General features: G+C 67.9%; 109 protein-coding genes and 1 tRNA gene (2 of these 110 cut by a window edge). 58 read left to right on the forward strand and 52 right to left on the reverse strand.

Going from position 1 to position 111,712, the window contains the following annotated elements:
• On the reverse strand, positions 1-400 hold the start of the coding sequence (gene hemE, locus AC1GI4_RS10695) for a uroporphyrinogen decarboxylase (RefSeq protein WP_479630391.1). It extends 623 nt beyond the left edge of the window; the window shows 400 of its 1,023 coding nt (coding positions 1-400); its start codon is at positions 398-400; its stop codon lies off the left edge, out of view.
• A 318-nt stretch (positions 401-718) separates the two neighbouring features.
• On the opposite strand from hemE, the gene AC1GI4_RS10700 reads away from it, so the two are divergent.
• From AC1GI4_RS10700 to AC1GI4_RS10750, 11 genes are all read left to right on the forward strand, one after another.
• Positions 719-1,537 (forward strand): pyruvate, water dikinase regulatory protein, encoded by an 819-nt coding sequence (locus AC1GI4_RS10700; RefSeq protein ID WP_294272064.1) that lies wholly within the window; start codon positions 719-721, stop codon positions 1,535-1,537.
• The gene (locus tag AC1GI4_RS10705; protein WP_479629482.1) at positions 1,534-2,121 is read left to right on the forward strand and encodes a Maf family protein; all 588 of its coding nucleotides are present in this window, start codon (positions 1,534-1,536) and stop codon (positions 2,119-2,121) included. The genes AC1GI4_RS10700 and AC1GI4_RS10705 overlap by 4 nt, the downstream gene beginning before the upstream one ends.
• Positions 2,121-2,933, forward strand: coding sequence for a shikimate dehydrogenase family protein (locus AC1GI4_RS10710; RefSeq protein ID WP_479629483.1), 813 nt, complete (start codon positions 2,121-2,123; stop codon positions 2,931-2,933). Before AC1GI4_RS10705 ends, AC1GI4_RS10710 begins: the two co-directional genes overlap by 1 nt.
• Positions 2,930-3,523, forward strand: a complete 594-nt coding sequence (gene coaE, locus AC1GI4_RS10715) for a dephospho-CoA kinase (protein ID WP_479629484.1) — start codon at positions 2,930-2,932, stop codon at positions 3,521-3,523. The genes AC1GI4_RS10710 and coaE overlap by 4 nt, the downstream gene beginning before the upstream one ends.
• 7 nt (positions 3,524-3,530) lie before the next feature.
• The gene (gene dnaQ, locus AC1GI4_RS10720) at positions 3,531-4,226 is read left to right on the forward strand and encodes a DNA polymerase III subunit epsilon (RefSeq protein WP_433909352.1); all 696 of its coding nucleotides are present in this window, start codon (positions 3,531-3,533) and stop codon (positions 4,224-4,226) included.
• Positions 4,227-4,281: 55 nt separating this feature from the next.
• Positions 4,282-4,872, forward strand: coding sequence for a ribosome hibernation-promoting factor, HPF/YfiA family (gene hpf, locus AC1GI4_RS10725; RefSeq protein WP_042486939.1), 591 nt, complete (start codon positions 4,282-4,284; stop codon positions 4,870-4,872).
• A gap of 65 nt (positions 4,873-4,937) precedes the next feature.
• On the forward strand, positions 4,938-5,408 hold the full coding sequence (gene ptsN, locus AC1GI4_RS10730) for a PTS IIA-like nitrogen regulatory protein PtsN (protein ID WP_479629485.1): 471 nt from the start codon (positions 4,938-4,940) through the stop codon (positions 5,406-5,408).
• Positions 5,392-5,850 carry a PaaI family thioesterase gene (locus AC1GI4_RS10735; RefSeq protein ID WP_479629486.1) on the forward strand — a complete coding sequence of 153 codons (459 nt, stop codon included), beginning with the start codon at positions 5,392-5,394 and terminating at the stop codon, positions 5,848-5,850. The genes ptsN and AC1GI4_RS10735 overlap by 17 nt, the downstream gene beginning before the upstream one ends.
• Positions 5,851-5,854: 4 nt before the next feature.
• Positions 5,855-6,181 carry a DUF1491 family protein gene (locus AC1GI4_RS10740; RefSeq protein ID WP_294272041.1) on the forward strand — a complete coding sequence of 109 codons (327 nt, stop codon included), beginning with the start codon at positions 5,855-5,857 and terminating at the stop codon, positions 6,179-6,181.
• Between the two features lie 191 nt (positions 6,182-6,372).
• Entirely contained in the window at positions 6,373-6,990 is a 618-nt protein-coding gene (locus tag AC1GI4_RS10745; RefSeq protein WP_479629487.1) for a cell wall hydrolase, read from the forward strand.
• Positions 6,991-7,076: 86 nt separating this feature from the next.
• Entirely contained in the window at positions 7,077-7,565 is a 489-nt protein-coding gene (locus tag AC1GI4_RS10750; protein WP_479629488.1) for an MmcB family DNA repair protein, read from the forward strand.
• 103 nt (positions 7,566-7,668) lie between these two features.
• On the opposite strand, the gene AC1GI4_RS10755 is transcribed toward AC1GI4_RS10750, so the two are convergent.
• Positions 7,669-9,063 (reverse strand): glycoside hydrolase, encoded by a 1,395-nt coding sequence (locus AC1GI4_RS10755; protein ID WP_479629489.1) that lies wholly within the window; start codon positions 9,061-9,063, stop codon positions 7,669-7,671.
• 353 nt (positions 9,064-9,416) lie between these two features.
• Between AC1GI4_RS10755 and AC1GI4_RS10760 the strand changes: the two genes are divergently transcribed.
• From AC1GI4_RS10760 to AC1GI4_RS10775, 4 genes are all read left to right on the forward strand, one after another.
• Positions 9,417-12,614 (forward strand): glycoside hydrolase family 2 TIM barrel-domain containing protein, encoded by a 3,198-nt coding sequence (locus AC1GI4_RS10760; protein WP_479629490.1) that lies wholly within the window; start codon positions 9,417-9,419, stop codon positions 12,612-12,614.
• A gap of 56 nt (positions 12,615-12,670) precedes the next feature.
• Complete coding sequence (locus AC1GI4_RS10765) at positions 12,671-14,236, forward strand: alpha-N-arabinofuranosidase (RefSeq protein ID WP_479629491.1); 1,566 nt, start codon at positions 12,671-12,673, stop codon at positions 14,234-14,236.
• A complete protein-coding gene (locus tag AC1GI4_RS10770; protein ID WP_479629492.1) occupies positions 14,236-15,585 on the forward strand; it encodes a family 43 glycosylhydrolase in 1,350 nt (449 codons plus the stop codon). The genes AC1GI4_RS10765 and AC1GI4_RS10770 overlap by 1 nt, the downstream gene beginning before the upstream one ends.
• 373 nt (positions 15,586-15,958) lie before the next feature.
• On the forward strand, positions 15,959-16,936 hold the full coding sequence (locus AC1GI4_RS10775) for an alpha/beta fold hydrolase (RefSeq protein WP_479629493.1): 978 nt from the start codon (positions 15,959-15,961) through the stop codon (positions 16,934-16,936).
• Here the strand turns inward: AC1GI4_RS10775 and AC1GI4_RS10780 are convergent.
• The 6 genes from AC1GI4_RS10780 to AC1GI4_RS10805 form a co-directional block, all read right to left on the reverse strand.
• Positions 16,899-17,576 (reverse strand): GIN domain-containing protein, encoded by a 678-nt coding sequence (locus AC1GI4_RS10780; RefSeq protein ID WP_479629494.1) that lies wholly within the window; start codon positions 17,574-17,576, stop codon positions 16,899-16,901. The genes AC1GI4_RS10775 and AC1GI4_RS10780 overlap by 38 nt on opposite strands.
• Before the next feature lie 46 nt (positions 17,577-17,622).
• Positions 17,623-18,372: a head GIN domain-containing protein gene (locus AC1GI4_RS10785; RefSeq protein ID WP_479629495.1), complete on the reverse strand. Its 750-nt coding sequence runs from the start codon at positions 18,370-18,372 to the stop codon at positions 17,623-17,625.
• 118 nt (positions 18,373-18,490) lie between these two features.
• The gene (locus AC1GI4_RS10790; RefSeq protein ID WP_042486954.1) at positions 18,491-19,024 is read right to left on the reverse strand and encodes a CarD family transcriptional regulator; all 534 of its coding nucleotides are present in this window, start codon (positions 19,022-19,024) and stop codon (positions 18,491-18,493) included.
• A 416-nt stretch (positions 19,025-19,440) separates the two neighbouring features.
• A complete protein-coding gene (gene fdxA / locus AC1GI4_RS10795) occupies positions 19,441-19,782 on the reverse strand; it encodes a ferredoxin FdxA (protein WP_125959090.1) in 342 nt (113 codons plus the stop codon).
• 29 nt (positions 19,783-19,811) lie between these two features.
• Entirely contained in the window at positions 19,812-20,132 is a 321-nt protein-coding gene (locus tag AC1GI4_RS10800) for a S4 domain-containing protein (RefSeq protein WP_479629496.1), read from the reverse strand.
• Between the two features lie 220 nt (positions 20,133-20,352).
• A complete protein-coding gene (locus tag AC1GI4_RS10805; RefSeq protein ID WP_479629497.1) occupies positions 20,353-22,845 on the reverse strand; it encodes a helicase-related protein in 2,493 nt (830 codons plus the stop codon).
• A 221-nt stretch (positions 22,846-23,066) separates the two neighbouring features.
• On the opposite strand from AC1GI4_RS10805, the gene AC1GI4_RS10810 reads away from it, so the two are divergent.
• Entirely contained in the window at positions 23,067-24,536 is a 1,470-nt protein-coding gene (locus AC1GI4_RS10810) for a M23 family metallopeptidase (RefSeq protein ID WP_479629498.1), read from the forward strand.
• Between the two features lie 140 nt (positions 24,537-24,676).
• Here the strand turns inward: AC1GI4_RS10810 and AC1GI4_RS10815 are convergent, their stop codons facing one another.
• The 5 genes from AC1GI4_RS10815 to AC1GI4_RS10835 all read right to left on the reverse strand — a co-directional run bounded on the left by AC1GI4_RS10815 (position 24,677) and on the right by AC1GI4_RS10835 (position 30,446).
• The gene (locus AC1GI4_RS10815) at positions 24,677-26,305 is read right to left on the reverse strand and encodes an ATP-binding protein (protein WP_479629499.1); all 1,629 of its coding nucleotides are present in this window, start codon (positions 26,303-26,305) and stop codon (positions 24,677-24,679) included.
• Between the two features lie 69 nt (positions 26,306-26,374).
• Positions 26,375-27,094, reverse strand: a complete 720-nt coding sequence (locus AC1GI4_RS10820; RefSeq protein ID WP_294274609.1) for a TIGR02186 family protein — start codon at positions 27,092-27,094, stop codon at positions 26,375-26,377.
• 53 nt (positions 27,095-27,147) lie between these two features.
• Positions 27,148-28,062 carry a sulfite exporter TauE/SafE family protein gene (locus AC1GI4_RS10825; RefSeq protein WP_219018432.1) on the reverse strand — a complete coding sequence of 305 codons (915 nt, stop codon included), beginning with the start codon at positions 28,060-28,062 and terminating at the stop codon, positions 27,148-27,150.
• A 45-nt stretch (positions 28,063-28,107) separates the two neighbouring features.
• Positions 28,108-29,073, reverse strand: coding sequence for a hypothetical protein (locus tag AC1GI4_RS10830; protein WP_479629500.1), 966 nt, complete (start codon positions 29,071-29,073; stop codon positions 28,108-28,110).
• Positions 29,070-30,446: a glycosyl transferase family protein gene (locus tag AC1GI4_RS10835; RefSeq protein WP_479629501.1), complete on the reverse strand. Its 1,377-nt coding sequence runs from the start codon at positions 30,444-30,446 to the stop codon at positions 29,070-29,072. The genes AC1GI4_RS10830 and AC1GI4_RS10835 overlap by 4 nt, the downstream gene beginning before the upstream one ends.
• A gap of 199 nt (positions 30,447-30,645) precedes the next feature.
• Here AC1GI4_RS10835 and AC1GI4_RS10840 point away from each other — a divergent pair, with 199 nt between their 5' ends.
• Positions 30,646-31,845 carry an MFS transporter gene (locus tag AC1GI4_RS10840; RefSeq protein ID WP_479629502.1) on the forward strand — a complete coding sequence of 400 codons (1,200 nt, stop codon included), beginning with the start codon at positions 30,646-30,648 and terminating at the stop codon, positions 31,843-31,845.
• On the opposite strand, the gene AC1GI4_RS10845 is transcribed toward AC1GI4_RS10840, so the two are convergent.
• From AC1GI4_RS10845 to sucC, 5 genes are all read right to left on the reverse strand, one after another.
• Positions 31,799-33,022 carry a dipeptidase gene (locus tag AC1GI4_RS10845; protein ID WP_479629503.1) on the reverse strand — a complete coding sequence of 408 codons (1,224 nt, stop codon included), beginning with the start codon at positions 33,020-33,022 and terminating at the stop codon, positions 31,799-31,801. The genes AC1GI4_RS10840 and AC1GI4_RS10845 overlap by 47 nt on opposite strands.
• Complete coding sequence (locus AC1GI4_RS10850) at positions 33,016-33,315, reverse strand: acylphosphatase (protein ID WP_479629504.1); 300 nt, start codon at positions 33,313-33,315, stop codon at positions 33,016-33,018. Before AC1GI4_RS10850 ends, AC1GI4_RS10845 begins: the two co-directional genes overlap by 7 nt.
• 158 nt (positions 33,316-33,473) lie before the next feature.
• Positions 33,474-34,403, reverse strand: coding sequence for an electron transfer flavoprotein subunit alpha/FixB family protein (locus tag AC1GI4_RS10855; RefSeq protein ID WP_479629505.1), 930 nt, complete (start codon positions 34,401-34,403; stop codon positions 33,474-33,476).
• Positions 34,400-35,149 (reverse strand): electron transfer flavoprotein subunit beta/FixA family protein, encoded by a 750-nt coding sequence (locus AC1GI4_RS10860; RefSeq protein WP_479629506.1) that lies wholly within the window; start codon positions 35,147-35,149, stop codon positions 34,400-34,402. The genes AC1GI4_RS10855 and AC1GI4_RS10860 overlap by 4 nt, the downstream gene beginning before the upstream one ends.
• Before the next feature lie 152 nt (positions 35,150-35,301).
• Complete coding sequence (gene sucC, locus AC1GI4_RS10865) at positions 35,302-36,501, reverse strand: ADP-forming succinate--CoA ligase subunit beta (RefSeq protein ID WP_294275154.1); 1,200 nt, start codon at positions 36,499-36,501, stop codon at positions 35,302-35,304.
• A 195-nt stretch (positions 36,502-36,696) separates the two neighbouring features.
• On the opposite strand from sucC, the gene AC1GI4_RS10870 reads away from it, so the two are divergent.
• Positions 36,697-37,236 carry a sterol desaturase family protein gene (locus AC1GI4_RS10870; RefSeq protein ID WP_294275153.1) on the forward strand — a complete coding sequence of 180 codons (540 nt, stop codon included), beginning with the start codon at positions 36,697-36,699 and terminating at the stop codon, positions 37,234-37,236.
• 26 nt (positions 37,237-37,262) lie between these two features.
• Positions 37,263-37,595, forward strand: a complete 333-nt coding sequence (locus tag AC1GI4_RS10875) for a PilZ domain-containing protein (protein WP_294275152.1) — start codon at positions 37,263-37,265, stop codon at positions 37,593-37,595.
• Between the two features lie 191 nt (positions 37,596-37,786).
• On the opposite strand, the gene AC1GI4_RS10880 is transcribed toward AC1GI4_RS10875, so the two are convergent.
• On the reverse strand, positions 37,787-38,722 hold the full coding sequence (locus AC1GI4_RS10880) for a ribose-phosphate pyrophosphokinase (RefSeq protein WP_058744857.1): 936 nt from the start codon (positions 38,720-38,722) through the stop codon (positions 37,787-37,789).
• 98 nt (positions 38,723-38,820) lie between these two features.
• Between AC1GI4_RS10880 and gltX the strand changes: the two genes are divergently transcribed.
• From gltX to AC1GI4_RS10900, 4 genes are all read left to right on the forward strand, one after another.
• Positions 38,821-40,146, forward strand: a complete 1,326-nt coding sequence (gene gltX / locus AC1GI4_RS10885; protein WP_479629507.1) for a glutamate--tRNA ligase — start codon at positions 38,821-38,823, stop codon at positions 40,144-40,146.
• Between the two features lie 87 nt (positions 40,147-40,233).
• Complete coding sequence (locus tag AC1GI4_RS10890) at positions 40,234-41,130, forward strand: tetratricopeptide repeat protein (RefSeq protein WP_479630392.1); 897 nt, start codon at positions 40,234-40,236, stop codon at positions 41,128-41,130.
• A 4-nt stretch (positions 41,131-41,134) separates the two neighbouring features.
• Entirely contained in the window at positions 41,135-41,740 is a 606-nt protein-coding gene (locus AC1GI4_RS10895; RefSeq protein ID WP_294275150.1) for an LON peptidase substrate-binding domain-containing protein, read from the forward strand.
• A complete protein-coding gene (locus tag AC1GI4_RS10900) occupies positions 41,737-41,904 on the forward strand; it encodes a Trm112 family protein (RefSeq protein ID WP_479629508.1) in 168 nt (55 codons plus the stop codon). The genes AC1GI4_RS10895 and AC1GI4_RS10900 overlap by 4 nt, the downstream gene beginning before the upstream one ends.
• Positions 41,905-42,031: 127 nt before the next feature.
• On the opposite strand, the gene AC1GI4_RS10905 is transcribed toward AC1GI4_RS10900, so the two are convergent.
• Positions 42,032-42,514: an MAPEG family protein gene (locus tag AC1GI4_RS10905; RefSeq protein WP_479629509.1), complete on the reverse strand. Its 483-nt coding sequence runs from the start codon at positions 42,512-42,514 to the stop codon at positions 42,032-42,034.
• Positions 42,515-42,800: 286 nt separating this feature from the next.
• Entirely contained in the window at positions 42,801-44,015 is a 1,215-nt protein-coding gene (locus AC1GI4_RS10910; protein ID WP_479629510.1) for a UbiH/UbiF/VisC/COQ6 family ubiquinone biosynthesis hydroxylase, read from the reverse strand.
• A 127-nt stretch (positions 44,016-44,142) separates the two neighbouring features.
• On the opposite strand from AC1GI4_RS10910, the gene AC1GI4_RS10915 reads away from it, so the two are divergent.
• Positions 44,143-46,455: a DNA translocase FtsK gene (locus tag AC1GI4_RS10915; RefSeq protein WP_479629511.1), complete on the forward strand. Its 2,313-nt coding sequence runs from the start codon at positions 44,143-44,145 to the stop codon at positions 46,453-46,455.
• A 242-nt stretch (positions 46,456-46,697) separates the two neighbouring features.
• On the opposite strand, the gene AC1GI4_RS10920 is transcribed toward AC1GI4_RS10915, so the two are convergent.
• The 6 genes from AC1GI4_RS10920 to hemC form a co-directional block, all read right to left on the reverse strand.
• Complete coding sequence (locus AC1GI4_RS10920) at positions 46,698-47,459, reverse strand: hypothetical protein (RefSeq protein ID WP_479629512.1); 762 nt, start codon at positions 47,457-47,459, stop codon at positions 46,698-46,700.
• 146 nt (positions 47,460-47,605) lie between these two features.
• On the reverse strand, positions 47,606-48,187 hold the full coding sequence (locus AC1GI4_RS10925) for a response regulator transcription factor (RefSeq protein ID WP_294269561.1): 582 nt from the start codon (positions 48,185-48,187) through the stop codon (positions 47,606-47,608).
• 32 nt (positions 48,188-48,219) lie between these two features.
• Entirely contained in the window at positions 48,220-49,860 is a 1,641-nt protein-coding gene (locus tag AC1GI4_RS10930) for a sensor histidine kinase (RefSeq protein WP_479629513.1), read from the reverse strand.
• A gap of 65 nt (positions 49,861-49,925) precedes the next feature.
• Positions 49,926-50,861 carry a hypothetical protein gene (locus tag AC1GI4_RS10935; RefSeq protein WP_479629514.1) on the reverse strand — a complete coding sequence of 312 codons (936 nt, stop codon included), beginning with the start codon at positions 50,859-50,861 and terminating at the stop codon, positions 49,926-49,928.
• Entirely contained in the window at positions 50,858-51,541 is a 684-nt protein-coding gene (locus AC1GI4_RS10940) for a uroporphyrinogen-III synthase (RefSeq protein ID WP_294269570.1), read from the reverse strand. Before AC1GI4_RS10940 ends, AC1GI4_RS10935 begins: the two co-directional genes overlap by 4 nt.
• A gap of 4 nt (positions 51,542-51,545) precedes the next feature.
• Positions 51,546-52,457 carry a hydroxymethylbilane synthase gene (gene hemC, locus AC1GI4_RS10945; RefSeq protein WP_479629515.1) on the reverse strand — a complete coding sequence of 304 codons (912 nt, stop codon included), beginning with the start codon at positions 52,455-52,457 and terminating at the stop codon, positions 51,546-51,548.
• Between the two features lie 65 nt (positions 52,458-52,522).
• Between hemC and tsaD the strand changes: the two genes are divergently transcribed.
• Both tsaD and AC1GI4_RS10955 read left to right on the forward strand, forming a co-directional pair.
• Complete coding sequence (tsaD, locus tag AC1GI4_RS10950; protein ID WP_479629516.1) at positions 52,523-53,548, forward strand: tRNA (adenosine(37)-N6)-threonylcarbamoyltransferase complex transferase subunit TsaD; 1,026 nt, start codon at positions 52,523-52,525, stop codon at positions 53,546-53,548.
• Positions 53,545-54,522, forward strand: coding sequence for an NAD(P)H-dependent glycerol-3-phosphate dehydrogenase (locus tag AC1GI4_RS10955; protein WP_479629517.1), 978 nt, complete (start codon positions 53,545-53,547; stop codon positions 54,520-54,522). The genes tsaD and AC1GI4_RS10955 overlap by 4 nt, the downstream gene beginning before the upstream one ends.
• A 132-nt stretch (positions 54,523-54,654) precedes the next feature.
• Here AC1GI4_RS10955 and AC1GI4_RS10960 read toward each other — a convergent pair whose 3' ends face one another.
• Positions 54,655-56,499, reverse strand: coding sequence for an AsmA family protein (locus AC1GI4_RS10960; protein WP_479629518.1), 1,845 nt, complete (start codon positions 56,497-56,499; stop codon positions 54,655-54,657).
• A gap of 119 nt (positions 56,500-56,618) precedes the next feature.
• On the opposite strand from AC1GI4_RS10960, the gene AC1GI4_RS10965 reads away from it, so the two are divergent.
• The 4 genes from AC1GI4_RS10965 to AC1GI4_RS10980 are packed head-to-tail and all read left to right on the forward strand — an operon-like array spanning position 56,619 to position 58,735.
• The gene (locus AC1GI4_RS10965) at positions 56,619-56,930 is read left to right on the forward strand and encodes a YggT family protein (RefSeq protein WP_056438920.1); all 312 of its coding nucleotides are present in this window, start codon (positions 56,619-56,621) and stop codon (positions 56,928-56,930) included.
• Positions 56,930-57,232, forward strand: a complete 303-nt coding sequence (locus AC1GI4_RS10970; RefSeq protein ID WP_479629519.1) for a DUF167 domain-containing protein — start codon at positions 56,930-56,932, stop codon at positions 57,230-57,232. Before AC1GI4_RS10965 ends, AC1GI4_RS10970 begins: the two co-directional genes overlap by 1 nt.
• A complete protein-coding gene (gene folD, locus AC1GI4_RS10975; RefSeq protein WP_479629520.1) occupies positions 57,229-58,107 on the forward strand; it encodes a bifunctional methylenetetrahydrofolate dehydrogenase/methenyltetrahydrofolate cyclohydrolase FolD in 879 nt (292 codons plus the stop codon). Before AC1GI4_RS10970 ends, folD begins: the two co-directional genes overlap by 4 nt.
• Before the next feature lie 4 nt (positions 58,108-58,111).
• On the forward strand, positions 58,112-58,735 hold the full coding sequence (locus tag AC1GI4_RS10980; protein WP_294275665.1) for a MarC family protein: 624 nt from the start codon (positions 58,112-58,114) through the stop codon (positions 58,733-58,735).
• Positions 58,736-58,862: 127 nt separating this feature from the next.
• Here AC1GI4_RS10980 and AC1GI4_RS10985 read toward each other — a convergent pair whose 3' ends face one another.
• Complete coding sequence (locus tag AC1GI4_RS10985) at positions 58,863-60,632, reverse strand: AcrB/AcrD/AcrF family protein (RefSeq protein WP_479629521.1); 1,770 nt, start codon at positions 60,630-60,632, stop codon at positions 58,863-58,865.
• A 75-nt stretch (positions 60,633-60,707) separates the two neighbouring features.
• Between AC1GI4_RS10985 and AC1GI4_RS10990 the strand changes: the two genes are divergently transcribed.
• The 7 genes from AC1GI4_RS10990 (at position 60,708) to AC1GI4_RS11020 (ending at position 69,505) form a co-directional block, all read left to right on the forward strand.
• Positions 60,708-61,136 (forward strand): GtrA family protein, encoded by a 429-nt coding sequence (locus AC1GI4_RS10990; RefSeq protein ID WP_433909313.1) that lies wholly within the window; start codon positions 60,708-60,710, stop codon positions 61,134-61,136.
• 4 nt (positions 61,137-61,140) lie between these two features.
• Positions 61,141-61,869 (forward strand): class I SAM-dependent methyltransferase, encoded by a 729-nt coding sequence (locus AC1GI4_RS10995; RefSeq protein WP_294275659.1) that lies wholly within the window; start codon positions 61,141-61,143, stop codon positions 61,867-61,869.
• 215 nt (positions 61,870-62,084) lie between these two features.
• Entirely contained in the window at positions 62,085-63,194 is a 1,110-nt protein-coding gene (locus tag AC1GI4_RS11000; RefSeq protein WP_479629522.1) for an 8-amino-7-oxononanoate synthase, read from the forward strand.
• A complete protein-coding gene (gene bioD / locus AC1GI4_RS11005; RefSeq protein WP_479629523.1) occupies positions 63,191-63,811 on the forward strand; it encodes a dethiobiotin synthase in 621 nt (206 codons plus the stop codon). The genes AC1GI4_RS11000 and bioD overlap by 4 nt, the downstream gene beginning before the upstream one ends.
• Positions 63,808-65,055 carry an adenosylmethionine--8-amino-7-oxononanoate transaminase gene (locus AC1GI4_RS11010; protein WP_479629524.1) on the forward strand — a complete coding sequence of 416 codons (1,248 nt, stop codon included), beginning with the start codon at positions 63,808-63,810 and terminating at the stop codon, positions 65,053-65,055. The genes bioD and AC1GI4_RS11010 overlap by 4 nt, the downstream gene beginning before the upstream one ends.
• A 257-nt stretch (positions 65,056-65,312) precedes the next feature.
• The gene (locus AC1GI4_RS11015) at positions 65,313-68,750 is read left to right on the forward strand and encodes a glycosyl hydrolase 2 galactose-binding domain-containing protein (RefSeq protein WP_479629525.1); all 3,438 of its coding nucleotides are present in this window, start codon (positions 65,313-65,315) and stop codon (positions 68,748-68,750) included.
• On the forward strand, positions 68,747-69,505 hold the full coding sequence (locus AC1GI4_RS11020; RefSeq protein WP_479629526.1) for an SGNH/GDSL hydrolase family protein: 759 nt from the start codon (positions 68,747-68,749) through the stop codon (positions 69,503-69,505). The genes AC1GI4_RS11015 and AC1GI4_RS11020 overlap by 4 nt, the downstream gene beginning before the upstream one ends.
• On the opposite strand, the gene AC1GI4_RS11025 is transcribed toward AC1GI4_RS11020, so the two are convergent.
• Positions 69,484-69,900 carry a PaaI family thioesterase gene (locus AC1GI4_RS11025; protein WP_479629527.1) on the reverse strand — a complete coding sequence of 139 codons (417 nt, stop codon included), beginning with the start codon at positions 69,898-69,900 and terminating at the stop codon, positions 69,484-69,486. The two genes, AC1GI4_RS11020 and AC1GI4_RS11025, sit on opposite strands and share 22 nt — an antisense overlap.
• On the reverse strand, positions 69,897-70,307 hold the full coding sequence (locus AC1GI4_RS11030) for a PaaI family thioesterase (RefSeq protein WP_479629528.1): 411 nt from the start codon (positions 70,305-70,307) through the stop codon (positions 69,897-69,899). The genes AC1GI4_RS11025 and AC1GI4_RS11030 overlap by 4 nt, the downstream gene beginning before the upstream one ends.
• Before the next feature lie 63 nt (positions 70,308-70,370).
• Here AC1GI4_RS11030 and AC1GI4_RS11035 point away from each other — a divergent pair, with 63 nt between their 5' ends.
• Positions 70,371-71,153, forward strand: coding sequence for a crotonase/enoyl-CoA hydratase family protein (locus AC1GI4_RS11035; protein ID WP_479629529.1), 783 nt, complete (start codon positions 70,371-70,373; stop codon positions 71,151-71,153).
• Between the two features lie 272 nt (positions 71,154-71,425).
• Here AC1GI4_RS11035 and AC1GI4_RS11040 read toward each other — a convergent pair whose 3' ends face one another.
• Positions 71,426-71,881 (reverse strand): peptidylprolyl isomerase, encoded by a 456-nt coding sequence (locus AC1GI4_RS11040; RefSeq protein WP_056436311.1) that lies wholly within the window; start codon positions 71,879-71,881, stop codon positions 71,426-71,428.
• Positions 71,882-71,998: 117 nt separating this feature from the next.
• On the opposite strand from AC1GI4_RS11040, the gene mgtE reads away from it, so the two are divergent.
• Positions 71,999-73,426 (forward strand): magnesium transporter, encoded by a 1,428-nt coding sequence (gene mgtE / locus AC1GI4_RS11045; RefSeq protein WP_479630393.1) that lies wholly within the window; start codon positions 71,999-72,001, stop codon positions 73,424-73,426.
• A 203-nt stretch (positions 73,427-73,629) separates the two neighbouring features.
• Here mgtE and AC1GI4_RS11050 read toward each other — a convergent pair whose 3' ends face one another.
• The gene (locus tag AC1GI4_RS11050; protein ID WP_433909304.1) at positions 73,630-74,454 is read right to left on the reverse strand and encodes an inositol monophosphatase family protein; all 825 of its coding nucleotides are present in this window, start codon (positions 74,452-74,454) and stop codon (positions 73,630-73,632) included.
• A 94-nt stretch (positions 74,455-74,548) separates the two neighbouring features.
• Between AC1GI4_RS11050 and AC1GI4_RS11055 the strand changes: the two genes are divergently transcribed.
• Together AC1GI4_RS11055 and AC1GI4_RS11060 are read left to right on the forward strand one after the other, a co-directional pair.
• Positions 74,549-75,082, forward strand: coding sequence for a peroxiredoxin (locus AC1GI4_RS11055; protein WP_433909303.1), 534 nt, complete (start codon positions 74,549-74,551; stop codon positions 75,080-75,082).
• A 66-nt stretch (positions 75,083-75,148) separates the two neighbouring features.
• Complete coding sequence (locus tag AC1GI4_RS11060) at positions 75,149-76,198, forward strand: GGDEF domain-containing protein (RefSeq protein ID WP_479629530.1); 1,050 nt, start codon at positions 75,149-75,151, stop codon at positions 76,196-76,198.
• Positions 76,199-76,558: 360 nt separating this feature from the next.
• On the opposite strand, the gene AC1GI4_RS11065 is transcribed toward AC1GI4_RS11060, so the two are convergent.
• Together AC1GI4_RS11065 and AC1GI4_RS11070 are read right to left on the reverse strand one after the other, a co-directional pair.
• Entirely contained in the window at positions 76,559-77,179 is a 621-nt protein-coding gene (locus AC1GI4_RS11065; protein WP_479629531.1) for a YbhB/YbcL family Raf kinase inhibitor-like protein, read from the reverse strand.
• Between the two features lie 12 nt (positions 77,180-77,191).
• The gene (locus AC1GI4_RS11070) at positions 77,192-78,211 is read right to left on the reverse strand and encodes a DUF1176 domain-containing protein (RefSeq protein ID WP_479629532.1); all 1,020 of its coding nucleotides are present in this window, start codon (positions 78,209-78,211) and stop codon (positions 77,192-77,194) included.
• Positions 78,212-78,322: 111 nt separating this feature from the next.
• Here AC1GI4_RS11070 and AC1GI4_RS11075 point away from each other — a divergent pair, with 111 nt between their 5' ends.
• A complete protein-coding gene (locus tag AC1GI4_RS11075) occupies positions 78,323-79,192 on the forward strand; it encodes a 3-hydroxybutyryl-CoA dehydrogenase (protein ID WP_294275634.1) in 870 nt (289 codons plus the stop codon).
• Positions 79,193-79,383: 191 nt separating this feature from the next.
• Here the strand turns inward: AC1GI4_RS11075 and AC1GI4_RS11080 are convergent, their stop codons facing one another.
• From AC1GI4_RS11080 to AC1GI4_RS11095, 4 genes are all read right to left on the reverse strand, one after another.
• Positions 79,384-80,697 carry a carbohydrate porin gene (locus tag AC1GI4_RS11080; RefSeq protein WP_479629533.1) on the reverse strand — a complete coding sequence of 438 codons (1,314 nt, stop codon included), beginning with the start codon at positions 80,695-80,697 and terminating at the stop codon, positions 79,384-79,386.
• A gap of 15 nt (positions 80,698-80,712) precedes the next feature.
• Complete coding sequence (locus AC1GI4_RS11085; protein ID WP_479629534.1) at positions 80,713-80,859, reverse strand: hypothetical protein; 147 nt, start codon at positions 80,857-80,859, stop codon at positions 80,713-80,715.
• Between the two features lie 387 nt (positions 80,860-81,246).
• Entirely contained in the window at positions 81,247-82,506 is a 1,260-nt protein-coding gene (locus tag AC1GI4_RS11090) for a NupC/NupG family nucleoside CNT transporter (protein ID WP_479629535.1), read from the reverse strand.
• Positions 82,507-82,733: 227 nt separating this feature from the next.
• Positions 82,734-84,851, reverse strand: coding sequence for an AsmA family protein (locus AC1GI4_RS11095; protein ID WP_479629536.1), 2,118 nt, complete (start codon positions 84,849-84,851; stop codon positions 82,734-82,736).
• 166 nt (positions 84,852-85,017) lie between these two features.
• Between AC1GI4_RS11095 and rpmI the strand changes: the two genes are divergently transcribed.
• Positions 85,018-85,221: a 50S ribosomal protein L35 gene (gene rpmI / locus AC1GI4_RS11100; protein WP_007406658.1), complete on the forward strand. Its 204-nt coding sequence runs from the start codon at positions 85,018-85,020 to the stop codon at positions 85,219-85,221.
• 21 nt (positions 85,222-85,242) lie between these two features.
• Entirely contained in the window at positions 85,243-85,608 is a 366-nt protein-coding gene (gene rplT, locus AC1GI4_RS11105; protein WP_042488147.1) for a 50S ribosomal protein L20, read from the forward strand.
• A 112-nt stretch (positions 85,609-85,720) separates the two neighbouring features.
• Here the strand turns inward: rplT and AC1GI4_RS11110 are convergent, their stop codons facing one another.
• On the reverse strand, positions 85,721-87,877 hold the full coding sequence (locus AC1GI4_RS11110; RefSeq protein ID WP_479629537.1) for a TonB-dependent siderophore receptor: 2,157 nt from the start codon (positions 87,875-87,877) through the stop codon (positions 85,721-85,723).
• A gap of 226 nt (positions 87,878-88,103) precedes the next feature.
• On the opposite strand from AC1GI4_RS11110, the gene AC1GI4_RS11115 reads away from it, so the two are divergent.
• The gene (locus tag AC1GI4_RS11115; protein WP_294275622.1) at positions 88,104-88,508 is read left to right on the forward strand and encodes a DUF1489 family protein; all 405 of its coding nucleotides are present in this window, start codon (positions 88,104-88,106) and stop codon (positions 88,506-88,508) included.
• A 129-nt stretch (positions 88,509-88,637) separates the two neighbouring features.
• Here the strand turns inward: AC1GI4_RS11115 and AC1GI4_RS11120 are convergent, their stop codons facing one another.
• Positions 88,638-89,237 (reverse strand): ankyrin repeat domain-containing protein, encoded by a 600-nt coding sequence (locus AC1GI4_RS11120; protein ID WP_433909295.1) that lies wholly within the window; start codon positions 89,235-89,237, stop codon positions 88,638-88,640.
• Positions 89,238-89,306: 69 nt separating this feature from the next.
• Between AC1GI4_RS11120 and AC1GI4_RS11125 the strand changes: the two genes are divergently transcribed.
• The 3 genes from AC1GI4_RS11125 to AC1GI4_RS11135 are packed head-to-tail and all read left to right on the forward strand — an operon-like array spanning position 89,307 to position 90,990.
• Positions 89,307-89,897 (forward strand): SCO family protein, encoded by a 591-nt coding sequence (locus tag AC1GI4_RS11125; RefSeq protein WP_294275618.1) that lies wholly within the window; start codon positions 89,307-89,309, stop codon positions 89,895-89,897.
• Positions 89,897-90,325 (forward strand): YcgN family cysteine cluster protein, encoded by a 429-nt coding sequence (locus AC1GI4_RS11130; RefSeq protein ID WP_056436278.1) that lies wholly within the window; start codon positions 89,897-89,899, stop codon positions 90,323-90,325. The genes AC1GI4_RS11125 and AC1GI4_RS11130 overlap by 1 nt, the downstream gene beginning before the upstream one ends.
• On the forward strand, positions 90,322-90,990 hold the full coding sequence (locus AC1GI4_RS11135; protein ID WP_294275616.1) for a M48 family metallopeptidase: 669 nt from the start codon (positions 90,322-90,324) through the stop codon (positions 90,988-90,990). The genes AC1GI4_RS11130 and AC1GI4_RS11135 overlap by 4 nt, the downstream gene beginning before the upstream one ends.
• Here the strand turns inward: AC1GI4_RS11135 and AC1GI4_RS11140 are convergent.
• The gene (locus AC1GI4_RS11140; protein WP_479629538.1) at positions 90,966-93,170 is read right to left on the reverse strand and encodes a transglycosylase domain-containing protein; all 2,205 of its coding nucleotides are present in this window, start codon (positions 93,168-93,170) and stop codon (positions 90,966-90,968) included. The genes AC1GI4_RS11135 and AC1GI4_RS11140 overlap by 25 nt on opposite strands.
• A 215-nt stretch (positions 93,171-93,385) precedes the next feature.
• On the opposite strand from AC1GI4_RS11140, the gene AC1GI4_RS11145 reads away from it, so the two are divergent.
• The gene (locus AC1GI4_RS11145; protein ID WP_294275613.1) at positions 93,386-93,976 is read left to right on the forward strand and encodes a PilZ domain-containing protein; all 591 of its coding nucleotides are present in this window, start codon (positions 93,386-93,388) and stop codon (positions 93,974-93,976) included.
• Positions 93,977-94,231: 255 nt separating this feature from the next.
• On the opposite strand, the gene AC1GI4_RS11150 is transcribed toward AC1GI4_RS11145, so the two are convergent.
• Positions 94,232-94,318 (reverse strand) — tRNA-Leu (locus tag AC1GI4_RS11150).
• Between the two features lie 343 nt (positions 94,319-94,661).
• Between AC1GI4_RS11150 and AC1GI4_RS11155 the strand changes: the two genes are divergently transcribed.
• Positions 94,662-96,017 (forward strand): MATE family efflux transporter, encoded by a 1,356-nt coding sequence (locus AC1GI4_RS11155; protein ID WP_479629539.1) that lies wholly within the window; start codon positions 94,662-94,664, stop codon positions 96,015-96,017.
• Between the two features lie 155 nt (positions 96,018-96,172).
• On the opposite strand, the gene AC1GI4_RS11160 is transcribed toward AC1GI4_RS11155, so the two are convergent.
• Entirely contained in the window at positions 96,173-96,925 is a 753-nt protein-coding gene (locus AC1GI4_RS11160; protein WP_294274982.1) for a zinc-ribbon domain-containing protein, read from the reverse strand.
• Between the two features lie 162 nt (positions 96,926-97,087).
• Between AC1GI4_RS11160 and ftsE the strand changes: the two genes are divergently transcribed.
• From ftsE to AC1GI4_RS11180, 4 genes are read left to right on the forward strand one after another with little or no spacing between them, the layout of a single operon-like run.
• Positions 97,088-97,846 carry a cell division ATP-binding protein FtsE gene (gene ftsE / locus AC1GI4_RS11165; protein ID WP_433909290.1) on the forward strand — a complete coding sequence of 253 codons (759 nt, stop codon included), beginning with the start codon at positions 97,088-97,090 and terminating at the stop codon, positions 97,844-97,846.
• Positions 97,843-98,742 (forward strand): cell division protein FtsX, encoded by a 900-nt coding sequence (locus tag AC1GI4_RS11170; protein ID WP_479629540.1) that lies wholly within the window; start codon positions 97,843-97,845, stop codon positions 98,740-98,742. Before ftsE ends, AC1GI4_RS11170 begins: the two co-directional genes overlap by 4 nt.
• Position 98,743: 1 nt before the next feature.
• Positions 98,744-99,277: a YdcF family protein gene (locus AC1GI4_RS11175; protein WP_479629541.1), complete on the forward strand. Its 534-nt coding sequence runs from the start codon at positions 98,744-98,746 to the stop codon at positions 99,275-99,277.
• Positions 99,274-99,990, forward strand: coding sequence for a lysophospholipid acyltransferase family protein (locus AC1GI4_RS11180; protein ID WP_479629542.1), 717 nt, complete (start codon positions 99,274-99,276; stop codon positions 99,988-99,990). The genes AC1GI4_RS11175 and AC1GI4_RS11180 overlap by 4 nt, the downstream gene beginning before the upstream one ends.
• Positions 99,991-100,080: 90 nt before the next feature.
• Here AC1GI4_RS11180 and AC1GI4_RS11185 read toward each other — a convergent pair whose 3' ends face one another.
• Together AC1GI4_RS11185 and hisC are read right to left on the reverse strand one after the other, a co-directional pair.
• Positions 100,081-100,992, reverse strand: coding sequence for a prephenate/arogenate dehydrogenase family protein (locus AC1GI4_RS11185; protein WP_479629543.1), 912 nt, complete (start codon positions 100,990-100,992; stop codon positions 100,081-100,083).
• Positions 100,992-102,110, reverse strand: a complete 1,119-nt coding sequence (hisC, locus tag AC1GI4_RS11190) for a histidinol-phosphate transaminase (protein ID WP_479629544.1) — start codon at positions 102,108-102,110, stop codon at positions 100,992-100,994. Before hisC ends, AC1GI4_RS11185 begins: the two co-directional genes overlap by 1 nt.
• Before the next feature lie 64 nt (positions 102,111-102,174).
• Here hisC and metX point away from each other — a divergent pair, with 64 nt between their 5' ends.
• The 3 genes from metX to AC1GI4_RS11205 all read left to right on the forward strand — a co-directional run bounded on the left by metX (position 102,175) and on the right by AC1GI4_RS11205 (position 104,397).
• A complete protein-coding gene (gene metX, locus AC1GI4_RS11195; RefSeq protein WP_479629545.1) occupies positions 102,175-103,347 on the forward strand; it encodes a homoserine O-acetyltransferase MetX in 1,173 nt (390 codons plus the stop codon).
• A complete protein-coding gene (metW, locus tag AC1GI4_RS11200; protein WP_479629546.1) occupies positions 103,344-103,937 on the forward strand; it encodes a methionine biosynthesis protein MetW in 594 nt (197 codons plus the stop codon). Before metX ends, metW begins: the two co-directional genes overlap by 4 nt.
• A 67-nt stretch (positions 103,938-104,004) precedes the next feature.
• Positions 104,005-104,397 (forward strand): response regulator, encoded by a 393-nt coding sequence (locus AC1GI4_RS11205; protein WP_479629547.1) that lies wholly within the window; start codon positions 104,005-104,007, stop codon positions 104,395-104,397.
• 114 nt (positions 104,398-104,511) lie between these two features.
• Here AC1GI4_RS11205 and AC1GI4_RS11210 read toward each other — a convergent pair whose 3' ends face one another.
• From AC1GI4_RS11210 to AC1GI4_RS11235, 6 genes are all read right to left on the reverse strand, one after another.
• Positions 104,512-106,086: a sensor histidine kinase gene (locus tag AC1GI4_RS11210; protein WP_479629548.1), complete on the reverse strand. Its 1,575-nt coding sequence runs from the start codon at positions 106,084-106,086 to the stop codon at positions 104,512-104,514.
• 54 nt (positions 106,087-106,140) lie between these two features.
• Entirely contained in the window at positions 106,141-106,746 is a 606-nt protein-coding gene (gene ssb, locus AC1GI4_RS11215; protein WP_479629549.1) for a single-stranded DNA-binding protein, read from the reverse strand.
• Between the two features lie 20 nt (positions 106,747-106,766).
• Positions 106,767-108,626: a ferrous iron transporter B gene (gene feoB, locus AC1GI4_RS11220; protein ID WP_479629550.1), complete on the reverse strand. Its 1,860-nt coding sequence runs from the start codon at positions 108,624-108,626 to the stop codon at positions 106,767-106,769.
• Positions 108,627-108,642: 16 nt separating this feature from the next.
• The gene (locus tag AC1GI4_RS11225; protein ID WP_479629551.1) at positions 108,643-108,894 is read right to left on the reverse strand and encodes a FeoA family protein; all 252 of its coding nucleotides are present in this window, start codon (positions 108,892-108,894) and stop codon (positions 108,643-108,645) included.
• 248 nt (positions 108,895-109,142) lie between these two features.
• Positions 109,143-109,817, reverse strand: a complete 675-nt coding sequence (locus tag AC1GI4_RS11230; protein WP_294273908.1) for a COQ9 family protein — start codon at positions 109,815-109,817, stop codon at positions 109,143-109,145.
• Positions 109,818-109,832: 15 nt separating this feature from the next.
• Complete coding sequence (locus AC1GI4_RS11235; protein WP_479629552.1) at positions 109,833-110,804, reverse strand: DMT family transporter; 972 nt, start codon at positions 110,802-110,804, stop codon at positions 109,833-109,835.
• A 64-nt stretch (positions 110,805-110,868) separates the two neighbouring features.
• Between AC1GI4_RS11235 and AC1GI4_RS11240 the strand changes: the two genes are divergently transcribed.
• Positions 110,869-111,712: the 5' portion of an alkene reductase gene (locus AC1GI4_RS11240; protein ID WP_479629553.1), read on the forward strand. The gene runs 251 nt beyond the window's last position; 844 of the gene's 1,095 nt are visible here — the first part of the coding sequence; its start codon is at positions 110,869-110,871; the stop codon falls past the right edge of the window.

Below are 111,712 nucleotides of genomic sequence, written 5' to 3' on the forward strand. Positions count from 1 at the left end.
AGCTGGTCTGGGGCGGCAACTGCGCCTTCACCCCCGCCACGGTGGCATAGACCGGCTCGAGCCGCTCGGGGACGCTCTGTAGGGCATTCAGCGCATGATCGACCAGCGCGGGCGCCAGGCGCGGTCCCTCCCCCGCCCCGAAGCTGAGGTCCTGGCCCAGGGCCCAGGGGACCATCAGAATGTCCGAAAACAGGATCGCGCCGTCGAACCCGAACCGGCGGATCGGCTGCACCGTCACCTCGGCCGCCGCTTGCGGATCGGTGGCGAGCGCCAGGAAGCCGCCCTTCTCCGCCCGCAACGCACGGTACTCGGGCAGATAGCGACCGGCCTGTCGCATGAGCCACATGGGTGGTGTCGCCAGCCGCTCACCCGACAGCGCGGCGAGCAGGGGCTTTAGGATCGCAACGTCGGTCAGGAGACCCCCCTTCTTCTATTAAAGAAGATTCTAAGAATGGATTGTTGAAGTGGTTGGCACGTTGGTTGTCGGGATTATGCGGCTCTCCCCGATATGCCAACACGTTGACTCATGGGGAATCGCCGATTCAACGGGATTCGGATTCATCGCCCCCATAACTCACAGGCTGTGGAAAAGAATCGGGCCTGTGGGATTCGATGTGGACGAATCATCGCTTATCCACCGCCCGACCCCGGCTTGGCCGGTCGGCGAAGTTACGCTACCGATTCTCGTCATGTTATCCACAGAGTCATGCCCGTGCCGATGACCACACGGCTCCACCTGCACCTGTTGTCCGATTCCACCGGCGAAACGCTGGAGAACATCGCTAAGGCGGCGCTGGCGCAATATGACGATGTGGAAACCGTCCGCCACTTCTGGCCGATGGTCCGCACCGAAAGCCATCTGGAGCGCATCCTGCAGGAGATCGCGCAGAATCCGGGGCTGGTCATCTATACGCTGGTCAACCCGACGACGCGGCGTGTGCTGGAAAGCCGCTGCCATGCGCTGGGCCTGCCGACGGTGGCGCCGCTCGATCCGGTCAATGCCGCGCTGTCGGGGTTGCTGGGCGTGCAGGCCAAGATGCGGCCCGGTCGCCAGCACGTCCTGGATGCCGCCTATTTCGCGCGGGTCGATGCGATCCAGTTCACCATCGCGCATGACGACGGCATCGCGTGGGAGGAATGGGAGGAGGCCGATATCGTGCTGGCGGGCGTCAGCCGTTCGTCCAAGACGCCGACCTCCATCTATCTCGCCAATCGCGGCTACAAGACCGCCAACATCCCGATCGTGGTCGAAAGCCCCCCGCCCCCCTTCCTGTTCACGCTGAAAAAGCCGCTGGTTGTGGGGCTTACAACCAGCGCCGACCGGCTGATCGCGATCCGGCGCAACCGGCTGCTCTCGCTCAACCAGGCGCCCGACACCGATTATGTCGAGCAGGAGGCGGTGAACCGTGAACTGACCTTCGCGCGGCGGATGTTCGCCGACAATGACTGGCCGGTGATCGACGTCACCCGCCGCTCGATCGAGGAAACGGCGGCGGCGATCATCTCGCTGGTGAATCAACGAAAGGCCGAAGCATGATAATCCTGGCCTCGCAAAGCGCCTCGCGCCGGGCGATGCTCGACGCGGCGGGCGTAGCCTATGAGGCGCTGCCCGCGCGGGTGGACGAAGCCAGCGTCAAGGCGGCGATGGCGGGCGCGTCCCCGCGCGACCTGTCCGACGCGCTGGCCGAGATGAAGGCCGTGAAGGTATCCGCCAATGCCGGGCCCGTCCCGGTGCTGGGATCGGACTCGATCGTGGCGCTCGCCGACGGCACGCTGCTCGACAAACCCGAAAGCCGCGAGGAAGCGGCCGAGCATCTGGCGCGGATGAGCGGCGGCAGCCACGAATTGTGGAGCGCCGCCGTCATCGCCGAGCATGGCCGCCCCGTCTGGCGGCATGTCGAGCGCGCGAAGCTCCATGTCCGCCCGCTCTCGGGCGCCTTTATCGACCGCTATCTGGATCAGGAATGGCCCGCCATTTCGGGCTGTGTCGGCTGTTTTCGTATCGAGGGGCCGGGCGTGCAGCTCTTCTCGCGGATCGAGGGGAGTCACTTCACCATTCTTGGCATGCCGCTGCTGCCCGTGCTCGGTTACTTGCGCGAACGCGGCTGGATGGCCGCCTGATGGCGCGTCCTTATGCCGAGGTGATCGGCGACCCGATTGCCCATAGCAAGTCGCCGAAGATCCATGGTTTCTGGCTGGAGGCGCTGGGTATCGAGGCGGACTATCGCGCCACCCATGTCGCTCCGCACGCGCTGCCCGCCTATTTCGCCGCGCGCAAGGCCGATCCCGACTGGCGCGGTTGCAACATCACGGTGCCGCACAAGATCGCCGCGCTCGAGCATGTCGAGGATCGCGAGGACATGCGGAGCGCGATCGGGGCGATCAACACCGCCTTTCGCGATGCGGACGGCGCATTGGTCGGCACCAATACCGATGCGGCTGGCTTCGCCGCGCCGCTGAAAGCCTGCGATCTGGCGGGCAAGCCGGTGACGGTCATTGGGGCAGGAGGGGCCGGGCGCGCGGTGCTCTATGCGCTGGCGGGGATCGGCGTCGGGCCGGTGACGCTGTTCAACCGCAATGTGGATAAGGGCGCGGCGCTGTTGTCGTCCTTCGGGATGAAAGGGCAGGCGCTGCCGATCGGTGAGGCGGTGCCGCCCGGCGCGCTGGTGGTCAACGCGACCAGCCTAGGCATGACCGGCCAGCCGCCGCTCCACCTCGACCTGTCGGCGCTGCCGGACGACGCGGTCGTGTACGACATCGTTTATGCGCCGCTAGAGACCGGGCTGCTCGCGGCGGCGCGGGCGAGGGGGCTGGCGACGATCGACGGGCTGGACATGCTGATCGGCCAGGCGGCGGTCGCGTTCGAGCGCTTCTTCGGGGCCGCGCCGCCGCGCGAGCGGGATGCGGAATTGCGCAAGATCCTGCTCGGATGATCGTGCTGGGTCTCACCGGCTCGATCGGTATGGGCAAGTCGACCGTCGCGCAGATGTTCCGCGATGAGGGCGTGCCGGTGTTCGACGCCGATGCCTGTGTCCATCAGTTGCAGGGCCCCGGTGGAAAACTGGTCTCCGCGATCGAATCGGCCTTTCCGGGGACGACCGGGCCGAAGGGCGTGAATCGCGCGGCACTGGGCCAGGCGGTGCTCGGCGATGACGCGGCGATGCGCCGACTCGAGGGAATCGTGCATCCGGCGGTGCAGGCCGAGCGCCTGGCCTTTCTGGCGGCTCACGCCCGATCGTCCCTGGTCGTGATCGACGTCCCGCTCCTGTTCGAAACGGGCGGTGATAAGTCTGTGGATAAGGTGTTGGTCGTATCGGCAGAACCGGCCGTGCAGGAGGCGCGGGTGTTGGCAAGGGCTGGTATGAATTCGTCCAAGTTTCAGGCGATTATCGCCCGCCAGCTGCCCGATGGGGACAAGCGCGCGCGCGCCGATCATGTCATCGCGACCGATATTCCACTGGCCGAAACCCGCGAAAAAGTCCGCGCGCTCATCACTTGCATGCGGGACTCCGAAGGCCGATAGTCGGGTCATGAGAGAGATCGTTTTCGACACCGAAACGACAGGGTTCAAATTTTCGGAAGGCGACCGGCTGGTCGAAATCGGCTGTGTCGAACTGGTCAACCGGGTCGAGACCGGTCGCACCTATCACGCCTATTTCAATCCCGAACGATCGATGCCCGCCGAGGCGCAGGCGGTGCACGGCCTGTCCGACGCGTTCCTGAAGGACAAGCCGGTCTTTGCCGAGGGCGTGGCCGCGTTCCTGGACTTTATCGGCGATGCGCCGCTGATCGCGCACAATGCGACCTTCGACTTCGGCTTCATCAATGGCGAGCTGGGCGCGCTGGGCTTTGCGCCGGTCGACGAAAAGACGCGGATGATCGACACGCTGGCGATCGCGCGCAGCAAGCATCCCGGCGCGAAGCACACGCTCGACGCGCTCTGCTCGCGCTATGGCATCGATCGCTCGCACCGTGTCCTCCACGGCGCATTGCTCGACGCACAGCTGCTGGCGCAGGTCTATGTCGAGCTGATGGGCGGGCGGCAGATCGGCCTGGGCCTGCTCGCCGACACGGCCGAGGACAGTGGGCCGGTGATCGTCGCCCGCGCGCCCGCCAAGGTTCGCCCGCCGCGCACGTTCCGGCCCAGCGAGGCGGAACTTGCCGCCCATGCGACGTTTCTAAAGGACATAAAGGATCCAGTTTGGGGGGCCGAGGCGTCCGGTTGACGCCAAGGGACAGGCCAAAAGGACCGTCCCATCAGAGTGCATCAAGGAGAAGACGATGGATATCCGGATTTCTGGTCATCAGGTCGAAACGGGCGACGCGCTGCGGACCCATGTGACGGACCGGCTTCAGGGTATCGCCGAGAAATATTTCGCCCGCGCCATCTCGTCCGAGGTGACGTTCGGCAAGGGCCCGCATGATGTCGGGTTCAAATGCGATATCGTGATGCACGTCACCCGCGGTCTGGTCCTGAAGGGCCGCCACGATGCGCAGGACGCGCATCTGGCCTTTGACGGGGCCGCCACCAAGATCGAAAAGCAGCTTCGCCGCTATTCGCGCCGCCTGAAGGACCGCAACCAGGGCCAGGCGATCGAACTGGCTGAGGCCGGCGCCTATGACGCGGGCTATACCCTCTTTGCCGAACAGGTCGACGAGGACGAGGCGGGCGATGCACCCCTGATTATCGCCGAAACCCGCGTCGATATTCCTGATGCCAGCGTGTCGGATGCGGTGATGATGCTCGACCTGCGCAATACTGCGGCCCTGTTGTTCAAGAATTCGGGCACGGGTTCGTATAATATGGTCTATCGCCGTGGTGACGGAACCATCGGCTGGGTCGAGCCGCAACGCGGCGGCACGGCCGGATAAGCTCTATCGTTCTTCCGCGCGGGCCGCTAATAGGCGGGCCGCGCGGGGGCGCACCGGACGAGACCATGAACGATTTCAGCGATCTGTTGCGCCACGATACGGTGCTGGCGGGCGTAACAGCCGCCAATAAGAAAACCCTGTTCCAGGCACTGGCGGCGGCTGCCGCCGGGCCTGCGGGACGGGATGCCAAGATTTTGACCGAGGTTCTGCTCGAACGCGAAAAGCTGGGCTCGACCGGCTTTGGCGGCGGCGTCGCCATTCCGCATGGCAAGCTGGAGGGACTGACCCAGATTGTCGGCGTCTTCGCGCGTCTGGCGCAGCCGGTCGATTTCCAGGCGGTCGACGACATGCCGGTCGATCTGGTCTTTGCGATGTTCTCGCCCGCCGATGCAGGGTCGGCGCATCTGAAGGCGCTCGCGCGGATTTCGCGGCGGCTGCGCGACAAGGGCTTCGTCGCCAAGCTGCGCGGGGCGGGCTCGACCGACGCGATCTGGGCGCTGCTCACCCAGGACGAGGCGCGTGACGCCGCGGCCTGAGGGCGAGGCCGCGCATTTCCGGGCGCTGGAGACGCTCTATGCCGCAGCCCCGATCAATCGCCTGTTCGACTCCGCGCTCGAGATCGCCGAGCCCGGCGTTGCGCGCATCCGCTTCCGGGTGGACGAGCGGCATTATCACGCGGCCGGTGCGGCGCACGGTACGAGCTATTTCAAGATGCTCGACGATGCAGCCTTTTACGCCTGCAACAGCCTGGTCACCGATCGTTTCCTGCTGACGACGCAGTTCAACCTGCTGCTGACCCGTCCGATGAAGGCCGGGGAGGTGGTGGCCGAGGGACGCTGGGTCAGCGGACGGCGGCGGGTGTTCGTTGCCGATGCGCGGTTGATCGACGCCACCGGCGAAGAAGTGGCGCGCGGCACCGGCACCTTCATGCGCTCGCAGATCGCGCTGGCGGGCCTGCCCGGCTATCGGAACGGCTGAAGCTATGGACGGCCGCCTGCCGAGCGGGATGCTGGTCACCGCGCTGCTGCGCCGGATGAACGACAGCGGCGGCATGGGCATGGTGCTGGCCAAGGGCGATCCGCAAGGCGGGGGCATCCTGGTGATCGTGATCGAGGCGGATCGGCGCGAGCGGGTGCTGGAACGGGGTATCGGTCCCGATGGCAAAACCGCGCTGATCGACTCGACGCCTGCAAACGATATTTTAAGCTATTGGCAGCGCCGACGCGCGCGCGATCCCGATCTGTGGGTCGTGGAACTGGATGGCGCTGCGGCGGAACGGTTCACCGCTGAAACGATCCTGCAACATTGACGAACGCGGCCGGATCGGCCACGAGCCCCCCATCATAGTTTCGCGTTGTGCTTATCGGGTGCGATCCGGTGGGTTACGCAGTCGGGGGGAAGCCCGGACGAGCGCCTTTCGGCAATGCTCGGGTCCGTGATCCAACCGCATGTCTGTTCGAGTGAATGACCGTTTTCAAGCGGGTCGCGGCCTCTGCTGCCATGGCCCTATCCCTGGCGGGTCTTCTCGCCACCAGCACCCCCAGCCTCGCGACCAACGTTGCCGGTGTTGCTGCCACTCCAGTCAGTGCGATGACTGCTTCCGGGATCAACGCCGCCGATCTGGCGATGGTTCCCCAGAGCGCCCGGGCCACCATGTCCGCGCTCCCCGATTTTTCCCAGGTTTCTGAAGGCGATGAGGACGGCGACTATGACTCGCTGGCCGACGCCGTGGCCGATCAGGACGAGATCGCGTCGAGCGAAGAGCTCCGCTGTCTGGCCGGTGCCATCTATTTCGAAGGTCGCGGTGAACCGCTCGCAGGCCAGCTCGCCGTGGCGCAGGTCATCCTGAACCGCACCAAGTCGGGTCGCTTCCCCACCGGCGTGTGCGACGTCATCAAGCAGCGTGGCCAGTTCAGCTTCGTGCGTCGCGGTGAAATCCCGGCGGTCAGCCCGTCGCGCAGCGCCTATCGCACCGCCGTCGCGGTCGCCAAGGTCGCGCTGGCGCAGGCCTGGGACAGCACCGCGGGCAAGGCCCTGTACTTCAACACCCCCGGCAACCGTCCGGGCGTGCGGGTGCAGAAGGTCGCCGCGATCGGCAACCACATCTTCTATCGTTGACGCACAAGGGCCTGATTCAGGGCCTGAATGATAGCTGAGCCCTGCGGGGCTTTGCATGTGTTCGTCAAATGTTCTAAGCGGGTGGCATGTTGGACATGCCGCCCGCTTCGTGCGTCGACGATCCGCTATCCCCGCTCTGCGCCGCCGACGTGGCGCGGGGCGTGACCCGGATGCTGCTCCGCCACGACCTCGTCACCATAGCCGAAGTCCCGCTGGAGGGCGGCCGTCGCGCCGACCTGATGGCGCTCGACGCGCGCGGCCAGGTCGTCGTTGTCGAGATCAAGGTATCGCGCGCCGATATGCTGGGCGACGGCAAATGGCCCGATTATCTGGCGCATTGCGACCGCTTCTACTGGGCGGTGCCCGCCGGGTTCGACTGGTCGCCGCTGGAAAACGCGGCGTTTCTGCCTGAGCGGACGGGGATCATCGTCGCCGATCGCTATGACGGCGCGATCGTGCGCGAGGCGCATAGCGTGCCTCTGCCTGCACATGTGCGCAAGAAGGCGACGCTGAATTTCGCGCGGCGGGCAGGGCGGCGGATGATCGGGCTGACCGATCCGGATGCGGGGATGTGAGTCCCTTGGCCTTCGACTTCGCTCAGGCGGAACGGAGGTTGGGAAGGGGGCTTGATACCCCCCGCCGTTCAGCCTGAGCGAAGTCGAAGGCCACGCCCCACCCTCACCGCGTAAGAACCAACGTCACCACCGACTGTGGCGGTGCGATATCCCCGGGGATATCCACGGACTTATGCACAGCGTCGGTCACGATCATCCGCTGCTGCCACCGCCCCGGCACCGCCACCGTCAGCGGCCTGGGCGACAGGCCCGGATTGACATGGACCAGCACCAGTCGCCGTCCGTTGGGTGACAGCGCGCCGACCGTGTCCATATCGTCCACCGGCACCAGCCGGTCGCCGGGCCGGATATAGCGGCTGAACTGTGCCATCGCCCAATATTTGCCCGTCACATGGATCGCATGCGGCTGGTCCGCCGCGCCCATCAGGTCGGCCTTGACGATGCCCCAATTCGATCCCTTCTCGCCCTTGCGGGTGCTGAGATCCTCGACCGCCTGCCAGAAGACCCAGGCGGCGGGTTCCAACCGCTTGAGGTCGCCGACGACATGCTCGGCAAAGGCCAGCGGCGTCGCCATGCCCGTAAAATCTTCAGGGTCGCCCGACAGCGGTGTGTCGTTCTCGCTCATCCACAATTTGATCCTCGAGGTGCGGGCGATGTCGCGCACGGCGGTCTGGTGGACGATGCCATAGCTGTGGACGTTGAGCTGGCCGATCACCGCACGGGTGGCCGGCGGATAGGCGGCCCAATCCTTGACGAACAGGTTGGAGGCGGTCTCATCGGGCGCAGCGACGACGGTGGACAGGCGCCTGGCCTTCAGCGCGGCAGCGGTGGCGTCGATCATCCGAGCCTGACGCGCGGGGCTCCAATGCGCGCCTTCCTGGGTATTGGCGGCGAACCAGTAATCGGTATTGGGTTCGTTGACCGGCGACAGGGTCCGAAAAGTCAGGTGATGCCGTCGTTGCAGCTCGTCGGTGACGCGGACCAGATAGGTGGCGAAGGCGGCTTCCTGGCCGGGGCGGAGATTGTCATCGGTGCCCTTTTCGGCACCCGACACCCGGCCGCTGACCGTCATGAACCAGGGCGGCGAATTGGAAAAAGCCTCGAAGATCGGCTGCTTCACGCGGGCGGTGATCGCATCCAGCCACCAGCGCTGGTTGGCATCCTGGCTCCAGTCCCACATGGCGGGGTCCTCGGCGCGCCACCAGTCCTTGCCCGTGACCCCCGCCGGTTGCCGCCAGAAGCCCGGCACCGCGCGCCCGACCTTCATATAGGGCGGGGTGTCGGCCGCATTGCCGCCGCCGATATTGTAGCGCGCGATCGTCCAGCCCAGGCCGTCGGGGCCATAGAAGAGGTCGGCCAGCCGCGTCCGCTCCGCCTCGGGCCAGCCGCCGGTGACGTGCGCGAACCAGGCAAGCGCGGTCCCCCAGCCCTCGAACACGGTCGACGGGCGATCGATCGCCGGGCGCAGGGTCACCGGCACGGGCCGCTCGACGGCCATGGGGGCCGGGGACGGAGCGGCGGGAGTCTGCGCCATTGTCGGGCCGCTCGAGATCAGGGCAAGCATGGCGGTCAGCGCCGACCGATGGCGGCGCCCACGAGCCAAAGTCCGATTGCGGCCCATCCCATTTCTCCCTGTCACCATCGGTTTGGCGCGGCCAAACGTCAGACTATAATCGCAGGTCCAGTCGCTCCGTCAATCCGGCTTCCGGCCCGAAAAGGCGTCATCACATGAGAGGATATCGGATCAAGCCGTTCCAAATAGCGCTTGTGACAGAAATTTCATCTGCATATAAATCAGACAAAAGTTCGGTGATCTCGTGCGGGATCGCGAACAGGATAAGGGGATGGGCGATGAAATGGCAATGGGCGGCCGGTGCGGCCGTGATCGGGCTGGCGGCGGCGGCATCCGCGCAGGATTCGGGGCCTCGAGTCGCGGCGGTCCAGATCGATCCCAGTCGCCCCGAATGGGAAAATCCCGCGATCAACGCCCGTGGCACCCGACCCGCGACGGCCACCGCCTTTCCCTATGAAAGCCGCGCGCTCGCCTTGGCGGGCGATCGGTCGCGCTCCAGCCGCTATATGAGCCTGGACGGCGACTGGTCCTTCGCCTTCTCGCCCTCGGTCGAGGCTGCGCCCAAGGGGTTCGAGCGGCCCGATTACGACGTGTCGCGGTGGAAGACGATTAAGGTCCCCGCGATGTGGCAGGCCGAAGGCTATGGCCAGCCCAAATACAATAACATCACCTATCCCTTCCCGGCCAACCGGCCGCTGGTGCCGCATGACGATAACGAGACGGGATCGTACCGCCGCGACTTCACCCTGCCCGAGGGGTGGCGCGGGCAGGACGTGATCCTTCAGATCGGCGCGGCGGGGTCGGCGTACCGCGTGTGGATCAACGGGCAGGAGGCCGGATATTCCGAGGATTCCAAGCTCCCCACCGAATATGACGTCACCCGGTTCCTGAAACCGGGGCGCAACGTCGTGGCGATCCGCGTCCATCGCTGGTCGGACGGCAGCTATCTGGAGGATCAGGACTTCTGGCGTGTGTCGGGGATCGAGCGTTCGGTCTATCTGCGCGCGGTGCCGAAGGCGCGGATCGACGACCTGTTCGTCCATGCCGGGCTCGACAAAAGCTATCGCGACGGCACGCTGTCGACCGAACTGACGCTGCCCGCGCTTCCCCAGGCGATGACCGCGCGAATGACCCTGCTCGACGGCGCACGCGCGGTGGTGAGCCGTGAAGTGGCGGTGGCGAAGGGCGCGACCTCGGCCAAGCTGGACGCGGCGGTGCCCGGCGTGCGCCGCTGGTCGGCCGAGACGCCCAACCTCTACACGCTGCTGGTCGAACTGGTCGATGCGAACGGCCAGGTGGTGCAGGCCACGCCGCAGCGTATCGGTTTCCGCACCGTCGAGATCAAGGACGGGCAGGTCATGGTCAATGGCCGCCGCATCATGATCCGCGGCGTCAACCGGCACGAGCATGACCCGGAAACCTTCCACGTCATTTCCGAAGCGTCGATGCGCCGCGACCTGGAGCTGATGAAGCGTAACAACTTCAACGCGATCCGCACCTCGCATTACCCCAACGATCCGCGCTTCCTGGCGCTGGCCGACGAGTACGGCTTCTACCTGATGGACGAGGCCAATATCGAGAGCCACGCCTATATGGAGCAGGGCAATCGCCACGGCGGCGAGCGGGACAAATACCAGATCGGCTTCGACCCCGCCTGGGAGGGCGCGCACGTCTCGCGCGTGATGAACATGGTCGAGCGGGACAAGAACCACCCCTCGATCATCTTCTGGTCGCTGGGCAACGAGGCAGGCATCGGCCCGAACTTCGAGAAGGCGGCGGCGGCGATCCGGCGGCGCGATCCTGCGCGGCTGATCTCCTATCTCGGCTGGGGGACGCTCGACTGGAGCCACCAGCCCAACAACTATGTCGATATATATGCGCCCATGTATGACGACATCGAAAAGATGGTCGACTGGGCGGAGGACCCGACGCGCACCCAGCCGATGATCCAGTGCGAATATGCCCATATGCAGGGCAATTCGGGCGGCAATTTCAAGGATTATTGGGACACCATCTACGCCCACCGCAAGCTGCAGGGCGGCTTCATCTGGGACTGGGTCGACCAGTCCATGTACCGCTATACCAAGGACGGGCGGCGCTATTGGGGTGACGGCGGCGAGTATGGTCCCAATCCGGGCGGCGATATCGAGTTCGGCGACGGGCTGAACCAGCCCGACCGCACGCCCAATCCGCAACTGTATGAGGTGCAGAAGGTCCAGTCGCCGATCCGCTTCGATGGCTATGATGCGAAGACCGGGCGGCTGATTGTACACAACCGTCATGACTTTATCGATCTGTCGGGCTTCACCTTCGACTGGGTGGTCGAGAAGAACGGGGTTGCGGTGGCGAAGGGCGATCTGCCCGCGCTGACCACCGCCGCCGGCCAGGTGCAGACGGTGGCGCTCGCCCCCCAATTCACCCGCGAGCCGGGGGCGGAATATTTCCTGACCGTCCGCGCCCACGCCAAGGATGGCACGATCCATGCGGTTCCAGCCAATTATGTCGTCGGGTGGGAGCAGTTCGCCCTGACCGACGGACCCGCCATGCCCGTGGCGGCCCGCGGTAAGGTATCGGTGGCGGAGAGCGCCGACAGCGTCACCGTGTCGGCGAACGGCGCGGAACTGGTCATCGATCGCAAGACCGGACTGGTCACGCGCTACGCGGCGGGCGGGCGTATACTGGCCAAGGGTGGCCAGCCCAATTTCGTCCGGGCCGAGACGGACAACGACACCGCCAACGGCACGGTCGCGCAGCAGGGGCCGTGGTTCACGATGAACGGCCGCTATCAGATGCGCAAACTTACGGTCGGCGCCGACCAAAGCGTGACGGTCGACCATGAAATGGGCGCAGGCGCGGCGCGCTTCGTGACGAAATACACCATGGCGGGTGACGGCACGGTCGATATCGACGGGCAGTTCGTGCCGCTCAAGTCCGACCTGCCGCCGCCGGTTCGTATCGGCCTGTGGTACACCATGCCGACGACGATGAAGACGGTCGAATGGTATGGTCGGGGCCCGCATGAAAGCTATGTCGACCGCAAGAGCTCGGCCGCTATCGGGCTGTGGCGCGGCGCCATCGCCGAGCAGAACCACGACTACATGCGGCCGCAGGATACCGGCAACAAGGTCGATGTCCGCTGGATGGAGCTGTCGGGCGAGGGGGCGGGGATTCGTGTCCGCGCGCCCAGGCCCTTGATGATGCAGGCGCTCGCCTTTCCCTATACCGACCTCTACCGCCGCGCGCCGGGCACGTGGAAGTCGACCGATATCGTGCCGCATGGCGAGACGACGCTGATCGTCGATGCCGCGCAATGGGGTGTCGGCGGCGACACGACCTGGAGCCATGTCGGCCAGCCCCATCAGCAATATCGCACGACCCTCGCGCCGACGCGCGTCGCCTTCCGCCTGGAGCCGTTCAGCGGCGACGGCACCACCCCCGACAAAGCGAAGCCCGCCCGCGCGACAGAGGTGCAATAGGGCTGTTCTTTACTCGGACAATAAGCCATCATGCCACATCAGGCAGAGGAGAATCCATGAAAAGGGCAACGAAATTCCTGTTCGCGGCGGCGGTCGCCACCTTGTTCGCGGGCACCGCGACGGCACAAACCGCACCCGCCAACACCGCCGACACGGTCGAGGTGCATGCCGACCGGGCAGGTCCGGTCTATAACCGCCGCCTGTTCGGCCAGTTCGCGGAGCATCTGGGCACCGGCATCTATGGCGGCATCTGGGTCGGCAAGGGCAGCAAGATCCCCAACATCAACGGCTATCGCCGCGACGTGCTCGACGCGCTGAAGGCGATCCGGGTGCCGGTGATCCGCTGGCCGGGCGGCTGCTATGCCGATGAATATCACTGGCGCGAAGGCGTCGGCCCGCAGGCCAAGCGCCTGACCAAGGTCAACACCAACTGGGGCGGTGTGACCGAGGACAACAGCTTCGGCACGCATGAATTCATGAATTACAGCGAGCTGGTCGGTGCCGAGGCCTATGTCTCGGGCAATGTCGGCTCGGCCGCGCCGTCCGAAATGGCCGAGTGGGTCGAATATATGACCTTCCCGTCCAAATCGACCTACGCCGAGGAGCGCCGCAAGAACGGTCGCGACAAGCCCTGGAAGCTGGCCATGTTCGGCATCGGCAACGAGCTGTGGGGCTGCGGCGGCAATATGCGTCCCGAATATGCTGCCGACGTGACGCGCCGCTACTCGACCTTCCTGAAGGTCCCGGCGGGCGAAAAGCTGATGAAGATCGCCAGCGGCGCGAACAGCGACGATTACAACTGGACCGAGGTGATGATGCGCGACGCGGGCGGCGCGTTCGACGGCATCGGCGTCCATTACTACACCATTCCGGGCAACTGGGATAAGAAGGGCGCGGCCACCGGCTTCGACGAGGAAAGCTGGGCGCGCACCCTGTCCAAGACGCTGAAGATGGACGAACTGCTGACCCGCCACTCGGCGATCATGGACAAGTATGACCCGAACAAGCGGGTCGCGCTGCTCGTCGACGAATGGGGCACCTGGTATGATGTCGAACCCGGCACCAATCCGGGCTTCCTGTACCAGCAGAACAGCCTGCGTGACGCGATGGTGACGAGCCTGAACCTCGACATCTTCGCCCGCCACGCCGACCGCGTGCGCGGCGCCAATATCGCGCAGATGGTCAATGTGCTCCAGGCGATGATGCTCACCGATGGCGCACGCATGGTGAAGACCCCGACTTATTGGGTGTTCGACCTGTACAAGGACTATCAGGACGCCACCGTCCTGCCGGTCGATGTCCAGTCACGCTGGTACAACAAGAACCAGTGGGTGATGAAGGCGGTCAGCGCCTCGGCGGTGCGCGACAAGGCGGGCGTGGTCCATGTTGGCCTGACCAATGTCGATCCCAACCAGCCCGCGACCGTGAGCGTGAAGCTGGACGGCGTGACCGCGGGCCAGGTGTCGGGCCGTATCCTGACCGGCGCGACGATGGATGCGCACAACAGCTTCGACTCGCCCAACCAGGTCGCGCCGCAGCCGTTCAACGGTGCGACGCTGTCGGGTGGCATGCTGACCGTGCAGATCCCAGCCAAGTCGGTCGTCATGCTGGACCTGCGCTGATGAAGGCCCGCGCCGGAGCGCTGCTCGCCGCCGTCCTTCTTACCGGGGCGGCGGGGTCCGCTGCGCCCCGGCGCGATGTTTCGTGGAACAGTCCGGGGGCGGGCAACCCCCTGCTTCCGGGCTATTTCGCCGACCCCTCCATCGTGCGCGATGGGGGGCGTTGGTATATCTTCGCCACGATCGATCCGTGGGGCGATGACCGCCTGGGCCTGTGGACCTCGGACAATGGCCGCGACTGGACCTTCTCGCAGCCCGCCTGGCCGACCAAGCAGGCGGCGACCAGCCCGACCTCGGGCGATGCCAAGGTCTGGGCGCCCTCGGTGGTCAAGGCGGCGAACGGCCGCTGGTATATGTATGTCTCGGTCGGCAGCGAGGTGTGGGTCGGCTCCGCGCCGTCACCGGCGGGGCCCTGGGCCGATGCCAATGGCGGCAAGCCGCTGATCGCGCGCGATTTCGCGCCGAAATATCACATGATCGACGCCGAGGCGTTCGTCGACACCGACGGCCAGGCCTATCTCTATTGGGGATCGGGACTGAACTGGGTCAACGGACATTGCTTCGTCGTGAAGCTGAAGCCCGACATGGTTCATTTCGACGGCGAACCCAGGGACGTGACCCCGGCCAATTATTTCGAAGGCCCCTTCATGGTGAAGGAAAAGGGGCGCTATCTGCTGATGTACAGCGACGGCAACACGACCAAGGACACCTACAAGGTCCGCTATGCGGTCGGCACCTCGCCGATGGGTCCGTTTACCGAAGCGGCGAACAGTCCCGTGCTCGAAACCGATGCGGCCAAGCAGATCATCAGCCCCGGCCACCACGCGGTCTTCGCCGACAAGGGGCGGTCCTACATCCTCTATCACCGCCAGGCCTTGCCCTTCGTGATGGGCGCCGAGCGGGTGTTGCGACAGGTATCGGTTGATCCGCTGACGGTGCGCGCCGATGGGACGCTGGACAAGGTTCATCCCAGCCACGATCCGATGATCCCGGCCTTTGCCGCGCATCGCAAGCGCGGGCTGCACTGGACGGGCAGGGGGGCGGATGCGCTGGCGGCGGACGATAATTATGCGACCGCATGGCGACCCGGGGCGGGTCAGCCGCCGGTGCTGACCGCCGATCTGGGCGCGGTGCGGGAGGTGCGCGAAAGCTTGATCCGCCCGGCCTTCGTGATCCAGCCACAGGATCTGCGGATCGAGGCATCGCAGGATGGCAAGAGCTGGCGCGAGGTGGCGGCGGAGAAGGGGGTGAGCGGCTCGCCGATCACGTTGCGCCATCCGGGCAAGGCGCGTTTCCTGCGGATGACGGTGGCGGCGAAGGAGCCCGCGATCCTGGAATGGTCGATCTTCTGACCTGAAGCACCTCCCGCAGATGGGAGGGGGCTTTTCCTGGGCCATGCCCTCCCGTCCCACACCTCTCCCCTCCCGCAAGCGGGAGGGGCCGGGGGAGGGCTTGGGTCTCCTGCGCTGCGTTCGAAGCCTGACACCACCCAACGGAATCAAATAATGGCCGTGAGGAGACGGAAACCCGCCGTGTTCCCTCCCCCATCCCCTCCCGCCTGCGGGAGGGGCGTGCCTGTATGTTTCCCCTCCATCGTTCAGCCTGAGCGGAGTCGAAGGCCAAGGGCAGAGCGTTCCCCAAACACCACAACAACCGTAACATAGGGCGTGCTAGGACAGACCCGCATGGCGCCCCCGGCGGTCATGAGGGACGGCGAGGAACGGCATGGCGACACACGCATCGAACCCGATCGAAGGCCCCCTCACGCCCTTCCTCTCGCGCTGGACGGCCCCCGATGGCTGGGTCCACCGCCGCTACGACCGCGCGCGCGAGCCGGGTACGGCGCGGCGGGGGCGGTTGCTGTTTCAGACCGGCCGCGCCGACATGATCGAGAAATATGGCGATGCGATCGACCAGTTCCGGGCGCTGGGCTGGGATGTCACGGCCTTCGACTGGCGCGGGCAGGGCGGGTCGGGGCGACTGACGCCGGACGGCACCGGCCATATCGACCGGCTCGACCAGCTGGGCGAGGATCTGGCCGCCTTTTACACCGAATGGGTGCGGCCGGGTGAGGGGCCGCATGTCGTGCTGGGCCATTCGATGGGCGGGTTCGCGACCCTGTCGGCGCTGGCCTCGGGCGGGATCGCACCCGATGCGGCGGTGCTGGTCGCGCCGATGCTGGCGCTGCGCTCGCCGGTCGGACAATGGGCGGGTGCGCGGTTCGCCCGTTGGCAGGTCGGCCGGAGCGATCCGATGCGCCCCGCCTGGCGACGGCTGGAGACGCCAGGCGCCGCGACCGCGCGGCAGAAACGGCTGACCCACGACCTGACCCGCTTTGCGGACCAGCAGGCCTTTCGAGAGGCGCAGCCCGAACTGTGCCTGGGTTCGCCCAGCTGGCATTGGGTGGCGGAGGCCTTTCGCGCGACGGCGGCGCTTCGCGACAATCCGGCGCTGTCGCGGATCGAGACGCCGGTGCTGATGCTGGTCGCGCTCGCCGATCGGCTGGTCGATGCCCGCGCGGCGGCGCGGGTGGCGCACCGCTTGCCGCAGGGCGAGCTGGTCGCCTTTGGTCGCGGCTGCGCGCATGAGATTCTGCGGGAGGCCGATCCGATCCGCGCCAACGCCTTTGCCGCGATCACCGCGTTTCTCGACCGGCGCGTGGCCGTTACTTCATCCCGCAGCGCACCGACCCGCCACCCGTGACCCGGCATTTGGGCGTGCCCGCCACCGTCACCTTGCCCAGCCCGCCATTGGCGACCGCCGCCGTATAGCGTGCCCGCGCGGCGATCTCGCCGGGGCCGTCGAGCGTGACGGTCAGGTCGCCCGCCTCCACCCCATCGGCGGCGATGGCGGCGGGGCCGATGGCGGCCAGTCGCGCCTTACCGACCCGGCCGCCATCGATGCTGAGCCTGGCGGGGCCGAGCAGCGTCGCGGCCAGCCGATCGCCATCGACCCAACCGACCCGAACCTCGCTGGTGCCCGTCACCGATATGGCGAGCGCGCTGCCCTTCAGCGCCTGCACCGTCACCTGCGCGCCGCCGATGACCGTGACGCCGGACAGCGGCGGTGCGGCGATGGTCAGGGTCACCGGGGCATTGTCTCCACCGCCCGCGCGCCGCACGACCAGCGTACTGCCCATCACCTGCGCCTCGACCCCGCGCAGGGCCTTGTCATCGCCGGACAGCATCGCGCGTGGCGATGGCGCGGTGGTGAGGGTAACGCGGAACGGCCCCTCGACCCGCAACGTGTCGAAACTGCTCAGATCGACACGGCGCTCGGCGGCCGAAGCGGATACGGCCACCAGCAGGGACAAGAGGACGGCGAAAGCGGTGCGGATCGGCATTGCCGTCATCCTCGCACCGCCCCGTCGGCGTCGCAAGCGACCTGCGTTACTGGATACGACCGCACCGTGCCTTGCCCGAGCCTGCCTTGCGCACCGTGCAGACCGAATTCGGCCCCAGATCGGCATCGCCCGATCCGCTCAGCGAGACCTTGGCCGGGCCATCGACCTGAACCGCGACACGGCCCGATCCGGCGATGCCGACATCGGCGCGTTTGGCATGGAGGCCGTTCGCTAGCACATTGCCCGACCCGGCAATCCCGATCTTCAACGTGTCGACCGCGCCGCTGGCATTCACCGAGCCGGAGCCAGCCACGCCCAGCTCGGCCTGCCCGACCCGCATCGCACCGATCGTCAGATTGCCCGACCCGGCGATCCCGCCCTTGAAGCTGTTGCCCTCGACCCGGTCGATGCGCATGCTGCCCGATCCGGCCACGCCCGCCTCGCTCAGGCGCGGCAGCGTGACCAGGACACGGACATTGCGGCGACTGCCCCAGTGCACGCCCTTCTTCATGCCGATCCGTAGCGTATCGCCATCGCGTGCGATGCGCAGCTGGTCGAGATCGGCCGCCGGACCCTCCGCCCTTATCGCAAAATCGCCGCCGACCCGGATATCGACCGGATCACTGCCGTCGCTGGACACGGCGGTAAAGCCACGCGTCGCATAGCTGCGCGCGTTGCCCGATCCCTGGGCCGCGATGTCCTGCCCCCTGGCTTCGCTCTCGAACGAGCAGGCGGCGGTGGGTAGGGCGAGCACGATCAGGCCGAGGAGCGTGGGAAGCGTGACGGACTTGGGCATGAGCGACCTCCTGTGTATTGATAGTATAATACACATGCGCGAAGACATCACGCAAATGAAAAGGGGCGGCCCCGGATGGGACCGCCCCTTGTTCGTATCGGCAAAGACCGACCGCAGGTCAGGCGGCGGGCTTTTCCTTATTGTAGATGGCGGCGGCAGCGCGCAGGATTTCCAGGATCTTTTCCTGGGCGCGCGGCTCGTCCACCTCTTCCATTGCGGCGAGTTCGCGGGCGAGGCGGCTGGTAGCGGCCTCGAAGATCTGCCGTTCGGAATAGCTCTGCTCGGGCTGGTCGTCGGCACGGAACAGGTCGCGGACCACTTCGGCGATCGACACCAGGTCACCCGAATTGATCTTGGCTTCATATTCCTGGGCGCGGCGCGACCACATGGTACGCTTGACCTTGGGCTTGCCCTTCAGCGTTTCCATCGCCTCGCGCATGGTCTTGTCCGAGGACAGCTTGCGCATGCCGACCGACTCGGCCTTGTTGGTGGGAACGCGGAGCGTCATGCGCTCCTTTTCGAACCGCAGCACATAGAGTTCGAGCTGCATCCCTGCGATTTCCTGCTTTTGCAGCTCGATAACGCGGCCCACGCCATGCTTGGGGTACACGACATAGTCACCGACGTCGAAGTGGAGCGCCTTGGCAGCCATTGGGGGCCTTTCCGGGTCAAAGGCCTTCGCGCGAGCGCCGGACGAGCGGAAATGGGTCCACTGTTCTCATCGGCCTCGGGAAGGAAGGGTCGAACACATCAAAGGCGGGCGGTCGCGAAAACAGCTATGCCCGTCGCGGAACCATATAGCATGGTCGCAACAAAATTACCAGCATCTGTGCAGGGTAGCGGAACCTTCGGGCGCCAGGATGGCCCACGCATCGCTATTCCCTCTTTCCTCCCCTGCAAGGGGAGGTGGCGCGCGTAGCGCGACGGAGGGGTATCCCGCTATCGAGAGGGGCGACACCCCTCCACCAGCTTCGCTGGTCCCCCTCCCCTTACAGGGGAGGAATGGTCGAGATCAGTCGCCCTTGCCGGGCGCGTCCCGGTCAGTCGCCCTTGCCGGGCGCGCCCCGGTCAGTCGCCCTTGCCGGGCTCCGGGCTGAAGAATTGTTCGTACTTGTTCTCGACGCCCTTCATCGCGTCGGCGTCGGGCGGCGTCTGGTCCAGCTTACGGGTGACGTTGGGCCACTGGGCGGAGAAGGTGTTGTTCAGCTCCAGCCACTGTTCCAGCCCGCTTTCGGTGTCGGGCAGGATCGCCTCGGCCGGGCATTCCGGCTCGCACACGCCGCAGTCGATGCACTCGGACGGGTTGATGACGAGCATGTTCTCGCCCTCATAGAAGCAGTCCACGGGACACACCTCGACACAGTCCATATACTTGCAGCGAATGCAGGCATCGGTGACGACGTAGGTCATGACAACTCCCAAGGTACGAACGCGTGCTGCTATGCCGCGTGTGGCGATCCGTCAACGCTTGAAGTCGGGGAAGTGACCAGATCGCAGTAACAGGCACGCCCCTCGGCGGGCGGACCGCGCCGGACGGGCAGCGATTCCACCCGCAGCACGCGGACGTCGCCATGATGGGCAAAGGTCAGGATGCTGCCGACCCGCACCGGCGCATGGGCGCGGTCGATCGCGCGGCCGTCCATGCGAAAATGTCCGTCGCACGCCATCGCCTGCGCCCGCTCCCGCGACTTGGCGATCCGCGCCCACCAGAGGAAACGGTCGAGCCGCATCGACTCAGGGGCGGGGGCGCGGGTGGTCATGAGAGGGGACGGTCCTTTCGGTGGGTAATGGAAGACGGGCGTAACTCCATTCCTCCCCAAGCCATGCTTGGGGAGGGGGACCATCCACAGGATGGTGGAGGGGCAGGGGCTTGGCGAGCAACTTCGTGGCCTGACGCGACCCGTGGGGCATTGCCCCTCCACCACCGCTTCGCGGCGGTCCCCCTCCCCATCGGAGATGGGGAGGAATGGAGGAATGGCATCAAGGCGTCCGTCCCCAGTCGGCGAGCGCGGCGAAGGCGTTGCCGGGGCTGGCCGTGACCCGCGGGGCGGGGCGGGCGGGGGGACGGCCGCGCCAGATCCAGCGATGGGGTTCTCCCTCTGCGCCTCGCAATCGGCGAAAGCCCAGATCGCCCATCAGCCGGTCGAGGGTCGCCGCCTCCAGCCCGATCGAGGTGGCGAGCGAGGCGTCGGGGGTAAACGGCCCGCGCCCCTCGCGCGCGTCATGCGCGGCGCGGGCGATGCGTTCGACCAGATCGATGCGCACCGCCTGCTCGCCCAACGGTCGATAGCCCGAGGCGACACCGCGACCGGGCTCGTCGCGGCGCAGGATGGTGGCACCCGGCCGGGCGAGGTCGAGCGTCTGGCCCCAGAGCGTCATCAGCGTACGCCGCCACGTCGCGGCGCCGGGCTTGAGCAGCCGTGGATCGAAGACATCGAGCGTGCCGATGGTGATGCCCAGCCCGCGCAGGCGTCGCCGCTCCTCGGGCGACAGTGCGTCGATCATCAGGCGAAGCGGCTGGCGCGGTGCGATGCCGCCCGCATCCTCCAGCGCCGCGGCGACGGCGCGGATCGCCGGGGACGCCTTGGCCTCGCGCGCCAGCCCCGCCAGCCGGACGAGCGCGGGCACCTGCCGGTCGAGCGACCGCGCCAACCAGCCCTCCAGCCGCGCCTTCACCTGCTCGCGCTGGATCGGTGCCAGGCAGTCGAGATCGCGTTCCAGCCGCAGCACCGGCCGCCCCAGCGACGGACCCGCGACCAGCCTGGCCACGCCATGCCCGTCCCAGACCAGTCGGTCCTCGACCAGCGCAAAGGCGTCATGCGCGGCGGCGATCAGTCCCTCGGCGCGGCGCGAACGCTCGGTGCCCAGCCGCTTTTCCGCCGCCGCCAGCAGCAGGCGCTTGTCATTGGCCCGCGCCCCGGCCTCGACAGTGAAGCGGAATCCCTCCAGCCGCCCGATCGGGTGGTCCTCGACCAGCACCTCGCCCTCCGGCCCGATGGTGACGGGCAGGGCGCCAGCATCGGCACCGATGCGGCGGATCAGCGCGGTGGTGCGCTTGTCGACGAAACGCTGGGTCAGGCTGGCATGCAGGCCGTCGGACAGCCGCTCCTCGATCTCGCGGGTGCGCTCGGCCCAGTGGCGGGGATCGGCCAGCCAGTCGGCGCGCTGGGCGATATAGGCCCAGCTGCGGATCGCGGAGAGACGGCCCGCCAACGTCTCGACATCGCCCGCCATATTGTCGAGCCGCGCGATCTCGTCGGCGAACCACTGGTGCGGCACATGGCCCAGCCCTTCGGACAGATGGCCGAACACCCGCGAGACGAAGCGGGCATGGGGGTCGATGCCCACTTTCCGGAAATCGGGAATGCCGCACGCCGCCCAGAGCCGCGCGACCATGGCGGGCCGCCGCACCCGGTCGCGGACCCAGGGTTCGTCGGCCAGCCGCTTGAGCACCTGCAGATCGGTGGCAAGCGGGGCCGCACGCAGCACGCCTGGGGCGGGCTTGCGCTCCAGGCTGGCGATCAGCGCGTCGATGCTCGACAGGTCGGGATCGCCCTCGCGCCAATAGAGATGGTCGAGCCGGGGGAAGCGATGCTCCTCGATCGCCAGAACTTCTTCGGGCAGGAACGAGTCCGGTCCTTCCTCGGCCAGCGCGCCGAAGGTCCCGTCACGGTGGTGTCGCCCGGCGCGCCCGGCGATCTGCGCCATCTCGGCGACGGTCAAGCGGCGGCGGCGACGCCCGTCGAACTTGTGGAGGCCCGCAAAGGCGACATGCGCCACGTCCATGTTCAGGCCCATGCCGATCGCATCGGTGGCGACCAGATAGTCGACCTCGCCCGCCTGGAACATCTCGACCTGCGCATTGCGGGTGCGCGGGGACAGCGCGCCCATCACCACCGCCGCGCCGCCGCGCAGACGGCGCAGCATTTCGGCCACCGCATAGACCTCCTCCGCCGAGAAGGCGACGATGGCGGAGCGTTTGGGCAAGCGGCTGATCTTCTTCGCGCCTGCATAGGTCAGGGTGGAGAAACGGGGCCGGGCGATGATCTCGGCATCCGGTACCAGCGCCCGGATCATGGGCTTGAGCGCCTCGGACCCCAGGATCATCGTCTCGTCGCGGCCGCGCCGGTGCAGCAACCGATCGGTAAAGACATGACCGCGCTCCAGATCGGCACCGAGCTGCGCCTCGTCCAGCGCGACGAAGGCGACGTCGCGGTCGGGCATGGACTCGGCGGTGCACAGGAACCAGCGCGCGTCGGGCGGCACGATCTTTTCCTCGCCCGTCACCAGCGCGACCTGGTTTGGCCCCTTCAGCGCCACGACCCGGTCATAGACCTCGCGGGCGAGCAGGCGGAGGGGGAAGCCGATGATGCCGCTGCTATGCGCGCACATCCGCTCGATCGCGAGGTGCGTCTTGCCGGTGTTGGTCGGCCCGAGAACGGCCGTCACGGCGCCCGATACGCGGCTTGTCATAGACCCTACATCGGGCTTCGCGGGCGCGGTTGCAACGGCATGGAGCAAGATCGCCGACGAACATCGACATTTGGCCCGGTTCGGCCACGTCTTGCCGCAGCATCGGGGCGGCGGGGCGCAGCGGCTTTGACTTTGCCCAGACCAACCGACACCGCAAAATCCAGTGCGCCGGGGGGAATCGGCGACGCGGCTCGACGATTTCACGGACACGCATTCCACTCATGTTTCTTGCCACCGACGAAGCCCTGATCCTGTCCGGCGGAACCGCCACGCGTCCGATCGGTCGCATGGCTCCGCTGCCCATGGGACGCCTTGCCCGGTGGCGTATCGCCGCCCGCGAGATCGATTGGGTGCCCGACCTGGGCACGCAGATCGGCAGCCGCAGCTGGTGGCGGGGGCTGACGACCTGTTCGGCGCTGTGTGCCGCGACCATCGCGATGGCGCCGGGCTTTCATCGTCCGATTGTCGGCCAGGCCCCCGTCCCGCTTACCGGCGAGGCGCGGAGCCATGAGCGGGCACAGGCCATCGCCCCCCTGGCGCGGGGTGCCGACAGCGGGCAGCGTCTGGCCGCCAACGAAATGGTCATGCATCTGGCCGAGGCGCCCGAGCGGCCGATGATGGAATTGTCCGCCACCATCGGCTCGGGCGACCGGCTCGACCGCGTGCTGCAACGCGCAGGCGTTTCCAAGGAGCAGGCGCGCGCCGCCGCCGCGCTGATCGAGCCCGTCACGGAGGGCGAGGCGATCCCGTCGGGCACCCGTATCGCGCTGACCCTGGGGCGGCGGCCGAGCCGGTCGGTCGCACGACCGCTGGAGACGATGAAGCTGCGCGCGCGCTTCGACCTGGCGGTCACGCTGACCCGCACGCCGCAAGGCTTCGAGATGACGCAGGCGCCGATCGCGATCGACCGGACGCCGCTGCGCCTGCAAGGGCTGGCGGGATCGAGCCTGTACCGATCGGTTCGCGCGGCGGGTGCCCCCGCCAAGGTGGTCGAGGCCTATATCAAGGCGCTGGCGTCGCGCATGTCGGTCGGCCGCGATGTGAAGCGTTCGGACAGTTTCGACCTCATCATCGAGCGCGAGCGGGCCGCGACTGGCGAGACCCGGCTCGGCCAGCTGCTGCTCGCCGGGCTCGACCATGGCGGTCGCAAGGTGCAGCTGGCGCGGCTGGCGGGCGACGACGACGGCGAGTGGTATGACGTCAACGGTCAGAGCGAGAAGCGCGGCGCGATGGGGATGCCGGTCGCCGGGCGCGTGACCTCGTCCTATGGCAAGCGGGTCCACCCGATCCTGGGGTTCATGCGGATGCACAAGGGCACCGATATCGGTGCGCCCTATGGCACGCCGATCCATGCGATGATGGACGGGGTGGTCAAGTTCGCGGGCCGGTCGGGCGGATATGGCAATTTCGTCAAGCTCGCGCATTCCGGCGGGATCGCCAGCGGTTATGGTCACATGAGCCGCTTCGCCGTCCGCTCGGGCGCGCATGTGAAACAGGGGCAGGTGATCGGTTATGTCGGCTCCACCGGCATGTCGACCGGGCCGCATCTGCATTGGGAAGTGTGGAAGAACGGCGCGGTGGTAAACCCGCGCACGCTCAAGCTGGCGAGCATGGCGGTGTTGTCGGGCGCAAAGCTGCGGACCTTCCGGCGCGAGGTGCAGGCACTGCTGGCGGTCAAGCCGGGGCGGTAATACGCCTCACGCTCCTCTGCCCCAACCTCCGTTCAGCCTGAGCGAAGTCAAAGGTCAAGGGATGACCTGGCCAAGGGCGGTACGTGCACTTCGACTTCGCTCAGTGCGAACGGAGGTTGGGGAGTTAGGGCCGGAAGGCGTTACTTTCCCGCCGCGCGCCAACGGCCGACCGTTTCGGCCAGCACCCGGTTGCCGCCCGACGGGTTCGCCCAGAGCGCGGTGATCGTCATGTCGCTCGACGCGGGCCGTTTTTCCTCGGGCAGGTTGTCGAAGCTCGCGCGCATCGGAAAGCTCACGCCCTCGCCGCACAATATCGCCTCGCGGTTGCGCAGCGCCGAGATGGTGTCGAGCAGCCCGCGCCCGCCTTCGGGCATCGCCGATCGCACCATGGCCTGATCGCGTTCGTTGTTCAGCCGCATGGCGATGATCGTGCCGCATTGCGACAATACGCCCTCGGCCAGGTCGGACGGGCGCTGGGTGACGAGGCCCAGCGAGACGCCATATTTGCGCCCTTCCTTGGCGATGCGCGACAGGATGCCGCCCACCGCCGAATCCTGTTCGGCCTGTGCAGGGATATAACGGTGCGCCTCCTCGCAGACCATCAGCACGGGGCGTCGCTCGGCGGGATGGGTCCAGATGGCATGGTCGAAGATCATCCGCGCCAGCACCGCGACGACGGCGCTCGTCACCTCGGACGGCACGCCCGATACGTCGATGATCGAGATCGGCCGCCCGTCACCCGGCATCCGCAGGATGCGCGCCAGGAAATCGGTCATCGTGTCCGCGACCAGCATGCCGGAGAACATGAAGGCATAGCGGGGATCGCCCTTGATCTCCTCGATCCGGGACTTGATCCGTTGATAGGGCGCGAGGTCGCCGACCCGGTCGAGCTTGCTCATCTCCTGGGCCAGCTGCGCGCTCAGGTCGGACAGAAGATAGGGGGTCGGCGTGTCGACGGTGACACGCGGCAGCTCGGCGGCGGCGCGGTTGCGCATCCGGGCGGCGAGCAGGCATTTGGCGAGCACGTCCATGTCGTTCTGGCGCTGCTCGCCGCTGGCGGAGAGCAGGATTTCGCAATGTTCGGCGAAATTCATCAGCCAATAGGGCATCCGCAGATTGCCGACGTCGTGGATGGTGCCGGTATCGCGAAAGGCATGGGCATATTCGCCATGCGGATCGATCATGACGATATGGCCCAGCGGCGCGCGTTCGCAGATGCGGTGCAGGATCATCGCGGTGGCGGTGGACTTGCCGGTGCCGGTCGACCCCAGGATCGCGAAGTGCCGCCCCAGCAAAGCATCGACCGCCAGCGTCGCGGGCACCGTGCGCGCCGGGTGGACGGTGCCGATCGTCACCGTCGCCTGCGCACGGTTGAGATGGATGCCCGCCAGCTCGGCATTGGTGATCGCATGGATCGTCGCGCCGGGCATGGGATAGGAGGTGACGCCGCGCCGAAAGCCGTAAAGCTCACCCGTTTCGGCCCCGCGCATGCCTTCGCCCATCAGGTCGATCTCGGTCGTCAGCGCGGCGGCGTCGCTGGCCGGGTCGAGCGCCAGCGAGCGGATGGTGCCGATGATCCAGCGGTCGCCGCGCTTGATCTTGACCGGCATCGCGACCTGTCCCGCCGCCGCCAGCACGGGATCGTCCGCCTCCGCCAACGCGGCCAGCGCCTGGCGGTCCAGCACGATCCGCCCCGACGATCCGGCAATGGCGAGCAGCCAGCCGATGACCGGCGTGTCGATGGGGGAAAGGTCCGGTAGCGAGGACATGGAGCGCGCCGTCATTGGGTAAGGGAGTGGACCGGACGCTAGGGCGATAACCTTAAGATTTTCCGATTCTTAAACCCGGCGCGCGATCCATCCGGCGGTCCAGCCGAGCAGGATCGAAAGCGCGACGGCGGTCAGGCCATAGGGGATGGCGGCGCGGTCGGCGGCGCGGGCGACGAAGCGCTCGAACCCCGATTTTCGGATGTCGATGTCGCGCACGGCGGCCGCCAGCACGCGGCCGTCACGGATCAGGAAGGTCTCGGCGGTGAAGCGCCCGACCGGCACGCGCGCCGGAATGGTGACGCGCGCGCGGTAGAGCACGTCGTCGGTGATCTCGACCGCGCGTGGCGCCTCGACATACAGGCCGCTGCGGCGGCGCTGGTCGACCAGCCCCTGCTGGAAGCGCGCCTGGACGTTCGCGGGCGCGGCGGAGGCGGGGGAGAGTTGCAGGCTGTCGAGACCCAGCTCGTAAATGGCGCGCGTGCGGTCGTCGACGATCCGTTCGATCGGCCGGGACGAGGCGATGGCGTAGAAGGACGGCGCCGACTGGTAGCGCAGCCGCCCGGCATTGACCCAGAGGCCTGCAATCTTCTCCTTCTCGCGGATCAGGATCGACTGGGTCGGCCCCTTGACCACGACGACGATGTCGGTCGCCTTGTCGTCCTGGGGCGGGCGGCCGCCGGGATAGAGGATCGCGCCGAACAACAGCAGTTCGGCGCCGGTGAAGCTGTAGGCGATCTGGATATCGCGCTGCGACACGTCGGGGACCAGCACCGGCTTGGCCTGTGCCATCAACAACGGCGAGAACAGCGCCAGAATGATGGCGGCGCGCTTCACTTGGCGCGTCACAGGGGCTGCACCGTGAAGATTTCCTCGGGCCGCCACACCAGCCCCAACAGGATGCGCAGGCCGACCAGCAGCACGATGACCGCCAGCGCCAGGCGAAGGTATTCGGGCTTGGCATTGGTGGCGAGCTTGGCGCCGACCTGCGCCCCCGTCACCGATCCGATCAGCAGCAGCCCGGCCAGCACGATATCGACCGCCTTGGTCGTCGTCGCATGGACCATGGTCGCGGCGGCAGTGACGAACAATGTCTGGAACAGCGAGGTGCCGAGCACGACGTTGGTCGCCATGCCCAGGATGTAGATCATCGCGGGCACCAGGATGAATCCGCCGCCCACGCCCAGCAGGATGGTCAGGATGCCGGTGAAGAAGCCCAGCATCAGCGGGGCGAGCGGCGAGATATACAGGCCCGAGGCGTAGAAGCGGGTGCGGAAGGGCAGTGCCGCAACCAGCGGATGATGCCGCCGCCGTGCCGCCTTTTGCGGGCGACCGCGCCGTTGCGCCAGGATCGCGCTGGCCGCTTCGCGCGCCATGACCGACCCGATCCACCCCAGCATCAGCACATAGACGATGGCGATGACCGTATCGATCTGTCCGCTCGCCTGGAGCAGACGGAAGATCCACGCACCCGCGAACGAGCCCACCACGCCGCCCGCGACCAGCACGCCGCCCATCTTCACGTCCACCCCGCCGCGCCGCCAGTGCGCCGAGACGCCCGAGACGCTCGCACCCGTCACCTGGCTGGCCGCGGAGGCGGCGGCGACGGTCGGCGGAATGCCATAGACGATGAGCAGCGGCGTGGTCAGGAACCCGCCGCCGACCCCGAACATCCCCGACAACAGGCCCACACCCGCCCCCAGCGCGATGATGACGAGCGCGTTGACCGACAGGTTGGCGATCGGAAGATACAGGTCCACGCCCGCGTTATAGACGCACGCGCCTTTCCGAACAGTGTCGAAGCGTCAGAAATCGCCCGCGAGGGTGAGGGCGGGGCCGGAATCGGGTGCGGCACGCCCCGCCACCCGCTGGCGCCAGTCGAGCGACAAGCGAACCCGGCGATCACCGACAGGCAGGGCGATGCCCAGGGTCGGGCCGACATCCAGCCGCTGCGCATCCCGCTGCGCCCCGCCCCAAATGCCCAGGCCGAGGTCGATCGCGGGTGTCAGCGATGTGCTGACCCGCGCCGCGCCGTCCGCGAAGGGCTCGACCGTCCCGCGCGCCACCATGCCGCCCTGGGCATAGGCGGTGACGGTCACACCCGGCGCAAGATTGCGTGGGCCATAGCCCGCCACGGCGAGCAGCGCCGTTCCACCCGACCCGGCATCGAGCGCGATCCGCTGTTCGACGATCAACCGGACGGGGAGGCGGCGGGCGGGCTGCCAGTCGAGCCCCACCGCCATTTCGCGCCCCGGTCCTTGCGATGGCGCGGACAGACGAAGACCCGCCGACAGATCGCCGTGCCGGTCGAGTCGGCGAAGGATTCGCACGCCCGCCTGCGTTCCGCCCAGCTGACCGCCGGGGAGCAGCGCACCCCCGCCCTGCCGGGCCACCGCCCACAGGCTGGCACTCCACCGATCGGGCGGGGCGGGCAGGGGTGGTGAGGTCGGAATGATCGGGAGGGGCAACAGAGACGGCATGCCCGCTTCGGGGATCGCCACCTGAACCGCCGGAACTGCCATGGCGGCAGCGACCGCCACGGGCGGGACGATGGCGCTGGATGGCCATAATGCCGGGCGTCGATGGAACGGAGCCATCCGCACCGGCGATGGGCGAGCGGGCGTCAAGGCTAGCGTCCGGGGCTCCGCCATCGCCATCGGGGCGACGCTTGCTACGTCCAACCCCGGCTGGGACGGCAACAGGAAGGCGACCCGGCCCATCGTCCACAGCGCCAGCGTCGCGCCCAGAAAGCGGAGCGGGCGTCCGCTCACGGCTGGACCGAGACGTCCGGGAAGACATGGCGTGTCTTGTCCCACACCACCGGCCGCCCGCGCAGGACGAGCAGATAGCGCATCATCGCGCGCGGTGCGGCGGCGAGCGCCACGAAATTGCCGACGATGAAGCGCGGCAGCGACCACAAGGCTTCCCGCGCGCCGTATGTCCGCCCGGTAAACACCATCCGCACGCTCAATCGCCACCAGAGCAGCAGGGCATTGACGGTGAACAACAGGCACAGACCCGGATCGAGCGGGGGCATCGCCACCCCCTCGGCCTCGTGCAGCACGATCGCCGCGGCATCGGCGAACAGCCCCAGATAGGCCGCCGCCAGCACCAGCATGGCGAGCGGCCCGCGCCGGTCGCGCAGCCGCCACCAGTGATCGCCCAGCGCCAGCGGCCTGGCCCAGCCGGTGCGGTCCCAGCCGATCAGCGCGATTCCCGTCATCCACCGCGCCTTTTGCCGAACCGCCGACACCAGATCGGCGGGGAAGAAGGCGCGCACCGCGACAATCCCACCCGCCTGGTCGGTCACGCGCGCGAACAGCCCCTCGCCGCCCAGTTCGGCGATGCGCAGGCCCAGCTCGTAATCCTCGGTCAGGCTGGTCGCATCGAACGGATCGCCGCCGCGCCGCTCGGCAATCTCGGCCAGCATGGCGGGCGCGATCGCACAGCCGGTGCCCGCCAGCGGCATGCCCGCGCCGATCCAGGTCCGCACAACCAGTTGTTTCCTATGGCTTTCGGCAAACTCGTCCGCATAGTGACCCGACACCAGCCGCGATCCCGGCACCACCAGCGGCAGCACGGGCAGCTGCACGACCGCGCGCCCTTCGATCAGCGTGTTGAAGACGGTCAGCTCGGCGGGATGCACGACATCTTCCGAATCGTGCAGGACGATCGCCTTGGCCGAAAAGCCTTCCACCGCCTGATCGCGCGCCAGAGCGTGCCACAAATTGTTGAGGCAATCCGCCTTGGTCGTCGGCCCCGCCCGGCCGCCGATGACCAGCCGCACGCGATCATCGATCTCCGCGACATCGGCCGCTGCGGCGATGCTGGCCGGATCATTGGGATACAGGCCGACATAGAGGCGATAATCGTCATGCTCGAACCGCCCCAGCGCGGTCGACAGCATCGCGCCGATCACCTCCGCCTCGTCCCAGGCGGGGATGAAGACGATCATGCGTCCCGGCGTCCCTGGGACGGGCAGCTGGTCAAGGCGAATTTGCCCCTTGCGACCGGCTTTCACACGCCGCGCCAGATAGAGAAGGTCGACCAGCAGGTCGTCCAGCCCGCCGATCAGCAATCCCGCACCCGCGAACAGCAACAGCTCGCGTGCGGCGATATCGATCCCCCCGATGATCCCGCCCATTCGGCAATCTCCCCTTTGCCGGGGGGCAGCTTGCCTGTCCAAAATGGCGGTTTCAACGGCGGCGATTGCCCTTTTTGGCACGATCGCGCCCGCGCCACGGATCGGTTTCGACCATATCTTTGATTTCGTGGACGAATGCAGGGCTATGGTTGCACTCCGTGCTGCGGTGCAACATATCGGGCGGCGAAAGGATATCCCCATGGCCCGGACATTTCCCCCCGGTATCGTCCATACCGCGCTGGCGGTGGGCGGCTTTGCGATCGGCACGACCGAGTTCGCCGCGATGAGCCTGGAGCCCAACATCGCGGTCGGGCTGGGCATCGATGCGCCGACGGCGGGGCATGTCATCAGCGCCTATGCGCTGGGCGTGGTGGTGGGCGCGCCGCTGCTCGCCGTGCTGTCGGCCAAGCTCGCACGGCGCACGCTGCTGATCGCGCTGATGCTGATGTTCGCGATCGGCAACGGCCTGTCGGCGATGGCGCCCGATTATCACTGGATGCTGGTCTTCCGATTCCTCAGCGGGCTGCCGCACGGCGCCTATTTCGGGATCGCGGCGCTGGTCGCGGCCTCGCTCGTCCCCGATGACCGGCGGACCATGGCGGTCGGGCGGATCATGCTGGGGCTGACGGTGGCGACCGTCATCGGCGTGCCGCTGGCGCAGATACTGGGCCAGTGGCTCAACTGGCGCTGGGTGTTCGGGGTCGTCGCCGCCCTTGCGCTGCTGACCGCGACGCTGGTCGCCATCGCCGCCCCGCATGACCGGCCGGACGAAGGCGCGACCATCCGCCGCGAGCTGGACGCGTTGAGCAAGGGCCAGGTCTGGCTGACGCTCGCCATCGGTGCGATCGGCTTTGGCGGCATGTTCGCGGTCTACACCTATCTGGCGGCGACGCTGACCGAGGTGACGGGCGCGTCGGCGGCGATGATCCCGCTGGTGCTCGCCGTGTTCGGGCTGGGCATGACGATCGGGAATATCGTCGTGCCGCGCTTCGCCGACCGAGCGCTGATGCCGACCGCCGGGGGGCTGCTGCTCTGGTCGGCGGCGATGCTGGCGCTCTATCCGCTGGCGGCGCAGAGCCTGTGGACAATCCTGCCGCTCGTCTTTGCGATCGGGCTGGGAGGGGCGCTGGGCACCGTGCTCCAGACCCGGTTGATGGACGTGGCGGGCGAGGGGCAGGGGCTGGCCGCCGCGCTCAACCATTCGGCGTTCAACACCGCGAATGCGATCGGCCCCTGGGCGGGTGGTCTGGCGATCGCGAACGGGCTGGGCTGGACCTCGACCGGCTATGTCGGCTGCGGGCTGGCGCTGGGCGGGTTTGCGATCTGGCTGATCGCGATGCGCTTCGGCGGGACTAGCGCGCCAGCGGATCGATCGAGTCGTCCGCTACTGTCGCACTGAGGCTTTTCGCCACCGCCTCGACCCGCTCCATCACGCGCAGGATGTTGCCGCGGGTCAGGGCCATCAGGTCCGTATCGCTCCACCCGCGCCGGACCAGTTCGGCCAGCACCAGCGGATAGCCATCGACGCCGGTCATGCCCTCCGGCCCGGTGCTGTTGATCCCGTCATAGTCGCCTCCGAAGCCCACCGCACCGCGTCCCGCCACGCGGGCGATATGCTCGATATGGTCGGCCACCATCGCCGCCGTCACGCGCGGGGGCGGATTGGCGGCGTCCCAGGCGATCAGCGGGGCCGGGCTGCGCGGGTCATAGACATTGGCGGGCACACCGATCGACCGGGCATAGGCGGTGCGCTTCGCGTCCCAGGCGCGCCAGTCGCTCGACAGGAAGGCGGGGTAGCAGTTCACCATCACCACGCCGCCACCGGCCCCGATCCGGCGGAGCAGCGCGTCGGGAATGTTGCGCGGCGTATCGGCCAGCGCACGGGCGTCCGAGTGCGAGGCGATGACGGGGGCTTTGCTGCTATCGAGCACCGCCGCCATCGTGGCGTCGGAGACATGCGCCACATCGACGATCATGCCGATCCGGTTCATCTCGGCCACCACCGCCCGGCCAAAGGGGCTGAGCCCATTGGCGATCGGCGCATCGGTCGATGAATCGGCCCAGGACAGGCTTCGGCCATGGGTGAGCGTCAGATAGGCGGCGCCCAGCGCCTTGTACTGACGCAGCACCGACAGTCGTCCGTCGATCTGATGCCCGCCCTCGACCCCGATCAGCGAGGCGATCCGGCCGCTGCGCGACAGGCGGCGAACATCCTCGGCGGTGCGGGCCATGGCGAATCGGTCGGGATGCGCCGCGACCAGCCGATGGACGCGGTCGATCTGCTCCAGCGTCATCTCGACCGCGCGCGAGCCGGTGACATCGGCGGGAATCCAGACCGACCAGAATTGCCCGCCGACCCCGCCGCGCTTCAGCCGCGGCAGGTCGGTCTGGAGCGGATGGGGCAGGGCGGCCGTGCCGCTTGTGAGCGCGGGCGATTCGGGGGGAAGATCCGAGTCACGCAATTCCCAGGGCAGGTCGTTATGCCCGTCGACGATCGGTGCGCGCGCCAGGACCGAATCGATTCGGCGCGAGATTGCGGGATCGGCGGCCTGGGCGAGCAGAAACGCAATCAGCATGTCGGTCGCTGCTCGAAGCGGATGAGGGTGGCGTCGACTTTATGGTCATGCGGCAGGACCAGATCGACCCGAGCGGTGGACGGGCCGACAGCGGCGTCGACGATCATCTGGGTAACGGCTGCGTCGGGGCCTTGAATCACCGCCTCGACCGAACCGTCCGCGCGATTGCGCACCCATCCGGTCAGTCCCAGCGACTCGGCGCGGGCCAGGAACCAGTAACGATACCCGACGCCCTGCACGCGCCCGGTGATGCGAAGATGACGCCCGATCATGCCCGCGACTGTCGCGCGCATGAGCGTGAAAGGGAAGGCATCAATCCTCCCCGACACGGGGAGGGGGACCGCCGCGAAGCGGTGGTGGAGGGGGGCTTCCTCGAAGGACGTCCCTCGCGGCCGCCCCCTCCGTCAGGCCTGCGGCCTGCCACCTCCCCGCGAGCGGGGAGGATCGTTGGTCAGACCTTGCTCGTCAGCTCGGGCACGACGGTGAACAGGTCGCCGACCAGGCCGATATCGGCGACCTGGAAGATCGGAGCATCCTCGTCCTTGTTGATCGCGACGATGACCTTCGAATCCTTCATCCCCGCCAGATGCTGGATCGCGCCTGAGATGCCGACCGCGACATAGACTTCGGGTGCCACGATCTTGCCGGTCTGGCCAACCTGATAGTCGTTGGGGGCATAGCCCGCATCGACCGCCGCGCGGGATGCGCCGACGGCGGCGCCCAGCTTGTCGGCGAGCGGGTCGATCAGCGCGTGGAACTGCTCCTCCGACCCCAGCGCGCGACCGCCCGAGACGATGATCTTGGCGCTGGTCAGCTCGGGACGCGCGCTCTCGGCCTTCTCCGCACCGACGAAGCGGGACTTGGCGGCATCGCCCGTAGAGGCGACCGCCTCGACCGTACCCGAGCCGCCCTCGGCTGCTGCCTTTTCGAAGGCGGTGGTGCGAACCGTCAGGACCAGCTTCTTGTCGCTGGTCTTGACCGTGGCGATCGCGTTGCCCGCATAGATCGGCCGGGTGAAGCTGTCCGGTCCCTCGACCGACAGGATGTCGCTGATCTGCATCACGTCGATGAGCGCGGCGACACGCGGGGCGATGTTCTTGCCCGTCGTCGTCGACGGCGCGAGGAACGCGTCGTGATGGCCCATCAGCTGAGCGATCAGCGGCGCGACATTCTCGGCCAGCGCATTAGCGTAGGCTGCATCGTCGGCGACATGGACCTTGCCCACGCCCGCGATTTTCGCCGCGGCCTGCGCGACGCCATCGACGCCCTGACCCGCGACGATCAGGTGCACCTCGCCCAGCTTCGACGCCGCCGTGACGGTCGCCAGCGTGGCATCCTTGACGGCCCCGCCGTCATGCTCGACCCAAACCAGCGTCTTCACTTGGCCACTCCCAGCGCTTTGAGTTTCTCGACCAGCTCGTCGACCGAGCCGACCTTGACGCCCGCCTGGCGCTTGCCGGGCTCGGCGACGTGCGTGATCGTCAGCCGGGGGGCGATGTCGACGCCGTAGTCGGCGGCGGTCTTGGTCGCCATCGGCTTGGACTTGGCCTTCATGATGTTGGGGAGAGACGCATAGCGCGGCTCGTTGAGGCGCAGGTCGGTGGTGACGATCGCAGGCAGCGTGAGGGCAACCGTCTCCAGGCCGCCATCGACCTCGCGGGTGACGTTGGCGCTCTCACCGTCGATCTCGACCTTCGACGCGAACGTGCCCTGCGCCCAGCCAAGCAGGCCTGCCAGCATCTGGCCGGTCTGGTTGTTGTCGCCGTCGATCGCCTGCTTGCCCAGGATCACGAGACCCGGCTGTTCCTCCTCGACCACCTTGGCGAGCAGCTTGGCGACGCCCAAGGGCTCGACCGGCTGGTCCGAGATGATGAGGATCGCCCGATCCGCGCCCATGGCGAGTGCGGTGCGAAGCGTGTCCGCCGCTTTCGGCTCGCCGATCGAGACGACGACCACTTCCGCAGCCGCCCCCTTCTCCTTCAGCCGGATCGCCTCTTCCACCGCGATCTCGTCGAACGGGTTCATCGACATCTTCACGTTCGCCAGATCGACGCCCGTCCCGTCCGCCTTCACGCGCGGCTTCACATTATAATCCAACACCCGCTTCACGGGCACGACGATCTTCATCGCAGGTCCTTCCCGGCTGAACAGCCTAACATGCCGCCGTCTTAAGCGGCCTTGCGAGTGCATCGCAAGCATTCAGCCCGACCAACGAGAAAGGGGCCCGGACGTTTCCGCCCGAGCCCCTTTAATCGGTCCATCAGGGCCGAAGGTGCGACTTACGCGACCTTCTGCACCTCGGCGACGATCTTCTTGGCGGCGTCACCCAGATCGTTGGCGGGGACGATGGCGAGACCCGAATTGGCGAGGATTTCCTTGCCCTTCTCGACATTCGTACCCTCGAGGCGGACGACCAGCGGAACCTGCAGGTTCACTTCCTTCGCGGCCGCGACGATGCCGTCGGCGATGATGTCGCAGCGCATAATGCCGCCGAAGATGTTGACCAGGATGCCCTTCACGGCCGGATCGCTCAGGATGATCTTGAACGCCGCGGTGACCTTCTCCTTGTTCGCGCCGCCGCCGACGTCGAGGAAGTTGGCCGGGAACATGCCGTTCAGCTTGATGATGTCCATCGTCGCCATGGCGAGGCCGGCGCCGTTGACCATGCAGCCGATGTCACCGTCGAGCTTGATGTACGCCAGGTCGTACTTCGACGCCTCCAGCTCCATCGCGTCTTCTTCGGTGGTGTCGCGCAGTTCCATCAGGTCCTTGTGACGGAACATGGCGTTGCCGTCGAAGCCGACCTTGGCGTCGAGCACCATCAGCTTGCCGTCCTCGGTGACGGCGAGCGGGTTGATCTCGATCTGCTCGGCATCGGTGCCCAGGAACGCGTCGTACAGCTTGGCGGCGACGTTCTGCGCCTGCTTGGCGAGGTCGCCGGTCAGCTCCAGCGCGGCGGCGACGGCGCGGCCGTGATGCGGCATGAAGCCGGTCGCGGTGTCGATGTCGATCGAGTGGATCTTCTCGGGCGTGTCATGCGCCACGGTTTCGATGTCCATGCCGCCCTCGGTCGAGGCGACCATCGAGACACGGCCGGTCGCGCGGTTGACGAGCAGCGCGAGGTAGAATTCCTTCGCGATGTCGACGCCGTCGGTCACGTACAGGCGGTTGACCTGCTTGCCCGCGTCGCCGGTCTGGATGGTGACCAGCGTGTTGCCCAGCATGTCGGTGGCGTGCGCACGGACTTCCTCGGCGGTCTTGGCCAAGCGGACACCGCCCTTGGCGTCGGGGCCGAGTTCCTTGAACTTGCCCTTGCCGCGGCCGCCCGCATGGATCTGCGCCTTGACGACGTAGAGCGGGCCGGGGAGCTTGGACGATGCCTCGACGGCTTCCTCGACGGTCATCGCGGCGAAGCCGGCGGGGACGGGCACGCCGAACTTGGCGAGCAATTCCTTGGCCTGATATTCGTGGATGTTCATGCGCTAGCCTTCCGCCTCTCGGGTGGTTCTAGGGAAATTGGGTGCGGCTAAAGCACAGCCGTGCGGACAAATCCACCCCGAAACGGCGTTAATGCAAATGCAATGCAAGTGCGATTTATGCGACGTCAGACCGTTCGATCCGCGCGACCGACGGAATAGGAAGCAAAATCATCGCGGATGGGTTATGGCGACTCGATGAACTGGGCTTTCGGCATTCTTCTGTTTCTCGGCACCGTGATCTTCATGGAGGGGTTCGCCTATGCCGCGCACCGCTGGATCATGCACGGGCCGGGCTGGTTCCTGCACGAAAGCCACCACCGCCCGCGCACCGGCAACTGGGAGCTGAACGACCTCTATGCGGCGATCTTCGCCGTGCCGTCCTTCGTGATGATCCTGGGCGGGGTGCAGCTGGGCTGGTGGCCGGGCTTTACCTGGATCGGCGCGGGGATCGCCGCTTACGGCGCGATCTATTTCGGCTTTCACGACATCATCGTCCATAAAAGGTTGCCGACGCGCTATCTGCCCAAGTCGGATTATATGAAGCGCATCATCCAGGCGCACCGGCTGCATCATGTGGTGGAAACCAAGGAAGGCACGGTCAGCTTCGGCTTTCTGGTCGCCCCAAAACCCGAGGACCTGAAGGCCGAGTTGAAGCGTCGTTCGCGCGCCGGGGTCCGCCGCCCCGTGGGCGTCGCCGCGGATGTTGATCGCGAACGGGCGTTGGCGGAAAAGTAACCTTCTTGTGGCTTAAGGGGAGCGTTATGGAAAAACCGGTCTTCACACCGCCATTCGAGCCGGTCCCCGGCCAGGAACTACGTCGCTCGCTGCGTCATGCGGTGCGGATGCGCGCGCATCTGCGCGACAAGGGGCAGACCCGGTTCGAGATCGACGTGGTCGACCTGTCGCCCGAGGGCTTTCGCGCCGAGACCAGCTTCACGCTGTGGCCGGGCACGATCGTCTGGTTGACCCTGCCGGGTCTTGCCCCGCTGGAGGCGGTGATCGCGTGGCGCGATCGGTTCAAATATGGCTGTGCCTTCTCGAAGCCGCTTCATCCCGCGGTGTTCGAGCATATCGTTAGCCTGGGGAATCGCTGACAATTTTAGACTGGGTGGTCGCGAGCATCTCGCCTAGGTCCAGCCCTCCCCCATCCCCTCCCGCCTGCGGGAGGGGCGTGCTTCGACCAACTGGCATACGCCTTATCTAAGCCCCTCCTCCCGGAGGGGGGAGGGGTTTGGGGTGGGGGCTCGCCGCCAGCGAAACATACGCGGCTGGCCCCGTCAAAACATCAATCAAACAGGCTCGAAACGCTCGTCTCGTCGGCGATCCGCTTGATCGCCTCGCCCAGCAGCGGAGCGATGGGCAGGTGGCGGATCTTGCCGGTGCCGCTGATCGATTCGTGGTTGCCGATCGAGTCGGTGATGACCAGCTCGCGCAGTTCCGAGCCGTCGACTCGCGCCACCGCGCCACCCGACAGCACGCCGTGGGTTACATAGGCGACGACGTCCTCGGCCCCTGCTTGGCGCAGCGCGGCGGCCGCGTTGCACAGCGTGCCCGCCGAGTCGACGATATCGTCGATCAGGATGCAGAAGCGCCCTTCGACGTCACCGATGATGTTCATCACCTCCGATTCGCCTGCACGCTCGCGACGCTTGTCGACGATGGCGAGAGGGGCGTTGTTGAGGCGCTTGGCGAGCTGGCGCGCGCGGACCACGCCGCCGACGTCGGGCGACACGACCATCAGGTTGTCGTTCTTGAAGCGCGCCAATATGTCCGCCGACATGACCGGCGCGGCATAGAGATTGTCGGTCGGGATATCGAAGAATCCCTGGATCTGCCCGGCATGCAGGTCGACCGACAGGACGCGATCGGCGCCCGCGACGGTGATGAGGTTGGCGACCAGCTTGGCCGAGATCGGCGTGCGCGGGCCGGGCTTCCGGTCCTGGCGCGCATAGCCGAAATAGGGGATGACCGCGGTGATGCGGCTGGCCGACGCACGCTTCAGCGCGTCGATCATGATGAGCAGTTCCATGAGGTTGTCGTTGACCGGATAGCCGGTCGACTGGATCACGAACACGTCCTCGCCGCGGACGTTTTCCTGAATCTCGACGAAGATTTCCTCATCGGCGAAGCGGCGCACCAGCGCCTCGGTCAGCGGCACCTCCAGATAGGAGGAGATCGCCTTCGCCAGCGGCAGGTTCGAATTGCCGGTCATCAATTTCATGGTTGTACCCCGTCCCCGCAGACAGCCCAGTGATGCTCGCCCCCTTAATCGCGCTGTCACAATAGCGCAAAGGTGATTCCCCGATTATGGCGGCGGTCATGACCGTGACCCGTTTCGCTCCTTCGCCCACCGGGCGGCTGCATGTTGGCAATATCCGCACCGCGCTGCACAACTGGATATATGCGCAAAAGGCCGGCGGGCGCTTCCTGCTGCGCATCGACGACACCGATGCCGAGCGGAGCGAGGAGCGCTATGTCGAGGCGATCCGGGCGGATTTGGCCTGGCTGGGGCTGAACCCCGATAGCGAAGTCCGTCAATCCGAGCGTTTCGCGCTGTACGAGACACGCTTTGCCGAGCTGGTCGCGAGCGGCCATGTGTACCCCGCTTATGAGAGCGCACAGGAACTCGACCTGAAGCGCAAGATTCAACTCGGGCGGGGCCTGCCGCCGGTATACGACCGCGCCGCGCTAGCCCTGACCGAGGAAGACCGCGGCAAGTTGGAGGCCGAAGGCGTCCGTCCGCACTGGCGCTTCAAGCTCGACCATGGTGCAGCGATCGAATGGGACGATGCGGTGCGCGGGCCTCAGCGCTTCGACCCCGCGACGATGAGCGATCCCGTCATCCGCCGCGCCGACGGGACATGGCTCTATATGCTCCCCTCCGTGATCGACGATATCGACATGGGCGTGACCCAGGTGGTGCGGGGCGAGGATCACGTCTCCAACACCGCGCTGCAGATTCAGATGTTCCAGGCGCTGGAGGCGGAGCTGCCGCGCTTTGCCCATGCCGCGTTGCTGACCGGCCATGAGGGCAAGTTGTCCAAGCGACTCGGCTCGTTGGGCGTCGATCACTTCCGTGGACAAGGGATCGAGCCGCAGGCGGTGCGCGCGCTCCTCGCGCGGATCGGGACCAGCGATCCGGTCGAGCCGGTCGCCGACATGGCGCCGCTGATCGCCGGGTTCGACTTTGCCCGCTTCGGCCGCGCGCCCGCGCGCTTCGACGAGGCGGAACTGGCGCAGCTGAACGCGCGAATCCTCCACCAGACGCCGTATGAGGCCGTCGCCGACCGGCTGCCGACCGGCATGGGCGCGGCGGAATGGGAGGCGGTGCGCCCGAACCTCAACACCGTCGCGGAGGCCGCCGACTGGTGGCAGGTGATCGAAGGGCCGGTCGACGCGCCCGAACCCGCCGAGGAGGACCGCGCCTATCTGGCGCAGGCGGCCGAGGTCGCAGGCCAGATCGACTGGGCGGGTGATCCCTGGCACGCGCTGACCGCCGCGTTGAAGGACGCGACCGGGCGAAAGGGCAAGACGCTGTTCCTGCCGCTGCGACTCGCGCTGACCGGCCGTGCGCAGGGGCCGGACATGGCGGCGCTTCTCCCGCTGATCGGGCACGAGCGGACGATCGCGCGGCTGAACGGCTGATTTACGCCGCCACCTTTCATTACCGCCCCGCCTCGCCCACATAGGGCCGAGCAACACGTAAAGGAGCGTCTTTTGGCCACGTTGGGAATGTCGCCCGCCGACAAGGAAGCCGTCACCGCCTTCCGCCGCGATGTCGTCGAGCCGTCGATGACCAAGCTGGTCATCCTGGACTTCTGGGCGGAATGGTGCGGGCCGTGCAAGGCGCTGGGCCCGACGCTGGAGAAGGTGGCGGAGGCCTATGCCGACAAGGGCGTCGTGCTGGCCAAGATCGACACCGACAAGAACCAGTTCATCGCCAACCAATTCCAGATCCGCTCGATCCCGACCGTCTATGCGATGTTCCAGGGCCAGCTGGTCGCCGACTTGACCAGCGCGCGCACCGAAAGCGCGCTGCGCACGATGCTCGACCAGCTGCTCAAGCAACTGCCGATCCAGTCGGAGGCGGCGGACGCGGCCGCCGAGCTGGAGCCGCTGATCGCGATGGGCGAGGAGGTGCTGGAGGCCGGTGACGCGCCCCGCGCGGTGTCGATCTTCCAGCAGCTGCTCGACATGGCGCCCGAGCATCCCGCCGTGCTGTCAGGCCATATCCGCGCACTGCTCGCCGCCGGTCAGGTCGCCGAGGCCGAGGCGGCCGCAGAGGCGCTTCCCGAGGCGCTGGCGAACGACCCCGCCATTCACCGGGCCATCGCCGCCATCGCGCTCGCCCGTTCGGCCCCTCCGGCGGCGGACTATGCGGGTCTTGCGGCCGAGGTCGCGGCCAACCCCGACGATCACGAAAAGCGCTTCGCGCTGGCCAATGCGCAGATGGGCGCGGGCGACCGCGACGGCGCGGCGGACAACCTCCTCCATATCGTTGCGGCCGATCGCGGCTGGAACGAGGATGCCGCGCGGCAGCAACTCCTCAAGCTGTTCGAGGTGGTCGGCATGACCGATCCCTGGGTCTCGCAGCAGCGGCGGCGCCTGTCCGCCATCCTGTTCGGGTAAGCGCATGGCGCGGCTCTCGATCTTTCCGCTGGCGGGCGCGATCCTCTTTCCCGGGATGCCGATGCCGCTGCACATCTTCGAGCCGCGCTACCGGGCGCTCGTCTCCGACGCGATGGCACGCGACCGACGGATCGGCATGGTCCAGCCCTCGGGCGACGGCGATACGCCCAGCCTCTACCAGATGGGCTGTGTCGGCCGCATCGCCGAGGTCGAGGCGATGGAGGATGGCCGCTACAACCTTGTGCTGGAGGGCGTATCGCTGTTCCGCATCGTCCGTGAGCTGGAGGTGACGACGCCGTTCCGCCAGGTCGAGGCCGAATTGCTGCCGGTGATCGACGAGGATCTGCTGTCGCTCGGCCGCCGCGCCTCGCTGGAGCAGGAATCGCGGCGCTTCGCCGACTTGCAGGGCTATGCGGTCGACTGGGATGCGGTCGGGCGGCTGGACGACGAGAGCCTGGTCAACGGCATCGCCCAGATCGCGCCGTTCGACGTGGCGGCCAAGCAGGCGCTGCTGGAGGCACCCGACCTGGAACAGCGCGCCGAACTCATCATCCAGCTGATGCAGTTTTTCGGTCGCCATGACGGCGAGGATCGGGTGACGTTGCAATGAGTCTGGACCCGTGGCTGCTCGAACGCCTGGTCTGCCCGGTGACGCGGACCCCGTTGCGCTATGACGAGGCTGCGCAAGAGCTGGTGTCGCAGGCGGCCGGGCTGGCCTATCCGATTCGCGACGGCGTGCCGGTGATGCTGGTCGAGGAAGCGCGCGAACTTTAAATCCTCCCCGCTCGCGGGGAGGGGGACCATGCGCAGCATGGTGGAGGGGCGTGCCGCAAAGGACGTCCTGTACAGAAGCCCCCCTCCGTCAGGCCTGCGGCCTGCCACCTCCCCGTGCCGGGGAGGATCAGATGAGCCTTCCGACCAACGCCACCAACACGATGACCAGCGCCGCGACGCTGGAATAGAAGGTGAGGGCAAAGCCGAACGCCCGCGCGGCCGCGCCGTGCGCGTAGTTTGCCCAGAACAAGGTCCGCCCGACCGAAAACAGCGCGGCGAGCAAGGGGATCATCGCCCCCGACCCTTCCACCACCCAGGCGAGCGCCAGATAGGCCGGGATTGCCAGCACCACCTGCTCCAGCGTGTTCCGGAGTACCGCGTTCGCGATGGCGACTCGCGGCGAATCGGCACTACCGCTCGCCGCCGCGTCGATGTCGGCGGGCGAGGCGAAGCGCAGTGTTGCGACATGGCCGATTGCCGCCGCCAGCCACAGGGCGGCCACCGTCGACGCGGCCACCGCGCGCAAGACCCGGTCGGTGGGGGATAGCGTGTGTCCGACGCTCCAGCCGAGCAGGAGCGTGAACATTACGATCGCCAACGCGGCGATCATGCCTCGTATGACGCCGGTCTGGCGGCTGTCGCGAATGGGGGGACGGGTGGAGCGCGTGGGATGATGAGGCCCAGGGATCATGGCAGCGGAAACGCCGGACAGGGCTTTGGGGATCCGCAAATTGTCATCGTGTGCGTGTCGCCTGGGGCTTCCCCTCCCCCATCCCCTCCCGCCTGCGGGAGGGGAGCGCTTCTTGGCTGGCCCTATGCGCGCCTCATGTCACGCCCCTCCCGCAGGCGGGAGGGGGTGGGGGAGGGCAGGTACTCTTCGGACCAGCCTCTCCGACTTACACCATGACGCCTTGCAGCAACCGGGGCAGCTGCCCCGTTTCACCGCGCGCCTCCGCCATGAAGCGGTTCTTCAGCGGCGGGATATGATCGATCGCGGTGATGCCCAGCCGCCGGATCGCGCTGGCGGTCTTGCCGGGCACGCTGAAGATGCGGTTGAAGCTGTCGGTCGCGACCGACACCATCAGCGTGTCGAGCCCGCGCCACTGCTGATAACGCTGGAGGAGCGCAGCATCGCCCAGGTCCAGGCCGGTGCGCTTGCCCTCGACCAGCACCTCGACCAGCGCGGCGACGTCGCGATAGCCCAGGTTTACGCCCTGGCCCGCGATCGGATGGATGCCATGCGCCGAGTCGCCGACCAGCACCAGCCGCTCGCCCGTCATCGTCGCGGCGCGGTGGAAGCCCAGCGGATAGGCCGAGCGTGGCGAGGCGTGGGACAGCTTGCCCAGGAACCCGCCCATGCTCTTCTCCACCTCGGCCAGGAAGGCGCGGTCGGACAGTTTGAGCATCGCATCGCCGTCACGCCCCGACACCGACCAGACGATCGCCGAGCGATGCCCGATCTCGTCATCGGGCAGGGGCAGGAGGGCGAAGGGGCCGGTGGGATAGAAGATCTCGAACGCGATATTCTCGTGGCTCGCCTCGTGGTGGAAGGCGCTGATGATCGCCTTGTGGTCATAGGACCAGCGCGCGACCTTGATTCCCGCCGCGTCGCGGGTCGGCGACTGGCGGCCTTCGGCGGCGACCAGCAGGGGCGCACGGACGGTGCTGCCGTCGCTTAAGGTCGCGGTGACGCCCGCGGGGCCACGTTCGACATGCGTCGCGCGGGTCTGCATGCGCAGGTCGACCAGTTCGGCCTCGTTCGCCGTCTCATGAATCGCGCGGCGCAGCAGCTTGTTCTCGAACATCGTGCCCAGCGCGCCGTCATCGGCGTCGGGGATGAAATCGAGCTTGCCCGGCTCCAGCCCGTCGCTGACCCGGATATGCCGGATCTCGCAGCCCTTGCCCGCCAGCTTCGCACCGATTCCGATCGCGTCGAGCATCCGCCAGCTGGCCGAAGCGACGGCCGAGGCGCGTCCGTCGAAGCCGGGGGCCAGGACCACCGCCGGATCGGCGGGATCGATGATGATCGAGGAAAGGCCGTGCGCGGCCAGACCGACGCCCAGGGTCGCGCCGACCAGACCGCCGCCGAGGATGATGACATCGCTATCCATGGGAATGCTCCTAGCCCTTCGCAGGCTGCCTAACAATGCGGGGATCACCCCCTCGCGCCTTGACGTAGCAACTGTCAGGGGCGATGAATTTTCCCATATTTTCGGACATTCCTGAAGGACACGATCCATGGCCAGCCGCGCGCAGCCGGTTTTATGGCGCGAGACGGTGAAGGCGGGGGCGGTGCGCAGCGGTGCGCTGGTCGCCGCGCTCATCCTGTTTGCCGTGACGCTGATGCTGGTATTGGCGCTCGCCAGCTACCGGGCGAGCGATCCGGCGCTCAACACCGCCTCGGGCGCGGCCCCGGCCAACTGGATGGGGCATCCCGGCGCATGGATCGCGGATATTGCGTTGACCCTGTTCGGACCCGCCGTCGCGCTGATCCTTCCCGTCGGGCCGATCATCGCGACCCGGCTGTGGCGTGATCGTCCGGCGGGCCGCTGGGTGAAGATGCTGCGCCAGGCGGTGCTCGGCGTCGCGCTGATGGCCTGTGCCCTATCCTTCGTGTCCGACTCGGCGGTGCTCGCGCTGCCCGCCGGATGGGGCGGCGTGATCGGGCTGTCGGTGGCGGGGCTGGTCCGCTGGGCGCTGGAATTTTCGGGGCAGGCGGCGGTCGTCACCTGGGGATCGGTGGCGATCGGACTGGCCTTCGGGCTGGGCGGTGCGCTGATCTGGGGCCGCAGCCTGGAACTCGACATCGCCGAGCGGGGCCTGGCGCGGCTGCGTCGCCGTCGTGCGGTGAGCGAGGATGGCGAGGGGCTGCCCTGGGACGACGAGGACGAGGCGCTCTACGTCGAAGACGAGGACGAAGAGCCGCTGACCTTGGCGCGCAAGGCGGTGCCGGTGCGTGAGGATCGCCCCGCGCCGGTCATCGCCGACCGCCAGATCGCGCCCGCCCCCGCCAAACCGAAGACCGCCGCCGACCGCGACGCACCCTATCAGCTGCCCGGCCTCGATCTGCTGACGCCCGCGCCACCCTCGCCCGCCGGGCAGATCGACAAGGCCGCGCTGGAGCGCAATGCGCGCCTGCTGGAGAATGTCCTCGACGATTTCCGCGTCCAGGGCTCGATCGTCGAGGTGCGCCCCGGCCCGGTCGTGACCATGTACGAACTGGAGCCCGCGCCGGGCATCAAGGCCAATCGCGTCATCGCGCTGGCCGACGATATCGCGCGCAACATGTCGGCCATCTCGGCGCGCGTCGCGGTGATTCCGGGGCGCAACGTCATCGGCATCGAACTGCCCAATCCCAAGCGCGAGATGGTGTCGCTTCACGAACTCGTTGCGTCGCAGAGCTTCGCCGATCAGGCCGCGCAGCTCCCCATCATCCTGGGCAAGAATATCGCGGGCGACTCGGTGGTCGCCGACCTTGCGCCCATGCCCCATCTGCTGGTCGCGGGTACGACGGGTTCGGGCAAGTCGGTGGGCCTCAACGGCATGATCCTGTCGCTGCTCTACCGGCTGACGCCCGAGCAGTGCCGGATGATTATGATCGACCCCAAGATGCTGGAACTGTCGATGTATGACGACATTCCGCATCTCCTCTCGCCGGTCGTCACCGATCCGGCCAAGGCGGTTCGCGCGCTGAAATGGGCGGTCGAGACGATGGAGGACCGCTATCGCCAAATGTCCTCAGTCGGCGTGCGCAGTCTCGCCAGCTTTAACGACAAGGTGAGGGCGGCCAAGGCGAAGGGCCAGCCCCTGGGGCGGAAGGTCCAGACCGGCTATCACCCCGAGACCGGCCAGCCGGTCTATGAGGAGGAAAAGCTCGAATACGAACCGCTGCCGCAGATCGTCGTGATCGTCGACGAGCTGGCCGACCTGATGATGACGGCGGGCAAGGAGGTCGAATTCCTGATCCAGCGGCTGGCGCAAAAGGCGCGTGCGGCGGGCATCCACCTCATCATGGCGACGCAGCGGCCGTCGGTCGACGTCATCACCGGCGTCATCAAGGCGAACCTGCCGACGCGCATCAGCTTCCACGTCACCTCGAAGATCGACTCGCGCACCATCCTGGGTGAGCAGGGGGCCGAACAGCTGCTGGGGCGTGGCGACATGCTCTACATGCCCGGCGGGAAGGGGATCGTGCGCGTCCACGGCCCCTTCGTCTCGGATGACGAGGTGCACCGCGTCGCCGATCACTGGCGCGCGCAGGGACAGCCCGACTATATCTCCTCGGTCACCGAGGAACCAGCCGAAAGCTTTGCGCTCGACGGCGCGCCGACCGGCGAGGATTCGGCCGAGGATCAGCAGTACCGCGCCGCGATCCAGCTGGTGTGCGAGAGCCAGAAGGCCTCGACCTCCTGGCTCCAGCGGCAGTTGCGGATCGGCTACAATTCGGCGGCTAGGCTGATCGAGCGGATGGAAACCGACGGCATCGTCGGCCGCCCGGACCATGTCGGACGGCGCGAGGTGCTGCGCGATACCGAGGGGCATCCGATTTAAGGGCGAGCGTCGGGCTTGGCCTTCGACTGCGCTCAGGCCGAACGGAGGTTGGGAGAGGACCGATACCCTAGACCGTGATGACGTTGCGTCGAGCCAAGGAGAGCCCCTCCCCTGAAGGGGAGGGGTGAGTTCATCTCATGTCATCATGCTCTAAGCTCCGTTCGCACTGAGCGAAGTCAAAGTGCACGTTCCGCGCTATGCCACCAGGGCCATTTCCTCGGCTTCCAGGAAACGCGCGGCGATCAGCCTGCCGCCGGTTTCAGCGTCGCCGAATCGATATGCCAGCGCAGCTGGTCCGCACTCGCCCCCGGCACGTCGTTGACCCGTCGCACCACATATTGCCCGACGAAGCGCTGCTGCCGCCCATTGTCGAGCTGCGCGTCGACCGTCACCGGCACGGTCGCATAGACCGAGCCCGCCGCCCCCTCGCTGGGCGCCATCCGGCCGATCGTCACGCTGGTCGCGCGGGTATGGGAAAAGCCCTTCTGGAAATCGGCAAAGCGTTGGCCCGGGCGACCGTCTTGGCCCCACTGGATCCAGGCGGTGCTATAGTCATGCGCGTTGATCGCCGCATAATAGCGCCGGACGACATCGGCCGCCGCCGCGTCGCTCTTGGGATCGACCTCGCAGCCGGGCGTCCCGGCCGCGTCGTCGCCCATCAGCGCGCAGGACCGGGCGATCTCGTCCTCGATCATCGCGCAGCTATTGACCGCGTTGCACGGCGGATGAGTGGCGGGCGAGACCGAGGTGCAGATCTTCACCAGCTTCCGCGCCGCCGCATCGCCGCGATCGGCCGAGCAGGACAGGATGGAGACGGGTTCGCTCCGGCCGCCGGTCTTGGCGGGCGCGGGCGAGGGGCTGGCAACCGGCGTCGAAGTCGGTGCGGCCGCTACCGCGTTGCGCTCCGGCTCGGGCTCGCTGCTTGCACCGCCACCACAGGCGGCGAGCGGCAGTAAAAGTGTACCTGCCAGCCAGTGGGGTAGGCGCGGGGCGGAACGAATCACGGCAAGGCCTCCGACAAAATCCATGTCCGTCAACGCGTGGCCGCGGCGCCCGGCTCCTCGCTTCATCGCAAGGCGGCGGCGTCAGAATCTGATCCAGTGGAACTGGATCAGTGCGGCACCGGCCCGCTCCCCTATATGCAGCGGCGTCAGCGCGACAGCGCGATCAGCTGCGCCACGCTCTGCGTCTGGGTCTTCAGGAACACGGCGGCGCGGTGATCCTCAATCGTCTTGGGCGACAGGCCGAGCAGCCCGGCCATCGCCTTGTTGCCATGGCCCTGCACCATCAGGTCGAACACCTGCCGTTCGCGCGGCGACAGGTCGCCCAGCCGCCGCGCCGCCGCACGCCGCTCCATCGACCAGGCAACGCCTTCGCGCAGCGACGCGCACAGGCGGGCCTCATCGATCGGCTTGTCGAGATAATCGATCCCGCCGTGCAGCCGAACCGAGTCGACCGCGTGCGCCGCGCTCGGCCAGGCGGTCATGAACAGGATCGCGACATGCGGGTCGAGCGCACGCAGACGCTCGGCAAAGGCGAAACCATGCCACTCGCCCATCATCACATCGGTGACGACGGCATGGGCGGTGCGGTCGGGATAGGCGGCCAGTAAGGCGGCGGGATCATCGAACGCCTGGGTCACGAAGCCCTGCCGCGCCAGCATCCGCGCCACCGCCGCGCCCAGATCGGCATCGTCGTCCAGTACGTGGACCATGGCAGGGGATTCGGTCATGGGCATCAGCGGGGCAAGGGAGCGAACGGGCATCAACGCGACTCGATCAGGGGAAGCGAAAGCGCGGCATGGACCATGCCGTCCGCGCCATGCGTACGGATCAACGTGCCGCCATGCGCCTCGACGATGGCCCGCGCGACATGGGTGCCGATGCCCATGCCGTCGCGTACCACCGGGGGGACGGGGGCGCGGTTGACGACATGGATGACGACCTGCGCCGTGTTGGCGGTGACGTCGACCAGGACGGGATCGGGCATGGCGTCGCCCTGCGCCGCCTGCACGGCGTTGCGGACCAAGTTCATCACCGCCTGCGCCAGCTCGACCTCCTGCGCCATCACCTGCCAGGCCGGATCGACCGGCGCGATGGACAGGGCGACGCCCGCCTCGCGCGCCTCCGCTTTCGCCAGCGTCGCCACCATGTCCATCAGCGCGGTCAGCGCCAGCGGCTGCGGCGCGCCCTCGGCATGGCCACCGAACCGGCGCAGGCGGCGGATCAGCGTCGCGAGATGCTCCGCCTTGCGATCGATCAGGGCCGCACCGTCCGCGATCTCGTCCCCGCGCCCGGCGGTCAGCCGGTGCAGGTGGCGCGCCTCGATCGCCAGGGTGGACAGCGGCTGGCTGACCTCATGGATCACCGCCACCGACATGGCGCGCAGCGTCTTGAGCCGTTCCGCTTGGAACAGCAGCCGGTCGCGCCGCTCCAGCATGGCCCGCGCGGTCGTCTGTGCATCGGCGAAGCTGCCCGCCAGATAACCCGCGACGACGATGGTCGCGAGCGCCAGATGCCGTTGCAACCGCTCGGGCGTGTCCATCGCCCCCGCCGTATCGGGCAGGACACGCAGCACCACGACGAGCAGCGCGCCCCAGGCGGCGGCGCGCCCGAAGCGCAACCCGATCCACGCCACCGCGACCAGCACCGGCGCGGGCTGCATCCCCAGCCCGGCGCGCGCGAGCAGCTCGGCCAGCCCGATGCCGAGGCCCAACACGCCCGCCGTCTCGATTCCGGCTAGGATCGAAGGCAGTGGCCAGCGCCAGCGCGCCCGGCCCGCCACCGCATCGGCGATCCACAAGAGCGGTGGCGCGATGAACAGCGTGCCGAGCAGATCACCGACCGCAAAGGCGGCAAGCGACACGACGATTTCGCGCGGGCCGGTCACGCCGGTCAGTTCGGGGCTGGTCAGCGCCTGCGGCACCGCGCTGAGCGTCGCGACCAGCGGGGCGAGCACCAGCGCCAGGCCCAATGGCATCGGCGCGGTCAAAAGCGCGGCCCCCCGCCGCTCCGCCAACCAGCCGATCGCGGCGATCGTCGCGCCGTACGCCAGCACCGGGCGCGCGATACCCCAGACGGCGACCGTCCAGGGAACGCCCGCCAGCACGGCCGGGGTCAGGGTGACGTCGACCGCGATCTCGACCAGCGCGATCGCCGGGGTCAGCCGCGCCCCCCGCCGCCATAGCAGTGCCAGCCGGAGCCCGGCCGCCGGAAACCAGAGCGAATAAAAGCCGCTGCCGCCCCAATAGGCTGCCAGCCGGTGCATGGCGGCGAACCCCACCGCATAAAGCGCCAGCGCCAGCCAATCCCCCTGGTCGGGCAGGAAGACACCGAGGGAAAACCGGCCGGGCCTCGCGGGCTCGGCCGGTCGGGGTGCCAGAGGGGTGCTAAGCGACGCCGACATCACAATAATCTTTGTACCGCGTGACCGCGGGGCGGCATCCGGGAATTTCCCGGATGGACAGCGATTCAGATGGTCGGCGCGGCGGCGGCTGGTGCGGTCTGCGGCGCGGCCTGGGCGGTGGTCGCCTCCGGCGTATCGGCGGGCGGGGTGCCCGGGACCGGGGTCGTCACGATCGGTGCAGGCGGGGGAGCGGGTGGGGTGACGAGCGCGGCATTCTCGATCAGGTCGAGCGCCTGGCGCGCGCGGACATAGCGCAGCGCCGCCTGTTGCCAGGCCTGCGCGGCGGCGGCACCGGGCAGGCGCGCCACCTCGGCCCGTGCGAGGTCCACCTGTCCGCCGTCGAGCAGGCGGCGGACCCGCGCCAGCCGCTCGCTGGGATTGGTCGAGGGGGCGGTCGCCTCACGAATCACGATCAGGCGACCGAGTTCCTGGCGAAGCCCTTCCCACCAGCCATTCTGGTCGTTGACGACCAGTTCGGGCGCCAGCGTGTCGAGCCCCTGGCGCAGCGTCTCCAGCGTGACCGGCTGACGCGCGGTGGCGATCAGGACGGCGACGGCGCGCGGTTCGCTGGTGCCGAAGCGGGTGCGAAGCTGCTCTTCCAGATAACCGAGCGGCTGGCCGCGATCGACCGCGCGACGCGCGGCGGCGGCGACCAAGATCGATTCGGCGCGGCCCGCCTGCGCACCGGCTGCCGTGGCATCGTTGGACAGCGTGGCAGCGCGCGTCTCCAGCGCGGCGAGCTGCGCGGCCAATTGCGCCTCGCGCGTGGCCAACGCCATGGGATCGGTGCGCGGCGCTTCCTTCACGGTGCCGCCGGTGCCGCCGGGCTTGGCGGTGACGGCCTGCGTCGCGGTGCCATTGGTGTTGAACCAGGACAGGTTGCGCATGGCATAGGCCATCAGCAGGATGCCCGCGACGAAGGCGATCACGACCAGCGCGACGATCGCGCCCTTTCGGGGGCCGCGCGTCGGCGGTCGGTCGGAAGGCGCGAAATTGTTCATGCCCCGCTTATCCCCGTGGCGGCGGCTCCGGTCAACGCCCGCGCGGCGGCGACCATGGCATCGTCGCGTGGGCCCTCGGCGATGACGACCGCGCGCCAGCCCAGACCTGCCGCCGCCGCAGTCCTGCCGCTGATCGCGACCAGCGCGACGGCGGCGCGGGACATGCCTGCCTGATCCACCAGTTCGGCCAGCCGCGCGGCGGCGCGGGCGGAGTGGAGCAGCACGATCTGCCCCGCCAGTGCGGCGATCGCATCCGGCGCGACGGCCACGGCATCGGCAGCATAGACGATGCGGGTCATCGCCCCCGTCTCCACCCGGTCGCGGCCCGCCAGATGAAGCAGCCGCGTATAGCCCTGCGTCCGGGCTTGGGCGACGACCGACGCGGCGTCCTGCGTGCCGGTCAGCACCACCGACAGCCCGGCCTCCCGTGCGGCGGCGGCCGTGGCGGGGCCGACCGCGATCACGGGCTTATGACGCAGCGGATCGAGCGCCGATCCTGCCAGTCGCACCCCCTGTGCGCTGGTGAAGAGCAGCGCATCGAACGTGTCGGGTTCGGGCGGCGTCCATTCGACCGCATGCGCCGCGAACAACGGCAGCGACATGGCGTCCAGCCCCGCCTCGCGCAGGGCGGCGATCGTCGCGGCGTGGCCGGGCTCTGGCCGGACGACGACGACGGCCATGGGCTCAGCCCCCGGCGAACAGGCGGCGGACTTCGGGGGCCGCGCGTTCGAGCAGATCGACGGCCAGCCGCGCGCCGAGTTCCTCGTCCAGCGCCCCCTCGACCCAGCCGCCGACCCGCGACGATCCGTCCTCGGCCAGCAATTCGGCGCGCAGCGTCAGCATCTCGCCCGACAGCGAGGCGAGCGCCGCGACCGGGCTGTGGCAGTCGGCCGCCAGTGAGGCGAGCAGCGCGCGCTCGGCCATCACGCAGGCATGGGTTTCGGCATGGTCGATCGAGGCGATCAGCATCGTCGCGGCGGCATCGTCGGCGCGCGTCTCGATCCCGACCGCCCCTTGCGCGGGCGCGGGCAGCATCTGGTCGGTCGGCACCGCATGGCCGACCGCGCGCCCCAGTCGGTCGAGCCCGGCGGCGGCGAGCAGCGTCGCGTCGACATCGCCGTTCGCCACGGCGGCCAGCCGCGTGTCGACATTACCGCGCAGCAGCGTGATGGTCAGGTCGGGCCGGTGCGACAGCATCTGCGCGCGGCGGCGCGGGCTGCTGGTGCCGATCACCGCGCTTGGGCGCAGCTCGGCGATGGTCTCCGCCCCGATCAGCCGGTCACGGACATCGGCGCGCGGCAGCATGGCGGCGATGTGCAGCCAGTCGGGCCGGATCGTCTCGACATCCTTCATCGAATGGACCGAGGCGTCGATCTCGCCGTCGTATAGCGCGCGGTCCAGCTCCTTTGTCCACAGCGCCTTGCCGCCGATCTCGGCCAGCGCGCGGTCCTGCACCCGGTCGCCGGTGGTCTTGATCGGCACGATCTGAACCGCGTCCTCGCTCCACCCCTGCGCGCTGGCCAGCGCCGCGCGCACCATCTGTGCCTGGGTGAGGGCCAGCGGCGAACCGCGCGTACCGAGCCGGAAACGAACCATGGGTCCGCCTTTGCCGCATCAAGCCCCCCTTCGACAAGTTGGCAACGGGCGGGTATGGGGGACCCATGCTGATCCTGGGACTGGAATCCTCGTGCGACGAGACCGCCGCCGCGCTGGTCACCGATGACGGCCGCGTGCTGGCGCACCGGCTGCTGGGGCAGGAGGCGGCGCATGCCCCGTTCGGCGGCGTCGTCCCCGAAATCGCCGCGCGCGGCCATGTCGAGGCGATGGAGCCGCTGGTCGCTGCCGCCTTTGCCGATGCGGGCGTGACCCTGGCGGATGTCGACGCGATCGCGGCGACGGCGGGGCCGGGGCTGATCGGCGGGGTGATGGTCGGCCTCGTGACCGGCAAGGCGCTGGCCCATGCGGCGGGCAAGCCGTTGATCGCGGTCAATCATCTGGAGGGCCATGCCCTGTCGCCGCGCCTGTCGGATCGCGAGCTGGCCTATCCCTATCTGCTGCTGCTCGTCTCGGGCGGGCATTGCCAGCTGCTGCTGGTCGAGGGGGTGGGGCGTTATCGGCGGATGGCGACGACCATCGACGACGCGGCGGGCGAGGCGTTCGACAAGACCGCCAAGCTGCTCGGCTTGGGCTATCCCGGCGGGCCGCGAGTCGAGGCGGCGGCGCGGGAGGGGAACCCCCATGCAGTGCCGCTGCCCCGGCCGTTGAAGGGCTCGGCCGAGCCGCATTTCTCCTTTGCAGGGCTCAAGAGTGCGGTGGCGCGGGCGATCGGCCATCACTCGCCCGAGGATATCGCCGCCTCCTTCCAGCAGGCGGTGGTCGACTGCCTGCTCGACCGGACGCGGCGTGCGCTGGCCAATGTGCCGCCCGTCACGGCTCTGGTCGTCGCGGGGGGAGTCGCGGCGAACGGCGTGATCCGGGGCGCGCTGGAGTCGCTCGCCGCCGAGCATGGCCTGCGCTTCGTCGCGCCGCCACTCTGGCTGTGCACCGACAATGCCGCGATGATCGCCTGGGCAGGCGTCGAGCGGTTCCGCGAAGGGCTGACCGATCCGCTCGACACGCCCGCCCGCGCACGCTGGCCGCTCGATCCGGCCGCCGAAGCCGTGCGCGGCGCGGGGGTGAAGGCATGAGGATCGGGGTGATCGGCGCGGGCGCGTGGGGCACCGCGCTGGCGCAGGTGGCGGCGCACGGGCAGCGGCCGGTGCGGCTCTGGGCACGCGATCCGGCGGTGGCCGAGGCGATCAACACCACGCACGCCAATCCACTCTATCTGCCGAATATCGCCCTTTCGCCCGCCATCGAGGCGGTGAGCGATCCGGCGGCGATGGCGGAGATGGACGCACTGCTGGTCGTCACGCCCGCGCAGGCCGTGGGCGCGGTGCTGACGACGATGCCGGTGGGCTCCAAGCCGCTGGTCCTGTGTTCCAAGGGGATCGAGGCGGGGACGCGCCGGCTGGTCGGAGAGGTCGCGCGCACGATCCATCCGGACGCGCCGATCGCGGTGCTGTCCGGCCCGACCTTCGCGCATGAGGTGGCGGCGGGGTTACCGACGGCGGTGACACTGGCCTGCGAAGATCCCGAACTGCGCAAAAGCCTGTCCGCGCGGATCGCGGCGCCGCATTTCCGGCCCTATGCCACCGATGACGTGACGGGTGCGGAAATCGGCGGCGCGATCAAGAACGTCCTCGCCATCGGCTGCGGCGTGGTCGAGGGCGCGGGGCTGGGCCAGAATGCCCGCGCCGCGCTGATCGCGCGCGGTTTTGCCGAGATGACGCGATTCGGGCTGGCGCGTGGCGGCCGGGCCGAGACGCTGGCGGGGCTTTCCGGGCTGGGCGATCTGGTGCTGACCTGTTCGTCCACGGCCTCGCGCAATTTCTCGCTGGGTGTCGGCTTGGGGCAGGGGCGGTCGGCGGCGGAGTTGCTTGCCGACCGGCGAACCGTGGCGGAGGGAGCCTTCACCGCGCCCGTGCTGCGCCAGGCGGCGGCGGAGGCGGGCGTCGACATGCCGGTGTGCGAGGCGGTGTGCCGGTTGCTGGAGGGCGCGGCCGTGGGCGAGGTGATTGGGGCTTTGCTGGCCCGGCCGCTGAAGGCCGAGGGGAACTGACCCCCAATTCCCCCGCTCCGTACTGCCTGAGCGAAGTCGAAGGCCACGCTACAATGCCTGCCAATAGGATGGCTTGGCTGCCCGAGTCCCTTGGCCTTCGACTTCGCTCAGGCTGAACGGAGGTTGGCAGGGTTACCGCAACACCTGCCGTGCCAACGCACCGCACGCCGCATTCTGTGCCTTCGGCCCGGTGTCGCCGGTGATCGCGCGGCCGATCGACTTGAAGATATTGCCGACCGACTTCACCTCCTTGGGGATGACGAGGTCGGGCTTTTCGATCGTCCCGCCCACGGTTGCCGCCCCCGCCAGCCGTAGCGTCGCCCCCTGTTTCGGCGCGCCGGTTAGCCGCAATGCGAGGCGTTCGTTGGGGAAGCTGACGGTGCCGGTCCCGTCCAGTCGACTGCGTGAGGTATCGACGATCAGCGGATCGGCCCGGCCGGTGCCGTTCTTCAGGTCCACGCCCAGCACCAGACAGCGCAACGTCGCCTTGCCGCTGTCGCCCATGAACGCCGCGCCTGCATCGAAGCCCAGCGCCGTCGCATAGCGATCGGGCAGCGTCCCGTTGGCGACGACCAGCCCGATCCGACCGTCCGCCCGCCCGATTGCGGCGCGTACCGTCTCGCCCACACCGGCCAGCTTGGCACGCGCGCCGACATGGCCGGTGATCCGGGTTTCTCCCGAAAGCGACAGCACGCTCGCCCCGCGCAATCGCAGGTCGACCGACAGGCGCGGCACCTTCGCCCCGTTGCGCTGGTCGATCACCGCCTGTCCCGTCACCACACCTTCGCGCAAGGCCATGCGGATGTCGCCGATGGTCAGCAACTGGTGATCCATCGTCATCCGCCCGGTAAAGCCGGTGATCGGCGAGGGCCCTTGCGCGCTAATCACGCGGCCGACCCTGAACCGGATCGTGCCGTCGGTGGTGTCGATCTTGCCGATGTCGATCCGCGTATTGGGCACCAGGCGTGGCCCGATCCGGCGTTCGAGTGCGGCGGCCTCCGCGCGGCCCTGCGCGGAGGACAGGTCGTCGAAATCGAGCTGCGCCGCCGTGACCGCGCCATCCAGCAGCGTACGGCCGTCCTTCTTGTCGACGGTCAGCCGCCCGCTCAGGTCGGAGCGGCCTATCCGCCCCTTCAGGTCGGTGATCGTCCAGCGCGGGCGTTCGTGGCGGACATGCGCGGTCAGCTGTACCGGCCGGGTCTGGAACAGTCCCGCCTCGATCACCGCGTCGATCCGCTTCAGGTCGTCGGCCTTGGCGTTCAGGTCCAGCGTCATCGCATCGGTATCGAGCGGCCGGTCCATCGTGCCGACCGCCTTCATGACCAGCTGTTCGCCGGTGATATCGGCGGTAAAGGGCCAGCGACCGGGCTTCACGGCCGCGCCGGTGAAGGCGATGCGGACGGGCGCGCCGCGCACCTTGCCCTCGCCCTCGGCGCGGACGCCGCGATCGGGGTCAGCGGCGATCCTCAAGACGGCCTGGCGATCCTCCTTGGCGTCGCGATAGCTCACCACGCCGTCGGTGACGGTCAGCCCTTGCAGATCGGTGGCGCTGCCACCCTGCTCGGGCTCGCCGGGGCGCGACCAGTTGGTGCGGCCCTGCTGGTCGCGGACCAGTGCCAGACGGAGCCCCGACACGCGGATATCCTCCGGCACGAACGCCCCACGCAGCAGCGGCCAGACCGAGAAGCGGATTTCCGCCTTGGCCACCCGCGCAAAATCGCCCTGACCCGCCCAACCGGCCTGCGGGATTTTCAGATCCTCGACCGCGATGGTGGGGTGAAAGCCGATGCTGTCGACCCGGTGAACCGAGCCGATCGTCACCGGCCGCCCGAACCGCTCGGTCGCCGCACGACAGACGGCACCGCGCAGCAGTCCCCAGGGAAACACCGCCAGGATCAACAGGAAGAGGAGAGGCAGCCCGATCAGCAGCCCCAATACGACCCGCGTCCGGCGCGGCCATCCCCTCTCCTGTGTCATGACTGTGGGACGCGCGACAGGAGGCTTCGTTCCGCCTGCGTCAGGACCGCCGCGCACGATTGTTGCCCCGAAGGCTCCCGCGCCCTAGATATGGCCGAATTGCAAAGGAGCTTCCGGCGTTGGTCCTCATCCTTCAGATTCTTCAGATCCTGCTCAACGTCGTCTGGTGGATCATCATCGTGCAGGCGATCCTGTCCTGGCTGATCGCGTTCAACGTCATCAACACCTCGAACGACTTCATCCGGTCGGTCTGGTACGCGCTGCAGAAGATGACCGATCCGCTCTATCGCCCGATCCGGCGCATTCTGCCCGATTTCGGCGCGCTCGACCTGTCGCCGATGGTCGTGCTGCTGGCGGTCATCATCCTGGGCAAGATCCTGGACACCGCGATCGCCAATGCGATGTACGGGGGCGCGGTCGTCGTCGGCTGATGCCCGCCTGGAGCCTGCGTGACGATGGACTCCAGATCGCCGTTCGCGTCACGTCGCGCGGCGGCCGCGATGCGCTGACCGCCGGGACCGAGGAGCATTTCGCCGCGCGGCTGTCGGCGCCGCCGGTCGACGGCGCGGCCAATGCGGCGCTGATCCCGCTGGTCGCCAAGCATTTCGGGGTGCCCAAGCGCGCGGTGACGATCATCGCGGGCGAAACGGCGCGACTGAAGCGGCTGCATGTCGCGGGCGACCCGCATACACTGGCGCGGTTGGCCCAGGCGCTTTATGGCGAGTGTCCATGACCAGCGCCACGATCATCGACGGCAAGGCGTTCGCCGCCGGCCTCCGTACCCGCATCGCCACCCAGGTTGCCACGTTCCGTGAAAAGACAGGCCGCGCGCCCGGTCTCGCGGTCGTGCTCGTCGGCGAGGACCCCGCCTCCAGCGTCTATGTCCGCTCCAAGGGCAAGGCCACGCGCGAGGCGGGCATGGAGAGCATCGAGCACCGCCTGCCCGCCGATACCGACCAGGCGACGCTGCTGGCGCTCGTCGAACAGCTCAACCAGGACCCGACCGTCGACGGCATCCTCGTCCAGCTGCCGCTGCCGGGCCAGATCGACGCGCAGGCGGTGATTCAGGCGATCGACCCCGACAAGGATGTCGATGGCTTCCACCCGGTCAACGCCGGACGGCTGGCGACGGGCAGCGAAGGCTTCGTGCCCTGCACCCCGCTCGGCTGCCTGATGCTGCTCAAGAGCATCCACCCCAGCCTGTCGGGCATGGACGCGGTGGTCGTCGGCCGCTCGAACATCGTCGGCAAGCCGATGGCGCAGCTGCTGCTCGGCGAAAGCTGCACGGTGACGGTCGCGCACAGCCGCACCCGCAATCTGGCCGAGGTCGTCGGCCGCGCCGATATCGTCGTCGCGGCGGTGGGCGTGCCCGGCCTGGTCAAGGGCGAATGGATCAAGCCGGGTGCCAGCGTCATCGATGTCGGCATCAACCGTACCGAGACGGGGCTGGTCGGCGATGTCGAATATGACACGGCGGCGACCCGCGCGGGCGCGATCACCCCGGTGCCGGGTGGCGCCGGGCCGATGACGATCGCAGTCCTGCTGCGCAACACGCTGGTCTCGGCGGGACGGCGCGAGGGCGTCGCGATCGATCAGACGGCGCTGTAAGGCCGTGCTCGAACTCTATATCTCCTCGCTCATCACCTTCTTCGTGGTGATCGATCCGCCGGGCTGCGCGCCGATCTATGCCGGGCTGTCGGCGGGCGCGACGCCGCAGCATCGCCGCGCGATGGCGATCCGCGCCGTCATGGTCGCCTCGGTCATCCTGTTCGTCTTTGCGCTGTTCGGCGAGGCGCTGCTCCACGGCTTGGGCATCGAGATGGCGGCGTTCCGCATCGCGGGCGGCATCATGCTGTTCCTGATCGCGCTGGAGATGGTGTTCGAAAAGCGCACCCAGCGGCGCGAGGACCGCGCCGCCAAGGTCGCCGACGATCCGCACGAGGCGGAGGACGTGTCGATCTTCCCGATGGCGATGCCGATGATCGCCGGGCCGGGATCGATCGCGACCGTCATGCTGCTGATGAGCCGCAATTCGGGGCTGCAAGCCTCGATCGTGGTGCTGGCGGCGATGGTATCGATCCTGCTGCTGACGCTGGTCGCGCTGCTGGCGGCGGGGCCGCTGATGCGGCTGCTGGGCGCCAAGATCGAGGCGGTGATTACCCGCGTGCTGGGCGTGCTGCTGGCGGCGCTGGCGGTGCAGTTCGTGATCGACGGGGTGACCGCCAGCTTGAAGTAATCCTCCCCGGTACGGGGAGGGGGACCATGCGAAGCATGGTGGAGGGGGCGTGCCGCAAGGGCTGACCCGTGTGGCACGCCCCCTCCGTCAGGCCTGACGGCCTGCCACCTCCCCGTGCCGGGGAGGATCAGCTGATCCGATACAGCCGCAGCGGCGACCCCTTGGGCAGTGGCAGCGGCGTCAGCCAGCTCGGCGTCCAGCCACGCGCCATCCGGTCGTAGAACCCGCCCGGTGCCCGCGCGCGATAGTTGGTCGACTCGGCCATGTCGGGGCAGATCAGCAGCAACGTCGCGCCGTGCCGCTTCATGATCGCGCGCGCCTGCGCCTCGTTGCCCTGGAAGGCGTGCTGCACGTCCAGGATCGCGTCGCCATTGCGATGATAGGGGCCCGCGATCGCATCATGATGCGTCGTCACGATCAGGCGTGGTCCCAGATCGACGAAGGTGAAGACCGTCGCCTTGGGATAGGCATTCACCCGCGTCAGCACCGAGGTGCGCACGCACTGGCCGGTCGCGCGGTTGACTCGGTTCGCATAGGCGGTGGGCTGGGTCCCGGGCAGGGCGTTGACGACCCAGCCCGCCGCGATCCCCGTCGGCACCAGTACCGCCAAGGCGATCGCAGACACGCGCAACAGCGGCGAGCGCAGCCCGGCCAGCCATGGCAGGACCATCCACAGCAGCGCGGCGATGCCCGGCACCGCCAGCATCTGCCCCGCCGGGGCGGCACGCGCCTGCCACAACAGCATCAGGCAGGCGAAGGTGGTGAACAGCGCCACTGCGGTCCAGCCGATCGTCCGTCGCCGCCAGGCCGCGACGATCGCCCCGATCATCCCGATCACCGGCATGATCGCCATGGGCAGCGCGACGCGAAGCGGGTGCTTGTAGATCGGCTTGGCCTCGCGAACATTGTTCAGCCAGTTGCGCTGCAACTCGGGGCTGACCTGTTCGGGGCGGGTCAGGCATTGCGGGAACAGGCTGGCGAAACCACCGGCGATCACCGCGCCCGCGACCACCGCCAGACCCAGCCGCGCACCGCGCGACACAGGATTGATCCGCGCCAGCACGAACAGCAGCGCCCCCGCCGCCACCGTCACCGACAGCCAGACCGGGGTCAGCGCGTCGCAGCGCATCGCGTAATTGGCATTGGAGGCAAAGGCGGCGAACCCCGCCGCGCTCCCCCCGCCCAGCGTGAGAGCATAGACGGCCAGCCGCTCCGCCTCCGCCCGGTCCCAGACCCAGCGCAAGGTCAGGATCGCGCCCGCCATCGCCGAATAGGGCAGCATCTCCAGCCCGATGGCCAGCGACACCGCGCTCGCCAGCCCGACCAGCGCCCCGCCGCGCCTGGCGTGCGGATCGCACAACCCCGCGACGGTGACCGCCAGCATGGCGAGCTGCCATCCGTGGTGGTCGATACGCATCGGCATGTACATCAGCATCGTCGCATGGGCGCACAGCAGCAGCGCCATCCCCAGCGGCCAGCTCAGCACCCCGATCAGACGGCGCAGCGTCACCGCCAGCGCGGTCATGGTGATCGACAGCGGGATCAGCGGCGCCAGGCCGCAGGCGAGTCGCTCGGCCCAGGCGGGGGTGGTGAACAGGCGGAAGAACAGGATCAGCCCCGCAATGGGCAGGTCGACGATGCGGCTCCAATGGATGTCGAAGCCGACCGGCGGGTTCATCCGATACTGGCGCAGATCATACCAGTCCTGCCCCGCCATCCAGGCGCGCACCTGCATCAGCCGCATATTGTCGTCGGTGTCGCCCAGCGACCACCAGCGTATCTGCCCCCAGCGATCATAGAGATACCAGGCGGTGATCGCGGCCCACGCCACCAGCACCCAGCGTTGCCAGTTGCGGTCGATCTCACGCTGCAGACGTTCCAAAGACGCTTCCCTCATACCCGCCCGCAGCCTAAGGCGCAGGACATCGGTTCCGCTCTATCGCGGGCGGCGTAAAGGGCAAGGTTGGGGGGTATGGCGACTCTGCAGCACCAGATCGATCGATGGCGGTCCAGCGGGATGCTGGGCCAGATCATCCGCTTTGGTATCGCGGGCGGATTGTCGACGGTCGTCTATTCCGCCGTCTATCTGCCGCTGACCTCCTGGGTCCTGCCACACGACAAGGCCGTGCTGGCGGTGCCGCCCGCCTTTCTGGTCGCGGTCATCGTCGGCTTCTTCCTGCACAGCGCGTGGAGCTTTCGCGGACACGGCACCCGCGACTCCAGCGGCAGGCAGCATCTGAAATTCCTCGTCGTCCAGGGTTTCGGCCTGGCGCTCAATGCGCTGTTCACCTGGATCGTGACGGGGCTTATGCATCAACAACCCTGGGTCGCGCTGATCCCGGTGGTCACGATCACGCCGATCGCGACCTTCGCGCTCAATCGCCAATGGGTCTTCGGATAAGTTCATGGACCGTATCGTTTACGACCGCATGGCCGCGCATGATTCCACCCATTGGTGGTACCGCGCGCGCCGCGACATTCTGGCCGATTACCTGACCCGCTATGGCAAGCTGCCCAGGGACGCGCGTATCCTCGAGATCGGTTGCGGCACCGGGCACAACCTGCCGATGCTGGCCAGCTTCGGCACGGTCGATGCGATCGAGATCGACCCCGCCGCGCGCGAGATCGCGTCGCAGCGCCTCGGCAAGCCGGTCCAGGCCGCGCCGCTCCCCGAACTGCCGGGGATCGAGCGGGGGGCCTACGACCTGATCGCGGTGCTCGACGTGGTGGAGCATATCGAGGACGATGTCGCCGCGCTGGCCGCGATGAAATCCTGCCTGAAGCCCGGCGGCAAGATCCTGATCGCGGTCCCCGCGCACCAGTGGATGTGGTCGGCGCATGACGTGGTGAACCATCATCATCGCCGCTATTCCAAGGGAACGCTGGTGTCGGCGATCGAGAAGGCGGGGCTGAAACCCCGCAAGCTCGGCTATTTCAACTCGCTGCTGTTCCCACTGGCCGCCGCCGCGCGGATCGCGGGGCGGATCACGGGGCGCGACGACAGCGACGACTCGCCGCCGCCCGCGCCGCTCAACAAGGCGTTCGAGGCGATCTTCCGGCTGGAGCGGCATCTGGTGGGGCGCGTTCCCATGACGCCGGGGGTGTCGATCGTGACCTTGGCGGAGCCTGTCTGACGCTGGCGTGTGGGCGTGGCCTTCGACTTCGCTCAGGCTGAACGGAGTTTTGTGTCCAGCCCGATACTCCACCTCCGTTCAGCCTGAGCCCTTCGGCTGGCTGGCAAGCCAGCCGCTCAGGATAAACTTCGGCGCGTAGCGCCGAAGTCGAAGGCCAAGGGAATCCCTCACAAATATGGTTCCGCTCCCCCGTTCGTCTGGCTAGGGAAGCCCCCATGCTGGACTTTCATCGCGCCGATCTGGCCCGACTGGCCGCGCGGGACCGATTGCGGGGGCTGGCCCCGATGGCGGGCCGGGACTTCGCCTCCAACGACTATCTGGGCCTCGCCAGCCACCCCCGCCTCGCCGCCGCCATCGCACACGCGATCGAACAGGGCGTCCCCATCGGCTCGGGCGGATCGAGGCTGTTGCGCGGCAACCATCCCGAGCATGAGGCGCTGGAGGCCGAGGCTGCCGCCTTCTTCGGCGCGGAAGCGAGCCTCTATTTCTCCTCCGGCTATACCGCCAACGCCACGCTGCTGGCGACGTTGCCGCAGCGCGGCGACCTGATCGTCCATGACGCGCTGGTCCATGCCAGTATGCATGAGGGGATGAAGCTGTCGCGCGCCACCCCCGCGTCGGCGGTCCACAACGATCCGGCCGCGTTCGAGGCGGCGATCCGCGCCTGGCGCGACCAGGGCGGCAAGGGCACCGCCTGGATCGCGGTCGAAAGCCTTTATTCAATGGACGGCGACACCGCCCCGCTGACCGACCTGATGGCGGTGGCCGAGCGGCATGACGCGATGCTGATCGTCGACGAGGCGCATGCGACCGGCGTCTTCGGGACGCGCGGGCAGGGGCTCGCGACGCCCGGCGAGCGGGTCGTCACCCTCCATACCTGCGGCAAGGCTTTGGGGTGCGAGGGCGCGCTGGTCGCCGGGCCCGCCATCGTGCGCGACTATCTGGTCAATCGCGGGCGGGGCTTCATCTTCTCGACCGCGCCCTCGCCGCTGATGGCGCGGGGCGTGCGCGAGGCGTTGCGCATCCTGGCCGACGAGCCCGAGCGGCGCGGCGCGTTGCACGACCGCATCGCGCTGGCGGGCGAGCGGCTGGCGAAACATGGCGCGCTGGCGAACGGCACGCCGATCATGCCGCTGATCCTGCACGACAATGGCCGCACCATGCGCGCCGCCGAGGCGTTGCAGGCGCGTGGGCATGACATTCGCGGCATCCGCCCGCCGACCGTGCCGGTGGGCGCGGCGCGGCTGCGGCTGTCCATCACCTTGAACGTCGAGGACGCGGACATCCTCGCGCTCGACGAAGCACTGCAAGAGGTTCTGGCATGAGCGCCATCATCGTCACCGGCACCGATACCGAAATCGGCAAGACCGTCTTCTCCGCCGCGCTGACCGGCGCATTGGGGGCGCATTACTGGAAGCCGGTCCAGGCGGGCACCGATGACGAAGGGCATGGCGATGCCGAAACGGTCGCACGGCTTAGCGGGCGGCCGGTGCTGCCCTCTGCCTATCGGTTGAAGACCCCCTGCTCGCCGCACCGCGCCGCCGAGATCGACGGGGTGACGATCGAACGCGAGCGACTGGCGCTGCCAAAGGTCGATGGTCCGCTGGTGGCCGAGGGCGCGGGCGGCGTGCTGGTGCCCGTCACCCGCGAGCTGCTGTTCGCCGACCTGTTCGCGCATTGGGGCCGCCCGGTGGTGCTGGTTGCGCGCACCGGGCTGGGCACGATCAACCACAGCCTCTTGTCGATCGAGGCGCTGCGGTCGCGTGGGGTGCCGATCCTGGGCGTGGCGTTCGTCGGCGAGGGCGTGGAGGATAGCGAGGCGACCATCGCCGCGATCGGCGGGGTCAAGCGGCTCGGCCGCCTGCCGCGTCTGGCGACGCTGACCCGCGAGACGCTGGCGGAGGCGTTCGCCGCGCATTTCGACGTCGAGGATTTCCGATGACCTCGCCCGTCTGGCATCCCTTCACCCAGCATGGCCTGGGCGAGCCGATCCCCAGGGTCGCCACCGCCAGCGGCGCGGTGCTGACCACGGTCGACGGCCGCGAGGTGATCGACGCGATCTCCAGCTGGTGGGTGACGACGCACGGCCACAACCATCCGCGCATCAGCGCCGCCATTGCTACCCAAGCGGGCAAGCTCGACCAGATCATCTTCGCCGGCTGGACCCACGAACCCGCCGAAGAGGTCGCCGCCGAACTGGTGCGGATCACCCCGCCCGAGCTGACGCGGGTGTTCTTCTCTGATTCCGGTTCGACCGCGGTCGAGGTCGCGCTGAAGATGGCGCTGGGTTACTGGCTGCACCGGGGCGAGCCGCGCGACCGTATCCTGGTGCTGGAACACAGCTATCATGGCGATACGATCGGCGCGATGTCGGTGGGTGCGCGCGGGGTCTATAACCGCGCCTATGCGCCGCTGCTGTTCGACGTCGGCACCATTCCCTTTCCCACGGATGTGCAGGCCACGCTCGACGCGCTGGAGGCGGCGTGCCGGGCGGGCGCGGCGGCGTTCATCGTCGAGCCGCTGGTGCTGGGGGCAGGGGGCATGCTGCTCTACGCGCCCGAAACGCTGGCGGCGATGCGCGACATCTGCGCCGCGCACGGCGTGCTGTTCATCGCCGACGAGATCATGACCGGCTGGGGCCGCACCGGCACGTTGTTGGCCTGCGAGCAGGCGGGGGTGGTGCCCGATATCCTGTGCCTGTCCAAGGGGTTGACCGGCGGCGCGGTGCCGCTGGCGGTGACGCTGGCGAGCGAGCCGATCTTTCAGGCGCACTGGTCGCCGACCGATCGGTCGAAGCAGTTCTTCCACTCGTCCAGCTACACCGCCAACCCGATCGCCTGCGCGGCGGCGGCGGCGAATCTGGCGATCTGGCGCGACGAGCCGGTGCAGGCGCGGATCGACGCGCTGGCGGCGGCGCAGGCGGCGCATCTGGCGGGGATCACCGGCGCGGCGGCGGTACACAGCCCCCGCCAGCTCGGCACCATCGCCGCGTTCGAGCTGGGCGCGGGGCAGGATTATCTCTCCGACCTCGCCCCCCGGCTGCTGGCGCATTTCCGGGAGCGCGATCTGCTCGTCCGGCCGATGGGCAACACCGTCTATGTGATGCCGCCTTATGCGATCACGCCCGAACAGCTCGGTAAAGTGTGGACCGGCATTCATGAGGCGATCGACCGCTTCGGGCGTTAAGCCTGTTCCTAGCCTTTAGAGCGTGATGACGTTGAGTTGAACGAAGGTGAGCCCCTCCCCTTCAGGGGAGGGGCTGGGGTGGGGCCTTGCCACGGGCGGCGCGCTTGCGGAGGCGCCCCACCCTTGACCCCTCCCCTGAAGGGGAGGGGTGGATTCATTTCATGTCATTCTGCTTTAAGGAGAGGAGGGGGTATAGCGCCCTTTGACTTCACGGCATTTCATTTGCTTTATCCCGCAGCGTTTCAAAAGGAGCAGGCATGAGCGTGGCGGCGGCAAGAGCGATGGGGGCTCTGGCATCGATGACGGCGCTGTGCTGGGGGCTGGCGGTTTCCGCCCAGACTACGCCCGCGCCAGCGACCCCGCTGGGCCCGATCAACGCCGACCTGCCACCCGGCGGCGATTCCTACCGCCGTGCCATCGTCACGACGCCGGTTGCGTCGCCCAACTGGACTTTGTCCGCCTGGGTCCAGCCCAGGAGCGTGGCGGGCAAGGGCACGACGATGCTGATCGGCGGTTTCGGCGATCCCAAGGCCGGGCCGCGCCGCTATCTGGCGCTGGTCGATGGCCAGCCCGCGCTGGTGACCGAGGCGGGCGTCGTGCAGGGCGGCGATGCCGACCGCAACAAATGGACCCATATCGCCGCCAGCTATGACGGCAAGGTCGTGCGGCTATTCGTCGGCGGGCGACAGGTGGTGCAGCGCGGGCTGTCGCTGGAGCCGGTCGTCGGCGTCGCGACGCTGGCGCCGCGCGATTATCAGCCGGTCTTTGCGGGCAAGGTCATCGACTTCCGCATGGTGCGCGAGGTGGTCGACCCGCTCGCCATCCGCCTTGCCGCCCGCCGCGCGCCCGACCCGGCCCGCCTCGCGCTTCAGACCGGCAGCCCCAGCTGGCCCTATCAGACCCGTCAGATGCAGGGGCAGACGGTGCCCCAGGATGCCTGGACACTGCCCCAGTCCAAGGCGCCGATCCCGACCAGCGGCACCGCCAGGCCAGAGCCCAAGGACGCAGCACTCGTCTCCACCGCGACCGGGCAATGGGCGGTCAATGGCTGGCGGCTGATCGAGGCGGCCAAGGTCGGCCCCGGCGGCGCTGACCTGTCGCAGGGCAATTTCGACGCGAGCAAATGGTATGCCGCGACCGTGCCGGGCACGGTGCTGACCACTTTGGTCGATCGCGGTGTCTATCCCGATCCGGCGGTGGGGCTGAACAATCTGTCGATCCCCGAGACGCTGGCGCGGCAGGATTACTGGTATCGCACCGAGTTCGACACGCCCGCAGAGGCCGCCGGGCGTACCATGTGGCTGACCTTCAACGGCGTGAACTATTCGGCCGAGGTGTGGGTCAATGGCCGGATGATGGGCACGATGAAGGGCGCCTTCATCCGCGGCCGCTTCCCCGTCACGCTGGCGGCGGGGCGCAACGCCATTGCGGTGCGCGTCTCGCCGCCACCGCATCCCGGCATCGCGCACGAGGAATCGATGACGGCGGGTGTGGGCGAGAATGGCGGCGTCCAGATGATGGACGGCCCGACCTTCGTCGCGACGGAAGGGTGGGACTGGATCCCCAGCGTCCGCGACCGCAATACCGGCCTGTGGCAGGGCGTGACACTGGCCGCGACGGGCCCGGCGGTGATCGGCGACCCACAGGTGGTCACGACATTGCCCAAGCCCGACAATTCGGTCGCCGATGTCGAGATCGCGGTGCCCGTCACCAATAACGGCCAGGCGCCGGTGACGACGACGGTGCGCGCGGTGTTCGACGATGTCGTCGTCGAAAAGCCGGTGACGGTCGCGCCCGGCCAGACGATCCGCGCCGTCCTGTCGCCGAGTGAGTTCCCGCAGCTGTCGGTCAGGAATCCGCGTCTCTGGTGGCCCAATGGCTATGGCGACCCGGCGCTGCACAACCTCGCCATCACGGCGGCGGTCGACGGCGCGCTGTCGGACAGCAAGGCGCTTCGCTTCGGCATGCGGCAGGTGACCTACGACCTGTCGCTATTCGACGATGACGGCGATCTGGAGCGGGTGACGCTGGACCTCAACCGCGCGCGCGGTGGGCAGCGGATCATCGACACCAGCCACAAGGGCATCCGCAAGACCGCCAATGGCTGGGCGATGAGCTTCACGCCGGGCGGCGACCAGTCGGCGGCGGTCAGCAAGGTTACCGACGATCCGCGCCTCGCCCCCTATCTCGTGCTGCGGGTCAACGGCGTGCGGATCGCGGCACGCGGCGGCAATATCGGCATGGACGATTTCATGAAGCGCGTCGACCGCGCGCATCTGGAGCCGTTCTTCCGCCTGCACCGCGACGCGCATCTCAACATCATCCGCAACTGGGTGGGCCAGAATACGGAAGAGAGCTTCTTCGACTTGGCCGACGAGTATGGCCTGATGGTCCTGTCCGACTTCTGGGAGTCGACCCAGGATTACAATATGGAGGCCGAGGACCCGCAGCTGTTCCTCGCCAACGCCACCGATGTCGTGCGCCGGTTCCGCAACCATCCCTCGATCGTCGCCTGGTTCGGGCGGAACGAGGGCGTGCCGCAGCCGATCCTGAACAACGGTCTCGATACGCTGCTGCGCGCCGAGGACGGGACGCGGCTCTATATGCCCTCGTCCAATGCGGTGAACCTGCAGGGGTCGGGGCCGTATAACTGGCGGCCGCCGGTCGACTATTTCACGACGCTGGCCAAGGGCTTCTCGGTCGAGGTCGGCACGCCCTCGCTCCCGACGCTGGAGGCGTGGAAGCGCGCCATCCCGGCCGAGGCGGATCGCTGGCCGATCGGCGATGTCTGGGCCTATCACGACTGGCACCAGACCGGGAACGGCGCGGTCAAGAGCTTCACCGATGCTCTCGAAAAGCGCTTTGGCCCCGCCACCGGATTGGAGGATTTCGAGCGCAAGGCGCAGATGATGGAGTATGAATCCTATCGCGCCATCTTCGAGGGGATGAATGCCGGGCTGTGGACCGAGAATTCCGGCCGGATGCTATGGATGACGCAACCCGCCTGGCCGTCCTCGGCGTGGCAGATCTTCTCGTCCGACTATGACACCCATGCCGCCTTCTACGGCGTGAAGAAGGCCGCCGAGCCGATCCATGTCCAGATGAACCTGCCCGACCACCGCGTCGTGCTGGTCAACAACACCCGCGACGCGCTGAAAGGTGTTCAGGTACGCGCGAAGATCGTCGGGCTCGACGGTCGCAGCGAGGGCGAGCAGGAGGCGAAGGTCGCCGCCAATGCCGAGGGGGTGACGCCCGCGCTGACCCTCGACCTCGCACCCGCCATGAAGCGCGGGCCGGTGCTCGTCCGGCTGGAGGCGACCGATGCGGGTGGACAGCTGCTGTCGACCAACAGCTATTGGGAAGCGCCGGACGATGCAGGCTATCGCGCGTTGACCGCTATGGCACCGGCGCCCGTCACCGCGACCGCGACGACGCAGACCCAGGGCGACGAGACTTTGGCCAGCGTCACCCTGACCAATGGCGGATCGGTGCCGGCGATCGAGACCAAGCTGACCGTGATGAACGCCGACGGCACCCAGGTGCTGCCCGCCTATTTCAGCGACAATTACGTCACCCTGATGCCCGGAGAGACCCGCGTGATCGAGATTCGCTATCCCACGGCCAAGGCGGACAAGCCGATGGTGAATGTGCGCGGCTGGAACGTCACCGCGACGGCCACGGACCTGCGTTCGTGAGCCGGGTGATCCTGGCCGCGCTGGCTGCGCTGACCCTCGCCGCGCCCGCCTGTGCGCAGACCGCGCCCAAGGAGACGGATGCGCAGCGCTGGACCCGGCAGTGGGAGGAGCGGCTGCACAACGACTTCGCCTATCTGGCGCGCTACCGCGACGATAACGCCAAGCTGCCAGCACCCGTGGCGGGGCAGCCGCGCGTGATCTTCATGGGCGATTCGATCACCGAGAACTGGGCCAGCCGCGCGCCCAATTTCTTCGTGAAAGGCCGGATCGGGCGCGGGATCAGCGGACAGACGACCTCGCAGATGCTGCTGCGTTTCCGCCAGGACGTGATCGACCTGAAGCCCGCGGTCGTTCAGATCATGGCGGGGACCAACGACATCGCGGGCAATACCGGCCCGACGACCGACGCGCAGGTTCAGGGCAATATCATGTCGATGGTCCAGCTGGCGCAGGCCAACGGCATCCGCGTGATCCTGGCCTCGATCCCGCCCGCCGATCATTTCGAGTGGAAGCCGGGCCTTGCCCCCGCGCCGCGCATCGCGACGCTGAACGCCTGGTTGCAGGATTATGCCAGGCGGGTGGGCGCGACCTATGCCGATTACTGGTCGGTGCTGCATGTCGGCGACGCGCTGAACCCCGCTTACGGCACCGATGGCGTGCATCCCAATGCGGCGGGCTATGCCGCGATGGCGCCCGTCGCCGATGCCGCGATCAGGCAGGCGCTGGCCAAGCCTCAGCCGCGCAGGATTCGATAGTTCAGCCGGGCGGTCGCGATCGGTTGGTCGCGATCCTCCTGCCAGGCGACCGCCTCGACATTGGCGGTGCGCTGGCCGAGGCGCAGGATGACGCCGACCGCGCGGGTCGGATGCCGGTCGCGGCCGGTGCGCAGGTAATTGGTGGTGATCGTCACCGGCTTGATCCGCGCCGTGCCGTCGCCCGCCAGCCGGTGGGTGAGCGCGGCGATCCCCGCCACCTCCAGCAGCCCGGCGATCGCGCCGCCCTGCAGCAGCCCCGGCCAGCCCATCACATGCTCGCCGAACGGCATGACCAGTTGCGGATCACCCTCGACCCAATCAATCGAACAGCCGAGCCACTCGGCATAGGGGGGCAGGACCATCGCCTGCCCGATCGCGGTCCTGGGCGCGCTCATGCCGCCATGCCGATAAAGGTGCCCGCGACATGGGCGACCGGATCGTCGGGGTCGCCGTCATGCGCGATGCCCCGCACAAAGGCGATGCTGCGCGTCAGCCGGTAACATTCGCCGCGCCCGATCACCGTCCGTTCGGGCACCGCAGGGCGGAGATAGTCGACGCGCAGGTCCAGCGTCACATGCGCCTCGAAATGTCCTCGCTTCAGCCAGACCGCGACGCTGGTCGCCATGTCCATCATTGCGACGATCGGGCCCGAGGCGATGACGCCGCTCGCCGGATCGCCGATCAGCCGCGTGTCATAGGGCAGCGCCAGTTCGGCCCAATCCTCCCCATGCGCGCGATACGCGATGCCCAGCTGCTGGCCATGCCCGCCACCCAGGCCGCCCATCGCCACGAAGCGTTCCATATCGAACCCCATGAGGCGATGGTTTACACAGGGGGACGCCCCAGCGCAAAAGGAGAGAGAGAGATGCAGGACCGGGTGACGATGACGGTGACGGACGGCGTCGCCGATGTCCGGCTGGCGCGCGGGGAGAAGCTGAATGCGATCGACCGCGCCATGTTCGATGCGCTGGCTGGGGCGATCGACGCGCTGTCATCGCGCACCGATCTGCGCGCAGTGGTGGTGTCGGGGGAGGGCGACGGATTCTGTTCCGGGCTCGACATGGCGGCGATGGCGGGGGGCGATCTAGCGGGGCTGGACCTGTCGGCGCGGACCCATGGCCCGGCGAATCTGGTGCAGCAGGTCGCCTGGGGCTGGCGGACGCTGCCGGTGCCGGTGATCGCGGCGGTTCACGGGGTCGCGTTCGGCGGCGCGACGCAGATCATGGCGGGTGCGGACATAAGGCTGGCGCATCCCGCCACCCGCTTTGCGATTCGCGAGGTGCATTGGGGGATCGTGCCCGACATGGGCGGCTTCGCGCTGTGGCGCGGGGTCAGGGAGGATTGCTTGCGGGAGTGGGTCTATACCGCGCGCGAGTTCGATGCGGTCGAGGCGCAGGCGGCGGGGTTCGTCACCCGGCTGGTTGAGGATCCGCGCGCTGAGGCGCAGGCGCTGGCCGCCAAGATCGCCGGGCGCAGTCCCGATGCGGTGCGCAGCGCCAAGCGGCTGTTCGCGGCGATGGGGTCTGCGCCGGAGGACGTGCTGACGAAGGAGAGCGCCGAGCAGCTGGCGTTGATGCAGGGCGCAAACCATCGCGAGGCGGTGCGCGCGAATATGGAGCGGCGGCCCCCGGTGTTTCGGGACGTTTGAGGGGGGCCGCTCCCTCTCCCTACACGATAGCCCCTCCCGCCTGCGGGAGGGGTTGGGGAGGGCAGGGAGTCTCACCGAGCCTGTTGCCCGTGGCTTTCCCTCCCCCATCCCAGTTTCAGGTAAACGATGCCCCGCATCGTTTAGGTCATGCCGGGGGCACGACCGACCTGAAACTCGCTTGCGGGAGGGGCGTGCTTGGAGCAGCCGGTCGGGGCAAACAGAAAAGGGGGAGCCTCTTGCGAGACTCCCCCTTCTTAGCTCTCGCGGAAGAATTACTCCGCGGTCGCCTTCAGGATCTTGCCCGGGTTGCGGGGCGGCTCGCCCTTGGGCAGCGCGTCGACATGCTCCATGCCGCTCTCGACCTGGCCCCAGACGGTATACTGGCGGTCGAGGAAGCGGGCGTCGTCGAAGCAGATGAAGAACTGCGAATTGGCCGAGTTCGGATCGTTGGTCCGCGCCATCGAGCAGGTGCCGCGCACGTGCGGCTCGGCATTGAATTCCTGCTTCAGGTTCGGCTTGTCCGAACCCGACATGCCGGTGCCGGTGGGGTCGCCGCCCTGCGCCATGAAGCCGGGGATCACGCGGTGGAACACGACGCCGTCGTAAAAGCCTTCATTGGCAAGCCCGCCGATGCGCGCGACATGCTCGGGCGCCAGGTCGGGGCGCAGGGTGATGACGACATCGCCGCTCTCGAGCGTCAGGGTCAGCTTGGAAAAAGTCTCGGCCATAAGGGGTCTTCCTTGGTTGATGCCCCGCAGGTAGGCATTCCGGTGCCCGCTGGCAAATGCCGCCATCGCAGTTTAGAGGCATGACATAGCGTTCATGATCGATCGAGGGAGGCCGAGATCAGCGACACCGAACTCCCCGAACTCGAAGCCGAGACACGTCTTGCGGAAAATCCGGCGCCCGAGACGCAGCTGGACGAGGACGACCGGCTGAAGCCCGAATATGTTACGGCCGTGCTCGACGCGCTGGAGGTGGGCGACGACGAGGGTGCGCGCGCGTTGGTCGAGCCGCTCCATCCCGCCGACATCGCCGACCTGTTCGAGCTGGTCGGGGACGAGGAACGCGTCAACCTGGCGCGCGCGGTCTCGGACCTGCTGAACGGCGACGTCTTCGCCGAGATGAACGACTATGTGCGCGAGCAGCTGATCCAGGCGCTCGAACCGCATGAAGTCGCCGACATCGCGTCGGAACTCGACACCGACGACGCTGTGGCGATCATCGAGGACATGGACGAGGACGAGCAGCGCGCGGTGCTGCGTGCGCTCGACCCCGACGACCGCGCCGCGATCGAGGAGGCGCTGTCCTTCCCCGAGGAGTCCGCGGGCCGCCTGATGCAGCGCGAGCTGATCGCGGTGCCCGAGCATTGGACGGTGGCCGAGACGATCCAGTTCCTGCGCGACGACGAGGAACTGACCACCGATTTCTGGGAAATCTTCGTCGTCGACCCCGGCCATCGGCCGATCGGGACCTGCCAGCTGTCCTGGATCCTGCGCACGCCGGGGCAGATCGCCATCGGCGACGTGATGAAGCGCGAACAGACGCTGATCCCGGTCGACATGGACCAGGAAGAGGTGGCGCTGCGCTTCCAGAAATATGCCCTGATCTCGGCCGCCGTCGTGGATGCCAGCGGGCGGCTGGTCGGCATGATTACCGTCGACGACATCGTCCATATCATCCAGCAGGAGGCGGGCGAGGACGTGCTGCGCCTGTCGGGTGCGGGCGAGGGCGACATCAACGAGCCGATCCTCGACAGCTACAAGAGCCGGGTCCGCTGGCTGCTGGCGAACCTCGTCACCGCCATGGTCGCCTCTTCGGTGATCGCCGCGTTCGAGGGGACGATCGCGCGGATGGTGGCGCTCGCCACGCTGATGCCGATCGTGGCGGGCGTCGGCGGCAATGCGGGCACGCAGACGCTGGCGGTGACGGTGCGCGCGCTGGCGACCAACCAGCTGACCCGGTCGAACACCGCGCGTGCGATCATGCGCGAAATCCGCGTGGCGATGATGAACGGCGTGACGGTCGCGGCGGTGATCGGCGTCGGCGTCAGCCTGGTCTTCGGCAACCCGGCGCTGGGCATGGTGATCGCGGCGGCGATGATGACCAACATCCTGGTCGCGGGGCTGGCGGGGGTGCTGGTGCCGGTGACGCTCGACCGCCTGGACGCCGATCCGGCGGTCGCGTCGTCGGTGTTCGTGACGATGACGACCGATTCGATCGGCTTCCTGGCGTTCCTGGGACTGGCGACGGCGGCGGGACTGACGGGTTAGAGCAAGATGACAGGAGATCAACTTACCCCTCCCCTTCAGGGGAGGGGGCGGGGGTGGGGCGCCTCCGCAAGCGTGAGGTCTGTGGCGAGGCCCCACCCCAACCCCTCCCCTGAAGGGGAGGGGCTTGCGTTGGTTCAATGCAATGTCATCACGATCTAAGCTATCCCTCCCCTTGCAGGGGAGGAATTAGAAGGGCGCCAAGATCAATGGTCGTGGTCGTGATGATGCCCGTGCGGCACGTTGCGCAGCGCCTCCAGCACCTCGTCGGTGCGTGCGGGATCGCCGATCGCTAGCACATGGCCTGCGCTGTCGGCGGTCAGCGGATCGCCGTTCCAGTCGCACATCCGCCCGCCCGCGCCCTCGACGACGGGCACCAGCGCGGCGAAGTCGTGGAGCTTCAGCCCCGATTCGCAGACCAGGTCGATATGGCCGCTCGCCAGCAGGCCGTAATTATAGCAGTCGCCGCCATAGACGGGCCCCTGGCGCGGGGACTGGCCGCTGACCGCGGCGACCAGCGCCATGAAATGCGGTACGTCCTCGTCGTCGAACAGATGCGGGCTGGTCGTCGCGATCGTCGCGCCGTCCAGGTCGCGACAGGCACGCGTGCGCGTCGGCTGTCCGTTGAACAGCGTCGGCCGCCCCGCCACGCCCAGCCAGCGCTCGCGCGCGATCGGCTGGTCGATGATACCCAGCACCGGCCAGCCATTTTCGACGAGCGCGATCAGCGTGCCGAAGATCGGCCGCCCGACGGTGAAGCTGCGCGTGCCGTCGATCGGGTCGAGCACCCATTGCCGCCCGGTCACGCCGTCCTTGACGCCATATTCCTCGCCATGGATGCCGTCGCCCGAGCGCTCCGCGTCCAGGATGCGCCGCATCGCCGCCTCCGCCTCGCGGTCGGCCAGTGTCACGGGCGAGCGATCTTCCTTGATTTCCAAACCCATTTCTCGGCGGAAATAGGGGCGGATGGCGGCTCCGGCAGCATCGGCAAGTCGAAGGGCCAGCTGAATATCGTCGGCGTGTACGGACATATTAACCCGGATAGGATAGGACTGTACGATCAGCAATGGACGCCACGATCATGACGGGATAGGCGTTAACTATATTATTTTAAGGAATGGGGCGATGAGGGCAGTTTTGGGCGTTCTCCTGGCGATGGCAGCGGTACCGGCCGCAGCGGCCCTGCGTCCCGGTGCTGCCGCCCCCGATTTCACCACGCGCGGCGCGGTGGCGGGCAAGGTCTTTACGTTGCACCTCAAGGAACAACTGCGCCACGGCCCGGTCGTCCTCTATTTCTTCCCCGCCGCCTTCACCAGCGGTTGCAGCGCCGAGGCGCGCGCCTTTGCCGAGAAGATCGACGCCTTTCGTGCTGCCGGTGCGCGCGTGATCGGCATGTCGGCCGACCCGGTCGACAAGCTCGCCGCCTTTTCCAAGGCCGAATGCGCGGGCAAGTTCCCCGTCGCCAGTGCGGGGCCCGCGATCGTCAAGGGCTATGACGTCGCGCTCGGTCGTCAGATTGAGGGGCGCGATATCACCTCGCGCACCAGCTATGTCATCGGTCGCGATGGCCGCATCGTCTTCGTCCATGACGATATGAACCCGGCCGAGCATGTCGCCACCACCCTGGCGGCGGTTCGCGATCTGCAAAGCCGTCGCTGATCGGCGCGTGACATGGGGCTGTTCAGGGGGCGGGGCGATATGGCGGAGGCGGAGCCACAGGGGGCTATGACGACGCCTGCTAGATTGTATGAGCGTATCGGTCAGTTTCTGGAGGATCACCGGCTTTCGCCCGATCCCGCCCATTATGCCTTCGTCCATGCGATTCTGACCGAACCGAATGGCAGCCTGGCGCGTGCGGTCGCCTCGCTGGTCGATGGCGGCGTGCGGCTGCACCAGGACGATATCGCCCGGCTGGGTGGTCCGACGGGCGCGTCGCGTCCCATGCCCGAGCCGTCATCGGCCGAGCCCGAGGTCGCGCGCGAAACGGCGGCCGAGCGAATCGCGTTGCCCGAGGCGGAGGCGCGGTCGGACGAACTGGCCGAGCAGACCGAGAACCAGGTCGCGGCGTTCATGACGGTGATCCGCAGCTTCCAGGCGGATACCACGGCGTTCGGCGTCAACCTGGCGCGCAACGTGGCGGAGATGAACCGCGACGGCGGCATCGACCTGCCGACGCTGGCGACGCTCACCGGAGAGATGCTGGAGCGGATCAACGCGACCGAGCGGCGACTGGAGCAGGCGACCGCCGAGGCGGACACGCTGCGCGAAAAGCTGGCTGAGGCGCGCGTGACGGCGCGGCGTGACCCGTTGACCGGGCTGGCCAACCGCCTCGCCTTTTCCGAAGCCCTGGGGCAGTGTTTCCAGGTGACGGACAGTTGCCATCTGGCGCTGTGCGATGTCGATCGGTTCAAGCGGATCAACGACGATCTGGGGCATGCCACCGGCGACCGCGTGCTGCACTCGATCGGCAAGATCCTGGCCGAGGAGTGCGAGGGGCACCTCGTCTGCCGTCATGGCGGCGAGGAGTTCACGATCCTGATGTGTGGCTTGTCGGCGAGGCAGGCGATGGCGCTGGTCGAACGGGCGCGCGATGCGGTGCGAAGCCGTCGCTTGCGGGTGCGCGAGACGGGCGAGCCGGTGGGCGAGATCACCTTCTCCGCCGGGATCACCGCGCTGACCCCCGAGGACACGCAGGAGACGCTGTTCGCCCGCGCCGACGCGCTGCTGTACCGCGCGAAAAAGGAAGGGCGCGACCGGGCCTATATCGACAGCTGAGTTTTCCGCCATTCCGTGGCGGAAAATTCTATGGTCTGGCGGCGGAATTTCCCAAATCCTTTCGGGATCGGCGAAAAAACCCCGGAAAACCGCCATTTTTGAAATTGGCACGCTCTCTGCAATGTCCCTGATATCGCCGGTCGGATGGTTCGACCGGCGGAATAATCAGGGAGTTTCACCATGTTCGCTTCGTTCCAGGCTCGCCAGATCCTCGTCTCGGTCGTCGGCGCTTTCGTCTTTGCCGGGCTCGCCATCACCACCGCCGCCCCGATCTTTCCGATCGCCTGAGCGTGATCGCCCTTACCCCTTCTGGCGGCCGGGCCGTCCTGTCCTGACACCCGGCCGTCCTTTTCACCTGTCTCAGGCGACCGCGCCTGCACCCACCGGGCCGATCGGCGCTTCCTCCTCGCGCGAATAGGTGCCCGTCAGCACCCCGGCGGCCAGCACATGCCCCGCCATCGCCTCGACCAGCGCCCCGCGCCCCGGCGTCTGTCCGCCGATCTCGACCTCCGCATCCAGCGCGAACAGCTGGAAGACATAGCGATGCTCGCCATGCCCGCGCGGCGGATCGGGCGGCAGCCAGCCTTCGCTCAAGTAAGAATTGCGGCCGACATCGCCCCCTTCGGGCGTGCCCGCGCCATCCGCGACGATCGCGCCCTCGTCCAGTTCGCCCGCCTGGGGCGGCAGCTTCCAGACGATGGCGTGGACCAGAGGCTGCGGCGTCGGTGCGTCGGCATCCTCGACGAGCAGCGCCAGCATCGCCGTACCCTCGGGCGGATTGCCCCAGTAAAGCGGCGGCGACACCCCCTCGCCATCGGCGGTGAAGCGCTCGGGCAGCCGCGCCATGTCGCCGAAGGCCGGGCTGTGCAGCGCCATGGCGGCAGGGGGCGTCAGTTCGGGGCGGACGACCGCGATCGATTCGACCCCGGCGCGCCAGCCGCTCATCGCCTTGCCCAACCATGCTGGCAGATGTTCGAGCATCCCTGTCTCCTTTTATCGCGGTTTCACGGGCACGACCCGCGTGCGCCACACGGTCAGCGTGTCGATCGCGCCCCGGCATTCGGTCATCTGCGCGGCGTGCAGCAGGCGGAAGCGGGTGCCGTCCCAGCCGAACTGCTGCGCATCGCCGCAATCGCCCAGGCCCCGGCCCTTGCCCCAGCTCGACAGGCGGCCGTCGCGCGACCATTCGACATTGACCAGGATTTCAGGCTGGCCGGGATCGGGCGTCTCGCCGAAATGATAGGCGAAGTCGAAGGCGGCGGGGCTCAACCGGCCGTCGCGCCAGATCAGCGGCTTGACCAGATAGTTATAGGCGCCCGCGCCGCATGACATCAGTACCAGCGCGCTGCGTCGGTCGAGCCGGTGCGCATCGGCGCTGAACGGGCTGCCATCGTCGATCACGCAGCCATAGCGCCGCCTCGCCTCGCTGATCGCGTTGGCGGGAATGACGGGGGCGGGGCCGGGGGGCGGGGTGACGATCTGCACGACCGGCAGCGCCGGTGCGGCGCCGCGATAGCGTTTGCCGCCGCGCGCGACCAGCGCGGTCGTGGTGCCTGCCCGTCCCTGTCGATCGTCCATATAGCGAAACGCCGCCGCCGCGCCCGCCAGCGCGACCGGGTGCGCGGCCGGGGTCAGCAGCGCGGCCCGCTTGCCCCGCGCGAGGGCTGAAATCAGCGCCTGGGCGGGGGCACCCTGCCACGCGCCCTCGCCGTCCCGGTCCAGCGGAGTGGAGGCGATGGTTCGCCCGTCGACCCGGACGCTGGCCGTCTTCGCCTTGCCGGTCATGTCGCGGATGCGCACCGTCACCCGGCCAGCCCCGTCGCGCGCGACGATCAGTCCGACATCCTGGAGCGCCGAGTCCTCGGCCGCCAGCGACGCCGTCTCGCAATCCCGACCATTGTCGCAGGCGACGATCCAGTCGCGGAAGAGCTTCAGCTTGCCGGGCCGGGGCGTGTCCGGCGTGGCGGCGGTCGCCGCGGTGGCGAGCAGCGCTGCGCTGATGGCAAGGCACATGCGAATCATACCCGATCAACCCCTTGGCTGGCGATCCCGTTCCGAACCGGATAGGGCGCGTTGCAACAGGCTTTGTGGCAGAGATACGGGCCGGAAAATAGGAGAGTGTCGATGAAGTCAGTGGGCGTGATCGGAGCCGGCCAGATGGGCGCAGGCATCGCGCAGGTCTCGGCGGCGGCGGGCTATGCGGTGAAGCTGGCCGATGTCTCGGTCGAGCGGGCCGAGGCGGGCAAGGCGGGCATCGCCAAGGCGCTCGACCGGCTGGTGACCAAGGAAAAGATGACGCGCGAGGACGCCGATTCGCTGCTCGGCCGGATCGAGCCGGTCGGCAGCCTGTCCGCCATGGCGGATTGCGAACTGGTGATCGAGGCCGCGACCGAGCGCGAGGCCATCAAGCGTGCGATCTTCGAAGAGGTCGGCAAGGTCATGTCCGACACCGCGATCCTGGCGACCAACACCTCGTCCATCCCGATCACCCGGCTGGCGCAGGCGGCACCCGATGCGGGGCGCTTCGTCGGCGTGCACTTCTTCAATCCGGTGCCGGTGATGGGCCTGATCGAGCTGATCCGCGGCCTCGCTACTTCGGACGAGACGGTCGCCAGGGTCGAGGGCTTCGCGCAGGAACTGGGCAAGCGCGTCGTCCACGCCAATGACGCGCCGGGCTTCATCGTCAACCGCGTGCTGATGCCGATGATCAACGAGGCGATCTTTGCATTGGGCGAGGGCGTGGCGACGATCCCCGATATCGACGCGGCGTGCCAGCTGGGGCTGAACCACCCGATGGGTCCGCTGACGCTCGCCGATTTTATCGGGCTGGACACCTGCCTGGAGATCACCCGCGTGCTGTTCGAGGGGACGGGCGACCCCAAGTTCCGCCCCGCCCCGCTGCTCATCAAATATGTCGAGGCGGGCTGGTACGGCCGCAAGACCAAGCGCGGCTTTTACGATTACACCGGCGCGGAACCCGTACCGACGCGGTAAACTTCAAATCCTCCCCATCTTCGATGGGGAGGGGGACCGCCGCAAAGCGGTGGTGGAGGGGCGAGGGGCTTGCCCCCCCCCCCCCCCCTCCCCCCCCGGCCCCCCCCCCCCACCCCCCCCCTTGGTGGCTTGCCCCTCCACCACGCTCTGCGAGCGCGGTCCCCCTCCCCAAGCACAGCTTGGGGAGGAATTTAGAACGCGCCGTGGACCCTGAGCGCGAATATTTCGGCAGGTCCGCGATCGCGGTTGTAGCCGGGGTTTTCCACATATTGCGCGTCCAGCGTCACCGCGAGCGCGCGGGAGACCGAGACGTCGTAATAGGCCTCGGCAATTTCCTCCGCGCCCGCATTGGGCAGCTTGCCGTCGCCGACCAGCACGCCGAGGCCCCCGGCCGCCAGATAGCGGCGATGCTCGGCCGAAATGCCGTTGGCGATCAGCGCCAGCCCGACCCGGTCCTGTGCCCGGCCCCAGCTTTTGCCGCCGAGCGAGCCGCCGATCTGCGCCGTCCGGTCGATATCGGTAAAGTCATAGGGCTCGATCGACCCATCGCTGGCCCCGACCCGTGCGAACAGGCCCAGCGTATCGGTCAGCGCCTGGTCCATGTTCATATAGCCGCCGACCCGCGTCATCCGCCGCCGGGTAAAGGACGGATCGACCATATCCCCGGTCGCGGCGGCATAGGCCAGCGCGTCGTCGAAGCGGCTGAAATTGCCCCGGTTGCGAAAGAAGCCGAGCCGCACCGATCCGGGCCGCCCGGCGACCGCATGGCGATGCTCGACCTCGGCATCCAGCTGATACTGGCCGAAGCCATGTTCCAGCCGCTCGCCATTGGGCACGGTCGACAGGTTGAACAGCCCGGCGCGAAGCGTCCAGTCGCCGCGATAGAGTTCAGCCGCCAGCCCCGTGGTATAGCCCCAGGCATCGGCGGCATAATCGAAGCTGCCGGTATCGACCGCCGACCAGTTGAGGAAGTCGCCGCGCGGGTCGTGCGCATAGGGGTTGGTGTCGAAGATGTCGCCGACGCCGAACTTGCCGATGGTCAGGACGATCCGGTCGACCGAGCGCGAACCGCCCAGCTGGTTGGCGACACCCGCCACCGCCTCGCGCGTGCCGCCGAGGCCGAAGGTCTGGCGGAAAAAGGCGCGTTGCAGCCGGAAATAGGGTTCGGCCTTGCCGACCTTATAGGCCTCGGCGCTGGGGAAGCCCGCGACGCCCAGCGTGTTGGACAGGCCGAAGCCCTGGTCGATCTCCGGATTCACCCACAGTTCGCCGCCGGTCCAGGCGCGGGCGCCGATAAAGGCGGTGATGTCGGCGGTTTCCTTAACCTGACGCGGGGTCAGGCTGTTGGCGCCGGTATAGGGCGAGGCAAAGCCGCCGACCCCTTGCGCGACGACCGTCGCCTGGCCGTGGATCGCGAAATCCTCCGGCTGGGTATCCTGCGCGGACGCGGCACGCGCGACGAGGAGCAGGCCGCACAGCGCGGCCCGCGAAACGATACGGATCATGGTGCTATTCCCGGATCAGGCGCTGGCGCGGGTGCGGCGCATCGCCTGCGGACGGGTGGACGCGACCAGGCGTAGCAGCCGCGCGCGCTCGAGGGGAACGCTCGCCATCACGGTGGCGAGGGAATGCGCGCGGACATGCGCGCGGAACAGGGTACGGGTCATGGCAGACCTCCTTCGGGTTCGTGTGGTCGAGCCCGGCGGAAGGTCGGCGAGGAACGGCTCTAGCGGGCCGACATCGTCGACCCCGTCAGGCCCGTCAGACGGTCGGCAAGAACACAGACGCCGAAGCGTCTACTGTCCTCGTCGCCGGACAAGGGACTAGATCGGGGCATTGTGATCCTATGTGTGAGTCGGCCACGTCTGCGGTCGACAGGGCGCCCATAGCGCGCGTGGCTTGGGGATCAACCCCAAACTCCTCCCCGGCACGGGGAGGGGGACCAGCCGGAGGCTGGTGGAGGGGGCGGGCCGCAAAGGGAGTCCGGTGTGGAAGTCCCCCCTCCGTCAGGCCTGCTGCCTGCCATCTCCCCGTGCCGGGGGGAATAAACAGTGTCAGGCGATCAGCAGGCCTGCCAGTGCCGCCGACATCAGATTGGCGAGGCTCCCCGCGATCAGCGCACGGATGCCCAGGCGGGCGATGGTCGGGCGCTGGTTGGGGGCGAGGCTGCCGGTGACGGCCATCTGGATCGCGATCGACGAGAAATTGGCAAAGCCGCACAGTGCGAAGGTGACGACCGCGACGGTGCGCGGCGACAGCTGCGCCGCCTGTTTCCCCAGGTCGATATAGGCGACGAACTCGTTGAGCACGATCTTCTCGCCGAACAGGCCGCCCGCGATCCCCGCCTCGTTCCACGGCACGTTGAGCAGCGCCATGATCGGCTGGAACACATAACCCAGCAGCGCCTGGAAGCTCAGGCCCGGAATGCCGATCAGATTGCCCAGCCCGCCGAGCAGGCCGTTGGCCAGCGCGACCAGAGCCACGAAGGCCAGCACCATGGCGCCGACCGCGACGGCCAGCTTCACGCCGGTCTGCGCACCCTGCGCGGCCGCCATGATGATGTTGGCGGGCTTTTCCTCGTCATGCGTGGCCTCGGCCAGCGCGATCTTCTCATCCTCGATCACGTCGCCCAGCGGCAGCTGCCCGGCGGGTGGCTCCATCCGGTCGGGCATGATGATCTTAGCCATCAGGATGCCGCCCGGCGCCGCCATGAAGCTGGCCGCGAGCAGATATTCGATCGAGATGCCCATCGAGGCGTATGCCGCCAGGATCGTGCCCGCGACGCCCGCCATGCCGCTGGTCATCACCGTGAACAGCTGCGCCGGAGTGAGGCCTGCCAGATAGGGGCGGATGACGAGCGGCGATTCGGACTGGCCGACAAAGACATTGGCCGCCGCGCAGAGCGATTCGATCTTCGACACGCCGATCACCTTCTCGATCGCGCCGCCCAGCCAGCGCACGACCAGCTGCATGATCCCCAGATGATAGAGGATCGAGACGAGCGCGGCGAAGAAGATGATGACGGGCAGCGCCTGGATGGCGAAGTTGCGGCCCAGCGGATCGGACGCCAGCGCGCCGAACAGGAACTTGGTCCCCTCATTGGCATAGCCGAGAAGGTCCGCGACGCCGCCCGACAGCCATTGGAGCACCCGCTTGCCCCAGGGGACATAGAGGACGAGGACCGCGATCCCCGCCTGCAGCGCGAACGCCGCGCCGACGACGCGCGGGCGAATCGCCCGGCGGTCGGTGGACAGGGCGACCGCGATGCCCAGAATGACAAATATGCCTGCGATGCCGATGGCAAAACGATTCATGCGCGCTGCTTAACTGGGCCGCTTGGGGCGGGTGGTGGAAACGACGCGGCCCCCCGGCTGCGCGGGGACCGATCATAAGCACGGTGCGGCACGACCGCCATAGTTTTGATCGCAAGGGGATTTCGATCCTCCCCGGCACGGGGAGGGGGACCGCCGCGAAGCGGTGGTGGAGGGGGCGCTCCCCCTCCACCAGCCTTTGGCTGGTCCCCCTCCCCTTGCAGGGAGGATCAGAAAATTCCCAGGAATTTCTTGCGCTGTACCTTGGCCTCGCCCGGACTGCTCGGTCCGTCCTCGGCCTTGGCGGTGGTGCCATTGCCGACATCGTTGCGCTTGTCGCCCTTGCTGGTGCGCTGTGCACTCGCCCGCGCGCCCGACAGGACCGGGCCGCAGGCCGCCGCCTTCGCGTCGCCGACATCGACGAAGGCCAGCACGCCCGCCAGCGGGGTCGCGACCACCGCCAGCCCCAGCCCGGCCCCGGCGCGCGCCAGCAGGTCGCCGCTGATCGGATCGATCCTGGGGTGCGCGAAACTGCCGGTGATGCCGACCGGCGACTGGCCGGAGAACAGGCTGAAGGTCTTGGCATCGGCGCGCACCGCCATGTCGAGCGCCTCGTTGCGGAAGCTGAATCCGCCGCGCCCGGTGATGACGTTCTTCGACGTGTCGATCAGGATCGGATCCGCCGCCGCCACGCCGCCGCGCACGGTGAAGGCGATCAGGCCGCAGTTGATCCGCACCGGCTCCTTCAATTCCTTCTCGAACATCTTCTGGACGAAGGTGCCGATGTCCAGCTCGGCCAGCTGCGCATTCTTGGTCCAGAGCGAGCCTGCGGGCAGGATGAAGGCCATCCGCCCGTTCGCGCTGGCGAGCGAATCATGGATGGTGTCGCCGCGCCCGGTCAGCTGGACCCGGCCCTTCACCGTGCCGGTCGTGCCCGCCTCCGCGACGCCCCAGCCCGCCAGCAACCGTCCGAGCGGGGTGGGCGACAGGCGGATGTCGTAGCGCACCAGGCTGGGCCGCTGGCGCGTGTCGAACAGCAGGTCGGACGAGACATTGCCGCGCGCCATCGCGAATTTCAGCGGCGACAGGGTCAGCTTGCCGCGATCCAGCGCCAGCGTCAGGTCGACGTTCGAGATCGGCACCCGCCGCGAGCGCACGGTGCGGATCGTCCATTTCAGATCGGCATCGAACCGCTGCATCGTCGCGATGGGCAGCGCGGCATCGGGCAGCAGGCGCTGCGGCCCCACGCCCGTCGCGGCGGCGGCGGCCTCCGCGCCCTTGGTCGCGACGATATCGGGGTTGTAGCCAATGAACGGCGCGGCATCGATGATGTCGAGCTTGTCGGTCGCGAGCGTCGAATCGAGGTGCAGCCGCGCGCCATGCGTGACGGTCAGCTTGCCGGTCAGGTCGCTGTCGCCGAACGTCCCCTTCATGCGGGTGAAGCGATAGACATCGCCGTCCTTCACCAGCTGGGCATGCAGGTCATAGGTGCGGGTGCGCGGGATGACGACGCCGATCACCTCGAGCAGCGTCGACAGGTCCTTGCCCCGCGCGCGGGTATGCAGCGGCACATTCTCGACATCGGCGATCGAGGGCAGGGTGCCGGTGACATCGACGATATTGCCCGCCGTGCGCATCCGCGCGACCAGCTCGTTCTTGCCGCGATTGGCGGTGGCGTCGGGCGACAATAGCTGCGCGTTCAGCACGAAGGGGGTTTCGCGGATCACGCCCTTGCCACGCACCCCGACCGCGCGGCCGATCCGCGCGTCCTGCGACTGAAAATCGGCGAGCGCCAGGTCGGCCGTCACTTGCATCCGGGGATCGCGGTAGCGAACCGTCGTACCCTTCACCACGGCCACGTCGATGCGCGGAAACTCCAACCGCTTGCCGCCCTTCTTGTCGCTAAAGGTCCAGCTGTTGGTGCGGTGGTCGGGCGTCCACTCCAGATCGACCGCGCCGTTGGTCAGCTCCAGCCAGGTGAAGCGGCGCCTGCCGAACAGCAGCGACAGCGGTGCGATCCGCGAATCGATCCGGTCGGCGGTGAACAGGTTGGGCCGCGTCGCCCAGCCGGGGTTGGAGACGGCGATCTTCTCGGCGACGAACTTGATCCGCCACGGCGCGAAATAGAGCTGGAAATCGCCGCCGACCGTCACTGTCCGATGGGTCAGCTTGCCGACGATCGACTCGAAGGGATGGCGCAGGAACCGCCCCCTGGTGACGAACAGCACCAGCCAGATCGCCGCAAGGATGGTGACAAGGCCGATGAGGACGCGAATCGCCCAGCGGCGCCACCCGGTGCGGGCAGCGGTGACGGTCGTGGGCTTGTCGGCCGCAGGCGCCTGATCCATGGAAATCCCAAGCGCGCCAGCGAGGCAGCGGTTCCCGGATGCGCGTCGGTTGCATTCTGTGCCCGCTTCGTCTAAGCGGCCCGCTTCCCGAGCGAGGTGTCACGAACGGCCCGGCCATCAGGGCTGCCGCGGCCGTTTCTGCCTTAGCTCTAGCGAAAGGAAAAAAATGCCCAAGCTCAAGACCAAGAGCGGCGTCAAGAAGCGCTTCAAGCTCACCGCCACCGGCAAGCTCAAGCACGGCGTGGCCGGCAAGCGCCACCGCCTGATCAGCCATAACGGCAAGTATATCCGCCAGAACCGCGGCACCTCGGTCCTGTCCGATGCCGACACCAAGACCGTGAAGGCCTGGGCGCCTTACGGCCTGAACTGATTTCTGGAAGGATAGAGAGATATGGCACGCGTCAAGCGGGGCACGACCACCAAGGCGAAGCATAAGCGGATTTTGGATCAGGCGAAGGGCTATTATGGCCGTCGCAAGAACACCATCCGCATCGCGCGCCAGGCCGTCGAAAAGGCCGGTCAATATGCGTATCGCGACCGCAAGGTTAAGAAGCGGACCTTCCGTGGTCTGTGGATCCAGCGCATCAACGCCGGTGTCCGGGCCGAGGGCCTGACCTATTCGCAGTTCATGCACGGCCTGAAGCTGGCGGGCGTCGAACTGGACCGGAAGGTCCTGGCCGACATCGCCATGCACGAGGGCGAGGCCTTCAAGGCGATCGTCGCGCAGGCGAAGGCCGCTCTGCCGCAGGCCGCGTAATTCGCGACTGACGGACTAGCGCCGGAAATCAGGAAAGGGCGTCGGTGGGTTCCACCGGCGCCCTTTTTGTTGGCAAATATTCCTCCCCTGCAAGGGGAGGAAGAGAATAGCCTCAATACCGGACGGTCACCGTCCCCAGGATCGAGCGCGGCGCGCCATAATAGCCGCCATCGAAGGTCAGCGCGGTCAGATACTTCGCATTGGTCAGGTTGCGCAGATTCGCCGACAGCGCGATGCGCCGGGTGATGTCGTACTTCGCCATCAGGTCGACCAGCGCATAGCCGTCCTGCCGCACCGAGCGGGTCTGGGTATAGATCACGCTCTGATACTGGGCCGACGCACCCAGCTTGAGGGCAGGCAGGGCGGGCGGCGAATAGACGATGTTCAGCCGCCCGGTGTTGCGCGGCACGAACAGGCGGGCCGGATCGCCCTTCTGATCCTCAATCCGCATCAATGTATAGCCGCCGGTGACCTGCACCCCCTCGGCCAGGCGTCCGCCGACCTCCAGCTCGATCCCCTCGGACTTGGCGTTCACCCCGCGCGAGACGAAGCGGCCGTTGACGAAGCCGATGCTCTCGGCGGTGTTGTCCTGATGCACGCGGAAGATCGCCGCGCTGGCGTTCAGCCGCCCGCCGAACCAGTCGCCCTTGATCCCGGCCTCGATATTTTTGCCGCTGACCGGGGCCAGGATACGCCCGTCCTCGCCGATCGCGTCCTGCGGATTGAAGATCGTCGTATAGCTCGCATAGACGCTGAGCGCGCGGTTCAGATCATAGGTGACGCCCGCAAAGGGCGAGAAGCGGCGATTGTCGTAATTGGTGTCGACGCCGTAGGAAAAGCCGGTGCTGCGCGCATGGGTGAAGTTGCCGCCCAACATCAGCTTCAACGGATCGGCCAGGTTGAAGCGGACCAGGCCGTACAGCGTCTCGCGCCGCGTCTGGGTGCTCTGGCTGGAGGCATAGTCGGTCGAGAAGGGCGTCGGGAAGGTGACCCGCGGGAACGTCCCCTGGAACAGGTCTGGGAAGGGCAGCGGCAGGCCGACCTTGGAATAGTCGTAGCTCGACGTCTGCTGGTAATCCTGCGCACTGCGGTTGACGCCGAACATCAGCTGATGCTCGCGCCCGAACAGCGTGACCGGCCCGGTGGCATAGGCCTCCATGGTCAGGTTGCGGGTCTGTGCACGAAAGGCGCCGGGATAGCTCTTGATGCTCAGGAACTCGCCGGGCTTCATTGGGTCCGGGGCGATGCCGCCCGGCGCGCCGCGCACCGGATTGCCATAGACGTAGAACAGCTCGTCCGCTTCGCTGGTCGCGCGCCGCACCGCGCTGATCCGCGCGACCCAGTCGCCCGCGAAGTGATGCGTCAGGTCGCCGAAGATCTGCCGGTCGATGACGTTCCAGCCCGACCATTCCGGCGCGACATTGGTCGATCGCGGCATGTCGATCCGGGTGCCGTCGGTATAGGTGAGCGGCAGCGCGCCCCACATCGCGCCGTGGCTCTGATGATCCTGATGGCCATAACCGCCGCTGAGCACCGTATCGGGGCCCAGGTCCGCCTCGACCACACCGTACCCGGTCCAGCGGCGCAGGGAATAGCGGTCGAGATAGCTGTCGGCGTCCGACAGCACCCCGACGACACGCGCGCGGACATGGCCGTCCTTGGTCAGCGGGGTGCTGACATCCGCGTCCAGGCGCAGACTGTTGAACGAGCCATATTGCGCGCTGGCGGTCGCCTGCAGGTCCTTGGTCGGGCGCTTGCGGACGAAGTTGATGACGGCGGACGGGTTGCCGGTCGGCGACAACAGGCCCGGCGCGCCGCGCACCACCTCGATATGGTCATAGATGGCGGTGTCGATCGACCCGGTCTGGATGCCGAAGGCGAAAGGCACGCCGATGCCGTCGATCTGGAAGGTCTGGATGTCGAAGCCGCGCGCCGAATAATAGACGCGATCGGTCTCGTTCGCCTGGACATTGATGCCCGGCACCGTGGCCAGCAACTGGTTGACGTCGTTCAGTTGGAAGTCGGTGATCTGCTGGCGGGTGACGATGCTGACCGACTGCGGCGTCTCGCGCAGGGTCAGCGGGATGCGCGTCGCGGTCGTCTGCCCCTCGATCGTATAGTCGTTCCGGCCCTCGGTTCGCTGGCCGGTGACGACGATGTCGTCGCGCCCGGCCTGGGGATCGAGCGCGGGATCCGTGGTGGGCGTGGCGGCGGGCGCGGCGACGGTCAGGGCGGCGGCGTTGGCCACCAGAGTTATCAGCATGGTCATGAGCGACTCCCTTTGCGCCGCTCCTATGGGTGACGATGTGTTATTGCAAGTCACTATCGAAAGCAAAAGCGGCGGGGCCGGCGGTTGTCTTCGGGACCGTCCTGATCGAGGCGGGCGCCAATCACTGGTTGGCGTTGCGCCCCGGGCTTCGGTCGCTATCGGACAGCGTGAACCAGCTCGGGCAGCCCTAGCCATCGCCCCCCATCGCCCCCACATGGGCGGCGACATGGCGCTTCATCTGACCAAGGTCGCGTTCGGGGCGGCCAGTATCGATCATCTGGCGGAACGACTGAAGATGCGGGCGCAGGAGGGGCCGGTGTTCCTGACCACGCGCTATCTGCCCAAGCGGCATGAGGAAGTGGCGGGTCAGGGCTCGCTGTTCTGGATATTGAAGCATCAGCTGGTCGCGCGCTCGCCGATCCTGTCCTTCGGCGAGGCCGAGGGCGGGCGCTGTGCGATCCATATCGATCCCGAGCTGGTGCTGGTCCAGGCGCTGCCCCGGCGCGCGCATCAGGGTTGGCGCTATCTGGAAGCGGCGGATGCGCCGCCCGATCTGGGTGGGTCGGCATCGGGGATCGACGTGATGCCGCCGGTGCTGGTGGGCAAGCTGGTGGAACTGGGGTTGATCTGATCCTCCCCGGTGCGGGGAGGGGGACCGTGCGAAGCATGGTGGAGGGGGGCATCCACAAAGCATAGCCTGTGCGGCTCTCCCCCCTCCGTCAGGCCTTTGGCCTGCCACCTCCCCGCGAGCGGGGAGGATTTAGAATTTCGGCCCGGCCACCGCCGCGCGGGTCTTTTTCGGGACGTCGGCCAGGACCTTGGCGATCGCGGTGTTGCGGGCGTCCTGCGAGGCGTAATCGCGCGCGGACAGCCCGGCGACATTGTCGGCGATGTCGGGATCGGCCCCGGCGGCCAGCAGCTCGCGGACCATGCCGATGTCATGGCGCTGTACCGCGCGGATCAGCGGGGTCTCGCCGGACGAATTGGGGAGGTTCGGGTTCGCCTTGGCCGCCGTCAGGATGCGGATCATCTCGGGCTGGCCGCCCGCCACCGCCAGCAGCAGCGGCGTGTTGCCGCGCCCGTCGCGCAGGTTGGGATCGGCCCCCTTCTGGAGCAGGAAGCGCAAGTACGTCTCGTCGCCGCGCTTGATGACGATGTGCAGCGCGCCCTCGCCGCTGGTCACGTCGCGCGTGTTGATGATGCTGGCACCGGGCCGGTCCAGCATGTTGGTCACGTCATTGCCCTTGGCCTCGCGCACGGCCTGAAGGAATTTGTAGCTTTCCGACTGCATCATCTGCGCGGTGGCCGGCATGGCGAGGGCGCCGAGCAGCACGGCGGCGAGCAGGGGGCGAAGGGACATGAAACGAGATCCTGAGCAATGGAGCATGGCTTGCAACCGACGATTTATCACAGCAAGGCTGTCGGCGTCATGACCCGATTGATCCTGTCCGCTCTGGCCCTGCTGGCGCTCCCCCTGGCCGGTTGCGGCCCCTCCCAGCCCGAGGCGCAGGCCCCGCTGGCGGGGGCGAAGATCGGCGGCCCGTTCCAGCTGACCGATGCGAAGGGCAAGACCGTTACCGACCGCGATTTCGCCGGGCGCTACCGCGTCATGTATTTCGGCTATACCTTCTGCCCCGATGTCTGCCCCACCGATATGCAGGCGATCGCGGCGGGCCTGAAGCTGCTCGACAAGAGCGCGCCCGCCAAGGCGAAGAAGATCGTGCCCCTCTTCATCACCGTGGACCCAGAACGCGACACGGCCCCCGTCGTCGGCCGCTTCGCCGCCGCCTTCGACCCGCGCATCGTCGGGCTGACCGGCACGCCCGCCCAGATCGAGGCGGTGAAAAAGGCCTATGCCGTATGGTCGGCCAAGGGCGATAAGTCGCCGGGCGGCGGTTATCTGGTGAACCACAGCCGCCAGGTCTATCTGATGGACCCGTCGAACAAGCCGCTGGCGCTGGTCCCCGCCGATGAGGGGCCGGAGGCGGTCGCCAGGACGCTCGACCAGTGGGTCCGCTGATGGAGCGCTTCTGGGAAAAGCCGATCGAAAGCCTCGACCGCGCGCAATGGGAGGCCTTGTGCGACGGCTGCGGCAAATGCTGCATCCACAAGCTGGAGGATGAGGAGACGGGTGAGCTGGTGCCGACCAACGTCGCCTGCCGCCTGCTCGACCGGCGCAGCGGGCAATGCTCGAATTATCGCCATCGCCGCGCCTATGTCTCCGAATGCGTGCGGCTGACCATGGGCAATGTCCGGTCGATCGACTGGCTGCCCACCACCTGCGCCTATCGCCTGCGCGCCGCGAACGAGCCGCTGCCCGACTGGCACTACCTGATCTGCGGCGACCGCGAGGCGGTGCACCGTGCGGGCCAGTCGGTGCGCGGCTGGACGATCAGCGAGGATGATGCGGGCGATTTCGAAAACCATATCGTGGACCGGGAATTGTGATCGACGAAGTCGTGCGGCACGCCACCGCCAAGACCATCCGCCTCAGCGTCGATCCCGCCACCGGCACCGCCCGGCTGATCGTGCCCAAGCGCGCGGGGCTGAAAAAGGCGCTGGCCTGGGCGGAGGACAAGAAGGACTGGATCGCCGCACAGCGCGCACGCCTGCCGCATCCGCAGCCTTTCGTGCCGGGTGGGGCGATTCCGTTCGGCGACACGGTCCTGACGCTGGAATGGGAAGAGGGCCGCGCGCGTGTCATCCAGCGCGACGGCGACCGGCTGATCGCGTCCGGGCCGATCGAAACGCTGGGCCGCCGGGTCGAGGCGTGGTTGAAGCGACAGGCGCTGGAGACGCTGGCGCGCGAAACGGCGGAGGTCGCGCGTCTGGCGGGCGTCACCGTGTCCAAGGTCAGCGTCGCCGATCCCAAGGCGCGCTGGGGCAGCTGCGCCTCGACCGGCGCGATCCGCTATAGCTGGCGGCTGATCCTGGCGCCCGACCATGTCCGGCGGGCGACGGTGGCGCATGAGGTCGCGCACCGCGTCCATATGAACCACGCCCCCGCCTTCCATGCGCTCGTCGCCGAGCTGCTGGGCGAGGACCCGGCACCTGCCACCGCCTGGTTGCGGCAGCATGGCGCGGGGCTTCACTGGTACGGTCGGTCGTCCTGACGCTCGCGGGGTAAGCCGCGGGGCGGGTTGCCGGGCGACCGCGGATCGCGTGTCGCCCCGCCCGCACCCCGGCCCGTTACCCGGTCGATCCATGCCTGATCCAGCCGCTGCGGCGGCGGGGCGCCTTGCGCGGGCGGCTGTTGCTGCGCCGGGACACCCGGCTGCGGCTGCTGGATCGGCACCGGGGCACCCGGCTCGCGATGGGTCGGAATCTCGACCGCCTCGCTGCCGTCCTCCGGCGCGCCCGCGCTGGGCGGAGGCAGCGGGTTGCCGTCTGCATCGACCGCCGCGATGCCATTGTCCGGCTGGCCGAAATAGCTCTCCTCATCGGGCTCCAGCTGCCATTCGGGCAGCGTGACCTGCGTGTCGAACTGCTCGATCGGGCGGTTGGCGACGGCAATGCGCATATAGTCGGCAAAGGCCTTGGCGGGCGCGGTGCCGCCATGCAGCCCGGCGACCGGCTTGCCATTGTCGCGCCCCATCCAGACGCCGGTGGTGATCCCGCTGGAGAAGCCCAGGAACCAGCCGTCCTTCGAGCTGGTCGTCGTGCCGGTCTTGCCCGCGACCGGCCGCCCGATCTGCGCGGCGCGACCCGTGCCGGTGTTGACCGTGGTCTGGAGAAGGTCGGTCATCTCGGCGGCGATATAGGGGGCGACCAGCACATGGCTGCGGTCCACCTCATGGGTGTAGATGGTCTGGCCGTTCGCCACGACCTTGGTGATGCCGTAGGGCGTCACCTTCACGCCCTTGTTGGCGATGCTGGCAAAGGCGGCGACCATGTCGATCACATGGACTTCCGACGTGCCGAGCACCATCGACGGGTGGGTGTTGACCGGCGTGGTGATGCCGAAGCGGCGCGCCATGTCGGCGACCGTCTGGAAACCGACCTCCTGGCCCAGCTTCGCCGCCACGGTGTTCAGCGAATAGGCGAAGGCGGTGCGCAAGCTGACGCTGCCCGAATTGCGGCGCGAATCGTTGCGCGGGCTCCAGCCGTCGATGGTGACGGGCTCGTCGACCACCTGGTCCTCGGGCTTGTGGCCCGCCTCCAGCGCGGCGAGATAGACGAACAGCTTGAACGCCGAGCCCGGCTGGCGAACCGCCGTCGTCGCGCGGTTATAGTTGGTCGAGACATAGTCCAGACCGCCGACCATCGCACGCACGCTGCCGTCGCGGTCCAAGCTGACCAGCGCGCCCTGCGTACCCGGAGGGGCATCCTTGCGGACGGCGGCATCGGCCGCGCGCTGCATAGCGAGGTCGAGCGTCGTCCACACGTCGAGCGGCGCGCTCTGCTCGTCGATCAGCGTGTCGAGCTGGGGCAGCGCCCAATCGGTGAAATAGCGAACCGAATTCTGCTTGGGCTCGGGCGCCAGCTTCAGCGCCTGCGGATCGGCGTTGGCGGCCTGGGACGGGGTGATGAAGCCGTTGCGCTCCATCTGCTGAATGACCACGCCCGCGCGGCCCACGGCGGCCTCGGCATCGGCGGTCGGCGAATAGTTGGACGGCGCCTTCACCAGCCCGGCGATCACCGCCGCCTCGGACAGGCTCAGATGCTCGGCACCATGGCCGAAGAACTTGCGGGCCGCCGCGTCGATGCCGTACGCGCCACCGCCATAATAGACTTTGTTGAGATACAGCTCGAGGATCTCGTCCTTCGAGAATTTCAGCTCCATCGCCAGCGCCAGGATCGCCTCGCGGAACTTGCGGCCGAACTTCTTTTGGTTGTTCAGGAAGATGGTGCGGGTGATCTGCTGGGTGATGGTCGAGCCGCCCTGTTTCCAGCGCCCCTTTTCCAGGCGCACCTCGACCGAGCGGGCGATACCGATCGGGTCGACGCCGGGATGGTCGCGGAACCGGCGATCCTCGACCGCGATCGTCGCATCGCGCATGACGATCGGAATCTTGTCATAGGGCAGCCATTCGCCATAGCTCGGCCCGAGCGAGACGATCACCGTGCCGTCGGCGGCATGGACGCGGATCATCTGGCCGTTGGGCGAGGATTTCAGCTCCTCGAAGCTCGGCAGCTGCGACTTCGCGACGAAGACCGCGATCGCCAGCGCACCGACCGCCAGGACGGCGAGCCCGATCAGGATCTGCAGGGTTACGACAATCCGGCGCCGCCAGGGAGAGCGGGGCTTGGAGGAGCGGGGCCGGGGAGACCGGGAAGACGACGCGCGAGGCATGGGACGGCTCGCGAATTACAGGGCTTTGGACATGACCACAAGCGGCCGATGCCGCATCGCGCCTTGCGCCCGGCTGAACCGGCCTGCGAAACCGACGCGTCCGGGACAAATGCATGTGGTAAAGATGCCGATCAAACTTGTTAGTCTTTTATACGGGATCGGTTAGTAAAGCAGACAAAGCCGAATTCGGGGCGAGGTCGGCGGAAAGGGCAGGGATGGAACAGGTCGAACAGCAGCAGGGCACGTCGGCGGAACGCCGCGCGGGCAAGCGCCATTCGGCCGTACTCCTGCTTGGCAAGGTCTGTGGCGATGTGCCCGGCGTCTGCCTGGTCCACAATATCTCCGCCAGCGGCCTGATGGCGCGATTCGTCGACGTTCCGACGGTGGGTGATGCCATCACGATCGAGGTGCGCGGGCTGCCGCCCGTATCCGGGACGGTACGCTGGGTGGAGGGTCGCAAGGCGGGTATCCAGTTCGATTCGCCGCAGCCCTATGAACAGATTTTCTCGCACGAGACCGAGGACGATACGATCCCGCGCCCGCCGCGCTTCCCGATCGCGTTGAACGCCGATGTCCGGCTGGGCACGCACAAGTTCACGACGGCGATGCTCGACGTGTCGGCGGGCGGCGCGAAGATGGTCGTCGAGGGGCCGGTGCAGCCCGGACTGGCGGGGCATATCGTCGTGCGGCCGCTGGGCACCATGATTTCGGGCACGGTCTGCTGGGTGGAGGATGGCCGATTCGGCTTCCGATTCGTCTCGCCCCTGTCGATGGATACGCTCGCGGCGATCGTCGGGCTGCGTTAAGCCCCATCGATATTCAGGTTGGTCCCTTTCCTTCCTCCCCTGGAAGGGGAGGGGGACCATCCGGAGGATGGTAGAGGGGTGTCACCGATCGTGGATGGCGCCAAACCTCTCCAGCCGGGACACCCCTCCGTCAGGCCTACGGCCTGCCACCTCCCCTTACAGGGGAGGAATAGAGGAAGGTCGATTCGACATGGCCCAGGCAAACCGGGCGACGACATCGCCCGGGGCTGGTTTTAAAAGATTTTTCGGAAAATCTGGTGCGGTCGAGAAGACTCGAACTTCCACGGCCTTTCGGCCACAACGACCTCAACGTTGCGCGTCTACCAATTCCGCCACGACCGCACTCGATAGTCACCACCGGCAAGCCGGAGGGCTGGTAGGCGGGTGCCCCTAGCAAAGCGATACGGGTCGTGCAACGCATTTCGACGGGAATGGCAAATTGTCGGTCGCACGGGTTCTTTCTGCGGCTTCGGGCTTTAGGGGCGATCGACATTCAGGCAGGATGCCATACATTCCTCCCCTGCAAGGGGAGGGGGACCATCCAAAGGATGGTGGAGGGGTGTCGCCGGTGGTGAGGAAGGTCCCACTTCTCCAACCGGGACACCCCTCCGTCAGGCCTTCGGCCTGCCACCTCCCCTGTAAGGGGAGGAATGACGTGAGTGTCGATCCGGCCTAGGAACGGGGCATGACCCTGACCCTTCGCCCCGACCGTGCCGAGGCGCGCCGCCTGCTGGGCCTGGCCTGGCCCGTGATGCTGACCAGCCTCAACTGGACGATCCTGCACGTCACCGATGTGATCGTGGTCGGCCGGGTGGGCGAGCATGAGGTCGCCGCGCTCTCGGCCAGCCGGTCGCTGACCTATGTCGCGATCGTCACCGGGCTCGCCTGGCTGTCCGGGGTGCTGGTCCGCGCGTCGCGTGCGGACGGAGCGGGCGACCTGCCGGAAACGGGGCAGGCGTTGCGCGACGGCCTGGTGCTGGGGCTGATCCTGGGCGTGGCGGCGATGCTGATCCTGGGACTGGGCGGCGCATATCTGCTCGCCGGGATCGGCGTCGCGCCCGCGCTTGTCGCGCCGGGTGCGCGGGTCGTGGCGGTCATGGCGCTGGGCTATCCGTTCCAGATGATCCTGATCGCCGCCAGCTTCTTTCTGGAGGGGATCAGCCGCCCGCGCCGGGTGACGGTGGTCAACCTGTCGATCCTGCCGATCAACGCCGCTCTCGCCTGGGCGCTGGCGGGGGGCGAGTTGGGGCTGCCCGCTCTGGGTGCGGTCGGAGCGGCGCTGGCGACGGTGATCGCCTCCGCCCTGGGCGCGGTGGCGATGGTGGCCAGCGCGATGCGGCTGCCGCGCGGAGAGCAGAGGGGCGTGCGGCGGCTGGACCGGGCCGCCTGGGCCCCGACCTTGTCCGGCGCGGCGGGGCTGGCGCGATTCGGGCTGGTGCCCGCCATCGCCTCGGGCCTAGAGCTGGCGGGGTTCGCCATCCTGATTGCGCTGTCGACCCGGCTGGGTGATGCGACCGCGCATGGCTTCCAGATCGTCTTTTCGGTGCACAACGTCACCTTCGCGCTGGCAATCGGCCTGGGGTCGGCGGCAGGTGTCCGTGCGGGCAATGCGGTGGGCGAGGGCGCGGCCCCCGAGGCGGTGTCGCGCACGCTGCTGGCGGTCGGCATCGCGGCGCTGGCGATGGGTGCGTGCAGCCTCCTGCTATGGACGATGCCCGAGACGATCGTCGCTGCCTTTCCCGCCCTGCCCGAGGCCCATGCGGCGGCGGTGGCGATGCTGATGATCTGGGCCCCCTTCATCCTGTTCGACGGGGTGCAGGTCGTGCTGGTCTATGCGCTGCGTTCGATGGGCGATCAGGTGGTGGCCGGGATCAACAGCATCATCGCCTATTTCGTCGTCACCGGCGGGGTCGGCTGGTGGCTGGTCGCCAGCGGCTGGGGCGCGCCTGCGCTCGCCTGGGCTTCGGGCGCGGGGATGCTGGTCGCGGGGGTGCTGCACGGGGCGCGATTTGCCGTCATCGCGCGGCGGTTGCGGGGGTAGCGTGGCCTTCGACTTCGGCGCTAAGCGCCGAAGTTTATCCTGAGCGGCTGGCTTGCCAGCCAGCCGAAGGGCTCAGGCTGAACGGAGCGGGGGAACGGGATCTCCTACCAACAGCCGTTCAGGCTGAGGGTAGTCGAAGCCCACGCCTCAACGCCTCAGTTCGCGCTGCCCTCACCCGCAAAGCTCAGGTCCAGCCGCTTGGAGCTGGGCGGTACGTCGAGCTTGGCCGAGTTGAAGTCCATCGAGGCGCCCGGCCCCAGCGTCCGTTGCTGCGGCGCGATCGCCCAGGAGAAGACGACACGGCCCTGCGCGTCCTTCAGCTCGGCGCGCAGATCGGGCACGCGCTGCGCGGTCGAGGACGGGTTGATGATCTGTCCCGAAATGGCGAACAGCTCCGACCCGTTTTCCAGCTCGCGCCGCTCGATCGGGTTGGAGCGCAGCTCCAGCGCCGATTCGGTGCTGCCGACGCCGAACCAGCCGCCGATGCCGGGCATCCCGGTCCACAGGATCGCCGCCGTCGCGACCAGCATCAGCAGCCCGGCCAGCACCGCGCCGATCGTCCAGCGCCGCACCGGATTGCGGCGCGCGCGGAAGGGCGGGCGATGGGCAAAGGCGTCGAAGCCCGAATCCTCCTGCGCCAGGATGGGCGGTGCAGGCGGCGGCGCGACGATCGGCGGCGGCGGCGGCGGGGGCGGCGGTTCGGCGAAGGCGGCCCCGGCATCCTCGTGCACCGGCGCGATCGCGACCGGGGGCAGCGGCAATTCGGATTGCGGCTCCAGCTCCGGCTCGGGTGGCGACTGGAACCAGCTGTGCCGGCAATTGGCGCAGCGCACGGTTCGCCCCTCCAGCCCGATCGCGCTGTCGGGCACCAGATAGCGGGTGCGGCACTCAGGGCATTCGAGGATCATGCGGTGGGGCACTTCAGGACAGGGCGGATCGACGGACGGACAGGGCCATCCCTCATCAGTCAGGCCCCCTTGCCGATCCAGTAAGCACGCCGCCCCTAGGCGTGGCAAGCGCGAAGCGCGGAACTTGAAGCGCGCGCCCGGCCATGCCAAGGCCATGCAGGCATGGCGAACATCGTCCAGTTCGAGAATGTCGGCCTGCGCTACGGCGTCGGGGAGGAGACCCTGTGCGATGTCAGCTTTACGCTGCGCTCGGGGCAATTCTATTTCCTGACCGGGGCCAGCGGGGCGGGCAAGACCTCGCTGCTCCGCCTGCTATATCTGTCGCAGCGGCCCAGCCGGGGCATCATCCGGCTGTTCGGCGAGGATGCGGTGATCCTGCCGCGCGGGCGCCTGCCCGGTTTCCGGCGGCGGATCGGCGTGGTGTTCCAGGACTTCCGACTGGTCCCGCATCTGTCGGCGGCGGACAATATCGCGCTCCCCTTGCGCGTGGCGGGCATGGCCGAATCGGAGGTCGCCCGCGCGGTGCGCGAGATGCTGAACTGGATCGGCCTGTCCGAGCGTGCGGGCGCGCGGCCTGCGACCCTGTCGGGCGGCGAGCAGCAGCGGGTGGCCATCGCCCGCGCAGTCATCGCGCGGCCCGAATTGCTGGTCGCCGACGAGCCGACCGGCAATGTCGACCCCGCCATGGCCGAGCGGTTGCTGCATCTGTTCCATTCCCTCCACCGGCTGGGCACGACCGTCGTCATGGCGACGCACGACTGGCATCTGATCGAACGGGTGCCGGGTGCGCATCATCTGCATCTGGAGCGCGGGCGGCTGGTCGATCCCGATCCGCTGCCCGCCGCTCCGCCGCCCCGTGGCGAGGCGAAGCCCTCCACCGCCCAGGCGAAGCCGTCCACCATCGTGCGGAACGGCTTGTGAAGCCGGGGCGGAAATCCCGCGCGACGGGTGCAGAGGCGCGCGCGCTCGACGATGGCGGCGGCGCGCATGTCATGAGCTGGGTGATCGCGATCATGCTGTTCCTGACCCTGCTCGCCGGAGCAGCGGGGCTGGCGACCGCGCGCGCGGCGGGGGCGCTCGACCGGCAGATGGCGGGTCGCCTGACCGTCCAGATCGTCGAGGGCGAGACGCAGCGTCGTGACGCCGCCGCCGCGCAGGTGCTGGCGGTGCTGCGCACCCGGCCCGATGTCGCGCGTGCAGTGGCGGTGCCGCAGGCCGATCTGGCGCGGATGCTGCAACCCTGGCTGGGCAATGATGCGGAGGCCGCGGGGCTGCCCGTCCCCGCGCTGATCGATGTCGACCTGACCAGCGATGACGCGGCGGCGATCAACCGCGTGCGCGGTGCCGTGACGCGTGCCAGCCCGGCCGCGCGGGTCGATGCGCACGCCACCTGGCTGGGGCCGGTCGGGCGGCTGCTCAACACCGCCGCCTGGCTGGCGGGGGCGATCATCCTGTTGATGCTGGTCGCGACCATGGCGGTCGTCATGCTGGCGGCGCGCGCCGGGCTGGAGGCGCATCGCGGCACGATCGAGGTCATTCACATGCTGGGCGCTACCGATCGGCAGGTCGCACGGCTGTTCCAGCGGCGGATCGCGCTCGACGCCGGTATCGGCGCGGCGGCGGGCGGCCTGCTGGCCGGGGGCGCGATTCTGCTGATCGCGGGGCAGGTGGCGGCGCTCGATTCGGATCTGCTGGGCGGCATGCGGCTGGGGCTGGTGGATATGGCGATGCTGATCGCGCTGCCCTTTGGCTTTGTCGTGCTGGCGGTCGGTGCGGCGCGGCTGGCGGTGCTGCGCCAGATGCGGCGGATGCTCTGAGATGCTGCGGCTGATCGGTCTGGGGGCACTCGCCTGGTGCCTGGGGTTCGCGGCGTTCATGCTGACCCTGCCGCACCCGCTGGAGAACAACACGACCGATGCGATCGTGGTGCCGACCGGCGGGCCGGGGCGGATCGATCGCGGCATCGCACTCCTCAAGGCGCATCAGGCCAAGCGGATGCTCGTCACCGGCGTCGCGCCCGGCGTACGGCCGATCGATCTGGCGCGCACCTATCGCACCTCGCCGTCGCTGTTTTCCTGTTGCATCGACCTGGGCGGTGAGGCGGTTGATACCCGCTCCAATGCCGAGGAGACGGCGAACTGGGTGCGTCAGCATGGCTATCGCACGGTGCGGCTCGTCACCTCCGACTGGCATCTGCCGCGCGCGAGGATGGAACTGACCGCCGCGCTCGGCAAACAGGTGCTGGTGCTGGGCGACGGCGTGCCGTCCGAGCCGCGCCTGGGCACGCTCATCAACGAATATAACAAGCTGATCCTGCGCCGGATCGCGCTTTGGACAGGGATTGGGGCGTGATTCTTCTTCGCAACATCGTGTTTGTCGCTATCTTCTATCCGATATCGGCGATCATGGCGCTGCTGTCGCCGCTGATCGCGGTGGGAGGGCGCCATGCGGTGATCCACTGGGCGACGACCTGGACGCGCTTTCACCGCCTCTGCACCCGCTGGATCCTGGGCATCCGGGTGAAGGTGGAGGGCACGCGGCCGACCACCCCGGCGCTCTACCCCGCCAAGCACCAGGCGATGTTCGAGACGATGGAGCTGCAACGCATCCTGGGCGCGCCCGCCATGGTGCTGAAGCGTGAGCTGGCCAATATCCCGCTCTGGGGCTGGGCGGTGCGCAAATATGGCGCGATCGTCGTCGACCGCTCGGCCTCGGCCAAGGCGATGCGCGGCATGATGCGCGATGCGCAAGGAGCGGTGAAGCAGGGCCGCGCGATCATGATCTTTCCCGAAGGTACGCGGGTGAAACCGGGCGAGACGCCGCCGCTGAAGCCGGGCTTTGCGGGGCTGTACCGGATGCTCAACCTGCCGGTGGTGCCGGTGGCGACCGATTCGGGGCTGGTCTGGCCGCGAAAGGGGCTGAAGCGGCCGGGGGTGGTGACGCTGCGCTTCGGCGAGGTGATCCCGCCGGGCCTGCCGCGTGCCGAAGCGGAGGCGCGGGTGCACGCCGCGATGAATGCGTTGGAATCCTCCCCGGCACGGGGAGGTGGCAGGCCGCAGGCCTGACGGAGGGGGGCTTCCACAAGGGCCATCCCGCGCGGCGATCCCCCTCCACCATGCTTCGCATGGTCCCCCTCCCCGTACCGGGGAGGATCGTCAGCCCTCGTGGCTGCGCCCGAAATCCTCGCGCGCATCGTCCTGGCCCTGGTCGATGATCGAGCGGCGGATGGCGCGGGTGCGGCTGAACAGGTCGAACAGCTCGTCGCCCTTGCCCCAGCGGATCGCGCGTTGCAGCTGGCTGAGATCCTCGGAAAAGCGCTGGAGCATCTCCAGCACCGCCTCGCGATTGGTCAGGAACACGTCGCGCCACATGGTCGGGTCCGACGCGGCGATGCGGGTGAAGTCCCGGAAACCACCGGCGGAATATTTGATGACTTCCGACTGGGTGACTTCCTCCAGGTCGCTGGCGGTGCCGACGATCGTATAGGCGATCAGGTGCGGCAAATGGCTGGTGACGGCCAGCACCCGGTCGTGATGGTCGGGGGCCATCAATTCGACATCGGCGCCCAGCCGCCGCCAGAACTCGGCGACCCGTTCGACCGCCAGTTCGTCGGCGCCTTCGGGCGGGGTGACGATGCACCAGCGCTTCTGGAACAGCGTGGCGAAGCCCGCCTCGGGTCCGCTGCGCTCGGTGCCCGCGACCGGGTGCGCCGGGATGATCGTCGCACCGGGCAGCGCCTCGGTCAGCGCGGCGAGGACCGCGCCTTTGCAGCTGCCCACGTCCGACACGATCGCCTCGGCGGGCAGGTCGTCGGCGAACTCGGCGGCGACCGCGCCCATCGCGCCGACCGGCACGCACAGCACGACCAGATCGGCATCGATCACGCTCGCGCCTGCCGTGTCCGCGACATCGTCCGCCAGATCGAGCGCGCGCACCGTCTCGCGCACCGCCGGGTCGGCGTCATAGGCGGTGATCCGCGCGGTCGGCATGGCTTTGCGCGTCGCCCGCGCGACCGAGGAGCCGATCAGGCCCAGCCCGATGATGGTGATCCGCGCGAAGGGCAGCATCAGGCGCCCTTTGCCTCCGACTCGACCATCTGGCGCAGTGCGGCGACGACGCCCTTCACCTCATCCTCGGTGCCGATGGTGATGCGCAAGGCGTGGCCCAGCCCCTGGCTCGGCAGCCAGCGGACGATGTATCCGGCATCCATCAGCCCGTGATAGGCGCGCTCGGCGGTCAGGGCGCCCTCGAACAGCACCAGCGAGAAATTGGCCTTGGACGGCACGCAGCGCAGGCCCGCATTGCCCAGCGACGCTATCTGTTCCTCGAACCAGCCGAGCCACGTGGCATTGTGCGCGCGCGACGCCTCGACGAAGCTGCGGTCGCGGATCGCCTCGATCGCGGCGTTCTGGCCCGCGATGGTCACGTTGAACGGCGCGCGGATGCGGTGGAGCGCGTCGATGATTGGCGCGGCGGCATAGCCCCAGCCGATCCGCTCGGCGGCCAGGCCATGGATTTTCGAGAAGGTGCGCGACACCAGCACATTGCCCGCCCGCTCGGCCAGCGCCAGCCCGCCATCATCCTCGCCCGGCTCCAGATATTCGGCATAGGCCTGGTCGAGGACCAGCAGGACATGGGGCGGCAGGCCCGCGTGCAGCCGCGCAATCTCGTCCGCGCCCGCATAAGTGCCGGTCGGGTTGTTGGGATTGGCGACGAAGACGACCTTGGTCTTGTCCGTCACCGCCGCCAGGATCGCATCGACATCGGTGGCATAGTCATAGTCGGCGACCACCACCGGCTCCGCACCGACACGCCGCGTCGCGATTTCATAGACCGCAAAGCCGTAGCGGACATGGATGATCTCGTCCCCCGGCCCGGCGAACGCCCCCGCCGCGAGGTGCAGGATCTCGTCCGATCCGGTGCCGTAGATGATGCGTGCCGGGTCCAGCCCATGCACCGCGCCGATCGCCTCGCGCAACGCGGTCGCGCCCGGATCCGGATAACGCTCCAGCTGGGCGGCGGCGGCGGCGAAGGCGGCGCGCGCCTTTTCGCTCGTCCCCAGCGGGTTCTCATTGGCGGACAATTTGATGACCTTGCGCCCGTCGGCGGTCGTCGCGCGGCCGGGAACGTAAGGCGCGATGGCCTGGACCCAGGAGATCGGTTCGGGGGCTTTGCGGTCGGTCATGGCACCCGCCATAGCGGCCTCGCCCTTGCGTTGCCAAGCATCGCGGCCTAGCGGATAGGGCTCCATGGCCGCTTCCGTTTCTACGCAATCCCTTGGGCACTCCCTCGGCGACGACCAGCGTTTCGGTCTGTCGCGGCATGTCGTGCTGCCCGGGCCGCTGCGGCTCGACGGTGGCGGGCTCTTGTCCCCGGTCGAGATCGGGTATGAGACCTATGGCGCGCTGAACGCCGATGGCTCCAACGCCATCCTGATCTGCCACGCGCTGACCGGCGACCAGCATGTCGCCAGCCCCCATCCGCGCACCGGCAAGCCCGGCTGGTGGACGCGTCTGGTCGGCGAGGGCAAGCCGATCGACCCGGCGCGGCATTTCATCATCTGCTCAAACGTCATCGGCAGCTGCATGGGATCGTCCGGCCCTGCGACCATCGACCCATCCACGGCCGAGCCCTGGGCGATGCGCTTCCCGGTCATCACCATCCGCGACATGGTGCGCGCACAAGCGATGCTGCTCGACCATCTGGGCGTCGGCCAGTTAAAGGCGGTGGTCGGCGGCTCGATGGGGGGCATGCAGGCGCTGAGCTGGGCGGCGACCTTCCCCGAGCGGGTGCGTGCCTGCGTCATGGTCGCCTCGACCGCGCGGCATTCGGCGCAGAATATCGCGTTCCACGAGGTCGGGCGTCAGGCGATCATGGCCGATCCGAAATGGCGCAGCGGCGCCTATTACGAAGCGAACGATCCCCCCGCTGCCGGTCTCGCCGTCGCGCGGATGGCGGCGCACATCACCTATCTGTCCGAGGCGGGGCTGACCGAGAAGTTCGGGCGGCGGCTGCAGGCGCGGCCCGACCGGCCGGACGGCGCCAAGAGCTTCGGCTTCGACGCGGATTTCCAGGTCGAGAGCTATTTGCGGCATCAGGGATTAAGCTTTGTCGATCGGTTCGACGCCAATTCCTATCTCTACATCACCCGCGCGCTCGATTATTTCGATCTTGCCGAGGAACATGGCGGGCTGCTCGCCAACGCCTTCCGGGGCACGCGCACGCGCTTCTGCATCGTCAGCTTCGACACCGACTGGCTTTACCCGACCTCCGAGTCGCGCGCCGTGGTGCAGGCGCTCAACGCGGCGGGCGCGGCGGCCAGCTTCGTCGAGCTGTCCAGCCCCTACGGCCATGACGCCTTCCTGCTCGAGGCGCCCGAGATGAACCGGGTGATCGACGGCTTCCTGCGGGCCGAGCCATGACCGAGACGCTACGCCCCGATCTGGCGATCATCGCCCGGCATGTCGCGCGCGGCGCGCGCGTGCTCGATATCGGCTGCGGCGACGGCCAGCTGATGGCCGCGCTGCGCGACGAAGCGGGGGTGGATGCGCGCGGGCTGGAGATCGATCCGGCCAATGTCGCCTCGGCCGTCGCGCGCGGGCTGGCGGTGGTGCAGGGCGATGCCGATGTCGATCTGGCGGGCTATCCCGACAAGGGGTTCGACTATGCGATCCTCAGCCAGACATTGCAGACCGCCCGCGCGCCCGACCAGGTGCTCGACCATCTGCTCCGCATCGGCCAGCGCGCCTTCGTCTCCTTCCCCAATTTCGCGCATTGGCGGGTGCGGCTGTCGCTGCTCTGGGGCGGGCGGATGCCGGTCACGCCGCTGCTGCCCGAACAATGGTATGACACCCCCAATATCCACCATGTGACGATCGACGATTTCCGCGCCTTCGTCCGCCAGCGACGGATCACCGTGGAGGGCAGCTGGTTCCTCTCACACGGTCGTCCGACCAGCGCGGCGGCGGCGAATTTCCGCGCCGAACACGCGGTATTTTTATTACGTCGTTGAAACGACTACAGTAGCGGAACTTTATCTCGATCAAGATGGTTGACCCGGAAAGTGACGGGAATTTGACATGAGCCAAACTGCCCTGATCGTGGAAGACGAGATATTCGTGGCCCTCGATCTGGAGCGCATTCTGACCGATGCCGGCTATGAAGTGGCTGGAATCGCGGCGGATAGCCGCACCGCGATGGAATGTGCACCGGGCTGCACCTTCGCCTTTGTCGACGTGAACCTGCGCGATGGTGCGACGGGTCCAGAAATCGCGCGCCGGATCGCTGAGGATTATGGCGTGAAGATCGTGTTCGTCACCGCGAACCCGTCGCAGATCGGCACCGACGTCGAGGCCCTGGGCTATATCCGCAAGCCGTTCAGCGAGCGGGCAATCCTTGCCGCTGCCGCTCTGGCGACCGGCGCGGAGCAGGCGGTGTCCGAAGACGTGATCCCGCTGGGCATCGCAATGTAAGACGCGGGTCGGCGTAAAATAGAGCGAGATCATCCGAGATAGAATTACCCCCTCCCTTCAAGGGAGGGGCTCGCCTGAACCGATGCGCTGTCGTCAAGATCCAGTGTGTCTCCCTCAGCGACAAGGCCCCGTGCCCGGTGGACGGCTGAACGCCGCCAGCGGCACGTCGATCGTCACGACCAGCCCGTCCCGCTCCCAATCGCGGCGGACCTTGCCGCCCAGTTGTCGCACCGCCGACAGCTCGACCAATTGCGAGCCGAACCCGGCCCGCTCGGGCGCGGTATGGAGCTTGGGGCCGCCCGATTCCTGCCAGCGAAGCGATACCATCTCCCCGTTCCGCTGCACGGTCAGGATGACGGACCCGGTCAGGACGGACAGCGCGCCATATTTGGCGGCGTTGGTCGCCAGTTCGTGGAACAACAGCGCCAGCGGCGTCGCCGATCGGTCGTCGACCGGCACGTCGTCGCCTGCCACGGTGATGCGGGGCGTCTGCTCGTCCCCGCGATAGGGCTCGAACAGGTCGCCGAGCAGGCCGTGCAGCGAGTCCTGCCGTGCCTTGGGCTGGGACTGGGGACTGTGCGGGCGGACGAAGTCGTGGGCGCGGCCCAGCGCGGTGATCCGGTCGCGCAGGTCGCTGGCGATCCCGCCAAAGCCCGGATGACTGCGCGCGGCAAAGGCGATCAGGCCGGAGATTACCGCGAAGATGTTCTTGATCCGGTGGCTCAGCTCCTGGCTGACGATCTCGCGCTCTTCCAGCGCCAGCTTCTGTTCGTGAATGTCCGTGCAGGTGTCGAACCAGCGGGTGATATGCCCGTCGGCATCGCGGATCGGCAGCGCGCGGCCCAGCACCCAGCGATAGGTGCCGTCGCGATGCCGCAGGCGGTACTCGATCTGATAGGGCTCGCCAGTGGCCAGGCTGTGGCGCCACCGCGTCCAGGCGCGTTCCTGGTCGTCGGCATGGAACATGCCGTTCCACGCTTCGCCATCGGTCGAGCCGTCGGGCATGCCGGTGAAATCGTACCAGCGGGCATTGTAATAGTCGTGGAAGCCGTCGGGCAGTGTCGACCAGACCATTTGCGGCATGGTGTCGGCCAGCGTGCGGAATCGCTGTTCGCTGTCGGCGACCCGGGCCTTCGATTCCTCGACGGTCTGGACATGCTCGAGCTGGGCTCGGCGATCCTGCAAGCGGCCCATGACCGCGGTCGCCAGAATTTCGAGGCCACGGCGCTGGAAGTCGGTCAGCCCCTCGGGGCGCGGCGTTCCCGAGATGACGCAGATGGCGCCAAGCGGCACCCCCTCGCGCGAGATCAGCCGCGCACCGGCGTAGAAGCGGATATGCGGGTCGCCCGCGACGAGCGACATATCGGCGAAGCGCGCATCGGCGCGCGCATCGGGCACGACCATGACGGGTTCGTCCCCGAGCATGGCATAGGCGCAGAAGGACGTGTCGCGGTGGGTTTCCGGCCGGTCGAATCCGACGGCGGCCAGGAAGCTCTGTCGCGCCTCCTCGACCAGGCTGACCAGCGCCACCTCGGTTCGACACAGTTCGGCGGCATAGGCGGCCAGGTCGTCCAGGCCGCCGCTGTCACGATACCCCGCCAAGTCATCGGCCTGGATGACCTGGGCGCGAATCGACTCCGGCACCGCCAATGGGCATTGGATCGTCCCATTTGCGTGGCCGGTCGCCATTCTATCCTCGTCCTCCTTGAGCATTGCCGCACCCGGGCCGACTGTCATGCTCGATCAGAAGGGCACGTCGTCGTCCAGATCGTCGGCGAAGCCGCCGCCCTGTCCGAACCCGCCACGGTTGCCGCCGTTCCCGCTCTGGCCTGTGCCGCCACCGGAATTGCCCGAACCGCCACGCGACCCGCCACCGTAACCGCCGCCCGACGAACCACCGCCAAAGCCGCTCGACCCGCCGCCGAAGTCGCCGCCGCCGAAATCATCGCCACCGCCAAAGTCGCTGCCGCCACGGCCGCCGCCGCCCTGACCGCCACCGGGACCGTCGAGCATGGTCAGCACCGAATTGAAGCCCTGCAGCGTCACCTCGGTCGAATAACGGTCGTTACCCTGCTGGTCCTGCCACTTGCGGGTGGTCAGCGCGCCTTCGATATAGACCTTCGAGCCCTTGCGCAGGAAGCGCTCGGCGACGTTGGCCAGACCCTCGTTGAAGATCTTGACCGTGTGCCACTCGGTCTTTTCCTTGCGCTCGCCGCTGTTGCGGTCCTTCCACGATTCGGACGTGGCGATGCGCAGCTCGACCACCTTGCCGCCATTCTGGAAGGAGCGGCTCTCGGGATCGCGTCCCAGATTGCCGACGAGAATCACCTTGTTGACGCTGCCCGCCATGTATCAGTCCTGTATCTTGCCTAGAGGCCGGCGAAAACGGCCAGCCAGTATGTGATGCCCGCCATGACATAGGCGGTCACGAAGAGATACCCTACCATGAAGGCGGGCCACTTCCACCCATTCGTCTCGCGCCGCGTCACCGCGATCGTGGAAATGCACTGCGGCGCGAAGACGAACCACATCAGGAAGGCGAGCGCGGTGGGCAGTGACCAGTTGCGCTTGAGCTTGTCGGTCATCGCCTTCTGTCCGCCCTCATGCTCGGTATCGTCGATGGCATAGACGGTACCGATCGCCGCCACCGCGACCTCGCGCGCCGCCATGGCGGGGACGAGGGCCAGCGCGATGTCGCGGTTGAAGCCGATCGGGCGCACCACGACCTCGATGCCGCTGGCGATGCGGCCCGCGACGGAATAATCGACCGGCGAGATGCCCGACCCCTCGGGCGGCTTGGGGAAGGACAGCAGCGCCCACAGGATGACGGTGGTCAGCGCGATGGTGGTGCCCGCACGCTTCAGGAAGATCAGCGCGCGGCTCCACAGGCCGAGCAACACGTCGCGCAGATGCGGCCACTGATATTTGGGCATCTCCATCATGAAGCCCGACGACGCGCCCTTGGTGACGGTACGACGGAGGAGAAGCGCGGCGACGAACGCGCCGACGATACCCATCAGATAGAGGCCGAGCAGCACCAGCCCCTGAAGGCCTACGAACGGCACCACCTGCCGATCCGGAATGAAGGCGCCGATGATGATCGTATAGACCGGCAGGCGCGCCGAGCAGGTCATCAGCGGCGCGATCAATATGGTGGTCAGCCGGTCCTTTTCATCGTCTATCGTGCGCGTCGCCATGATGCCGGGCACCGCGCAGGCGAAGGACGACAGTAGCGGAATGAAGGCCCGCCCCGACAGCCCGACCTGCGCCATCAGCCGATCCATCAGAAAGGCGGCACGGACCATATAGCCGGTCGCCTCCAGGATCAGGATGAAGAGGAACAGGATCAGAATCTGCGGCAGGAACACCAGGACCGCACCGACCCCGGCGATCAGACCGTCGGTGACCAGGCTGCGGAACCAGCCGTCGGGCAGCAGGGCGCTTGCCTGCATCTCCAGCCATTTGAATCCGGCCTCGATCCACTCGACCGGCGTCTGCGACCAGGCGAAGACCGCCTGGAACATGACGAACAGCAGCCCGACCAGCAGGATCGGCCCGAAAATGGGGTGCAGCGCGACCGAGTCGAGCATGTGCGTCCAGCGGCGCGTCGGCGTCTCGGCCACGGTCGCGGCGGCGGCGATCTGGCGCGCGCGGCGTTGCAGCGTGACGATATCATCGATCTTGTCGGCCGCGCCGATCGGATGCGCGCGCTCCTCGGAGACCAGTCGATCGATCTCGGCCTTGAGGGCATCCAGCCCGCGACGGCGCACGGCGACGGTCGGGATGACCGTCACGCCCAGCTCGCGCGCGAGGATATCGGCGTCGAGCGTCAGCCCGTCCCGCTCGGCCAGGTCGACCATGTTGAGCGCGACCACCACCGGCAGGCCGAGCGCGATCAGCTGGAGCGCGAAGCGCAGGTGATTGTCGAGATTGGCGGCGTCGACCACGATGACGATCGCATCGGGGCGGCGCTCACCTGCCTGCGATCCCATGACGACGTTGCGCGTGACCTGTTCGTCCAGGCTGCCGGGGTCGAGGCTGTAGGCGCCGGGCAGATCGACCAGCTCGACCGGGCGACCGTCGTCGAGCACGAGTCGGCCCGAATGACGCTCGACGGTGACGCCGGGATAATTGCCGACCTTCTGTCGCGCGCCGGTGAGCGCGTTGAACAGGGCGCTTTTGCCGGCATTGGGATTGCCGACGAGCGCAACCAGCGGTGCGGCGTTCATTATGCTGGAATGCGCCTCAAGCGCCGGTCGCGACGCGGATCGAGGCCGCAACCCGGCGACGCAGCGCCACGGTCATCCGGCCGATCCGGCAGGCGATCGGCCCACTGCCCAGCGTCGCGCGGTGCAGCACCTCGACACCGACGCCTTCGTCGAAACCCAGTTCGCGCAGACGCCGCGCCTCGGGCAACGCCAATTGGGTCCAGTCGATCGCGGCCACGGTCGCCGGTTGCCGCCGGGGAAGGGTTTCGAGACTGCTGAGCATCGCCATGCGGACTACATAACGCCGGTGCGACTGATTATCAATTACCTGTTGGTGAAATGGGTGTTGGGTTTGGGGGTAGGGGTTCGGGGCGTGGGGCCGAGGGCAGGGTGTGCACTTCGACTTTGCTCAGTGCGAACGGAGGTAGGTATCCAGACTCACTCCCCCGCCCCGTTCAGCCTGAGCCCTTCGGCTGGCTGGCAAGCCAGCCGCTCAGGATAAACTTCGGCGCTGTGCGCCGAAGTCGAAGGGAAAACTTAAACCGCCGGATACCGCAACCGCCCGATGAACCGCGACAGGCTGGGCATATTCTCGCCCCGCTTGGCGACCCCGGCCTTCCACTTTTCGAACCGCATGATCCCCTCGATCCGGCGGGCCAGGAAGGCGCGGGTGTCCGCATGATCCTCGCTCTCGTCGTTCAGGAACACCGCGATGGTCGCGGCATAGACCGCGAACAGCGTCGCGCGCTTGGTATAGTGGTTGTAATCGGTCGCGGTATCGCCCGCCTGCGCCCAGATCGCATCGACCGTGCGCCAGCCCAGCCGGGCGCCCATGGCCGCGTTCTGCGGCATCGCCAGGATGGTCAGCGCGCGGCGCAGTGCCTCACGATTGGGGGCGGCGGCGGCCAGGCGCGCCTCGACCAGCGCGGTGATGCGCTGGCGGATCTTCATTTGGGCTGCCTGTTCGGCGGGGACGGCTTCGACCATCGCCTGGTCGATCGCGGCGAACCAGGCATCGATCATAGCGACCGGCCCGTCCTTGAAGGCGAGTCGGGCGATGTCGCGGTCGATTCCGGCCGCATCCGCCGCCATGTCGCGAGCATCGTCGCCCCAGCCGTCGAATGCGGCATTGGACGCGATCCCCTCGGCCAGCGCCACGCGCACCTCGTCGAGAGTCAGGTCGTGAACATCGGTCATGGCAGCCTCGGTCATATCAATCACCCGTCGTCACTGTCGTTCGGCCTTGGCGCCCGTCCTGGCAACCGTCCTGGTCGATCCGCGCCGGACCAGCACCAGCGCGACGGCGACCATCGCGACGCCGACCAGATCGGGCAGCGCCAGCGTCTCGCCATATACCAGCCATCCGATCGCCGTCGCCACCATCGGCTGAACCAGCAGCGCGAGACCCACGACCAGCGGGCTGAGCAGGCCCAGCGCATAGATCATCAACCCCTGGCCGATGATCTGGCTCCCCAGGGCGAGCAGGATCAGCGCGCTCCAGTGATCGGGCCATACCCGCTCGCCCAGCAGCGTGGCGAAGACGAACAGCGGCACGATGCTGGCCATGGTCGACCAGGCGAGGGCGGGAACCGGCGGCATCGCGACGCGCACCCGCGACATCAGGATGAAATAGAGAGCGTAGAGGATGCCCGCCAGCACGCACAGCAGATCGCCGACCAAATGGCGCGGATCGACCTGATAGCTGCGCCCCATCAACAGCCCCGCGCCGATCGCCGCCAGGATCAGCGCGATGCCCTGGGTCCGGGAGGGCCAGGCGCGCGCGACCAGGAAGCCATAGAGCGGGAAGATGAAGGTCGCCGAATTGCCGAACAGCGTGGCATTGGCCATCGTCGTCTGGCGGATACCGATATGCCAGGTGCCCAGATCGCCCGCAAAGGCGATACCGCCGACCAGCAACAGCGCCCATAGCCCGGCCTGCCCCTTGCCCGGCAGACGCGGTCGCGCGGGGGAGATCAGCGCCACGATCGCCAGCACGGGCGCGGCCAGGGTGATCCGCCAAAAGGCCGCGGCGACCGGCCCGGTATCGGCCATGCGAACCAGCAGCGGCCCGAAGGCGAGTGCGACATTGGCGATGATGACCGCGGCAAAGGCCAGCGGCGGCGTGGTGGTCCCGCTCCGACCCGAAAGATCATCGCTTTCAGGTCGTTCAGTTTTTCTTGGGGGGGCGGACACGGGCATGGGCTCCCTTAACGCCCTATCTGCGTTGCGTCAGGCCGGAAAGGCCGCAAAAGGATTGCATTTGATGCCAACGCTGTTCGATCCCATCGATCTCGGGGCGATCCACGCTCCCAACCGTATCCTCATGGCGCCGCTGACCCGCGCGCGTGCCACACGCGACGCGGTGCCGACGCCGATCATGGCGCAATATTACGCCCAGCGCGCCAGCGCGGGGCTCATCATCTCCGAGGCGACCGGCATCAGCCGCGAGGGCCTGGGCTGGCCCTATGCGCCGGGCCTGTGGACCGATGAGCAGGTCGAAGGCTGGAAGCCGGTGACCGCCGCCGTGCACAAGGCGGGCGGGCGGATCGTCGCCCAGCTCTGGCACATGGGGCGCCAGGTCCACAGCTCGGTCACGGGGATGCAGCCGGTGTCGTCCTCGGCCACCCGCACCGAGGGGCAGGCGCACACCTTCGAGGGCAAGAAGGATTTCGAGACGGCGCGCCCGCTGGAGCTATCGGAAATCCCGCGCCTGCTCGACGAGTATGAGCTGGCGACGCGCAATGCGATCGCCGCCGGGTTCGACGGGGTGCAGATCCATGCCGCCAACGGCTATCTGATCGATGAATTCCTGCGCGACGGCGCCAACCACCGCGAGGACGAATATGGCGGCTCGCCGGAGAACCGCATCCGCCTGCTCCGCGAAATCACCGAGCGCGTGATCTCGGTCGCGGGCAAGGAGCGCGTCGCGGTGCGCCTCTCGCCCAACGGCGACAGCCAGGGCGTGGACGACAGCGACCCCGCCTCGGTCTTCGTGCCCGCCGCCAAGATGCTGTCGGAGCTGGGCATCGCCTTTCTCGAACTGCGCGAGCCGGGACCGGATGGCACCTTCGGAAACACCGATGTGCCCAAGCTGTCGCCGCAGATCC

It is taken from the genome of Sphingomonas sp. 77B (assembly GCF_056497825.1).

Bases quoted from the DNA above. Each gene is read 5' to 3' on its own strand.
- AC1GI4_RS11115 (WP_294275622.1), top strand. From the start codon at position 88,104: ATGGCGCTTCATCTGACCAAGGTCGCGTTCGGGGCGGCCAGTATCGAT.
- AC1GI4_RS11040 (WP_056436311.1), bottom strand. From the start codon at position 71,881: ATGGCCGAGACTTTTTCCAAGCTGACCCTGACGCTCGAGAGCGGCGAT.
- AC1GI4_RS10710 (WP_479629483.1), top strand. From the start codon at position 2,121: ATGGCGCGTCCTTATGCCGAGGTGATCGGCGACCCGATTGCCCATAGC.
- AC1GI4_RS10985 (WP_479629521.1), bottom strand. From the start codon at position 60,632: ATGAGGGAAGCGTCTTTGGAACGTCTGCAGCGTGAGATCGACCGCAAC.
- AC1GI4_RS11065 (WP_479629531.1), bottom strand. From the start codon at position 77,179: ATGCTCGAACATCTGCCAGCATGGTTGGGCAAGGCGATGAGCGGCTGG.
- fdxA (WP_125959090.1), bottom strand. From the start codon at position 19,782: ATGACCTACGTCGTCACCGATGCCTGCATTCGCTGCAAGTATATGGAC.
- metX (WP_479629545.1), top strand. From the start codon at position 102,175: ATGGCCGCTTCCGTTTCTACGCAATCCCTTGGGCACTCCCTCGGCGAC.
- AC1GI4_RS10700 (WP_294272064.1), top strand. From the start codon at position 719: ATGACCACACGGCTCCACCTGCACCTGTTGTCCGATTCCACCGGCGAA.
- AC1GI4_RS11095 (WP_479629536.1), bottom strand. From the start codon at position 84,851: ATGGATCAGGCGCCTGCGGCCGACAAGCCCACGACCGTCACCGCTGCC.
- AC1GI4_RS10935 (WP_479629514.1), bottom strand. From the start codon at position 50,861: ATGAACAATTTCGCGCCTTCCGACCGACCGCCGACGCGCGGCCCCCGA.
- AC1GI4_RS11235 (WP_479629552.1), bottom strand. From the start codon at position 110,804: ATGCCCGTGTCCGCCCCCCCAAGAAAAACTGAACGACCTGAAAGCGAT.
- AC1GI4_RS11015 (WP_479629525.1), top strand. From the start codon at position 65,313: ATGAGCGTGGCGGCGGCAAGAGCGATGGGGGCTCTGGCATCGATGACG.
- AC1GI4_RS10955 (WP_479629517.1), top strand. From the start codon at position 53,545: ATGAGGATCGGGGTGATCGGCGCGGGCGCGTGGGGCACCGCGCTGGCG.
- AC1GI4_RS10800 (WP_479629496.1), bottom strand. From the start codon at position 20,132: ATGACCACCCGCGCCCCCGCCCCTGAGTCGATGCGGCTCGACCGTTTC.
- AC1GI4_RS10815 (WP_479629499.1), bottom strand. From the start codon at position 26,305: ATGTCCTCGCTACCGGACCTTTCCCCCATCGACACGCCGGTCATCGGC.
- AC1GI4_RS10910 (WP_479629510.1), bottom strand. From the start codon at position 44,015: ATGGATAGCGATGTCATCATCCTCGGCGGCGGTCTGGTCGGCGCGACC.
- AC1GI4_RS11000 (WP_479629522.1), top strand. From the start codon at position 62,085: ATGCTGGACTTTCATCGCGCCGATCTGGCCCGACTGGCCGCGCGGGAC.
- ptsN (WP_479629485.1), top strand. From the start codon at position 4,938: ATGAACGATTTCAGCGATCTGTTGCGCCACGATACGGTGCTGGCGGGC.
- AC1GI4_RS11055 (WP_433909303.1), top strand. From the start codon at position 74,549: ATGAGGGCAGTTTTGGGCGTTCTCCTGGCGATGGCAGCGGTACCGGCC.
- AC1GI4_RS10940 (WP_294269570.1), bottom strand. From the start codon at position 51,541: ATGGCCGTCGTCGTCGTCCGGCCAGAGCCCGGCCACGCCGCGACGATC.
- AC1GI4_RS11030 (WP_479629528.1), bottom strand. From the start codon at position 70,307: ATGGAACGCTTCGTGGCGATGGGCGGCCTGGGTGGCGGGCATGGCCAG.
- AC1GI4_RS11230 (WP_294273908.1), bottom strand. From the start codon at position 109,817: ATGACCGAGGCTGCCATGACCGATGTTCACGACCTGACTCTCGACGAG.
- AC1GI4_RS10850 (WP_479629504.1), bottom strand. From the start codon at position 33,315: ATGCGCGCGACAGTCGCGGGCATGATCGGGCGTCATCTTCGCATCACC.
- coaE (WP_479629484.1), top strand. From the start codon at position 2,930: ATGATCGTGCTGGGTCTCACCGGCTCGATCGGTATGGGCAAGTCGACC.
- AC1GI4_RS11155 (WP_479629539.1), top strand. From the start codon at position 94,662: ATGACCCTGACCCTTCGCCCCGACCGTGCCGAGGCGCGCCGCCTGCTG.
- AC1GI4_RS10780 (WP_479629494.1), bottom strand. From the start codon at position 17,576: ATGCCGATCCGCACCGCTTTCGCCGTCCTCTTGTCCCTGCTGGTGGCC.
- hemC (WP_479629515.1), bottom strand. From the start codon at position 52,457: ATGGTTCGTTTCCGGCTCGGTACGCGCGGTTCGCCGCTGGCCCTCACC.
- AC1GI4_RS11210 (WP_479629548.1), bottom strand. From the start codon at position 106,086: ATGGCGACCGGCCACGCAAATGGGACGATCCAATGCCCATTGGCGGTG.
- AC1GI4_RS11175 (WP_479629541.1), top strand. From the start codon at position 98,744: ATGCTGCGGCTGATCGGTCTGGGGGCACTCGCCTGGTGCCTGGGGTTC.
- AC1GI4_RS10740 (WP_294272041.1), top strand. From the start codon at position 5,855: ATGGACGGCCGCCTGCCGAGCGGGATGCTGGTCACCGCGCTGCTGCGC.
- AC1GI4_RS11120 (WP_433909295.1), bottom strand. From the start codon at position 89,237: ATGTCCCTTCGCCCCCTGCTCGCCGCCGTGCTGCTCGGCGCCCTCGCC.
- AC1GI4_RS10745 (WP_479629487.1), top strand. From the start codon at position 6,373: ATGGCCCTATCCCTGGCGGGTCTTCTCGCCACCAGCACCCCCAGCCTC.
- AC1GI4_RS11205 (WP_479629547.1), top strand. From the start codon at position 104,005: ATGAGCCAAACTGCCCTGATCGTGGAAGACGAGATATTCGTGGCCCTC.
- AC1GI4_RS11225 (WP_479629551.1), bottom strand. From the start codon at position 108,894: ATGGCGATGCTCAGCAGTCTCGAAACCCTTCCCCGGCGGCAACCGGCG.
- AC1GI4_RS11060 (WP_479629530.1), top strand. From the start codon at position 75,149: ATGACGACGCCTGCTAGATTGTATGAGCGTATCGGTCAGTTTCTGGAG.
- AC1GI4_RS10775 (WP_479629493.1), top strand. From the start codon at position 15,959: ATGGCGACACACGCATCGAACCCGATCGAAGGCCCCCTCACGCCCTTC.
- AC1GI4_RS10845 (WP_479629503.1), bottom strand. From the start codon at position 33,022: ATGCTGATTGCGTTTCTGCTCGCCCAGGCCGCCGATCCCGCAATCTCG.
- AC1GI4_RS11145 (WP_294275613.1), top strand. From the start codon at position 93,386: ATGGAACAGGTCGAACAGCAGCAGGGCACGTCGGCGGAACGCCGCGCG.
- AC1GI4_RS11035 (WP_479629529.1), top strand. From the start codon at position 70,371: ATGCAGGACCGGGTGACGATGACGGTGACGGACGGCGTCGCCGATGTC.
- AC1GI4_RS10805 (WP_479629497.1), bottom strand. From the start codon at position 22,845: ATGACAAGCCGCGTATCGGGCGCCGTGACGGCCGTTCTCGGGCCGACC.
- AC1GI4_RS10840 (WP_479629502.1), top strand. From the start codon at position 30,646: ATGGCCCGGACATTTCCCCCCGGTATCGTCCATACCGCGCTGGCGGTG.
- AC1GI4_RS10995 (WP_294275659.1), top strand. From the start codon at position 61,141: ATGGACCGTATCGTTTACGACCGCATGGCCGCGCATGATTCCACCCAT.
- AC1GI4_RS11130 (WP_056436278.1), top strand. From the start codon at position 89,897: ATGGAGCGCTTCTGGGAAAAGCCGATCGAAAGCCTCGACCGCGCGCAA.
- AC1GI4_RS11110 (WP_479629537.1), bottom strand. From the start codon at position 87,877: ATGACCATGCTGATAACTCTGGTGGCCAACGCCGCCGCCCTGACCGTC.
- AC1GI4_RS11025 (WP_479629527.1), bottom strand. From the start codon at position 69,900: ATGAGCGCGCCCAGGACCGCGATCGGGCAGGCGATGGTCCTGCCCCCC.
- AC1GI4_RS11010 (WP_479629524.1), top strand. From the start codon at position 63,808: ATGACCTCGCCCGTCTGGCATCCCTTCACCCAGCATGGCCTGGGCGAG.
- feoB (WP_479629550.1), bottom strand. From the start codon at position 108,626: ATGAACGCCGCACCGCTGGTTGCGCTCGTCGGCAATCCCAATGCCGGC.
- AC1GI4_RS11185 (WP_479629543.1), bottom strand. From the start codon at position 100,992: ATGCTGCCCTTCGCGCGGATCACCATCATCGGGCTGGGCCTGATCGGC.
- AC1GI4_RS10820 (WP_294274609.1), bottom strand. From the start codon at position 27,094: ATGGCACAGGCCAAGCCGGTGCTGGTCCCCGACGTGTCGCAGCGCGAT.
- AC1GI4_RS10835 (WP_479629501.1), bottom strand. From the start codon at position 30,446: ATGGGCGGGATCATCGGGGGGATCGATATCGCCGCACGCGAGCTGTTG.
- AC1GI4_RS11080 (WP_479629533.1), bottom strand. From the start codon at position 80,697: ATGATCCGTATCGTTTCGCGGGCCGCGCTGTGCGGCCTGCTCCTCGTC.
- AC1GI4_RS11090 (WP_479629535.1), bottom strand. From the start codon at position 82,506: ATGAATCGTTTTGCCATCGGCATCGCAGGCATATTTGTCATTCTGGGC.
- AC1GI4_RS10785 (WP_479629495.1), bottom strand. From the start codon at position 18,372: ATGCCCAAGTCCGTCACGCTTCCCACGCTCCTCGGCCTGATCGTGCTC.
- AC1GI4_RS10860 (WP_479629506.1), bottom strand. From the start codon at position 35,149: ATGAAGATCGTCGTGCCCGTGAAGCGGGTGTTGGATTATAATGTGAAG.
- AC1GI4_RS10990 (WP_433909313.1), top strand. From the start codon at position 60,708: ATGGCGACTCTGCAGCACCAGATCGATCGATGGCGGTCCAGCGGGATG.
- ssb (WP_479629549.1), bottom strand. From the start codon at position 106,746: ATGGCGGGCAGCGTCAACAAGGTGATTCTCGTCGGCAATCTGGGACGC.
- AC1GI4_RS11125 (WP_294275618.1), top strand. From the start codon at position 89,307: ATGACCCGATTGATCCTGTCCGCTCTGGCCCTGCTGGCGCTCCCCCTG.
- metW (WP_479629546.1), top strand. From the start codon at position 103,344: ATGACCGAGACGCTACGCCCCGATCTGGCGATCATCGCCCGGCATGTC.
- AC1GI4_RS10925 (WP_294269561.1), bottom strand. From the start codon at position 48,187: ATGACCGAATCCCCTGCCATGGTCCACGTACTGGACGACGATGCCGAT.
- AC1GI4_RS10770 (WP_479629492.1), top strand. From the start codon at position 14,236: ATGAAGGCCCGCGCCGGAGCGCTGCTCGCCGCCGTCCTTCTTACCGGG.
- tsaD (WP_479629516.1), top strand. From the start codon at position 52,523: ATGCTGATCCTGGGACTGGAATCCTCGTGCGACGAGACCGCCGCCGCG.
- rplT (WP_042488147.1), top strand. From the start codon at position 85,243: ATGGCACGCGTCAAGCGGGGCACGACCACCAAGGCGAAGCATAAGCGG.
- AC1GI4_RS11160 (WP_294274982.1), bottom strand. From the start codon at position 96,925: ATGATCCTCGAATGCCCTGAGTGCCGCACCCGCTATCTGGTGCCCGAC.
- ftsE (WP_433909290.1), top strand. From the start codon at position 97,088: ATGGCGAACATCGTCCAGTTCGAGAATGTCGGCCTGCGCTACGGCGTC.
- AC1GI4_RS10790 (WP_042486954.1), bottom strand. From the start codon at position 19,024: ATGGCTGCCAAGGCGCTCCACTTCGACGTCGGTGACTATGTCGTGTAC.
- AC1GI4_RS11085 (WP_479629534.1), bottom strand. From the start codon at position 80,859: ATGACCCGTACCCTGTTCCGCGCGCATGTCCGCGCGCATTCCCTCGCC.
- AC1GI4_RS10875 (WP_294275152.1), top strand. From the start codon at position 37,263: ATGGAAAAACCGGTCTTCACACCGCCATTCGAGCCGGTCCCCGGCCAG.
- AC1GI4_RS10880 (WP_058744857.1), bottom strand. From the start codon at position 38,722: ATGAAATTGATGACCGGCAATTCGAACCTGCCGCTGGCGAAGGCGATC.
- AC1GI4_RS10760 (WP_479629490.1), top strand. From the start codon at position 9,417: ATGAAATGGCAATGGGCGGCCGGTGCGGCCGTGATCGGGCTGGCGGCG.
- AC1GI4_RS10870 (WP_294275153.1), top strand. From the start codon at position 36,697: ATGAACTGGGCTTTCGGCATTCTTCTGTTTCTCGGCACCGTGATCTTC.
- rpmI (WP_007406658.1), top strand. From the start codon at position 85,018: ATGCCCAAGCTCAAGACCAAGAGCGGCGTCAAGAAGCGCTTCAAGCTC.
- dnaQ (WP_433909352.1), top strand. From the start codon at position 3,531: ATGAGAGAGATCGTTTTCGACACCGAAACGACAGGGTTCAAATTTTCG.
- AC1GI4_RS10895 (WP_294275150.1), top strand. From the start codon at position 41,135: ATGGCGCGGCTCTCGATCTTTCCGCTGGCGGGCGCGATCCTCTTTCCC.
- AC1GI4_RS10810 (WP_479629498.1), top strand. From the start codon at position 23,067: ATGTTTCTTGCCACCGACGAAGCCCTGATCCTGTCCGGCGGAACCGCC.
- AC1GI4_RS10765 (WP_479629491.1), top strand. From the start codon at position 12,671: ATGAAAAGGGCAACGAAATTCCTGTTCGCGGCGGCGGTCGCCACCTTG.
- AC1GI4_RS11140 (WP_479629538.1), bottom strand. From the start codon at position 93,170: ATGCCTCGCGCGTCGTCTTCCCGGTCTCCCCGGCCCCGCTCCTCCAAG.
- AC1GI4_RS10900 (WP_479629508.1), top strand. From the start codon at position 41,737: ATGAGTCTGGACCCGTGGCTGCTCGAACGCCTGGTCTGCCCGGTGACG.
- sucC (WP_294275154.1), bottom strand. From the start codon at position 36,501: ATGAACATCCACGAATATCAGGCCAAGGAATTGCTCGCCAAGTTCGGC.
- AC1GI4_RS10970 (WP_479629519.1), top strand. From the start codon at position 56,930: ATGCCCGCCTGGAGCCTGCGTGACGATGGACTCCAGATCGCCGTTCGC.
- gltX (WP_479629507.1), top strand. From the start codon at position 38,821: ATGACCGTGACCCGTTTCGCTCCTTCGCCCACCGGGCGGCTGCATGTT.
- AC1GI4_RS10890 (WP_479630392.1), top strand. From the start codon at position 40,234: ATGTCGCCCGCCGACAAGGAAGCCGTCACCGCCTTCCGCCGCGATGTC.
- folD (WP_479629520.1), top strand. From the start codon at position 57,229: ATGACCAGCGCCACGATCATCGACGGCAAGGCGTTCGCCGCCGGCCTC.
- bioD (WP_479629523.1), top strand. From the start codon at position 63,191: ATGAGCGCCATCATCGTCACCGGCACCGATACCGAAATCGGCAAGACC.
- AC1GI4_RS10915 (WP_479629511.1), top strand. From the start codon at position 44,143: ATGGCCAGCCGCGCGCAGCCGGTTTTATGGCGCGAGACGGTGAAGGCG.
- AC1GI4_RS10905 (WP_479629509.1), bottom strand. From the start codon at position 42,514: ATGATCGCCGCGTTGGCGATCGTAATGTTCACGCTCCTGCTCGGCTGG.
- AC1GI4_RS10750 (WP_479629488.1), top strand. From the start codon at position 7,077: ATGTTGGACATGCCGCCCGCTTCGTGCGTCGACGATCCGCTATCCCCG.
- hpf (WP_042486939.1), top strand. From the start codon at position 4,282: ATGGATATCCGGATTTCTGGTCATCAGGTCGAAACGGGCGACGCGCTG.
- AC1GI4_RS10930 (WP_479629513.1), bottom strand. From the start codon at position 49,860: ATGTCGGCGTCGCTTAGCACCCCTCTGGCACCCCGACCGGCCGAGCCC.
- AC1GI4_RS10705 (WP_479629482.1), top strand. From the start codon at position 1,534: ATGATAATCCTGGCCTCGCAAAGCGCCTCGCGCCGGGCGATGCTCGAC.
- hisC (WP_479629544.1), bottom strand. From the start codon at position 102,110: ATGACCGACCGCAAAGCCCCCGAACCGATCTCCTGGGTCCAGGCCATC.
- AC1GI4_RS11075 (WP_294275634.1), top strand. From the start codon at position 78,323: ATGAAGTCAGTGGGCGTGATCGGAGCCGGCCAGATGGGCGCAGGCATC.
- AC1GI4_RS11050 (WP_433909304.1), bottom strand. From the start codon at position 74,454: ATGTCCGTACACGCCGACGATATTCAGCTGGCCCTTCGACTTGCCGAT.
- AC1GI4_RS10960 (WP_479629518.1), bottom strand. From the start codon at position 56,499: ATGACACAGGAGAGGGGATGGCCGCGCCGGACGCGGGTCGTATTGGGG.
- AC1GI4_RS10755 (WP_479629489.1), bottom strand. From the start codon at position 9,063: ATGGCCGTCGAGCGGCCCGTGCCGGTGACCCTGCGCCCGGCGATCGAT.
- AC1GI4_RS11070 (WP_479629532.1), bottom strand. From the start codon at position 78,211: ATGTGCCTTGCCATCAGCGCAGCGCTGCTCGCCACCGCGGCGACCGCC.